Source organism: Arthrobacter alpinus (assembly GCF_900105965.1).
Classification (GTDB): Bacteria; Actinomycetota; Actinomycetes; order Actinomycetales; family Micrococcaceae; genus Specibacter; species Specibacter alpinus.
The window spans coordinates 862716-975650 of sequence record NZ_FNTV01000001.1; the positions used below are offsets into that span (position 1 = coordinate 862716).

The window sequence follows — 112935 nt, forward strand, 5'->3', positions numbered from 1 at the left end:
CATCATCGCCGATTCCATGAACACCGGCACCGTCATGGCCGGTTCAAAGCTCAGCCTGCAACAACGCTATGACTACATGCGCAAGTTTGGCGTTGGCGAAAAGACCGGCATCCCGCTCCCTGGTGAGAGTCCCGGTATTTTGGCCGATTGGCGGAATTGGGATGGCCGCCAACAGTACACGGTGCTGTTCGGCCAGGGTGTGGCGCAAACGCCGTTGCAGACAACCATGGTCTTCCAGACCATCGCCAACAACGGCGTTCGGCTCAAGCCGGCCTTGATCGATTCATTCACCCACGCAGACGGCACCGTGGACACGGTGCCGCAAGCCCCCGGGGTGGAAGTTGTCAGCCCGGCAACCGCGCAAGACGCCAGGGACATGCTGGAGGGCGTGGTGACCATGACCGATTACAAGGTTGTCAACATTCCCGGCTACCGCACCGGTGGCAAGACAGGGACCTCGGAGGCGCCCGCCGACAATGGCGTGGGCTTTGACGGCTACACCTCATCCTTCATTGGCATGGCCCCCATGGATGATCCCAAGTATGTGGTGGGTATTACGGTCCAACGCCCCAAGGGAAGCATCTATGGCGTCACGCAGGGGTATACGTTTAATCAGGTGATGGGACAGGTCCTGCGCAGCTACGATGTGCCGCCGTCCACCACCCCTCCGGTCAAGTTGCCGAAGTTCTACGAGTAGCCGAAGAGTTCGGAGGCGATAAGCGATGAAAGAGAAGGATTTAGTTCAAGTGCCCGTGAATAATTCTCCCGCCCCACTGCGCCCGCACCACCATGCGGGTGTGGAATTGGCGGAGTTGGCAGCCTTGGTTGGTGCCACGCTGAGTGACCCAAGAAGTGATGCAAAGCCCTTGCAGCTGCACGGGGTCACTTTGGATTCCAGGGCTGTTTGTCCGGGAGATCTCTATGTTGCCCTGCCCGGCGCGCGGGCTCACGGCGCACAATTTGCCGCTCAGGCCGTTGCGGCAGGTGCCGTTGCGGTCTTGACTGACGACGCCGGCACGAAGCTTTTGGGTGCGGGTGGCTCCGAGCCTGGGCTCAGCGTTCCTGTCCTCACCGTGGCAGATGCCCGTGCCGTCACGGGTGCAGCCGCCGCGCGGGTCTATGGCGCGTCCGGTCCGAGCGATTCCAACAGCTTGGATGCACTTGAGCTCTTTGCTGTCACGGGAACCAACGGCAAGACCACCACGACGTATTTCCTGAACGCATTGTTGCAGGCTCTGGGCAACACCACCGGGCTCATCGGGACCATTGAGATTCTGGCTGGTTCGGAAGCTATTCCCAGTAAGCTGACCACACCGGAATCCACGGATATCCATGCCTTGCTGGCCGTTATGGCTGAAAAGGGACTCAGCGCGGCGTCCATGGAGGTCTCCTCTCATGCGCTGGCGTTTGGCCGTGTGGATGCTGTGACGTTCAATGTGGCCGGCTTTACGAACCTCACCCAGGATCACCTTGATCTGCACGGTGGCATGGAAGGCTATTTTCAGACGAAGGCCGCCCTCTTCACGCCGGAGCATGCGAAGGCTGCCGTGGTCACCATTGATGACGTCTGGGGGCGACGCATGGCGGCGGCCTGCACAGTACCTGTTGTGACTCTCTCGACGCGCCGGATCGAAGGCGCAGATGATCCGAACCCCATGTGGCAGGTGCGCGATGTTCGACGCGAGGGAATCGGATCTCGCTTCACCTTGGCCGGACCCGATGGTGCCACTCTCGAGGCCCGCACGGGCCTGCCTGGCGACTTCAACGTGGCCAACGCGGCCCTTGCGTTGCTGATGGTGACCACGCGCTTGCTGGCGCTGGCCTCCGGGGCCGGCACCGGCGTCGTACCTGCGACAGCCAACGCTGCCCAACAGGTCTTGGCTCGCATCCAGACGGCATTGGATGACCATGACCCGTTCACGGTTGAAGTGCCTGGGCGCATGCAAATTATTGGCACCGCGCCGGTCGCTGTTGTTGACTTTGCCCACAACCCCGACGCCCTGGAACGTGCCCTGGACGCGGTTCGGCCGAACGCCCCAGGGGCGCGAGTGATCGCCGTATTTGGTGCTACGGGGGAGCGCGACGCCACCAAGCGACCCATCATGGGTGCGGTGGTGGCCAGGGGTGCCGACGTGGTGCTCATCACCGATGACGATCCCCACAATGAGGATCCTGCCGCCATTCGGGCCGAGGTCCTCGCCGGCGCCCATGAAGCCAACCGCAGCGGAGACCTGGGCCGGGTCGTGGAGGAATTTGATTCACGTGCCCAGGCCATTGCCCGCGCCGTCGAACTGGCCACGCCCCAGGACGTGATTTTGGTTGCAGGACGCGGCCACGAAGTTTACCAAGAGGTCAAGGGCGTCAACATTTCCCTCGACGACAGGGTCGAGTTGCGGACGGCACTGGCCTCCCGTGGATTCCCCCTGAGCGATACAAGCAAGATAGAGTCCTCAACTGATGATTGATTTTTCTGCGGCCCAAATTGCCGAACTGACCGGTGGGACGCTGTCCGCCGGCACCGACCCTGCCACGCGCATTGACGTGGCCACGATTGCCACCGATTCCCGCGAGGCAACACCCGGTGGAATGTATGTGGCGAAGGCCGGTGAACACGCGGACGGCCACGATTTCATGGCCGCCGCCTTTGGTGCCGGTGCCGTATTGGCCCTGGCCGAGCGGACCGTCCCTGCGGACGACGCCGGAGCGCACTTCCCTGCTGTGATCGTCGCCGACGCGGTGCTCGCCATGGGGACGCTGGCTGCCGAGGTGGTGCGCCGAATTCGTGCGCATTCCCCTCTCACCGTCATTGGTATCACCGGCTCCGCCGGCAAGACCACCACCAAGGACCTCCTGGGTGGCATCCTGTCCCCGGTGGGCGCCACAGTGGCGCCGGTTGGCTCGTACAACGGTGAGGTTGGGGTTCCTTTAACGGTGTTCCGTGCCGATGAAGATACCCGTTTTCTCATTATTGAAATGGGTGCCACCAAGATTGGCCACATCGCCTATTTGAGTGCCATGGTGCAGCCGGATCTTGGTGTGGTGCTTTGCGTGGGCAGTGCTCATGCTGGCGAGTTTGGTTCGATCGAGAACATTGCCGCCGCCAAGGGTGAGCTTGTGGAGGCGCTAAGCCCAACGGGCCGGGCCCTGTTGAACTTTGATGATGCGCGGGTTCGGGCCATGGCCCAGCGTTCCGGCGCACCAATCACGTTTTTTAGTAGCGCAGACGCCGCCGTCGACGAGTCCGGACAGAACATGCTTCAGGCGCGGAATGTGCGTACGAACGCGCAGGGCGAGCCGGAATTTGATCTGGCGTTCCCCGGCGATGCGGGCGAATACAAGGTGCACAGCAAGCTGTTGGGGCTCCATCACGTGGCCAACCTGCTGGCCGCCGCCTCGGCCGCACACGCCGTTGGCGTCGCTCCCGAGCTCATTGTGGCCTCGCTGAACGAACAGCGTGCGGCAAGCCGATACCGGATGGAACGCACGGATCGCAGCGACGGTGTCACAGTGGTCAACGATGCTTACAACGCCAACCCTGAGTCCATGCGGGCCGCGCTGCGGACCCTGGCTGAGCTCGGCGGAAGCGGCGCACGCCGTACCTGGGCCGTGCTGGGGGAGATGCTGGAACTGGGCGAGGACTCGGTGTTGGAACACGACGCCGTCGGCCGTGTGGCCGTGCGCCTGAACATCTCTCGGCTGCTGGTGGTTGGCACCGGAGCCCGGGCCATGCACGTGGGTGCCGTCATGGAGGGATCGTGGGGGAATGAGTCAATGTTCCTCCCCGACGCCGAGGCGGCCTATGAGATTTTGAGTGCCGAGTTGGCGCCCGGAGACGTGGTTTTGTTCAAGTCCTCCAACGGCGCTGGACTGCGCTTCTTGGGTGATCGGATAGCATTACCCACGGGGAATGACCCCATCAAGACAAGTGAGCCCACCCTAGGTGAAAGGACTGCCCAGCCGTGATCGCATTGCTCATTGGTGCAGGCTTGGCCTTGGCCTTTGCCATGGTCGGCACCCCATTGTTTATCCGTTTCCTTGTCAAGCAAGGGTACGGACAGATCATCCGCGAGGACGGTCCCACAAGCCACCAAATCAAGCGCGGCACACCCACCATGGGTGGCACCGTTTTTGTGGGCGCCGTCGTGGCCGCCTACTTCATCACGCACGTGATTGTGTGGCTCCTCAACCCGAATTCCGCCGGTCCTTCGGCGTCGGGCCTGCTCATGATTTACCTCATGGTGGGCATGGGCCTGGTTGGTTTCTTGGACGATTTCCTAAAAATCACCAAGCAGCACAACACCGGGCTGAACCCCAAGGGCAAGCTCATTGGACAAGCCGTTGTGGGCATCTCCTTCGCCGTCATGGCGTTGGGCTTCCCCGATGAGGCCGGGCGCACCCCGGCAAGCACCTTCATCTCCTTTGCCCGCGACATCCCGGCCTTGAACCTGGCCTTCGCCGGGGCCGGGCTGGGCGTGGTGCTGTTCATTCTCTGGTCCAATCTGATCATTACTGCTGCCACCAACGGAGTTAACCTCACCGACGGGCTCGATGGCTTGGCCACTGGTGCGTCGATTCTGGTCTTCGGGGCGTACACCTTGATCGGTATCTGGCAGAGCAGCCAGGCCTGTGGATCCCATAAGGTGACCAGCGAATCAGTCTGCTACGAGGTCCGTGACCCGTTGGATCTGGCGCTTGTTGCCGCCATCATGTTTGCGGCCCTGATTGGTTTCCTCTGGTGGAACACCTCTCCCGCGAAGATCTTCATGGGCGACACCGGCTCGCTGGCCATCGGCGGAGCCATGGCAGGGTTTGCCATCCTCTCGCGCACCGAAATTCTGTTGGCCATCATCGGCGGCCTCTTCGTCATCATCTCCCTCTCCGTCATCATCCAGGTCGGCTTCTTTAAGCTTTCCAAGGGCAAACGCGTGTTCCTTATGGCTCCGCTGCAGCACCACTTTGAACTCAAGGGGTGGCGCGAGGTGACAGTTGTTGTTCGTTTCTGGATCCTGGCTGGCCTCCTGGTCGCCGTGGGACTCGGAGCTTTTTATGCTGAATGGATTGTTCGACTGTGACCGCACCAGAAAACCGGCTTGAATCGCTAACAAGTTGGGATGCCGACTGGTCACAACTGCGCGTTGTGGTCACAGGTATCAGCAAGACCGGCTTCTCCGTGGCCGACACCCTGGCTGAGCTGGGTGCGCACGTTGTGGTGGTTGCCGCCTCCGAGGATGAAACGGCCCTGGCCAACGCCGACACGCTCAAGATTGTGGGCGTCAAGGACGTCATCCTCGGCCAGGAGACCTCAACGGTGCTTCCGCTGGTTGGCGGCCTTCCGGCGGAACTTGTTGTTACAAGTCCCGGCTTCAAGCCCAGCCATCCGCTGTTGGCTGCCGCTGCCGCCGCGGGCATTCCCATTTGGGGAGATGTTGAACTGGCGTGGCGTGTACGCACCAAAGCCGGGCGGAAGACCGCCGAATGGATCACCATCACCGGTACCAACGGCAAGACCACAACCACCACCATGGTTGAGTCCATGCTGCAGGCGGCCGGATTGCGGGCCATCGCGGCCGGCAACATAGGCACCCCCATCCTGGACGCTGTCCGCGACCCTGAGGGCTACGACGCCCTCGCCGTTGAGCTCTCAACGTTCCAGCTGCATTGGAGCGAGTCACTGGCTCCAGTGTCCAGCGTCTGCCTGAATCTTGCCGAGGACCACGTTGACTGGCACGGCAGCTTTGAGGCCTATGCTGCCGACAAGGCCAAGATCTACTCGAACACCAAGATCGCCTGCGTTTACAACGCTGAGCAGATTGAAACCGAACGCATGGTTCAGGAAGCCGATGTCCAGGAAGGCTGCCGGGCCGTGGGCTTCACAACCGGCATCCCGGCCATCAGCATGGTTGGTGTTGTCGAAGGTCTTCTCGTAGACCGGGCGTTCATCGCAGAACGTAAGGACTCAGCCGCCGAATTGGCCAGCATGAGCGATATTGGCGAACTCGTCCCGCGCCATCTGGTAGCCAATGCGGCCGCCGCGGCGGCACTGGTATTGGCCTATGGCCTGACGCCCAAAGACGTGCGCAAAGGTTTGCAGAACTACCACAATGGCGATCACCGGATTCAGCCCGTGGCGAGTTCGGGCGGGGTGCTTTGGGTCAACGATTCCAAGGCCACAAACCCGCACGCGGCATCAGCGTCCCTTTCCGCCTTCAAACCCGTGATTTGGATTGCGGGTGGATTGCCCAAGGGCGTGAACTTTGATGCTTTGGTCAAAGAACACGCGGCACGTCTGAAGGCCGTGGTGTTGATCGGTGCAGATACCTCCGCTCTGGCCGGGGCCCTCGAGCGTGAGGCTCCCGGAGTTCAGGTCTTCACCACACGGGCCGAAGGTGGTCGGCATACAGACGCCGAGGTCCTGCGCGGCGATGCGGTCATGGCCGAGGCCGTTGCCGTGGCGGCATCGCTGGCAGTCGACGGCGACACCGTCCTGATGGCGCCGGCGTCGGCCTCCATGGATCAATTTTCTTCCTACGCCCACCGCGGCCAAGCGTTCATCGACGCGGTCCGCGAGCTGCTGGAATCACAGACAAGCGTCAACAAGGAGTCCTAGTGGCCAAGACCCCCACACAGCCAGGCTCACCCGCCGCACGCGCAGCGCAGGCCAAAGCTGCTGTGGAACCGGCCAAGGCAGCAAGCTCCAAGGCAAGTGCACCCGCCGAAAAGGTTCGCTTGTTCTCGCGTTACCGCAGCTGGTTCAACGGCAAGGTAGGGCGGCCCACGGCAACCTACTACTGGATTATCGGTACCACCGTGACGCTAACCCTCATTGGGCGCATGACGGTGCTTTCGGCGTCGACAGCTGAGACGATTTCCGAAGGCAAGGATCCGTACGAGCTTTTTATTCGTGAATCACAGTTCGCCGTGGGCGGTCTGATCCTGATGTTCATCCTTTCCTGTGTGCCACCACGGGTGCTGCGAAAGCTCGGCTGGCCCCTGTTGATCCTGGCACTGGTCCTCTTGGCGTTGATCTTCTCGCCACTGGGCATCGATATCAACGGAAACCTGAACTGGTTGGCGTTGGGTCCGGTGACATTCCAGCCTTCAGAGGCTGCGAAACTGGCCCTGGCCATCTGGATCGGGGCAGTGCTCTCGCTCAAGGGCACCCTCGTGCGCCAATTCGTTCACGTATTGTTGCCGGTTGGCGCAGGCGGGGCGGCAGTTCTGGGATTGATCCTTGGCGGCAAGGACCTGGGCACGGCCATCATTGTTGGCATGATGATTCTCTCCGGGCTCATGTTCGCCGGGGTTCGCAAGTGGTTGCTTGGCCTGGCCCTTGTAGCGGCCGCCATTGTAGCCATCGTATTCTCGGCCATGAGTTCCAACCGCACTGGCCGCTTTGCCAGCTGGCTGGGTGATTGCAGCGAACCGGGCGCCTGCGACCAGTACCTCAACGGCGTCTACGCACTCGCCTCCGGTGGCTGGTTTGGCGTGGGCCTGGGCCAAAGCCGGCAAAAGTGGAGCTGGATCCCGGAAGCCCACAACGACTTCATCTTCGCCATCATTGGAGAGGAGTTCGGGCTTTTGGGTACTCTCGTGATTCTGGCCTTGTACGCCGTCATGGCGTTCGCCATCTTCCGCATCATCAATACCCGCAACGAGCCCTTCTCCAGAATTGTGTGCGGCATGATCCTGACCTGGATCATTGGTCAAGCCGTGGTCAATATTGCCGTGGTGGTGGGCCTGCTGCCCGTTATTGGTGTCCCGCTACCCCTGATTTCTTACGGCGGAACTGCGCTCGTCATGGTTCTCGCGGCCATCGGCGTCGTCCTGTCCTTTTCCCGAACTGAGCCAGAAAGCACCCTGAAGACTTCATGACACAGAACTTAGACTCGCCGTTGTCTGTGGTGTTGGCCGGGGAGGCTCGGCCGGACACGTCAGCCCCCTGCTGGCCATCGCCCACGCGATCAGGCAGACGAACCCCGATGCTGCCATCCTGGCGGTAGGCACCCGCGACGGATTGGAAACCCAACTCGTGCCGGCCGCCGGGTTTGAGCTGGCCTTCATTGAACGAATTCCGCTTCCCCGGAAGCCCTCGGTTGACCTGCTGAAGCTGCCCGTTCGCATGCGCCGGGCGATCTTGGCGGCGAAGGCTATTTTGCGCGAGGCCAAGGCGGACGTTTTGGTAGGGGTGGGCGGCTACGTGTGTACTCCCATGTACCTTGCCGCCAAGTCACTGGGCGTACCCATTGTGATTCATGAAGCCAATACCAAGGCAGGTCTCGCCAATCAGGTCGGGGCCAGGTACACCACCTTTGTGGGTACGGCCTTTGAAGCCACGAAGATTCGCCATGCGCACCTCGTGGGCATGCCCATGCGAAAGGCCGTGGCCACCCTGGATCGGAAAGCGTCCCGCGCCGCAGCCCGTGATCGCTTGGGGCTGGACGCTGAGCTGCCAGCGCTGATCGTCACGGGCGGATCCCTCGGTGCGCTCCGCATCAATAAGGCTATAGCTGCGTCGCTGGAGGCCCTCGCCGCCGCCGGCATCCAGACCTTGCACATCACCGGCAAGGGTAAGTCCGTGCCGGGGTCCGACGGCGAGCCGCTGACCGGGCCGCTGTACCGCCAGGTTGAGTACGTTGACGGCATGGAAGACGTCTATGCGGCAGCGGATCTGCTCCTGTGCCGATCCGGTGCCGGGACTGTGTCAGAGGTTGCGGCCGTTGGCCTGCCAGCCGTCTTCGTTCCGTTGCCGGTGGGCAACGGTGAGCAGGCCCGCAATGCGGCCGGACTCGTGGCCGCCGGGGCCGCGTTGCTTGTGTCCGACGCCGAGCTGGACGCACGATGGATCGCCGAGAACGTGATTCCCCTGTGTCTGGATGCGCCCAAGCTGGCCCTTATGGGTGAGTCCGCCGCCGTGCTTGGCATTCGTGATGCCGCCGAAAGCATGGCCGGCATGGTTCTTGCCGCCAGCGGGAACTGACGTCCATGACAGAAAAATCTAGTACTGAGGAAACAACCGCTGTGGCCTATATTCCACCGACACTCGCCGAACTTGGCCGTGTCCACTTCATCGGCATGGGCGGAGCCGGCATGTCGGCCGTTGCCCGGATCATGTTGGGCCAGGGTGTGGCTGTCAGCGGATCGGACGCGAAGGAATCCGCCGGTCTGACCGAGCTGGGTGAGCTCGGCGCGATCGTGCACATCACTCAGAGCGCTCACAATGTATCCGGAGCAGACACAGTTGTGGTCTCCACCGCGATCAGGGAGAGCAACCCCGAGCTGGCCGCCGCCCGTGCAGCCGGCCTTCGAGTTTTGCACCGTTCGCAGGCGCTGGCAGCAGCCATGGCAGGGGACACAGTGGTTGCCGTTGCAGGAACACACGGCAAGACCACCACCACGTCCATGATCACCGTGATGCTCAAGGGCGCCGGCGTGGACGCTTCCTTTGCTGTTGGTGGCACAGTCCAGGGGCTAGGGGTCAATGCCGGTCACGGCGAGGCTGGCGTCTTTGTTGCCGAGGCAGACGAATCCGATGCCTCCTTCCTGAACTACAGGCCCACCATTGCCGTGGTCACCAACCTTGAAGCCGACCACCTTGACCACTATGGAACGCCCGAGGCCGTCTACGCCGCTTTCGAGCAATTTGCTGCGCTGATTCCGGAGGGCGGGACGCTGGTGGCCTGCGCCGACGACGCCGGATCGGCCGCCTTGGCTGCCCAGGCGGCTGCTGCCGGTACCCGTTGCCTCAGCTACGGCTTCACCGAGGGGGCGGATATTCGCTTGATGCCCGGCATCCACGACGGACTCGCCAGCACCGCTGCCCTAGCCTTCCGTGAGGGACTGCTGCCGGGCCTGGGGGAGACCCCCTTGACCCTGCGACTGAAGGTGCCAGGCAACCACAACCTCAGCAACGCCGGTGCGGCGGTAGCAGTGGCGGTGGCCCTGGGTGTTGATGTGGAAGCGGCCCTGATGGCGCTGGCCAACTTCAGTGGAGCTGCCCGCAGATTTGAAGCCAAGGGAGAGGGCCGGGGCGTCAACGTCTACGACGACTACGCCCATCACCCAACCGAAGTGACGGCAGCTCTCAACGCCGCCCGGACCGTGGCTGGCGACCACAAGGTGCATGTCCTGTTTCAACCGCACTTGTTCTCGCGAACCCAAGAATTTGCAGCCGAATTTGCACAGGCCCTGGATTTGGCCGACACCGTGGCCGTGTTGGATATTTACCCCGCACGCGAAGATCCCATAGCCGGGGTTACCAGCGAACTGATTACGAGCCAGCTGCACCGGCCCACCGGCTACGCCCCCGATAGTGCCGCGGCCGTGCAGAGTCTTGCCGACCGTGCCACCGCTGGCGACATCATCTTGACGATCGGTGCCGGTGACGTCACAGAGTTCGGCCCGGCACTGGTTGCCGCGCTGAGCAGAGACAATCATGGCTGAAGCACGCAAGCCCCGCGTGATAAAGACGCGCCCAGGAATCTCCGAAACGCCCGCTGGCGAGTCTGATTCATCCAGCGCCGCTGTCCGCAGCACGAGTTCGAAGGTATCTGTAGCGCCACTGACGGATGTACCCGATGAAAAGCCTGCCGCGCGGAAGTTCTCTGTGCCCAGGCCGGGTGCGTCACGGATCAAGGAAAAAACAGAACCGAAGCAGAAAAAGGCCGGGGCGAAGGCTGCGCCGGCTCAAACTGATGCGCCGGTGAAGGAGTCAGGGGATGGCGGCGCCACTGTGCTGGCCTTCCCGATGCCTGAACACAAGCGCCGTCGCCGAAACATCCTGTACTCGGTCGCAGGTGTGGCGGCAGTCTTGGCTCTCGTCATGGGCATGGCCATGTTCTCTCCGGTATTGGGTGTGCGGACAGTGGTCTTCGACGGCCAGAAGCTCGTGGGCGAAGGCACCCTGCAATTGGCTGTAGCGCCCCTCATTAACAAGCCACTGCCACAGATCAGGGAGTCGGAGGTCCAGGAACTCCTTGGCACCGTTGTTCAGGTCAAGAGTTCCAGTATCGAGGCGCGGCCCCCGTCAACACTCGTGGTTCACATTGTGGAGCGGGTCCCCGTTGCCCTGCTAAAAAATGGTGAGGACTATCTTCTGGTGGACCAGGACGGTGTTCAACTCGGGTCAACCAAGGACCCGGCCTCGGCGTTGTTGCCGTTAATTGACGGCGGCACTGCCGCGATTGGCCAGGACACATTCCAGGCCATGACAGCGGTTCTGGCCAATCTTCCCCAGTCGATCCTTTCGCAACTGGCCAACGCAACGGCGAAGTCTCCGGATGCAGTGGAACTGGCACTGGCCGACGGCCGAAGTGTTGTTTGGGGCAACGCCAGCGACATGGAGCTCAAGGCGCAGGTGCTTGAGGCTTTGCTCACGGCGCCCATGCCCACAGCCGAGCCTGGAAAGCCCGCCCCGGTTCCCGCCAAGGTCTTCGACGTCAGTGCCCCCCGCCATCCGGTGACACGGTGACATGATGACGTGGATTAAGTCACGATGAGGCGCGGTGGCGCTCCGCGCACCGTGGCAGTCGGTAAAGTGGGTGTGACGTCTTTTTTGGCGGATTACGGCGACACGCGGCAGTGGTCATTGCATGCGGCGTGGTTGGGCCATAGCGTCACTCATAAGAGTTAGTTGACATAACTATAACCTTCAACTTGAGGGTTAAGCTATTAAAGTTTCAAGCAACACTTCAAGGTTGTTCCGGAGATCGACGCCGGCGCCTTGAAAAGGAGCCGGGGCCTTTGGCAGCAGCAATTTTTGATCTTCGAAGCAACATACGAACAAGGGACACCTAACGTGGCAGCACCCCAGAATTACTTGGCAGTCATCAAAGTCGTCGGTATCGGCGGTGGCGGCGTAAATGCAGTGAACCGCATGATTGACGTGGGTTTGCGCGGCGTTGAATTTATCGCCATCAACACCGACGCACAAGCACTGTTGATGAGCGACGCCGATGTCAAGCTTGATGTTGGCCGCGAGCTGACACGCGGGCTTGGCGCAGGCGCAAACCCGGATGTTGGCCGCCAGGCTGCCGAGGATCACCAGGAAGAGATTGAGGAAGTCCTGCGCGGGGCCGACATGGTCTTCGTGACGGCAGGCGAGGGTGGCGGTACCGGAACTGGTGGTGCGCCCGTCGTCGCCCGCATTGCCCGCAGTCTGGGTGCCTTGACCATCGGTGTTGTCACCCGTCCCTTCACCTTCGAAGGCCGCCGCCGCGCCTCCAGCGCAGACTCGGGCATCGAAGCCCTCCGCGACGAGGTTGACACCCTCATCGTGATTCCCAACGACCGCTTGCTGTCCATCAGCGACCGCAACGTCTCGGTCATGGATGCCTTCCGCTCCGCTGACCAGGTTCTGCTCTCTGGTGTTCAGGGCATCACCGATCTCATCACCACCCCCGGTTTGATCAACCTTGACTTTGCCGACGTCAAGTCCGTCATGCAGGGTGCCGGTTCGGCCCTCATGGGTATTGGTTCGGCTCGTGGCGAGGACCGTGCGGTCAAGGCCGCCGAGCTTGCCATTGCTTCGCCGTTGCTTGAGGCTTCCATCGACGGCGCCCACGGTGTGCTGTTGTCCGTCCAGGGTGGTTCCGACCTTGGTCTGTTTGAGATCAACGAGGCCGCCCGCCTGGTCCAGGAAGTGGCCCACCCCGAAGCCAACATCATCTTCGGTGCAGTCATTGATGACGCCCTGGGCGACGAAGTTCGCGTCACGGTTATTGCCGCCGGTTTTGACGCTCCGGAATCCGAGCAGGCAGCCGCCGAGCCGGTTGCCGCAGTAGTGCCCCCGGCTCCGGCCGCTGTTCCGGCCAGTGCAACCGTGACCAACCTGAACCAGTGGGGCCAGCACTCGGGCTCCAGCGTTCCGGCTGACGGTGGCTTTGATGTGGAGCTGCCTGCCATTGTGGAACCAGATCTGACGGGTCACCGCTCCGACGATCTGGATGTCCCCGACTTCCTGAAGTAGCCTTTCGGCACCAGGAAGTACATCCCTTAGCCGCAGCGATCGTCCCGCGGCGCGTGATTGGTCAGGTTGTTTGTATGTGGAGTTCAGAGCAGGTCCGTCCCGGAATATGGATCGGATTTACCGACACCACAGCAGGCAACCTGGCCTTTCATGTTGGTGACGACGCCCGGAACGTTGCCGAACGAAGGGCGGCCGTGGAAGCGCGGCTGGCCCACCATGCGGGCACCTCTGCAGGCTCCGCGCCCGTGCTGGCATATATGAATCAGGTTCATGGTGCCGAGGTGGCCGTTATTTCCGCAGGCGAGGCAGTGGCCACGGGGGAGTCCGCGCCAACTGTCGATGCCATGGTCACTTCACCTGGTATTGGTTCGGGTGGCGGACTTGCCGTCATGGTGGCAGATTGCGTCCCCGTTGTCTTGGTGGGAGATCTTCCATCGGGACGCTCCATTGTTGCCGTGGCTCACGCAGGGCGGCCCGGAGTGGAGAAGGAAGTCATCTCAGCCGTCATGGAGCAAATGCGTCTGGAGGGTGCGGTTGCCTATGAAGCCTGGCTTGGGCCGAGCGTATGCGGCAGCTGCTATGAAGTGCCCGAAACCATGCGCGCGGCGGTGGCCGAAGTTGTCCCGGCAGCTTACTCGACCACCTCGTGGGGAACCCCGGCCCTTGACCTTCCGGCGGCCGTCATGGAACAGCTGGCTGCCAACGGCGCCACCGCGCATGCTTCCGGTGTGTGCACTCTGGAGGATTCGCGCTATTTCTCCCATCGCCGCTCCCAGCGGGATGGCGAAAGCGAAGGGCGTTTCATCGGTTTTGTCACCGCACAGCCTGGCAGCCACCACCAGCAACCAAACGAAAGTAATCCCACGCAATGACTCTGCACGATGCCAGAACCCAAGAATTGGCAGCTCGCCTCGCGGCGGTCCGCCAGCGCATCGAGGTCGCTGCCGGAAATAGATCTCAGCCCACACTGATTGTGGTGACCAAGTTCCACCCCGCAGCTGACGTGCTGCGCTTGCGTTCCCTGGGGGTTGCCGACGTCGGCGAAAACCGAGACCAGGAAGCTGCGGCCAAGGCCGTTGACGTTGCGGATGCAGTTCTACGATGGCACTTCATTGGACAGCTGCAAAGCAACAAGGCCAAGTCGGTAGCCAGCTATGCGCACTCGGTTCACTCGATTGACAGGGCCTCACTCGTGAAGTCGCTGGGCAAAGCCATGGCTGTCACGCAACAGGAAAGTGGCCGGAGCAACATGGAGTGTTTCATCCAGGTCGACCTCAGCGAGCCATATCCGGGATTGGCGCAGGCCCAGGTGGCAAGCCACAGCGGCAGGGGAGGGGTGGCGCCGCAGGATATTGCTCCCCTGGCTGAACTGATAGCCGGGACCGCCGGCTTGGATCTTGCCGGCGTCATGGCCGTGGCGCCGCTCGGCGTGGCGCCCGAACCGGCCTTCGAGTTGTTGGCGCAGGTATCCGCGGCGCTGATCGCCAACCATCCCGGGGCCACGGGAATCTCGGCGGGCATGAGCCATGACTTGGAAGCGGCCATGGCGGTGGGAGCGACACACCTGCGTGTCGGTTCCGATATACTCGGCCCCCGTCCGCCTGTACTGTAGCGTTTTGACTGTTGGCAACAACGCAGAAGTACCGCACAAGCTACCGGTGAAGTTTTTTGTGCTTTGCAGACAAATGAGGAGCAACCATGGCTGGCGCTATGCGCAAGACAATGATCTTTCTTGGACTCGCCGACGGTGACGAGCACTATGACGCTGAGCATGCTCCGTCATTCCAAAAAGACGAAGAATACGCCCAAACTATTGAGCGCGAGCCGGCGGCGGCGCCTGCTCCCGTCGTGGAAGCCGCAGCTCCTAAAGCGGGCGACGACGAATACCGGGCTCCGGTGACCCCCATCAAGCGTGCCGCATCAAATCGGGAAGAGGCTGAAAGTTTGCGCCAGATCACCACCGTCCACCCACGGTCATACAATGACGCAAAAATCATTGGTGAAAGCTTCCGGGACGGCATCCCTGTCATCATGAACGTCACCGACATGGGTGAGGCGGACGCCAAGCGTCTCGTTGACTTCTCGGCCGGCCTGGTGTTTGGTCTGCGTGGCTCGATTGAGCGCGTGACCAACAAGGTGTTCCTGCTCTCGCCGTCGTACATCGAGGTGCTTGGTGACGACAAGAAGCTCTCGGACACGCAGGCAAGCTTCTTCAACCAGAGCTAGCCAGGCGGGGCCACAAAGGCTCCGCACACCCAAGCGCTTGCGCCTGCCGCTTATTTACCGCTGCCCGGACACTGTGTGTCCGGGCTTTGGTCTATTCTTGAACTTACGTAATTCCGTTTGAATTTCCACCGTCTAAGGATTGTGTGCACTCGCGTGACAATTGTCGTAGCCCTTCTCTATCTGTTGTTACTCCTGTACTTCTTGACCCTGCTGCTGCGCATGGTGTTTGACTGGGTCCAGGTGTTCGCTCGTGACTGGCGGCCCAAGGGTGCGGCCCTGATCAGCGCATCCTTTGTTTACCGGCTCACCGACCCTCCATTGCGCAAGTTGCGCGCCATGATTCCACCACTGCGAATTGGCTCCATAGCGTTGGATATAGGCTTCATTTTGTTGCTTGTCACAGTAGGTATTGGGATGAGTGTCACAAAAAGTTTTGTCAATTAGAGCCGCGTCGTTCGTTTTCATCGACGAAAAGTTATATTGTAAAAAGCGATAGACCCCAGTGCAGATCGCTAGATTTGTATTCGGCACCGTAGTCTGGACGACTTCGGTCAAGACCAGACTTACTAAAACCAATGAGGTGACTAAATGGCGCTTACGCCAGAAGACGTTGTCAACAAGCGGTTCCAGCCAACGAAGTTCCGTGAAGGCTACGACCAGGACGAAGTCGACGATTTTCTTGACGAGATCGTCGTAGAGCTTCGCCGCTTGCACCAAGAAAACGATGACCTGCGCAAGCAGCTCGCCGATGGTGGATCCAACTCCGCAGCAGCCCCCGCCGCAGCAGCACCGCTGTTGACCAAGGAAGCCGAAGCTGTCAAGGAGCCGGTCAAGCCCGAGCCCGTCGTTGAGCCGGAGCCCGTCGTTGAGACCAAGCCAGTTGTCAAGGAAGCGCCCGTTGTTGCGGCTGCTCCGGCAGCAGCTGCTGTTCCCGCCAACTCGGCAGAGTCGGCCACAGGCGTTATCGCCCTGGCCCAGCGTCTGCACGACGAATACGTCAACGCAGGTGTGGAGCAGCGCGACAAGATCATTGCCGAAGCGCAGATCGAGGCCAGCACGCTGGTCAACGATGCACAGGAGAAGAGCCGCAAGACGCTCGGTGCCCTGGAGCAGCAGCGTTCAGTGCTTGAGCGCAAGGTTGAGCAGTTGCGCGGATTCGAGCGGGATTACCGCTCACGTCTGAAGACCTACATTGAAGGTCAGCTCCGCGACTTGGATGCACGCGGTTCGGTGGCAGCACCGGATTTCGCCGAGGGTAACTCGGAATCCTAAGCCAAGATCTAAAAGCCGGTGGTGCAAGGAAACTTGTTCCACCGGCTTTTTTAATTGACCAATACTTTTTTGTCCAAAAACAAATGAAAGCACCATGAGCGAGAACTCTTTGCAGGGCCCGGCGGCACCGTCCATACTTCGCCGTCGAACGTTTTGGTTGCTGTGGCTGGGCTGCGCCGCCTTTGCCTATGTGTGCGACCAATTGACCAAGTGGTGGGTCACCTCCACCATGATTGAAGGTCAAACCACGCCCGTCATTCCAGGAATCTTGCAGTGGTACTTCATTCGCAATTCCGGGGCGGCCTTCTCCATCGGTGAAAACTTCACCTGGTTCTTCACCTTGATTATGGCCGCCGTGTCCGTTGCGATCATTGTCATGTCCCGACGCATTGGTTCGGCCTGGTGGGGAGTCGGTCTTGGATTGGTGCTCGGCGGCGCCTTGGGCAACCTGACCGACCGCCTGTTCCGTCCGCCGTCGTTTGCGATGGGGCACGTGGTTGACTTCATTTCCTTCCCCAACTTTGCCATTTTCAACATGGCCGACATGGCTGTGGTGGGTGGCGTGATCACGATCTGCCTGCTGACACTGCTGGGCGTGCCCATGAATGGGATCAAGCAAGAGGATGCAAAAGCTGCGGCAGAGGAAACCGAAAATGACTGAAACTTTTACCGTGCCCGAAGATGTTGCAGGGAGCCGGGCCGACGCCGGTTTGGCAGCCTTGCTTGGCATCTCACGTTCCGCCGCGGCACTGCTGTGCGCCGAAGGCAACGTTCGCCAGGACGGGGTGGTCCTGGGAAAGAGCGAGAAATTCAAGGCGGGGGCCAGCGTTCAGGTGACAATTCCCGAGCGCCGTGACCCGCTGGAAGTAGTTGTGGAGCCCGTTGATGGCTTAAATATCTTGCTCGATGACGATGACTTCGTGGTGGTTGACAAGCCTGTTGGCGTTGCTGCGCACCCTTCACCGGGATGGGTTGGGCCCACAGTGGTTGGTGGCCTCGCCGCTGCCGGATTCCGTATTTCCACCTCGGGCGCGCAGGAACGGGTAGGCATTGTCCACCGCCTGGACGTGGGTACCTCCGGGGCCATGGTGGTGGCGAAGACCGAATACGCTTACACCGTGCTCAAGCAGGCTTTCCGTGAACGGACCGTGGAGAAGGTGTATCACGCGGTGGTCCAGGGGCTGCCCGACCCGCTCGCTGGCACCATCGATGCACCCATCGGCCGCCACCCCGGTTACGATTGGCGTTTTGCCGTGATCGAGGATGGTCGCCCGTCGATCACCCACTATGAGGTCCTTGAAGCTTTTGGGAAGGCTTCCCTCGTTGAGGTGCACCTTGAGACCGGCCGCACCCACCAGATTCGCGTCCATTTCTCGGCCCTGCGGCACCCCTGCGCGGGTGACCTCACCTACGGGGCTGACCCCACCCTGGCGGCCGAACTTGGCCTGACCCGGCAGTGGTTGCACGCGCACAAGCTCGGCTTCACGCATCCGTCATCGGGGGAGCCGGTCATGGTCACCAGCCCGTACCCGCAGGACCTGAACTACGCACTGGATCATCTCCGCGGCGAACACTAGCGCACAGTAAAGCATTGCAGCACACACCACCTCGATGCCCGCGTCGGGGTGGTGTTGCATTTTTTGCGCACTAGAATGGTTCGGTGGCTAGCTCATCGACTGACAGTTTTGTCCATCTCCATACGCACACCGAATACTCCATGCTGGATGGTGCGGCGCGCTTAACCGAACTGTTTGACGAGGCCAAGCGCCTTGACATGCCGGCCTTGGCCACCACGGATCATGGGTACCTCTTCGGGGCCTTTGATTTTTGGAAGAAGGCCACCGACGCCGGCATCAAGCCGATCATCGGCGTTGAAGCGTATGTCACCCCGGGCACCGCCCGCACCGACAAGACCAGGGTCAAGTGGCGTACGGATGAGAGCCAGCGCAAGGACGACGTCTCCGGCGGTGGTTTCTACACGCACATGACGCTGCTGAGCTACAACAACCAAGGCATGCGCAACCTGTTTAGGGCCTCCTCCTTGGGCTCCCTGGATTCGCCCATGGGCAAGTATCCACGCCTGGACCGGGAACTGCTCAATGAGTACCACTCGGGGCTCATTGCCACCACCGGCTGCCCCTCGGGTGAAGTGCAGACAAGGCTCCGCCTGGGCCAGTACAACGAGGCCAAGGCTGCGGCGTCGGAATTCCAGGACATCTTCGGCAAAGAGAACTACTTCTGCGAGCTCATGGACCACGGCCTGGACATTGAGCGCCGGGTCACCAAAGACCTGCTGCGCCTTGCCCGGGAACTGGAAATCCCGTTGGTGGCCACCAACGACCTCCACTACACGCACGAGCACGACGCCAAGGCGCACGAGGCCCTGCTGGCCCTGCAGTCGGCGTCGACCCTGACCGAGCCCACCTATGACGAGGGTGGCAAGCGTTTTGCGTTCAGCGGCAGCGGCTACTACCTCAAGTCGCCGGCGGAAATGCGCCAGCTGTTCTCGGAGCTGCCCGAAGCCTGCGACAACACGCTGCTGATTGCCGAGCGCTGCGACGTTTCCTTCAACACCAACGCCAACTACATGCCCAAGTTCCCCTGCCCGCCGGGTGAGGACGAGACCTCCTGGCTGGTCAAGGAAGTGGATACCGGCCTGCGCTTCAGGTACCCGGGTGGAATCCCGGACGCCGTGCGCAAGCAGGCGGACTATGAGCTTGATGTCATCATCAAGATGGGCTTCCCGGGCTACTTCCTGGTGGTGGCCGACTTCATCAACTGGTCCAAGGACAACGGCATCCGGGTGGGCCCGGGACGTGGTTCAGGTGCCGGCTCCATGGTGGCCTATGCCATGCGCATCACCGACCTTGACCCGCTGCGCCACGGCCTGATCTTTGAGCGGTTCCTGAACCCGGAACGTGTCTCCATGCCTGACTTTGACGTGGACTTCGATGATCGTCGCCGCCATGAGGTCATCAAGTACGTGACCGAGAAGTACGGCGATGAGCGCGTCGCCATGATCGTCACGTACGGCAGCATCAAGACCAAGCAGGCGTTGAAGGACTCCTCGCGCGTGCTGGGCCACCCCTTCAGCATGGGTGAAATGCTGACCAAGGCGCTGCCGCCGGCCGTCATGGCCAAGGACATCCTGCTCAACGACATTGAAAACCCCGAGGCCAAGCGCTACAGCGAGGCTGCGGATTTCCGCAACTTGATCAACACGGATCCCGAAGCCGCCAAGGTCTTTGAGCTGTCCAAGGGCCTGGAGGGGCTCAAGCGTCAGTGGGGCGTGCACGCGGCCGGTGTGATCATGAGCTCGGATCCCATCATCGACGTCATCCCGATCATGCGCCGCATCCAAGACGGCCAGGTCATCACCCAGTTCGATTACCCCACCAGTGAGGGCCTTGGCCTGATCAAGATGGACTTTTTGGGGTTGCGAAACCTCACCATCATCACCGACGCACTGGAGAACATCAAGGCCAACAAGGGCTTTGAACTGGACCTGGAGGGTCTGGAGTACGACGACGCCGCCTCCTACGAGCTCATGGCCCGCGGTGACACGCTGGGTGTTTTCCAGCTCGACGGCGGACCCATGCGGTCCCTGCTCAAGCTCATGCGCCCTGACAACTTTGAAGACATCTCCGCCGTCCTGGCCCTGTATCGGCCCGGCCCCATGGGTGCCGATTCACACACCAACTATGCCCTGCGCAAGAACGGGCTCCAGCCCATCACCCCCATCCACCCCACGCTTGAGGAACCACTCGCAGAAATCCTGGGCGGCACCTACGGGTTGATCGTGTACCAGGAGCAGGTCATGTCCATCGCGCAGAAGCTGGCCGGCTACTCGCTGGGCCGGGCTGATATTTTGCGCCGCGCCATGGGTAAGAAGAAGAAATCCGAGCTCGACAAGCAGTATGCGGGCTTCCACCAAGGCATGCTGGACAATGGCTACACCGACGAGGCCGTTAAGACCTTGTGGGCCATCCTGTTGCCCTTCTCCGACTATGCCTTCAACAAGGCCCACTCGGCCGCCTACGGCGTCATCAGCTACTGGACGGCGTATCTCAAGGCGCACTACCCGGCCGAATACATGGCTGCCCTGCTGACAAGCGTTGGCGATGACAAGGACAAGCTGGCACTGTACTTGAACGAGTGCCGTCACATGGGCATCACCGTGTTGGCTCCGGACGTCAATGAATCCGCCTTGAACTTCACCCCGGTAGGCACAGACATCCGCTTTGGCATGGGGGCCATCCGCAACGTTGGTGCCAACGTGGTCAACGGGCTGGTTGAATCGCGGCTGGAACGCGGAAACTTCGAGAACTTCTCAGACTTCCTCATGAAGGTTCCGGCCGTGGTATGCAACAAGCGCACCATTGAGTCCCTCATTAAGGCTGGCGCCTTTGACTCGCTGGGCCACGCCCGCCGCGCCCTGGCCATGATCCACGAAGAAGCCGTGGACTCCGTCATCACCATCAAGCGCAACGAGGCCGTGGGCCAGTTTGACCTCTTTGCCGGCCTGGGCGGGGACGCCGAACCCGAGACCGCCTTGATCACCGAAATCCCGGACCTGCCCGAGTGGGAGAAGAAGGACAAGCTGGCGTTTGAGCGCGACATGCTGGGACTGTACGTCTCCGACCACCCGCTGCGCGGTCTTGAAGGCATCCTAAGCCAGAACGCGGACATGTCCATCACGCAGGTGCTCGGCGACGACGGCCCCCAGGACGGGCACATCATCACGATTTCCGGCATGATCACCAACCTGCAGCGCCGCATCGCCAAGAGCAGCGGCAACCCTTACGCGCGCTGCGAGGTCGAGGACCTGGGCGGCTCCATCGAGGTCATGTTCTTTGGCCAGACCTACGGACCCATCGCCAACGTGCTCGCCGAGGACCTTATCGTGGTGGTCAAGGGCCGGCTGCAAAAGCGCGACGACGGCGCCATCACCTTGAATGCCATGGAGTTGAGTGTTCCCGACCTCAGCGAAGGCTTGTCCGGTCCGCTGGTCATCTCCATGCCCGAGCACAAGGCCAACGAGCAGGTGCTGCTGGCCCTGAAGAACGTCTTGGGCGATCACCGCGGCAACACCGAGGTCAAGATGCACCTGGCCGGCACCCGTTCCGTGAAGGTCATGAAACTACCCCTTCATCACCGCGTCAATCCCACACCCGCATTGTTTGGCGATCTCAAGGTCCTTTTGGGTCCGACGTGCCTGGAAGGCTGATGCGTCAGGATACGGTTGAGCCATGACTGAGCAAGAACTTCTGCGCCCGGCCGGCGTTCCGGAAGAGGGCACCCGCAACGAGTCGCGTGCCCTCTGGCGCCGCGGGCTGTCCAGCGCCGCCATCGTAGGTGCTTGTGCCGGAGTCCTGTGGTGGCTGGCGGCGCCCGGCGGTGCTTTTTACGGCCAAGGCACCGACGCCACCACGTGGCTGCCCCGAGATGCTGTCCTGGGGACGCTGTTGCTCGTTGCTGGGATCGTTTCCGGCGTGTTGACCATGCGCCGGCGGCGTGTGCGAGTCAAGACCGGGGGAGGGCCATTGCGTTCATTGTCCGTTCTTGTCCTTGCACTCTCCGGTGTGGCCGGTTCCATCATTGCGTGGCGAGTGGGTGTATTCGCGGGTGACCTCTTTCAAACGCCGCCGGACAATATGCCCAACCCCAGCATTGTGTTCTCGCTACGTTCAGGGCCGGTACTGCTGGTGTGGCCGCTGGTGAGCTCGCTCGTGGTCTTTATCTGGAGTCTTGTCTCCTTCGCTTACGTGCCATCAACAGATGAGACGCTGCACACCACGGCCGGGGCCAACGGGTAAACTTACACGGGTGAACAACCTTGAAACTTCCGTGTCCACCGCCCCGTCCAGTGCAACTGGCTTCGCAAAGCTGCACCGCACCGATCTGCGCGGACGCACCCTTGGCCTCGCCGAATTGAAAAGCGCCGTCCCCCGGACGGCCCAGTCAACGGTGACCACGGCCGAGACAGCTGTGCACGGCATCATTGCCGACGTCCGGGGCCGCGGCCATGCCGCACTCGCAGAGCTCGCCCTGAAGTTCGACGGCGTCACACAAGAACACCCCCGGGTCCCCGCCGAGGCACTCGCCCAGGCTCTGGAAGCCCTGGACCCGCAGGTACGGGCCGCCCTGGAGGAATCGATTTCCCGCGCCAAAGCATTCGCGCAGGCCCAGAAACCGGCCAACGTGGACTTCCCGGTTGCCAGCGGTGCCGTTGTTTCCTCGCACTGGATTCCGGTGCGCCGCGTGGGCCTTTACGTACCCGGCGGACTAGCAGCGTATCCGTCATCTGTCATCATGAACGTTGTTCCGGCCTTGGCAGCCGGAGTTGGCTCCGTGGCTCTGGCCTCCCCGCCGCAAAAGGAGTTTGGCGGCCTGCCCGATCTCACGGTGCTGGCGGCGGCCGCCCTGCTGGGTATTGACGAGGTGTACGCCATGGGCGGCGCGCAGGCCATTGTTGCCTTCGCTTACGGTGTGGCAGCCGGCAGCAGCGCCAACGGTGCAGGCGATGCCATCGAGCCGGTTGACGTTGTAACAGGTCCCGGCAACATTTTCGTGGCCACGGCCAAGCGCCTAGTCAAGGGTGTAGTTGGCATTGACTCCGAGGCAGGGGCAACCGAGATTGCCGTCCTGGCAGACCACAGCGCCAACCCGGCCTTCGTGGCCGCCGATCTCATCAGCCAGGCCGAGCACGATCCCAACGCGGCTTCTGTGCTGGTGACGTCGTCACCCGAGCTGGCTGACGCCGTCGAGAACGAACTACGTGTGCAGGTTGCGCGTACCGCGCACCGGGAACGCGTTGAGGCAGCCCTGGGTGGCCCGCAGTCGGGGATTGTGCTGGTGGATGATCTGGATCAGGGTGTCGCGGTCTGCAACGCGTATGCGGCCGAGCACTTGGAAGTTGTCACCGAGAATGCCAGCGCGGTCGCGGCGCGGATCACCAATGCGGGTGCCATTTTTGTGGGCGACTACAGCCCCGTTAGCCTGGGTGACTACTGCGCGGGATCCAACCACGTGCTGCCCACCAGTGGCACGGCGGCTTTTTCCTCCGGCTTGAACGTCACCACCTTCCTGCGTGCCGTTCAAGTGATCAACTACAACAAAGATGCGCTGGAGCAGGTGGCCCAACACGTCATCACGCTCTCCAAGGCCGAGGGCCTGCCGGCCCATGGCGATGCGGTCGCCGTCCGCTTCGCCTAACTTTGGCAAATGCCCTTGTCGCGGGGGCGCTCTTGTGGTAGCGATTATTGTTTGGGAATTTCTCACCTTAGACTGGTGAGCACCAACACTCGAAGGGATCAGCATGTACTGCCCGTTTTGCCGCAATCCCGATTCACGGGTTGTTGATTCACGACTTTCCGACGACGGCTCATCGATCCGTCGGCGCCGTCAGTGCACCGAGTGCGGACGTCGCTTCAGCACTGTTGAAACGGCAAGTCTCACGGTCAGCAAACGGTCCGGGGTTGCCGAGCCCTTCAGCCGCAGCAAGGTCATCAGCGGCGTCCGCAAGGCCTGCCAGGGGCGTCCCGTCACCGACGATGACTTGGCTAAACTTGCGCAGGAAGTTGAAGAGTCCATTCGTGCCAGCGGTGCGGCGGAAATTGAAGCCAACGATGTTGGCCTGGCGATTCTGGCCCCCTTGCGGCGTTTGGACCTGGTGGCGTACCTGCGGTTCGCCAGCGTCTACCAGGCTTTTGAATCGCTGGAAGACTTTGAGGCGTCCATCGCCCAGCTGCGCAGCGACAAGGCCGCCGTTCGGGTTGCCGGGGACTAGCGCAGCTGGCGTTATCGCCCGCCGGCGACGGGCAGAATGGCACCCGTGATGTAGGAAGCCTCCGTGCCCAACAGCCACAACACGGCAGCGGCAACCTCCGCTGGTTCACCACCGCGACCTAACGGGATGAGGTGTTTGACGCCCTCCACCCGCCCTGGCATGCCAGCGGCCGCGTGCAGTCCGGTGTTGGTTATGCCGGGCGACACCGCGTTGACCCGGATGCCATGCGGGGCGGCCTCTGTGGCAAGACCCACCGTCAGGACATCCACGGCGCCTTTTGACGCCGCGTAGTGCACCCAGGTGCCGGGCGAGCCGGCCTTCACGGCCGTGGAGGAGAGGTTCACGATCGATCCGCCCTTGCCGCCGGAGAGGATCGACATGCGGCGAATTGCTTCCTGACACATGAACATTGTCCCCGCTACATTGACCTCCAGCACCCGGTTGATGGTCTCTGCTGAGACATCCACAAGGTTGCCGATGATGTCGCCGGTGATCCCGGCATTGTTGACCACCGCTGTTACCGGCCCCAAGGCTTGTGCTGCATCGAACAGGCTGAGGACAGCGTTGGGGTCACTCACGTCCCCCTGCACGGCCACGGCGGTCCCGCCGTCGTTCTTGATCTGCTCAACAACCCTGGCCGCGCCGTCGGCATCCGCGCTGAAATTGACCACCACCGAATATCCGGCGTTGCCCGCCAGGACGGCCGTGGCTGCGCCGATGCCCCGGCTGGCACCGGTGATGATGGCCACGCCCTGATGAGTGGACATTTTCGCCAGGGGGTCTCTTACTTCGTCAGCTTGAAGTGAACGGCGGCCTGCAAGGCACCACCAACAATTCCCGCATTGTTCTTCAGCTCAGCCGTAGTGATCTTGGTCCGAAGCTTCAGCTGCGGCAGGTAATCCTCGCTGCGCTTGGAAATGCCGCCACCAATGATGAACAACTCGGGGGAGAAGAGGAATTCCACATGGGAGAAGTAGCGCTGCAGGCGGACAGCGTATTCGTCCCAGCTGATGTCATCGCGTTCGCGGGCGCTGGCAGAGGCCTTGGTTTCGGCGTCGAAGCCGTCCAGTTCCAGGTGGCCAAGCTCAACGTTGGGGATGAGCTTGCCGTTGAAGATGAAGGCGGAGCCGATGCCGGTTCCCAAGGTGATGACCAGGACGGTGCCCTTGACGTCCTTGCCGGCGCCGTAGCGGGCTTCGGCCAGGCCGGCGGCGTCGGCGTCGTTCATGACCTGGACGTCGCGGCCCAGTTCCTTCGTGAAGATGTCATCGACGTCGGCGTTGATCCAGGACTGGTCCACGTTGGCTGCCGAGAGCGAGATGCCATGGGCGATGATGGCCGGGAAGGTGATGCCAACGGGCGCATCTTCCTTCGGAGCATGCGGGCGCGTCATGAGCTCATCGACGATCTCCTTGACAACCTTTGCCACTGCCTGCGGCGTGGACGGAGTGGGTGTGGGGATCCGGTAACGATCGCCCAAGACCTCTCCGCTGTCCAAGTCAACGATCCCACCCTTGATGCCCGTACCGCCAATATCGATGCCAATGACGGTGCTGGCGGATGAGTGCTTCTTAGACATGCAGGCTCCTGAAGAGTAGAAGGGGGCAAGACTGAAAGGGGATGCCCACGGCAGGCGGGCGCCCTTGGTAGTGTACTGCAGCTCACTGCGGCATCGCACCGCCGGGCATCAAGAGTTACGGCAGGGTGAGGACTTCTGCGCCTGTGGCCGTCACAACCATGGTGTGTTCAAACTGGGCTGTCCGCTTGCGATCGCGGGTGACGACGGTCCAGTCATCTGCCCACATGTCCCATTCGATGACGCCCAGGGTGAGCATGGGTTCGATCGTGAACACCATGCCCTCTTCCATGACCGTGTTGTAGGCGGGCGCCGCGTCATAGTGCGGAATAATCAGGCCGGTGTGGAAGGCCTCGCCGACACCGTGGCCAGTGAAATCGCGAACCACGCCGTAGCCAAATCGCTTGGCATAGGACTCGATGGTGCGCCCAATGACGTTGATCTCGCGGCCCGGCGCGACGGCTCGAATAGCCCGTCTGAGCGATTCCTGGGTGCGTTCCACCAACAGGCGCGATTCCTCGTCAACATTACCCACCGTGAACGTCCAGTTCGTGTCGCCATGGACGCCATTTTTGAACGCCGTGATGTCAATGTTGATGATGTCCCCATCTTCAACAACGGTGGTGTCCGGAATGCCGTGGCAGATGACCTCATTGATGGAGGAGCAGAGGGACTTTCGGAAACCCCTGTAGCCAAGCGTTGAGGGATAGGCCTTGTTGTCGAGCAGAAACTCGTGCCCGATCCGGTCCAGGGCATCCGTGGTGACGCCGGGGACAATGTGCTTGCCCACTTCCACAATGGCTTGAGCTGCAATCTTGGAGGAGACGCGGATCTTCTCCAAGGTTTCGGCGTCCTTGACCTCGGAGCCCTTGAAAGGCGCCGGACCTGCTTTGCCCACATATTCTGGGCGGGGGATGGAGAAGGGGACCGCTAGCTCAGGGCTGATGATTCCGGGAACGAGCTTGCCGAGAGGTGCAGTGGTTGCTGTTGAAGACATGCTTCCATCTTATAAGTTTTGTGCGAACGGTGCCGCGAGGAGCTTCGGGGCGAGCCTATGATGGGCGTTGACAGGGCTCTTCACGGGGCTAGTTGGCGAACACAGGCGGAGCACACCATGGCACAATACTGGTACAACGTAGAAACTCACGAAGTTGAAAAAGACGCGCAGTCAGGGTGGAAGTCCCTGATTGGGCCTTATGAGACTCGTGCCGAAGCCGAGCAAGCCCTCGCCAAGGTGCGGGAGCGCAACGAAGCAGCAGACGCACTGGATGCTGCCGACGACGAAGATGCCTGATTCGTTTTGGGCCCACAACTCCGAGGGGCCCCAAGGTCAGACGCGCCAGCGGCTGACCTTGGGGCGGAGTTGGGGATTAGAAGGTGTGTTCCGGGCCGGGGAAGGTTCCGGAGCGCACCTCGTCGGCGAACTCTGCCGCGGCGTCAGAGAGGACGGTGCGCATTTGTGCGTACTGCTTGACGAACTTGGCGATTCTCCCTGTGCGCAATCCGGCCATGTCCTGCCAGACCAGCACCTGGGCCGTGGTGCTGTTGCCGGCCCCAATTCCTACCGTGGGCACCGCAATGGCAGCGTCCACGGCGGCGGCCGTGTCGGCTGGAACCATCTCCATCAGCACGGCGAACGCGCCAGCGTCAACCAGCGCAACGGCGTCGTCAACCATGGCCTGGGCCATCTCGCCGCGGCCCTGCACACGGTAGCCGCCCAACATGTGTTCGCTTTGCGGAGTGAAGCCAATGTGGGCCATGACAGGGATGCCGGCCTGAGTCATTGCCTTCACAGTGGGGGCGTAGTAGGCGCCACCTTCCATTTTGACTGCGTGAACGAGGCCCTCTTTCATGAGCCGCACCGATGAGGCGATGGCCTGTTCCGGCGATTGTTCATAGCTGCCGAAGGGAAGATCGGCCACAACGAGGGCACGCTTGGTGCCAGCCGTCACTGCACGGGAAAAGATGATCATTTCATCCAGCGTGATGGGCAGGGAGGTTTCGTTGCCAAGAACATTGTTGGACGCAGAGTCGCCTACCAGCAGGACCTCAATGCCGGCCTCGTCAAAAATTTGTGCCGTGTACTGATCGTAGGCAGTGAGCATGGCAAACTTCTCACCAGCCCGCTTGGCTGCCAGTAGATGGTGGGTGCGAACCTTGTGCACGGTGGCTGGAATCGCGGTGCTTGCCGGATGTGCAGGCGTATGGGCGGTGGATGTGGCGCCATTGCCATAGGGTGCCGCGAGCTCTGCGGAATCAGTCACGCTGGAGGACTTCGCGGTGGATTCAGGGGTACTTGTGGGTGCCATGCATCCACCTTATTACGAGTCTTGGCCCGATTTGGGCAAACGGTGGCGCAGGACTTAGTAGAGTGATCACTGCAGGGAACACAACTGCCCGCAAACCTACCGACTTGCCTGCCCGCAATCGGTGTTGGGGCGGGGCGTCAAGGGAAGAGGCACGTACATGAACCGTCAGCAGGAATTTGTGCTGCGCACCATTGAAGAGCGCGACGTGCGGTTTGTGCGTCTCTGGTTCACGGACGTGGTTGGCAGTCTTAAATCGGTGGCGTTGGCCCCGGCAGAAGTCGAGGGTGCGTTCGAGGAGGGGCTGGGCTTTGACGGCTCAGCCATTGAAGGCCTGGCCCGAATTTTTGAGTCTGACATGCTGGCGCAGCCGGACCCCTCCACCTTCCAGATCCTGCCGTGGCGCGGCAACGGCAAGTCCGAGCAGACCTCGCGCATGTTCTGCGACATTTTGACTCCCGACGGCGAACCCTCCTCGGCCGATCCCCGTAACGTTCTCAAGCGGACCCTTGCCAAGGCCGCAGACATGGGTTTCACCTGCTACACGCACCCCGAGATTGAGTTTTACCTGCTGAAATCCGACAAGCCTGGACCGGACGGCATCCCGGTACCGGTGGATCAGGCAGGCTACTTTGACCACGTTCCCGGCGGAGTTGCCCAGGATTTTAGGCGCACTGCCGTCACGATGCTTGAAGACGTGGGCATCTCGGTGGAATTCAGCCACCATGAAGGTGGTCCGGGCCAAAACGAAATTGACCTGCGGTACGCCGATGCCCTGCAAACAGCAGACAACATCATGACCTTCCGTACCGTGATCCGCGAAGTGGCCATCCAGCAGGGCACCTACGCCACGTTCATGCCGAAGCCGTTTTCCGATCACCCGGGCTCGGGCATGCACACCCACTTCTCCTTGTTTGAGGGAGACACCAACGCTTTCCATGAGCCCGGTGCCGAGTATCAGCTGTCCGCGACGGCCCGCCAGTTCATGGCAGGAATCCTCAAGCATGCACCTGAGTTCACGGCCGTCACGAACCAGTTTGTAAACTCCTACAAGCGCCTCTGGGGTGGGGGAGAAGCTCCCAGCTACCTCTCCTGGGGACATAACAACCGTTCGGCACTCATGCGCGTGCCGCTGTACAAGCCCGGCAAGGGACAAGCCGCGCGTTTGGAATACCGCGGCATCGATTCGGCCGCCAACCCATACCTGGCCTACGCCGTGCTGCTTGGTGCGGGCTTGAAGGGCATCGAGGAAGGTTACGAACTTCCCGCCGCCGCCGTTGAAGACATTAGTGCCCTGACGAGCGGAGAACGCCGACTGCTGGGTCACGACCCCCTGCCTTCAAGCCTTCATGACGCCGTGCGTCAAATGGAAGAATCCGAACTCATGCCTGAGATCTTGGGTGAGCAGGTCTTTGAGAACTTCCTTCGAAACAAGCGCGCAGAATGGCAGGATTACCGCCTGCAGGTCACCCCGTACGAGATCAACCGCTATTTGGGAGTGCTCTAAACACCACTATGAGTTCGTTGACCCGCACCCTCATTTCCCGTGGTTTCTCCGACCTAGAAACCAGCGAGCGGTTTCTGGGTTTCTCCGAACTTGCCGGCCTGGACCAAATCGAATTATTGGACGCCCTCGCGGTAGCTGACAACCCGGACCTTGCCCTGCAATCCCTGGTCAGATTGCTCAGTGCCGTGCCCGAGGCTGCCAGCCGGTTGAGCGTGGTGGACCCTGGTAGTGGGCGCCGCGTCTCCAATGAATCCTTGTTCCGGCTTCTGGGAGCCTCGGAGGCATTGGCCGAGTTCCTCATGCGCCATCCGGAACATTTGGATGTGTTGGATGTGGCGCCTTCTCCCGAGCCGGTCGCCGCCAATGCGCACGTACTGAGGGCGTCCTTGTTGCGTGCTGTTGGCGCCGACCCGGCCGCGGGCATGCCCACGGCCCAACTGACGGGTACAGCGGGGCGGGTGGCTTTGCGCAGCCGCTACCGCAGGCACCTTTGTGAATTGGCAGTGCGTGATCTTGGCGCCGCGTCACCGCAGTCTGTGATGCCGGTGGTTGGTGCGGAACTGGCCGATCTTGCCGCGGCTGCCGTTGAGGCCGCCCTGGCAGTGGCGCGCACCGAAGTTGGCGAGGCCCACGGTGCGGATAAAGTGTCGGCCGTTCGTTTTGCCGTGTTGGGTATGGGCAAGTGCGGTGCGCGCGAGCTCAACTACATTTCCGATGTGGACGTCATGTACGTTGTGGAGCCCGTGCTGGATCCCGCCTCGGGTGCTCCTTCATTGGAGGAAGGTGAGCTGGTGCGGATCGGCAGCGCGATGGCCGCGGCCCTCTCACGGGCCATCTATGCTCCCGAACGCGAACCCGGACTGTGGGAGGTTGACGCCAACTTGCGGCCCGAGGGCAAAGATGGCCAGTTGGTGCGGACACTGGACTCCTATCTGGCCTATTATCACCGCTGGGCGCAGAGCTGGGAGTTCCAAGCCCTCCTGAAGGCGCGCACGATTGCAGGAGATGCGGCCCTGGGTGCCGCCTTCGAACAGGCCGTGGCACCGCTCATCTGGGCGTCCTCGGAGCGCGAGGGCTTCGTCGAATCCGTCCAGGCCATGCGCCGTCGTGTTAAGGCCAATATCCGAGACGCTGATGCAGACCGCCAGATCAAGCTGGGCAAGGGCGGGCTTCGCGATGTGGAATTCACGGTTCAGCTGCTTCAGCTGGTTCATGGGAAGAACGATCCCAGCATCCGAATTCGGGCCACCACGGGGGCTATTGATGCCCTGACGAGGGCCGGATACATTGGCCGCACCGACGCTGCGCTGTTGCGCACCCACTATACGTACCTGCGAGTTCTTGAGCACAGGATTCAGCTGGTGCAAATGCGCCGAACTCACACGATGCCCAAGGCGCCGGAGCAGTTGCGTGCCTTGGCGCGCTCCCTTGAAGGGCCGCTGAGCCTGAAGCGCCCAAGCGCGGACTCGCTCCTGGCGGACTGGGCCAAGGTCAAGCGCTCCGTGAGTTCCTTGCACGAGCAAATTTTCTACCGCCCCATCCTGGCCACAGCAGCCCATCTCAGCGCAGAAGACGCGGCGCTGACCACGGATGCTGCACGGGCTCGGCTGGCCGCCTTGGGCTACCGAGACGCCGTGGGCGCCACCCGCCACATCGAGGCGCTCACGGCCGGCGTCTCCCGGCGTGCCGCCCTGCAACGGCAGTTGCTGCCGGTCCTGCTCGGTTGGCTGGCCGACGGCGTTGATCCCGACGCAGGATTGCTCGCCTTCCGGCGTGTCAGCGACGCCCTGGGCACCTCGCATTGGTACCTGGGCATGCTGCGCGATCACCAGGCCGCCGCCGAGCGGCTCTGCCATCTGCTCTCAAGCTCCCGCCTGGTCAGTGACCTCCTGGAAGTTTCCCCCGAAGCCACGGCGTGGCTGGGCAACTCCAAGGAACTGGAACCGGTGAGTTTTGAATCGCAATGGACAGAAATTCAGTCCAAACTCTCCCGCCACCCCGAGGGCAGCGAGGCCATCCGGCTCATCAGGCTCCTGCGGCAGCGGGAAATCTTGCGGATCGGAATTGCTGACAGCAGCGGGCTCCTGGAGCAGGACGAAGTTTCCAAGGCATTGAGCGACGCCGACAGGGCCGCGGTCCTCGGCGCCCTCATGGTGGCCGAAGAAGAAATTTACGCAGGGAAAGAACCCCTGACCCACGTGCTGGTTGTGGCCATGGGTCGCCAGGGCGGACGCGAAATCGGGTACGGATCGGATGCGGACGTTTTGTTTGTCCACCAGCCGGTTCCGGGGCTGCCAGAGCACCAGCAAGAAGCTGCCACCGCGCAGGCCATGGCGATTGTCCAGAAGCTGACAGCGCTTCTTACGGCCCCTGTCCGTCCGGCCATTCAGGCAGAGCGGGTGCTGAGCGTTGACGCGGACCTGCGACCCGAAGGGCGCAGCGGGCCACTGGTGCGATCCCTGGAAGCATACCGGGAGTACTACGCCCGCTGGTCCTCGGCTTGGGAGGCTCAAGCCCTTCTAAGGGCACTTCCTATGGCTGGATCCGACACCCTGGCAGAGGCATTCATTGCCATGGCAGATCCCATCCGTTATCCAAGGGTGTTGTCCGAGGACGAGCTGATGGAAATTAAGCGCATCAAGGCCCGGATGGAATCCGAGCGGCTCCCGCGCGGCGCCGACCCCGCCCGGCACGTCAAGCTGGGTCGCGGCGGGCTTAGCGACGTTGAATGGTTGGTCCAGCTGCTGCAGCTCCAACACGCGCACGCCCATCCGGAATTGCGCACCACGGCAACTCTGCCGGCACTGCACGCGGCAAAGGACTTGGGGCTCATTGATGAGGCTGACGCCGAGATCCTTGAATGCGCGTGGCGGCTGGCCGGAAAAATCCGCAACGCCAACGTCATGTGGACCGGCAAGTCCTCTGATCTTTTGCCCTCGGCCCGACGCGACCTCGAGGCCGTTGCGCGTTGGTGCGGGCACGAGCCCGGCAGCGCCACGGCTTTTGAAGAAGACTATCTGGGTGTGACCCGGCGCGCCCGAGCGGTATTCGAGCGCCTCTTCTACGGCTGAGCAGCCCCGGCGAGGGTGCGCGCGTTGGAGAGCATGGTGACCACGGGTGCCCCCACCACGAGTTCGCCGTCGCGCACGAATCCTTCCTCACGCCCGGTGAGGTCTGAGATGAGCCGGCCCTTCCAAAGCTTCAGGAGCTCGGCATGCTCGGGCAGGGGAACGAGATTGTGAAACTCATCCGGGTCGGCATCGAGGTCAAAAAGTTCCTCGCTGCCCCACTCCGAAGCCCAGAGGTATTTCACATGACCGTCGGTGACCCACTGCAGCGACTGTCCAAAGTACACATGCTCGCCGTGCAGCCACTCCCGCCACGGGTCAGGCTCGGGGGCATCGGCGGGGGAGTCGCGCACAAACCGGAGCAGCGATTTCCCGTCGCAGCTCTCCGGCACCGGAACCCCGGCAAGCTCCAGGAGCGTGGGCATGATGTCGCGCAGCTCCACCACCTCATCCACCACCGCGCCGCTGACGGCGTCCGCGTCCCGCGGCGCGGGGGCCACAATCAGCGGCACGCGCGCCGAGCCCTCGTAGCCCACCGCCTTGCGGTAGAAATCGTGGTCGCCCATCATCTCGCCATGGTCTGAGGTAAACGCGATGACAGTGTCATCGGCCAGGCCAAACTCGGCCAGCGCCTCAAACACGCGCATGAGCTGGTGGTCAATCTGCGTCATGAGCCCGTAGTAGCCGGACCTTGCCCGGTGGGTCACGGCCTCCGGCAGCGTGCCGAACGAAAGCTGGTGGTAGCCGTCCCGGCGCACCGATTCGTAATGGTGCTCCCAGTCGCCCACCCGCCGCCGGAACGCCGGCAGGTCCAGGTACATGTCCATGGCCCAGACCGGCGGATCGTAGGGCGCGTGCGGGCGGTGGAAGGACAGGTACAGGAAGAAGGGGCGGGTGGGGTCGCGGCGGTACAGCCACTCAACGGCCTGGCTGCCGGCCCACGCCGTGGGGTGCAGGCGCTCGGCCTTGTCCCAGGGCCTCGCCACAGTGGAATTGCAGCCAACACCGTTGTCCAGGTATTCCTCGTCGGCGCTGACTCCGGGCTGGCGGCGCAGCCAGGGCACGTAGTCATCAAAGAACTTGAAGTCCCGGCGATGCTCCTTCCGGGCGTGGTGCAGGAAGCCGTCGTGCAGGATGACGTCGTCAAAACCCACGCGGGAGCGCTCCGGATAAACATGCAGCTTGCCGATGGCCTGCGTCTGGTAGCCGGCCTTGCGGAACTCGCCCTGCAGCGTAACGGGATGGACGGCGTCGAACGGCACCCCTTCCTCATAGCCAACCCGGCCGTGCCGCTCCTGCGACTGACCGGTGAACAGGGCCACGCGTGCCGGTACGCACGTGGGGGTGGCAGAGTAGGCATGGCGGAAACGTGCACCCCTGCCGGCCAGCTCATCCAGATTTGGGGTTTGGACGTATGGGTGGCCCTCCGCACCGAGGCAGTCTCCGCGCCATTCGTCGACGCAAATCAAGATGACGTTGGGCTTGTCCATTCGCTTCTTTCTGGGCAGAGTTGCTTTGAAGGTAAACGGCGTCGGCGTAATGCGGGCCACATTCAGCCTACCGTTGCGCCCCATCCTAAGGTGTGGAATGACTTGGCTGTGGAGGTACGTGCTGCTGTTCGCGCCCGGTCACGTCTCGCGTCATCGGGCCAAACGCTGTAACGTCAAGGGGTACTTCAATCGCCCCACAGGGGCGCAACACCTTTGTGAGGAAAATTTTATGCTGAGGATTCCGCCCATACGGCGGCGCAGGGGCGGCTCTTTTGCCGCTCTCGCCGCCTTTTTTACGGTCGTTTTTATGGCGTTTGGGATTGGCGGCGCCTCAGCGTTGAGTGCGCCCGCCCCAGCGTCAGAGGGCCACACTGTGCAGGGTGCCGTGCAGGCCACCGATGTCTCCGGCAAGAAATTTTCCATTGCCACCGACACCACGTTTGCTCCGTTTGAATTCCGCGACGGCAGTGGCGAACTGGTCGGCATTGACATGGACCTGCTTAAGGCGATTGCCAAGCAGCAGGGCTTTGAAGTGGACATCAAGTCACTCGGCTTTGATGCCGCGTTGCAGGCTCTGCAGTCCAACCAGGTAGCCGGTGTCATTGCCGGTATGTCCATCACGGACGAGCGCAAGAACATCTTTGACTTCTCGGATCCGTACTTTGACTCCGGCGTGCAGATGGCCGTGGGCAAGAACAACGGGGATATCAAGTCCTACACCGACCTGGCCGGCAAGACCGTCACCGCCAAGCGCGGCAGCGAAGGCGAGACCTTCGCCAACTCCATCAAGGACCAGTACGGCTTCACCGTCAAGGCACTGGCCGATTCGGCCACCATGTACGACGACGTCAAGGCCGGCAACTCCGTGGCCGTGTTCGACGACTACCCCGTACTTGCATACGGCGTGAGCCAAAACAACGGCCTGAAGATCGTCACCGAGAAGGAACAGGGCAGCTCCTACGGCTTTGCCGTCAACAAGGGGCAAAACCAGGAACTGCTGACAGCCTTCAACGATGGTCTGACCGCGCTGAAGGGCAATGGCGAATACCAGGCGATCCTGGACAAGTACCTCGCCAAGTCCGAGGTCCAGGAGCAGAGCGGCTTCTTCCAGCTCGTCAAGGACAGCTTCCCGGCGCTGATGAAGGGCCTCTGGTTGACCTTGGTCGCCACGGCCCTTTCCTTGGCCATTGCCTTGGTTCTGGGTGTGCTCTTCGGCTTTTTCAAGGTGGCCGAAAACAAGGTCCTGCGCGCCATTGCCACCATCTACGTCGCCATCTTCCGTGGCACGCCGCTGCTGGTTCAGGCGTTCTTCTTCTACTTCGGCCTGCCCCAGATGACGGGCCAGCCGCTGGACGTCCTCACGGCCGGCGTTCTCACACTGAGCCTGAACGCTGGTGCGTACATGACGGAGATTGTCCGTGGCGGCATTCAATCCGTGGATTCCGGCCAGCTCGAAGCCAGCCGCAGCCTGGGCCTGGGGTACGTCACCTCCATGCGCCGTGTAGTGGTGCCGCAGGCAATCAAGATCATGACGCCGTCGTTCATCAACCAGTTTGTTATCACCTTGAAGGACACCTCCTTGCTGGCCGTCATTGGCTTCGCGGAACTGACGTACCAGGGGCAGCAGATCTACGCCTCCAACTTCCGCACCGGTGAAACCCTGCTGATCGTGGCCGCGCTGTACTTCATCGTGATCACCATCTTGACCCAGCTCTCCAACGTCTTGGACAGGAAGTTCAACAAATGAGCGCAAACGCAATTGAGAAGAACGCGAAAATCAGCGTCCGCGAACTTAAGAAGTCCTTTGGTTCCAACGAGGTCCTCAAGGGCCTTGATGTTGACATTGCCGAGGGCGAGGTTGTGTGTGTCATCGGCCCGTCAGGTTCGGGAAAGTCAACGTTCCTGCGCTGCCTGAACAAACTCGAGGACATCACGGCAGGTACAGTCACGGTCAACGGTTTTGACCTGACAGATGCCAAGGTTGACCTGAACACCGTGCGCCAGAACATTGGCATGGTGTTCCAGCACTTCAACCTGTTCCCGCACATGAGCGTCATCCAGAACATCATGCTGGCCCCTGTGGAGCTGAAGAAGCTGGACAAGGCTGCAGCCCGGGCCAAAGCCATGGAGCTGCTCAATCGTGTGGGCCTGGCAGAGAAGGCCGACGCCCGCCCGGCGTCGCTCTCCGGTGGTCAGAAGCAGCGCGTGGCGATTGCCCGTGCGCTGGCCATGAACCCCGGCATCATGCTCTTTGATGAGGCCACGAGCGCCCTTGACCCCGAAATGGTGGGCGAGGTGCTGCAGGTTATCCGTGACCTCGCCGCAGAAGGCATGACCATGGTGGTGGTTACCCACGAGATGGGCTTCGCCCGTGAAGTGGCCGACCGCGTGATCTTCATGGACGGTGGATACATTTGCGAGGAAGGCACTCCCGAGGCCATCTTCACCAATGCCCAGCAGCCGCGCCTGCAGGAATTCCTGGCGAAGGTACTCTAGCAACACGACAGGGGGTGGCCGGCAGAGCGCTGGTCGCCCCCTTTTTCGGGTTAAGAACGACGGCGTTTGACTTCAGTTGGGAGCACACATGAAGGACCTGCAGGGAATCCTGAACGAGATTGCAGACACGGTTGCGCCACTGTGTCGCACAGGTGAGGTGGCCGCCTACATTCCCAGTTTGGGAGAGGTGTCGCCGGACAATTTTGGCATGTGTGTTGCCATGGCTGACGGCAGCGTTTACGGGGCGGGCGATTGGCGCACGCCCTTTTCGATCCAGAGTATTTCCAAGGTCTTTTCCTTGGCCCTGGTCATGTCCTACGACTACGACTCCATCTGGAAGCGCGTATTCCGGGAACCGTCCGGAACACCTTTCAACTCCATGATTCAGCTCGAGGCCGACCGCGGAATTCCGCGTAACCCGTTCATCAATGCAGGCGCCCTGGTGGTGACGGACAGGTTGTTGACCCTGACGGGCGATGCGGCCGGCTCGGTGCGGGGTCTTTTGCGTCGTGAATCCGGCAACCCCGCCGTTGATGTGGATTTGGTCGTTGCCGCTTCGGAGGCGGACCACGGGCACCGGAACGCGTCCATGGCGCACCTACTGGCCAGCTACGGAAATTTGGAAAATCCCGTAGAGCTTGTCTTGGAAAACTATTTCAACCAGTCCGCACTTGAAATGAGCTGCGAGGATCTGGCCAAGGCCTCGTTGTTCCTGGCCCGGCATGGTGTGTCAGCCGGCGGCACACCCTTCCTGACCCCCAACCAAAGCAAACGTGTCAACGCCGTGATGCTGACGTGCGGCACCTACGACGCCGCGGGGGAGTTCGCCTACCGCGTGGGCCTTCCAGGCAAGAGCGGAGTGGGCGGCGGCATCGTGGCCACCGTGCCCGGACGCTGCTCCATTACGGTGTGGGGTCCTGCCTTGGGCCCCAATGGCAATTCCGTGGCCGGAGTCGCCGCCCTTGACGCGTTCACCACCCTGACTGGGTGGTCCATCTTCTGAAAGCTGTCCGTGTCCTCCGAGTTGCTCCAGGCTCCGGGTGTCACAGCCTGCCGCTAGGCTTTTCGCATGACGAATTCTTCCTCAACAGTGGTGCTGCTGCCATTGCGGCAGGCCCCGACATCTCAGCTCGTCGAGCTTCGGACCGGCATTGGCCTGCTTGAATTGGCGCCTGGGCAAGACGCATTTGTCGGGGACCCGGTGCAGATGGTGCAGTGCGGGCTCGAGGATCCCGGGCGCCATCCCTTCGCGATCGTTCCCTCCGGGATTGCCCCAGACGCACAGCAGGCGTCAGTTATCGGCATGGGCATACTGCACGTTGACGCCGCTACCGATGCCGGGTGGCCGGACGCAGATGGTGCGGTCCTGCTGCGCGGCTTCCTGGTGGATCACCGCCACCAGGGTCTGGGGTACGGCAGGGCGGCCACCCTGGCCGCCGTCGAACTTGCCAAGGAGTTGGTGCAGGAGCTCCAACTGCCGGCCAAGGGCGTAGTGCTGGGCGTCAATGAGCGCAACACCGTGGCCCGTTCGGCGTACCTGAAAGCCGGATTCGTGGACCATGGACGCTATCTGGGTAGCCGTTCCGGGGCGCAGCATATTATGTTCAAGGCCTTCTAAAGGCTCGGTCGAACATGCGTCAACATGTGTTGACGACTCATGCAATGTCAACTATTGTTGACGCTGAAAGGGGTTGTCATGAAAACATTGGTTGGCAATATGGACGCCATGGGCCCGGCAGAGGCCCTCTACGCCGTGGTGGCGGCCCGTAGGGAACTCGCCCGCACCGAGTCGGAGATGGTGGCACGCGCGCGGGCAGCGGGGCTCTCCTGGGAGGCCATTGCGCTGTGCCTGGGCGTGACCAAGCAGGCAGTCCACAAGAAGTACGGGAAGCGCTAGACACCTCGTGAAGCATTCAATCTGCCGTTTATACAGGAAATACTCAGGCTAGGTACGTAGCGTCGAAACTGTTACCCGTTGGATTCATATTGAAGGAGGTCCCCATGGGACTCGGAGATAAGATCAGCAACAAGGCGCAGGAAGTGGCCGGTAAGGTCAAGGAAAGTGTTGGCGGTGCAACCGACAATGAGAAACTTCAAGCCGACGGTGCGGCCGAGCAAGCTGCGGCAAAAGCCAAGCAGGCCGGCGAGCACGTCAAGGACGCAGCCAACGACGTCTTCGACAAATAGGCTGAGTATTAAATAGTGAGGGACCGGAACTTCAAGTTCCGGTCCCTCACTATTTAATGCAGGGGCTTAGCAGCCGTAGTAGAGCTCGAAGTCCCCAAGGGTAATTGAGTGAGGTTGAGAACTGCTGTTCACCGCGTGATCTAGGGCTCTATGTGGTTGTCAGTCATTGGCTGAAACTGCCCTGAAATGAACCTCTTGCGGACTGTTTGCGGACTGGAGACTATGCGAAGGGGTCGTCTTTTGGATCGGTCCACCACTCATCGGCCTTGTCTTTTTGCTCCCGGATCCACACCACGAGTCGGGCGATGTCATCCTCGTGCAGCATGATTCGCCTCTTGCCGATCAGGGTGAATATGCCCGATTCCTTGCAGTATTGCCGGAGGGCTGACTTACTCACGCCAACCTCGGGGGCCGCTTCCTCCAGAGTGCGGAAGATTGCTTTGGCAGGCTGTTCCGTCGCCGCCGAAGCACTTGCGGGGTCTCGCTCCGGCGGCCCCGGCCAGCCCGGTATGTCATCCTCGAGCTGGCTTAATGGAGAGTACCCGCCTCTGGGTTCGGTGGGCAGTGATTTAAGCCAGTCCCTCAGCTCATCGGCCAAGATGACCGGCTTGGAGTTTGCGTAGCTGGCTATAAGGTCGTTGCGCCGCATGGATATGCGGAGCGTGCTGACGCTGTAACCAGTGGCTTCCGCAGCCTCTTCCAAGTTGTAGGCCAGTTTAGGTTTTTCGACTCGCACCATATCCAAGTTCATGCCATTGATCCTAAATCACCGGCCGGAGTAGTTGGCCTGCGGCTGGATTGTGCCCACGTAAACAGAAGGGCCCCCACCGCGAGGTGAGGGCCCTTCTGTTGGCGCTGGACCTCACGCGAAATTTAGCTTGGTGCTTGCCCCGAGTACTCACACCCTGCCACGAGAACTGGCAGGATCATTGCAACATCCCGGCGCTGGTAGCTCTGCGGCGAAGTAGTCAAGGGCATTGAGATATTGATGTCCCCAGGGAGCGTGAACTTGATCTTGAGCTCTTCGGGGAATCGGTCCATTCTCATGTCAAATAGATTTGGCACGTCCGATACTGTCAGCCCATTGATGTCCTGGACACGGTGAATCTTGCTTTCTGCGCTTCTGCTTGCAAAGTCCACAGTGGCCACTAGTAACAATGTTTCGGAGATGAAAATGCAGGTCGCTTGACTAGACTCTTCATCGTCTATTTCTGGGGTTATGTCGTTGCTGATGTACAAGACTTTTCTGGATCCGAATACCGCTACGGCATGAGACGTCAACTCTTCTAGCCACCATTGGTAGTCCATGCTGCTGACCGCCGGGTGTCCAGAGGTATAGATGTCTGTGCTGATCTGTTTGCCCAGTACTTTAGCTTCGTCGGTTTCCGTGGCGTCCCTTTGTCGTAGTTAGTCAGTCTTCCAGAACGCTATCGCACGGCACTGCCGTTGGAGTTGCTCCCGCCGGCAATTCGGTGACGAGTGGCAGCAAGTCCCCCATCGGTGTGCCGAATGCGATGTATCGGCCGGTGGAATAGATTTCGATGTTCCTGCCGCCCCTACCCTTCAGCAGCTGACACCGCTAGGCTGCTCGAATGGCAATGGCACCGATAGCTGAAGGTGAGCGGTGGGCTTATCGCAGGGCAAGCCGCCCGTTTGAGGAAGTATCCGTCCTGAAGGTGGTCTCACAGAGCGGAAACCGAAAGGTTCGCGTTCAGTTCGAGGACGGTCCTAATGCGGGTGAAATTCAATGGGTAAATCGCCAGCAACTGAAGGTCTTGTGGGCGCAGAGACGCGAATTTCTTGACCGTGAGCAGCGGTTTGCTGAGGCCAAGAGTCGAGTCGCTGAGGCTCAGGATAGCCACCTGTTGGCAGCAGGGCTCATCATATCTGAATCGATTGACGTAACGATAGCGTCAGATCACAATCATGGAATTTTGCGTGTAGGAGATGCGGTGATCCTCGCGGACCATGTGCAAATCTCAGTCACAGACCTGACCGGCGATGCGTGCTTTGAAGACGGGGGATACTTGTATTTGCCGTGGCCAGCGATGCGAACTGTCGCAATAGCTAAGGCGAAAATCGACCCGGGAATCGTGCTTGACATGGTTGACCGAGATGCCAAGGAATGGAATTCCGTAGCGCAGCAGACTACTTATTACGCGGCTGTCCGACCAATGGCGCATCAAACCATTGATCATCCATGGCCAGAGTACGAAACACAAAAGCTTGCATGGAATGTCATTCGTGGATGGTGTGGTGAAGTAGCGCTCGACAGATGGTCTGAGCTCGACCGTGTGCGGCAAGACAACATTCGCCTGGCCAACCTGCTGGAAAGGGCGCTGAAGCAACTCGAAAGAGCTGGTGGAACATACCATGCAGCCCGATTACGAGGAGAGGCAGGTCGAGCCTTCGAGACGAATTCAAAGCGTACAACGAAGCTATAAGTTTCGACGAGCGCCCTGCTCGGAGAGCTGCCGCAGCGCTGCGGCGATGCGATTGCCGTCATATGCTGGCCGTCGACCCTCCTTGACGATTTGTGCGATCTCTTCTTGCTGCTCAGGGGAGAAACGATAGAGTCTGCCGATGCGATCGCATGGCCATTGCCCACCAGCCGCCCTGCTGCGAACGGTGTGGGTGGAGATGCGGTACTTTGCAGCCATTTCCTGTGCTGTGGCGTAAGTCTGGGGAGACGGTTTCATGAAGATTTGTACCTTCCGTGATGTCGGCCAGGGGCAATCACGATCCTACCGAGAATAGTACGGATTGCGTCAAGTCACATCTTGCTTCGCCAACCGGGCAGCGCTTCGTTGAGGGCTTCAAGTCGCCATTGCTTTAGGCGCCCTTCTGCCCGGCGTTGGTGTTGGGTGTGCAGCCAAACCCCGAGGCTATGCTCGTGTTCGCTGTCGTAGCGCTTGTATCGGGGGAGCGTACCTGTCTCCGTGACGAATGCTAGTAGGTCTGCGAGGCGTTCTCGCCAGTGCTCGTCCCGATTCACTGAGGGCTCCCGATATGTCCAGCCAGGCAGCATGTCCATGAGCGTTATCTGAATGTCGGGCAGTTCTCCACGGATATGCAGGGCGCGCTGGTGGGCAACCCACCGGGCCAACGTGGCTTCGTCTGCATCATCTTCACTGGAGGTAGGTATCCTGCCGTTTGTTGCAAGGAAGATTTGGGTGGCTTTGTATCGACGCTGCCAATGTGTGGTGGGCCAGCCTGGGTCGCGTGCCGCGTTGGCTGCATCATGGATAGATCGGATCTCATCATCGTAGATTTGCCTGACCTGCAGGTGTCGGTGCACGGTCGAGAGCGGCCGGCCCGTCATATCGGAGATCTCACGCACGGTCATGCCCGACTTGTACATGCGGTCCCACGACGGGTGCAACGAGATATCCCAGCGCAACATGCGTCCACGCTAGCTTATTGGCCCCTCATTGTCAGTGCCGTTCCAATCGGCCCGCTTGACCCGCTGAATAAGGTCGGCGGGGAACCATTCCATGTGGTGTTTACCGGTGTTGTCCCACCAGCCAATGAGCCCGTAAGAGTGCGTGTAGCCAAAAGCGTGGCCGTAGATCGTGTTGACCTTCACCAGGGGTTTGTTCCAAATCGGGAAGCGCTTAGTCGGCCCGTCGGATGGTTTCGGGTGGCGGGTCTCGGCATCAATGATCGCCATCAGGATCTTGTTGTTGTCTGCATCGAACTTATTCACTAGAACATTATGCCAACATGGTCTGACATAGAACATAGTGGGTAGGAGGCCCTATCCTTGGCGCATGATCATCACAGCAATGTTCGAGAACATCGAGACGGGCGACGTCGAGACCACAGCGGTCGAATGCCAGAACTACACGGCCGGTTTTGAGCAACTCAAGCGAACCCAGCCTGAAGGTGGTCGGTTGGTGAGCGTGAGACCGGAGCGGTAGAGCCGCTTCCGTACGATTTTTCGAAACGTTGCGTTGCACGTCTGGAAATCCTGATATGGTTGCAACATAAACACCGACCCCACTGTTAGCTTTTAGCTATCAAGGGTCGGTTTTCTTGTTCCTTGGGGAGTAAATGACTGAGTACGACCGGCCACATTTGTCCTTCGAAGAGCAAGTTGCCATCCTGGAGTCGCGTGGGCTCGATTGTTCAGGATGCGATGCTCCGTCTTCGCTAGCCAAGGTGGGTTATTATCGCTTGTCGGCGTATACCTATCCTTTCAGGAAGCCATTGGAGCCGGGAGACTCTGAGGAAACGCCGATTCAATTCAGGTCCGCCGAATTTTCCGCTGGATACAAGTTGTCCGACGCCTTGAAGCTTTACGACTTCGACAACTCGCTCCGGCTTCTGTGCACAGAGGCAATGAAAGTGGTTGAAATCGGACTGCGGGTCCAGATCGCTTATGTATTGGGGCGGAGGGACCGATTTGGTTACCTGAATCGCGAGTCACTTGATGAACGAGCATGCAACCGGGAGGCCCCGGACGGTGACGGTGACATGTTCGACTACTGGCGCCGGCGATACGACCGTCTAAAACGCCAAGCTGCGGCGGAGGACTTTGTTCGGCACTACATGCTGAAGTATGACGGGCGTCTGCCTATTTGGGTTGCTGTAGAAGTTCTGGACTTTGGCGGTGTAATTCGTCTCTTTAGCTTGTTGAACCGAAACGACCAGAATGAGATAGCTCGTACTTGGGGAGTAAACGATGGTCGCAGGCTTCACAAGTGGCTGCTCAATCTTGGAACTGTCCGGAATATTTGCGCCCATCACTCAAGGTTGTGGAACCGTGTTCTCAACTACGAGATCGCCAAGTTTCCCCCGTCGATCGTGGACCCAGAGCTGACCCACATAGCTGAGCACATATTCCCGAAAAAGCTATATCCATCCTTGGCCGTTTTGGCCTATCTAGTTCCCCGTATGGACGCTCGCACCAATTGGCCGCGGACGTTGAGGACAAAGATAAAGCTGAAGTTTCCATCCCTGATAGGCATCTCGCCGGAAGAAAACATGGGATTCCCTTCCGGCTGGGACGAATTGCCGTTGTGGAACTATTCGCCACCAAAATGACTAAGGAGTGCCGCGGCACTTGCCTTCATATGCTCGCATCTGGACATAGATCTGGGCGCAAGATGCCCTTCCGCTTAGTGGGGCATACCTTGTGGGACCGCCAGATGGTCCTTTCTGACGACGGAGGATGGGGCCATGACTACCGAATCAAACGTGTGAACGGCTTATCCCGAATACGACGAAAACGGGAAGCGTAACCCTGTGAGGCTTCCCGCGTCGGAGGACTCCGCAAAGCGGGAACTCGAGATTATTCAGGACACCGCCGAGTGTGACCCATCCGACCCTGACACGCTCGCAAAGGAACTCAACTTCTAGTTGAGCAAGTTGCGCCCACTCTTCTCAGCGAAGGCGGCCCAATTGATGTGCAGCCATTTTAGGGTTCGGTCCGGAAATTTTGGAGACGTTGCGTGTGGCGCAGGTTGAGTCCCGCTCAAACGCGCTCGGTACTGGGCTAGCTTGAAATATGACCACAGAGAAGACAAGCCCAGCCATTGTGATCCGCGCCTACACCTTGGAACAGGTTGCGGAGATGCTGCAGGAGCCGGTGTCCTCCGTCCGCACGCACTGCCGCACCCAGGCCCTGAAAGGCGCGTACAAGACGGGCCGAGGAAAGACAGCCCCCTGGCGCATCCCGCCGGCGGCCATCGACCATTATCAGCGAACGCGGCCGAGGCAGTAAAAGTGTTTGGTGGCCAGTCGATTCGGGTTAGTTTGAGTCATGATCAGAAATACTCCCTTGCCCACGCCAACGAAACTTGCTTTCACTCCTGAACAGGTCGCCCTGATGTTGGAGGAGAAGGTGGAGGCGATCAATCGTCACTGCCGGACTCAAGCGTTGAAAGGCGCCTATAAGACCGGAGGCAAGACTTCTCCATGGCGGATTCCTCCAGCGGCCATTGACTACTATCAAAACCATCAGCCACGTCAATAGACCGGTATCTCGGTCGTAGATACGTAAGGCCCCGCCCGAAAAGGTGGGGCCTCACGTATGTGCGCGTTTGTACGTTTCCAAGTCACCAACGGAGCGACGGCGAACTTCGAACTCCGCCAGATCGAGATCGCAGTTGGTCCAGTCAGTGGCATTCCCGACCCGGAATTCGTACTCATAGCGATCCATGACCTGAGCCTAAGCGCTAAATCAACGTGACGCCCCGAAAGCGACCACATCTAGCATCCAAGTGCAGTGCCAGGAAGTAGGAAATTGATGTTGGACTGGTCGGGAGGTCTTGTCTAGGATGGGTGCCAGTTCTTGTACCAAGCACCGCCCGGATGAGAATCAGGTGACAGGCATGGACAGTAACTCCACTTCAAATATCTGGTGCAATGTTTGCCAAACCGATGAGTACATACTTCTCGAGAGTGCCAGCAGGCGCCGACGAAATGGTTCAGGGGTGTGGGATGTTGACTACACATGTATGCACTGCGATAGCTTCTACGGCCATGAAATTGAAATTGAGGACCTCAACGCCTCCACGGCATTTGCCATCATCACCCTGATGCAAGAGCCAGGGCACAGCGTGAGAGTTAATCCCGGTTAGGCTGTGATGCTCGCCGTCGCTGTTGGGGAAGTCGACAGATCGGTGTAGGGCCCGCCTTGCATGAGGGTAGCCATCGACAACGGCTCCGGGGTCGATGGCTACCTTTACTGTGTTGGCATTGGTGGCTCAATTTCAAGACGGCCCCGTTCGTTGGCGGCCTCGTCCCACACAGTCAACACCCATTAATTATCAAACTTGCTAGCCAGCCTGGCAACAAGGTGAGGGGCCCGATTTATGTGGACGTTGCCTGGAGGTGTGCGGGTGGTGAGTTTGGTGCTGCTTCGGTAGGCAATATAGAAGCGCCCCGCCTGCTAGAAGTACTTGGAGCTCCAGCCTTTAGCGTCATTGGTGTCGGTTGTGGGTGGACTAGGTAGCCGTTGTCGGCAGTAGGGCAATGGGCGGGCAATCGAACTCTCGATTACAATACGACTATGCCTACATCTCCGATACCGTCTCGATGCTCGACTACTTCGGTCGTCAAGTTTCATTGGTTCGACGGGATCGATCTTGACGGTAGGGATCCCATCGAAATTGCCGTGGACAAATGTATGGCGGCAGTTTCTAGCGGCCTCCGCCTGTGGAACCCATTCGCGAGGGCGATGATTCAAGCCGAGTTTCGTGGACGGATCGCGCTCGCGACTCAGGGCGAACTGAAACCAATCGAGCAGGTCAAGGATGTGGGAGGGACCCCAGTCGTCGAGCCTCTTTATGAGATTCGATGGCAGGAGATCGCAGTCACTGATGCGGCAACGAGCTCGACACCCAAAAGTCACTATGAAGTCATGGTTCGGCTCTATCATTCCGAGCCATCGGAGGAGCCGGAGTACTTCATTGGGCATCACGCGCATGAAAAAGTGATTGATGGAAGTGAAACGTGGAATCTACAGACAGCTGAGATTCAAGTAGCTGCTGGCTACTATCGACTCGGTGAAGGTGTCAACTGGGGCATTGTACACGCTTGCAGCAACCCCTAAGCGACTATAGAGTTTGATCTATGAACGAAGACTTCTCAATGCTTGAAGCTCGCGCAGCAGCTTTAGTTGCAAGCCATGAACAGCTCATGCGGGATCTTATTGAAATGCGTCATCTTCACGATTTGACGCAAGAGGTAATTGCAGATCGTATGGGCGTGAGTCAGCCGACTGTGGCTGCATTTGAGCGCTACGATAGCAACCCGACGCTTTCAACAATTAGACGTTACGCGTTGGCAGTCCACGCTCGGATTGAAAATAAGGTCGAGGATGCATGCTTGAATCCCGATCACCAGTTTGACGAGATAGTCAAACGGTCCTATGCAACTAGTAGTTCAGTTCCAGTATTCATGCCTCGACGTACCGAGGCCCGATTTGAGTATTGGTCATCACCGAAAGTAATGATTAGAGCAAATGGTTAGTGACGCAGACGTTCGAACCCTCCTAGACGAAGTGAAATTGCTAGGGATTTCGTACTATGAGCTTTCCGCTTCTCGTTCCGATACCGCCATTGACGTGGAAGAGTCACAGTCGGGAATCGACATAGAACCGCTATTTACCCTTGGTTTTGCTAGGTCGAATAACTCTGATCGATTCCAAGTGCGAGTAAAGACTGAAATTCAAATGGACATCGGAGCGATAGCCGTCGATGTTGCTTCTGAATACGAGCTTCAAAACAGCACTGTGGCGGAAGTCTCGGATGCCCTGATACTGGAGTTTGTCAATAAGGTCGCCATGATGACGCTCATCCCTTACATTCGACAATCAGTGTCGGATTTGACGGCTAGGGTTTTCGAAGTGCCACTTGTCATGCCTATGTACCGCCAGGGCGAACTCACGTTTCCTCCACCCGAAACTACTGCAATCGCCAAACCCTGACGTAGGCCCCCACCGTTTGGTGGGGGCCTTACTTATGCACCTGCCCGTAACAGGCGGTAGTGCATACTTGTCGCATGGACGAATCACAGGCTGATGAGCGCGCTCTCCTTTCTGCTGCTGCGGCGCCGTTGCTGAAAGCTGGTTATAAGGTGGAGTCGGATATTCCTGGCACTCTTGTGTTGGTGGCGGGACAGATCAAGATCCCAGTTGGGTTGATGCTGATCCTGACGGTTGTGACAGTTGGGTTTTGGATTCCCCTTTGGCTTTTACTGTTTTGCCTTCCGAGGGTGAACCGGCATACGTTCGCTGTGGTGGATGGTGTCGTTGTGGACACTAAGTCGTGGCGGGCTTCCTGAGCTCTTAAACGACGAAAGCCCCCACCGGTGAAGGTGGGGGCTTTTCTTATGCGTCGTCGCGGGTTGCGAGGTGGTAAGCGTCCGTCAGGTTGGGGTCCGCCACATCGACCTTGGGCTTCGGCTCAGCACCCAGCCTGACGCGCTGTAGGAGCTCGTTGACGTACGGAACTGCCATGAGCCGGGTGATTGCTGCTGACACGCCAAGGAAGACTGCCAGCGCGCCTCCTGCTGCTTCTGCCGAGTCTCCGGTGATCGCTGCGACCACGAGTGGGGCCGCTACTGCTAGACCGATCACGAGCTGCAACACTGTCCGCGCCACAGCTTTCCACGGGTACCGTTCCTGCGTGGACACCGCCACGCGCCGGCCGGTCACTTGTTCAACTCCGCGGGTGCACTGGCGACACTGATGTCCACCTTGACGACGCCCTCAGCCAATGCCGTTTTGACCGTGTCCGAGATTGCCTTGACACTGGCATCATCTTTGGCGGCAATCGCATTTAACGTCTGAATCGTGCCGTCTGTCTTCCATGCCACCTCAGCTGCAAGGCTGGTCTTGCCACCAAGGGCGGCACCAGAACCCTTGCGGTCGAATGTGGTGTTGAGGGTCTTATCCGCGGCGGTGCCGCCGATGAGATCCGCGAGGTACTTACGTCCATCTTCGTGGCACAAAATCCACCACACGTCCTTGAGGGCTTGCTGATTTCCGGGGTATGGCTGGGGTGTCATGGTGGCTCCTAAGTGAGTGGTAGGCCGAGGTCAACAAGGAATTGCTGATCGGCGGTGTACGTGGGGATTGGTGTGATGTTGGAGGCGTGCCCGGTGATCGTTGCGCGGGGCCTAAGGAATCCGAGGATGCCAGCGCGGGGCAGTTCTTGATAGATGGCCGGGCCGGATGATTCGACGGAGTAGCCGGATAGGTCAGCCCGGGCCGGTGAACTGTTCTGGGACAGCGTGTAAAGGATCGGACCGCGGTCTTCGATGAGGACCGCGGTGTGACTGATTGGGTAGTTCGCTGATCCGTATGCCCAGATGATGAGGTCACCGGGCAGGCCCTGCTCTGTGCCGGGGATCGCTATCACATGCCGCAGCAGGTCATCGCTGTTGCTGGTGTTCTGCGTGGCCACTTCCCATGAACCGGCTGCCAGTCCCGGGTAATTGCTGGGCTGCGTCCAGAGTGTCCCGCCATTGCAGACGGTTAGCCATTCTTGGGAAAGATCCCAACACTGATTGCCAGCCCAGTTGTCAACGTCGATATAGCGGCCAGCAACATTCCTAGCCCAAGCATCTAAGTCAGCCATGCGCCCTCCTTAGGGGGTTGGTTCTGCTGTTGGTTCGGGCTTTGATTCGACTTTGCAGGGGCCGGAGGAATGATCTGTGGTGCCGTCTGTGTAGGTGATCTGCCAGTAGGACTCGTCACCGTCACCAACGCACTGGACGTCAGCCACGCCGCGCCCGTTCGCACCAGTCAGGCCTGTCGTTCCGGTCGCCCCCGTGGCTCCCGGCGCGCCGTCCTTACCTGCCGGGCCAGCTGGGCCGGGAACGCCCGGTTCACCAGCGCTGCCCGGTTGTCCTTGTATGGATTGACCATCGGTACCTGCGGCACCGGGAACGGTTGAATCTTTTCCGTCCTTACCAGCCGGACCGCTGGGGCCTGGGAGTGTGGAGTCTGCCCCGTTTTCACCGTCTATGCCGTCCTTGCCGGGGTCACCCTTGGGCCCGGGAATAGCCTGCGTGGGGTTCTCCTGCATCTGGTCGGCCTTTAGGCATATGTCCCGATCCTCATACATGAGGATCCCGTTGGTGTCACACACCCGCTTGAGGTCGGCCGAGATGGTGGCCTGGTTGTCTTGGGCCACGCGCCGGTCCGACTGCGCCTCCAGCTGAAGTACGACGGTAACCGTCACACCTAGGAGGATGACGCACCAGAAGATGGCCTTCAACCACCGAGGCGGGAAGGTGCGTGCAGGCTGCTCATCACGTTCAGGCCGCGCTTCCGGTCCACTCTCGTGTGGTGCTTCTGTATCACTCATACGGCACTTTCCTCGTCTCGTGGTCGGCGACCCTCGCGGAGGTCTTTGTTCTCTGCACGGAGGTCCTTGTTTTCCGTACGGAGGGTCTCGTTGTCTTCGCGGAGGGACGCCCGGGTTTCCGCCTCGAACTTGCGATACAGGAGGTAGAATCCGAGGACGCCTCCACCGCTGAGGGCTGGCCCAACGAATGCCTTGATAGTTTCCACAATCTGGGGGTCCACATTTAGCCCTCCTGCGCCAGCCCGGGTGGCCAGTTCCCGGTCATTCCGTGGCCTTCAAAGGTGATTGCATGTGAGCCCCTTTCGGGCATAAAAAAACACCCTCGTGGGGTGTGAATGGTTGGGGAACTTAACCGGTCTTTCCTAGCCCTAGACTCAGGGGCATGACTACATACCAAGCTGGCGACGAATTCAATACACAGGACCTCTACACGGGAGATGATGACTGCCCATCCGTAGCTCCCGGCGGAATGCCATTTTGCATCTTGGCGAACGGCCATGACGGTCAGCATGTCGCAGCAGGCCTCAACATGAAGGTTGTTGCTGTCTGGGGATAGGCGGTCTTTCCGATCCCGTGTTTGGGTTCGCCGAGGGAACCATCAGGTGAGCCATGTAGACCTAGTGGATGGGAAAATATAGCGGTCATAGAGTCCAGATCTCCACGCGTCCGTGGTGGCCCTACCTGAAGTACGGGGCGCTAATCGCCTTGGCATGCGTCGCCGCCTTGGTCGCCTTTGTGGCTCTGAACAAGTAGGCGTGGGTGCTCTTGTGGACAACAACGAGTACGTGGCACTCTGTCAGCGCTCAGCGGCCGGCTCTAGTGTCTGAGCATGAAACGACTACATGAAGCATTCCGCAGGTTCGTGGCAAAACATATTGTGGCCATTGACCCGCGCCCTGAGCTCTCCTTCCTTGACCAAGACGACCGCTTAGCCCATGGGGAATATGTGCCCGGAGGGCTCGGAATTTAGCTGGTCTTGTCGCGCCCCATCTACGGGAGCTGGGCCTCCATTGCCTGTTGCCCCCAGTGGGATGGGAAAACACGATCTTTTGTGCCCCTGGCTCTGTTAGCCACAAGACAGGCTTCCTGTTATTTGAGGGGTGTATTCTGCAGCGACTCATCTCGCCGGCCAAGGCGATTGGTGAGTGATGCGGGTGCATTGAATAGCCATGGGAAATGCCACTGGATAGTCAGGCGCCAGAGAAGCAGCGGAAGAATGATTCCAGAAACTGTACCGACCACAATGTGGACGGCAGGATTCTCTACTCCGGCCATGTCCAAGACGATTCGTGTACCTGACGCCGCGATGATGTGGGCCAGAAATATTTCCATGGATCGAGTTCCCAGGAACGCTATCAGCCCAGCTAGCGGCGTGCGTGATATCAACTTGGATGCTGCTATCACTGCGATGACTCCGAGGCTGGCGCAAATGAATCCGAAAACGACGTCAGGCAGACTACGCGATGAGTCATCAATCGTTGGTGGGATAGCGTTCGTGAAGATGAGAATCAGGGCGTAGGCCGCTCCGCCAATAGCCAAAGCTACGGCAACGAGGCCCATGGATGCGCTATTAATTGCGGTCAGTAACGGCTTGGAGCCGATCCATGCCCCGGCAATGAAGAAGATGGATAGGGCTATGCCCTGGGTTGCCACCACTCCGCCGTCGTAGCCCCATGCGCAGAGGCTGAGAATCCCCACTGTCGAGAGGCTCAACGTCGCCCGGGCGGGACGCTCCCAAGGCTTGAGCAGGGCTGCCACAATGGTGACGAGAATTAGGAATGGTAGGAACCAAAGTTGTCCCTCAGGCCTCCATATGCTCAGCAAGTCATCAAGGGTTGTTGGTGAGTTCACGAGCCTGCTGGTGAACATTTTTACGATCCCTTGCAACATCTGCCAAACGAGGTAGATATAGAGGAACTGGGAAACCCTTGGGGCCAAGTATCCGGCAGTGCCCCGCTTTTCGATACCCTGGCGCACAAAGACGCCGGACAGAAAGGTGAAGATCGATAAGTGGACCATGTACAACGCTCTGTCAACGGCAGTGAATGCCGACGCATCGCCATCGATGATATGAGAGGATGCCAGACCTCGCAGAACGTGGCCCAAGACTATTGCAACAATCGCCAGACCTTTTGCAATGTCGATTGTTGTATCGCGGCGAGTCGGTATTGAAGTCAAAAATTCCCCCAGTAGTTGTTCAAAACTGAGCGCCAGTCTACGTTCGATTCGGCCCCAACGGGTCACGATCTGATCGACGTAACTGAGCAGTCGGGTGACGGGTGTCGCCATCGTTATGCGTCCTCGCGGGTTGTGAGGTGTTAGGCCTTGGTCAAGGCGGGGTCCGCGTGTGGGGAACTTGACGGTTGATTGGCCAATTGGACAGCTTCATTTTGTCCAATCGGATAGGGGGCAGCTAGGATTGCCATATTTATTGGGAATTGTCATCATTGGGGAAATTAATGGCGGTCTTCGCCCGTATTCATGCACGCTTTGTTCCGCCTACGGGCCATCTGCAGAAGATAAGGCCTCCGGTCGATACTGCCGACTGTCGGGCGAACCTACGTATGCATAGGTGTCTCCTTGGGAAGGACAAATACGGACCACTCTGTCAGCGGCCGGCGCTCGGCTCTAGTGCCTCAGCATGAAACGACTAAGTGAAGTAATTCGCCGGTTCGTGGCGAAACACATTGTGGCTGACGACCCGCTTCCTGAGCTGTCCCCACTCGACCAGGCCGACCGCGTCACCCATGGAAGAACGGAGCCTGAAGGCCTCAGACTTTGACCTGTCTTAGGCAGCCGGAACGAATCGGATTTCATCCAACTTCCAGTGTCCCGATGCCGGCGTGCTGACCATCGGTCCCGAGGCGATCCGGTCTTTGTGTACGGTATCGGTCGCCGAGATGATGGTGACTCCGTTGAGGGCTACGGTGATGTTCGCCCCGGACAGAGTGACAGTGATTGTGTCTCCTGCAACTATTTCTACGCCCGTCGCTGCTGATGCCAGTGTGGCAATAGTTCCACCAGCTAGCCGTGTCTGTAGGCGTGGCCGTTTCACGGTTGTTGACTCGTTGTAGTTGAGTCGCACAAAGTCCTGCGGGAATGCGGCGCCAGCAGATGGTACATAATCCGTGCGGAGCATGTACCCATCCAGCCCAACGCCAACGACCCCAACCTTGATGGTTATCACGCCATCTTTGGCACCGCCGCCTGGCAGGGCATACGCGCCGCCGACAGCTGCGTTTCCACAACTGAGCATGTTGCTGTTGGTTCCGAACGCAGCACCGTTGAGGATGGTGTAAGTCTTGCCATCATCTGTCGTGCCAAGGCTGGTGGAATCTGCCCTGTTGAACGAGTCGACATATCCGGTGGCTGGTGCGGGTGTGCCGCCCCCGCCAGCGGTGCTGGACTTGTCTCGAAGTACGGTTCCTGTTGTTCCTGATGCGACAAGGACGGGAGTCGAGGAAGTGGATGCAAGGAGGGAGGGCTCGTATTCGACTACCGCGTTGGAACCCTGTCGAATTTCAACTGGGTACTGAAAGGTGCCAGTGACTTTAGGGTCAATGACCCTATTTCCATTCGCGGATGATGACTGAACCTCAATGGCTGCACGCATAGATGCGCCCATGTTTCTGATGCGTGCGCGCACCTCATTGCCGAAGCCGCTTATGCGCACCAGCCCGGTTCCACCTGCCGTACGTGCCGTGGTGGGTGCTGCGGTCAGGTCTACTTCGATCAGGCAATCAGTGGAGAGAGATTCGACATAGAGTTGCCGGCCGTAGTCGCCTCCTGCTTTGGCGCGCACGGTTGCTTTGATGTGTGCGCCTGTGGATTCCTTGATGGCTACAGATGCTCGGGCGCCATCGAGCGGGTAGACATCGTCAATGCTCACGCAGGTGCCGGGTGAGACGTTCTCCACGTTGATGAGGTCGAGGATGCCCGTGCAGTTTCGGGCCTGCAAGCCATCGTAGCTAAGGCCCACAACACCCTTTATGGCATATGCCGCGGCGGCATCTTCTGCGCCAACTGGCACACCTGAATCCCATGCGAGAGAGGGGCCAACATGGAGGTTGTAATTTAGACGTCCGGTTGAACCGCTGCCGCGGTTGATGACGTAGAGCAGGTGCGGGGGTTGCCCTGTGGTGTCCACGCCGCCTGAGTTGAAGGCTTTCTTATAGGTGCCGCGCATCGACACTTCAAGATCATTGAATCCAACAGCGGACACAGCTACCCAGCAATCTACCGACTCAATATCGAGCGCCTTCAAGTTGCTAATGTTTGGCACTTCGGCGGGCGTGGCTACGGTGGTTGCATCAGGGTCAACACGTACGGCACGGTGCAGGCCGATACCCTTGAATCCGCGCACCTGTGAACCGCTAGATCCGGCGTTGAACCAAACACCCGAGTATCGGGCATAGTTGATTGCCGTGACCATGCCTGTCATATCCAGACCGTCACCGATGCCAACGAAGCCGGGCTCAATAATTACACCAGGTGCCTTGACATTGAAAATTGGTTCCGGCTTGACCGTTTGATAGATGCTGCACGAATGCGGGGTGTAGATGCGGAAATTGCCCGTGCCGTTGATGAGGATTTCACCATCGATAGGGATTTTATCGGCTCCCATGGTGGAGGGGATCTCGACATCCCTGCCCTGCGCCTGTCCCTGGGTGAAAGCGGAAACGAAAGCCAAACGGTTCGCAAGTGGAGTCTTGAGGGGTGACACGTCAGCGATGATGGCGCCCTGTGCAACAGCAGCATAGACCGCCCCGCCCGTCAGCGTTGCACGATTCCCCACCAGTGCCGCCGTGGACACATCGGTCGGCGCACCTACGAGCGCAGCCGCCTGCTGGGCCGCAAGCTTGGCGGCCTCGGAATCATCGACCACACTCGCAAGAATTTCTTCGACGGCGCCTACCGCATTCTCAGCTGCTTCTCCTGCTGAACCGGCCGCACCCTGCGCGGCCCCGACTGCCGCTTGCGCGTCTTCCCACAGGCCAGTGAAGGACTTGAAGGTATCAGAGAATCCGCCGCCTTCCCATGCCAGCTGCGGCATTGTGTCATGAAGGAAAGCCGGGCCGCAGCCGAGCTCGTTGGTTGTGACCGGGTTTGGAAGTTGAGTGCTACGGCTCAGATCCCAGATGGTTACCGGAGTCTTGGTCGCGTCACCAGGGGCAAAGATGGTGACGCTGGCATTGGCTGCGACAATGGCCGGATTGGACGGGGTCGCAGCGAGGAGTGGATCGAAAGGATAGGGTCCGGGCAATGAGTGCCTCCTGGCATAAGAAAGGCCACCAACTTGTGGTGGCCGTGGTTGTTAGGTGGGCTGCTTACCAACCGACGACAGTGACGTACATCGAGATGCCCGCGTACCCGTTCGCCCAATTTGAGCTGTCGAGGCGGCGCGACTTGAACTTGATACGAGTCGCTGAAACGTTTAGAACAGTGGGCACATGCGCGAATTGTGGCAGGGCGTGTTCGCCAGTCAGCTGCACACTGTAGACGCCGGAGAAATTGGGTAGACCGTTGTAGCCGAACCACAGGCCGCCCTCTCCTGTGGCGTTCGTGGCGGCTGTCGCCGTCCGGTTGTCGCCCCCGGCCCCAGATGAGACAGATACGTATCCGGACCATGTCCGTAGCGGTGCCCAGTCTGGCTTAACATTCCCGGACATAGGCGAAGCCGTTGTCAGCATCTGGGTCTGGTCCACCCAACCCCACACACCGTTCGCGCCCATGGTGTACCTGTACGTGGTCGAGCCCAGTAGGACCTCGGCGCCTGGCTGGGCCAGATAGTCGCGGGCCAGAAGGTCCGCAATGACGTAACCGCCCGGGGCTACCCAGCAGCGCAGGTCAATGACCTTGTTGGGAGTGTTTATTCCGCCCTTCCATTCGACTAGGGCGAGCGGCTGATCATCCTCGACGCCGGGCCCCTTTGTCCGGAGCGTTTGAATGTTGGGGATCGTCGCACCACCTTGTATGACCTCCAGAGTGGACGGGCCGCCCAGAAGCGACTGCCAATTGCGGCGGTCCACAATGAGATCCCACCGGGTTCCAGTGGCCAGCGTGGCGCACTGCACGAGTTGATCCTCGTCCGCTATGTCGGTCACTCCATAGCCGTGTGCCTCGCCAGCCTTCACCGCGAGTGCGTAAGGAATGGATGGGTGTCCGGTCACCTTGAAATCGTCTGCGCCATTGACACCGTAGGCTGCTGCGCCTGCTCGGTACTTGGCCCGGTCTGTATCCGTCGAGGGGCCGGCGTAGAAAACACTTGTGAGTGGCATTAGCGTGCCTTCCTGTCGTTGTTGTCCGTCTTTAGGGAGCGGATTATCTTTGCTAGTTTCACGTCGGGGTCATCGGCGCGGTCGCCGACAACAGGGGTAGCAAGGTCGCCGACTTTGTCCCAGGACAGGCGGACTTCGCGGAGGGTATCCGTGTAGATCTGTCCATTGATGAGAGCTGGGACTCGGTCCCCGCGGCCGAGGCCACCTTCGCCGTACCGGAAGTGTGGCGTTTCGGACAGCTCGAGGGATAGACCGGAGAGCGGTGACCCCTCCGATAGGGTCTCGGCTGCCCTCTCCGCGTAGATGTCACCAACGGATGAATCGCGGGCGTCTTGGAATACCTCAATGATGTCTACCCACTCGGATTCTCGGACGAGGTCGGGATAGCCCTTGAATGTCCGTGCAACTCCTTCTCCCTGCCCACCCACCACAACACGGGTCGCGGTCGGTGCAGCGAGAGAATAAGTACCGCCAATAACCGTCCCGGACTCCGGGCTCAGGATGTGCGGGTAATTGCGCGGCGTGTAGCAGTCCAGCAGCAGCCCCGCACCTTCCTGTCGCACCGTTACCCCGATGCCCGCCTGGTCAACAGCTGGAAAAAGACGGTCATAGGGCGAGTGCATCCGGAATGTGTACGTTCCAACCGCACCGCGTCCAAGATCCGGGGCCACGGTGAGCGGGAAGGAGTAGCGTGCCGCAGTCTCGGTCATAATGGTTTTGACCACAGTCTCGGCGGGTCCCGTGATGGACCGGTATTCCACATCTTGCCCCGTCAGTGGCGCAGCGGGTTTCGGCCAAGCAAGCCAGTTGTGGAGGATACGGAAGTCATCCTCGACACTGAATGTCAGGATTGAGGCAATATTGAAATCTCCCGTCACCAATCTGACCGGGCCCGACATCTCATAAGCACCGTGACGGTAGATCATCACCCGCGCCCCGGGCTCCATCAAGTCGGCGGCACGATCATGATCCGAGTCAATCGTGAAAACTGCGGTGGACTTCATGTTGTGCCGAAGGATCGGCTTCAAATCAATCGGCCGACCAACCCAGCCCTTGAACGACCAGCCCTTGTAGACAAGGATCTCGTAAGGTATTTCGAAGGTCATTACCAAGCCCTCCGATACTTGTTCTGTACCTCGGCCAAGACCGTTCCCGTACCCGTCATGACAATGCTGAGCTTACGATCTTGACCCCGGGGAATTGCCACAAACTTCGACGTGGGGTCAAGCTCTGAGGTTCGGTCCACAGGATCGGCGATCTTACTGCCGTCCCATGGCCCATACCAAAGGACCTGGCCATTGACCGGGTCCGTGTCGATCTGCACCGCGTATCCCTCGGGGATACCGAACGGCACTTTGATGCGGCTCCCATCAACCCCGAAGGAGACCGACGTCGTCGGCCCCACTGCAGTCCACGCTGGAAACGTCGGAATATCCCCATCATTCGAGACAGCGGCACTACCCAATGTGCTGCCAGCGGATAGGTAGTTGATGACGTTGCTGGCGTATCCGTAGTCAATGCGATCTTGCAGCGACACATCGTAATTTCTCAGGTCTTCCTGTCCCCAAGACTTCTTGACCGTCTCACCCAGCCAATACGGCCGGTCAGCCAATAGTGTGATCCCATACTTGGCCCAACCCCGCTTGATCGAGTCAAATAGTAGGTTGTCCTCAGAGCTAACCAGTCGCAGATCCAACGTGCGACGGGCACCACCGGGCAAATGGATTGTCCATGTGCCCACAAGATCAGGGTCAAGGCTGCCCCAAAAAGCACGATCACGCTTGAGGAATTCTTCCGAACTATCATCCGAATAGAGGTAGATCGGCCAGAAGCACTCCCGGTCAGCCGTGGACGTGCCGCGATGCCGAGAACCAGCCACCATCGGTGACGATGTGGACTGCCGGGTGAAATCAGGCAAATGGAGCCCGCGAACACCCGGACGCAAGAACAACCCTGTTGACGGTTTGGTCAACTCCCACTCGACACCATCCCATCCCCGCCATGTCAAGCGAAAACCTTGCCATGGCGAGGCAGGAGGGGCAGGGGGAACGTACGGCAATGCGAAAGCGAAATTCACCATGCGAACCTCCTAGAAGTAGACACTGTAGGTGTCGCGCATGCGCGCTTTGTCCTTGGCCATGACCGCGTTTGGGTCATCACCAGCCCACTGATATGTGGGTGAGTACGTCATGCCGGCGCCCTGCTGCGCTCCGCGTGCGGCCAGCGCCTGCAAGGCTCGGTTCTGCTCGTTGGTGTAGATCGCTTCCGGTTTCCCGGTTGCGTTCATGATCTGAGACAGTCCCGGACGAAGCACTCCGCCCTGGTCGTAGAGGATTGGGTTCAGGTGTGCACCCTGTTTGGCGCCTGTCACAGCACCGAACCCAAGCTTGTCCTTCGCCCAATCAATGACAGAGCTAAACAACTTCTTACCAACGCCAGTGACCGCATCGATCATGAATCCACCCATAGGGAAAGCTCCCTTGATTTGGCCAACGATCTTGTCAGCCAAACCGGTCAGAGCTCCCAGCGGATCCAAGAATCCCCCGCCACCCTTGGGTGACTCGGCGCCGGCAAGGTACGACAGCGGGTTGATGGCGTTCGGCCAACCGCCGTTGTACGTACCAAAGTGCAAGTGAGGTCCGCTAGAGATTCCGGTGTTACCAGAGAGCGCAATCTGCTGCCCGGCCGCCACCATCTGCCCCAACTTCACACCAATCTGAGAAAGGTGCGCGTACCACTGCTCCACACCATTACTCAGTAGGTGAACCTCGTTACCGCCACTAACGCCCGGCGCTGTAGCGCCCGGGCCAGCATGAGTGATCCGACCAGCACCCGCAGCAAACACGGGCGTCCCAACGCCGACACCAATATCAATGCCGTCGTGGAAAGCCGAGAAACCCTGAGTAAGGGCCATGTTCTTCACAGGATTCACCCGGCCACCGTTGGCAAAGCCAAGCTTTGACAGTGCGCTAGCACCGAAGGTGTTGAGTGCGTCCAAGAAGCCAGGAGCGCGACCCTCGATGGAACGGCGCGAAGACTTCTTCACAACGAACTCATCAGCATGCACAATGCCCGCAGGGTCGTACGTTCCACCGGGGCCCGTCCAGCCGCCTCGCGCAAAGCCATTTGGCAGTGCAACGCGGGGCAGTTGGTCGATGCCAGGCAGAATGCTGGCCACCTTGTTGAAGGCGCCGATAAGCCCGTCATTGATGACCGTATTGACTACGAACCGCACCGGCTTCTTAGCGATGTCCAGCAACGTATCCCAGATGGACTTGACCCCATCAACACCCTTCTGGAACGCGTTCGGAACGTCATTCTTGATCGCGTTAGAGAGGAAATCAAAGACCGGCTTGATGCCGTTGTTCCACACACTGCTGATCGTGTCCCGGATGCCGTTGAACACCGGGCTGATGATCGAATCTCGCAACCAAGTGAAGGCAGCACCCAGAGTGTTTCGGACGAAACCAATTACCGTATTGAAGATGAACTGAGTGGCCGACCACCATACGCTGATCGCGTCCTTGATCCCGTTGAACACGGGCAGAATTACTACATCCCGCAGCCATGTGAACACTGCTGAGAAAACGGTTCGCACGAACCCAATAACAGTGTTGAAGACCCCTGACACTGTCGTCCACCACCAAGTGATGTAGCCGGCGATGAAGTTGAAAACCGGCATGATCACCGAATCTCGGAACCATGTGAACACGGCGCCGAGAACTGTCTGGATGAAGCTCACGACATTGTTGAAGATCCCAGACACCGTGGACCACCACAAACTGACCAGAAGCCCGATGGCCGCGAATACAGGCTCTACAACTCCATGCCAAAAATTCATGAAGGCCGGCGCCAAGATGTTGACAAAAATGGACACCACAAGCTGGAAGATTCCACGGAAGAACAGGTAGAAACCATTGACAACCGTGAATATCGCATCGAAAACCGGGCGGACAATCGTGTCAACCCACCACGTGAAGACCGCGGCGACTGCATCAATGGCGGCCTTTACTGCTGGCATAAATGAGTTTTGGAACCAATCAGCCGTTGCCTTGGCTGCCGCCATTATCCCTTCAAACGCTGGCTTGATCGCGTTCTCCCATAGCCACTTGAAGAACCCGCCAACAGCTTGGACAACAGCATTCACACCATCCTTGAACCACCCAATTTTGTTGTAGGCCAAGATGAACCCACCTACAAGAAGGGCAATTCCAGCAATCACCAACCCAATCGGGTTAGCCGACATGGCCGCGTTCATCAGCCACTGAGCAGCCGTAACAGCCTTAGTAGCAACAGCACCAGCAACCATGGCAGCTCTCTGAGCAACCCACGCAGCCGCCGCCTTGTACGTCGATGCGGAAGTCAATGACTGGGCAATCCCTGCAGCCTTAGTAGCTGCCACATGCGCCCACGTGGCAACCGTATTCGCAGCCTTCACAATGGAATCCTTGGCATACAGGGCCATCAAGTAAGCGGTCTCAATCTTGTCCTTGACCTTGGCTACCGTGGATGCGGCAATCGCGATGGCGTTCTTCACCCACTCGACACCCGAAGTGATTAGGCCCCAAATTTCTTTGCCCCAGTCGAGAGCATTCTGTGCGGTCTCATACGCCGCATAGCCACCAACAAGTCCCTGCACCAGAGACTCGTTTTCCTCCATATAGGACGCCAGCAATTCCAGCGCTGGCACAAGCACGGATTCGAGAATGCTCGCTACCGAATTGAGGACTTCCAAAAATACGCCCCACACAGCGGCGGAGATCTTAGCGCTAGCTTCACCAAGGGACGTGCCAATGGTGACCAGGGAAGGCAGCATGCCAGCCGCGAGATCCGACAGGGTGGAGAAGATGCTCTGAATCGTGTCCCACCCGGTAGCGGACGCGACAAAAGCCAAGTTCAGCAGTGGTTGAATCGCGTCCCATATCGTGCGGGCGCCCGTCCCAATCGATTCAAGGATTCCAGCGAAACCAGACGATGTTACTTCACTACCACCAGACACAAACGCTGCACCCAATGCCGTGATGCCGCCACTGACCTCGGCTACCACGCGGCCAGAAACGTCACTGAGCCCCATGAAGCCCTCGCGGACGTTGAAGAGGAAGCTGATTAGCTTGGAATCTTCCTCAACACCAAGCCCGCCAATGAAGTCGCCGCTGGCCAAGATCGACAAAACACCCATTAGAGCGGTGCTGGCCTTCTCCATGCTGGTACCAATGACCGCACCAACCAGCTTTGCCTTTTCCTCAACTGGCGCCATCCACGTGATTAGCCCTTGGAAGAACTTCGTAAAAAGCGGGTACGCGCCAGAGAGCAGATTCGCTCCAACACGACCAACAGAGGCCATGACGTTCTTGAAAGCGCCCTGCAAGGTCTTGCCCGATTCAAGGGCAGCCCCACCAAGACCAGCTTGCATAGCAACTTGGAACGTCTCAAAGTTGATCTTTCCATCAGATGCCAGCTTGAGAGTTTCCTCAGCGGTAGTGCCAAGCTCTTTGCCAAGCAGCTGCACAATGGGAATACCAGCCTCGTTTAGCTGGGCAATCACGTCGCCCTGGATCTTGTTTGAGCTGGCGACCTTATTGAAGATCGCCCCCATGTCCGCCATTCCAACACCAGCAATTGTTGCCGCGTCACCAGTCAGCTTGAGTGTGCGCTCAAGTTCCTTGCCCGGTTTTACACCAGCAGCAACAGCACCGGCAGCCACAGTCGCAGCCTCGTCAAGGCCAAATGCTGTACCCTTGACCGCAGCGTTCGCGTTGGCCATAATCGCCGCCACAGAATCAGCAGTATGGCCGAGTCCCGTCAGCTTGGCCTTGGCATTCTCAATTGCGGAAAGCCTGCCAAATCCTTTGGTGAGTGCGACACCGAGCCCGGCAATAACGGCTCCACTGGCCGCCAGAGCACCAACCTTGAGAGCCCCACCAAGCGCCGCCCCCATCTTGGACCCGGATGACTTGCCAGCGTCCTTGCCAGCCGAATCAGCGATGCCGTCGAACTGACGCCCGACGGCCTGTTGTGTCCCCTTGAATGAGGGCCTCACCAAAACCTCAGCGATTCCGATTACTGCCACGGTGGGCCTCCTGCTCTGGGACGCAAGAAAGCCACCCCACGTAGAGGTGGCTTTCTGTGTGTGAAGTTATTGACTCATGGCCTAAATGTCGCTTGCGTCAAACCCGAATAGTCCGGCGAATCCCACGGCCCAGTCACGTTCCGCAGCTTCGAGTGCGCGGTCAATTCCTGTGCGTGGTGCGGGGAATGGTTTGATTTCACCCGGCTTACCGCCGGCCGCAGCAATGGCAGTATTCCCGGACAACTTGATGGCGTGCAGGATCTCACGCAGTAAATGTTCGGTGATGCCGAACTCTGAAAGTTTCGGGGACCACGGCTCGTCGTCAGGGTCTTTATCGAGACTCATCTCTGCCAGTTGCCGTGCACTCTCCGGGTCGTTCGCAATCGCCTCGTTGAGCCTGTTGTTACTGGGCAGCATATCGATTAGTTCGAGCAGTGCCGTCCAGCGCCCGGCCACGTACCATTCCGCAAGATCCACGCCGTAAACCTCAAGAAGGTCGGCGCGGACCTGCGGACGGTACTGCCGGATCAGCTCGCGGAGGCGGTACCGTTTCCCGAGTCACCAAGGGCGCCCTGGAAGTGCGCCATTACCCGAGAAACAAGCGCCTCATGGGTTCGGATCGGCAGATCCTCAGCCACATACTTTTCATGGTCTGCGGGAGACAGGATCTTCTTGAGAAATTCGATGTCATCCGAATCGCCACGCTTCGTTGCCTCGTACAGGTCAATGATTTCGGCGCGCTCACTGATCTTGAACCCGAACGGGTCCAGGAAAGTAATCCGCTTGTTCTTGGACAGGACAACAGTGAAAGGTTCCGGCTTGTCGATCTCCCGCTCAAGGTCGGACAGTACGAGATCGATCTTCGGTGAATCAGTCATGGTATTACCTCCGGGCAATTGGTGGGTTGTTTAGTTGGCCTTGGGGGCAGTTTTGGCGGGCTTCGCATCAACTGCAGGTACTTCTGTTTCCGTTGCGGCAACTGCTGCATCGGGAATTTCTTGGTAGCCCTGTGAGCGCAGAGAAACGATCTCGGGCGCGTAGCTGGTCGTCACTGTGTGACCTGACTTGTGCTTGAGTGTTGCCACGTTGGGCCTCCTTGCATATTCCGGGTAAGGGTTTGAAGCGGGCCGTGCCGCCCGGAGAAACAACACGGCCCGCGAATTGGGGAGAGGGTTAGACACCCTGAGTGAAGCCGAGAGCCAGCTTGTGCTTCACGGCGCCAGTACCGCCCATGAAGTGCTTGATCGGAGTGCCGACTTCGGTATCCGTGAACACGTCAAACGTGAGCGGCTGCTGTACAGGGTCACCCGTGCCCCACTTCTGGGAATCAGTGGCAGCCAACTTGACGGCACCGTAACCACGGCCAAGAATCCAGTTGTCCGAAGCCGGACCATCTGAGCCAAGGATCAGCAGGCGGTACTCTTCGCCAATAGGAAGATCAGGTTCGTCAATGACGATCTCGCCCGTCGTAGGATCCTGAGTCACGGCGGTCAGATCGGTTCCGAGTGACAACTCCTGCATGTGCTTGCGGCCAGTTTCCAGCGGAGTCATCGTGATCGACCGGGCAACCTCAGTGATGTCCGAACGGACAGCGGAGGCGTAACCAAGAGCGGTCACATCTTCCTTGCTGATGTCGCGGCCGAATTCATATCCGTCCGGGGTGACCATGCCAACCGGAAGCCACCCGAGCGCCTTGAGATCAATCAGTGCCCCTCCGACACCAAACAATGTCGTTGGCAGATCAACGGACTTGGGGGCCAGGAAAGCGACGGCCTTATGGATCTTGCGAATAAGAGCTCGTTCGTCAGCTTCCTGGCGAATTGTGTCGAATGTAGGCATGACAAATAACCCCTTTCAAGGGCTCAAAATGGTTTGTTCCCCAGGCGGGGTTTATATAGGGCGGGACGTGACTAGGAAAGTCGCCGTGGCCTTGTTGAGGGTGTCTGACGTGTACGGGATGTCAGTTGGTACTTGGTCAACACTGACGTCGTCCAAGTACCCATGCGTGGTCTCTTTGTCAGTGCCACACATGAAAGCCTTGACCGATTCAAGGGTGTTCACCGCAAGTTGGCCTGGGGCGTAGCAATCCAGTGTCACCCGGTCAACACGATCAACATATCCCTCGGTGCCGCCAGTAGCGACGATCTGAACTATCGGGAACGGGCCCAAGAGGGCGCCATACCCGTCAGCCGGCAGGTGGAACACCGACTGAATTGGTTCGCCAATGTGCACGGTGCCGTCAAGCAAATCATGCAGGCACTCACGCACGTCAGGGAAAACGAGACCATCACTCATGGATTCCTCACCCTCATCGACTCAGTAACCCGCACGAGAATGGCATCACGAGCATCGCGCCCGTCAGGAACAAGCTCACGGGCCACTGCGCCAGCGCGCCGCTCATTCCGCCAACCGGCCGTGACGGTCGTATTGGCGGCCTCGTAGGTACCACGGCCAACAGCCCCAGCATTACCCGCAAGTTGTTTGGCGACCGCCAGAGATGCCGCGCCCATGGTGGACGATGTGGCGATCTCCTTGAGCCCGTCGTTGGTTCCCTTGTAGTTCCTTGAGCCGGGGACGCGGTAGAAATCCACTTATGCCCTCACTAACGCTATTTCTACGCCCTTTGGCCATTCGCCTGGGCGGCCGTCAACGGCCCATTCCCCAGCCATCAGGTGTGGCTCAGGCACTCGGATCCGGTCGGTGTGGAAGAACTTGATGCCCGGTTCGCGCAGCAGGGCAGCTTTCCCGTCAGTACCGTTTGACCGGTCCAAGGGTTCAGCCGAGGCCCGCGGGCCGACAAAACAATCCGTGGCGGGAATTTCAACGTCCGGGCGCGGATTGCCTTTGACGTCCCGCCCGCCAGAACGCAGCACCATGACGTCAGTGCGCCATGCTTCCCGGTGCCGGCTCATCGCAGGCCCATGGAAACGTTGATGCTGCCAAAGCGGCGGACAGGAGCCTTGGCGGCCAAGTCCTCCACATCCTCAGCAGAGACGTACAGCAGGCCAGTAGAGATAGCCGAGTCAAGGGTGAATGAGTCAGAGAACGGTCCGGTATTTTCGGACTTCTGACGGACACCTTCCTGATTCATCAGCACCCTTTTCACGGGCGTGATCGCGGCCAGCATTACCAGGTCAGGGTCCAGCGTCCCTGCTGCGACCCGGGCATCAAGGTTTGGCACCTTGGCCCGGATCTTCGCGGAGACGTACCGGAGCATGGCCACCGTGTTCGTTGTCTCCTGCTCGGTGAGCGGACGGAACATCTCAACCACATCATCGGATGTAGCAAGCGGCAGTGCCATGGTGGCCTCCTATGCGGTGGGGATTCCCTCAGCATCAAGGGCTTCAATGATTTCGTCGCGGCTTGCGTCGGCGGGAACTTCAAAGCCCTTGGCCTTGGCATAGTCCGCCCATGCGCCGGCGCCGGAACCAGCGCCGCCCCGTGCCGGGATCTCCACCTCTTCTCCCTTGAGCTCGGGAAGTTCATCCCATGCCTTTGGGTTGGTGATCTTCCGGGCGGCCCAGTCGGGCACCTCGGCGCCGGGGCCGAACACGTGAGCAATCCCATCCTCGTCAAAGACGTGGACGGTCGAGATCAGCGCGGCCATGTTAGAGCACATCCGCAATGAAGAGGCGGCGCGCATCCGACAGGATAGGCATGGCCACAGCATCCACGTACGTGAACTGGCGGTACGGGGGGCCAACCTTTTCTACGACGCCCACGATGCCAGCAGCTTCCTCGAAGGACAGCTCAGCTTCACCGGAGTTCACCAGCTCAAGGGCGGTCGCGGAGACACCCCAAGCCGTATGTCCGAGGTCGGCAAGGTTTGCCGGCGTGAACGTCAGCTTGTCGGCAGGGATCACGCGAGTGATAACGCCGTCAACATCGACCTGCGCATCGTACGGCGTTTCAATGGCCGGCAGGCCCTCGTTCGCCAGAAGCTCGTTCAGCTCGGACAGCGTCACGCGAGTCTTGCCGGAAGTGGAGCCGTGAACCGCGTTGACGATCTCGGTGTTGACCTGCAGGAAGCGAAGCGCGGTCTGCGAGGTGCGGATTGCGCCAGCGGCGCCTCCCGTGGTGGCCACATAGACGTCATGCCAAGCGATCAGCTCGGACAGTGCCAGCGCGGTCTTGTCGGACCACGGCTTGACGGCGGTGACCTTGTGGTCCGTGGGGACACCAAAGTCAGCTTCACCTTGGAAGCCGTTCTCGTCAATGGTGAGCTTGCCCGTGGACATGACACTGCCCCACGCCTGCTCAAGACGGTTCTGAACCTCACGGGTCAGGTTGGTTGCGTCGTTGTAGACGGCGTTCGCAAGCGCGGCCTGGCGAGTACCACCGGTGCGGGCAAACTCAAGCTGCAAACGCTCGTACTCGCCCGTGCTCAGCGAGGACGACAGCGGCAGCAGGTTGACGCGCTTCTCGCTGCCAGCATCACGCTCAGAGACGTGGATGCGGCCGTCGAAGGAGCGGTATCGGGCGGTGCGGTTGGTGCGGACGATCTCCGCGAAGTCAACCGTGTTGGTCTGCAAGTAGACCGGCGGGAATGATTCCAACAGCGCAAGGCTGGGATTCACCGGGACTTCGCGAACAAACGTGGTCAGAGCGTCGGGCGTTACCGGCGCGTCAAAGAAAATAGCCATGTTGTATGTCTCCTATCAGGCCGAGAAGTGAATGAGCTTGAGGGCAGTCTTGGCGGCCGCATCGAGCGAGCCCTTGCCCGTGGCAAGTGGCAGCTTGGCCGGGTTCACGAAACCGTGAACGACGGAGGCGCCGCCAACCTTGACGGAACCCTCACGAACGGCAAGGGAGCTGAATAGCAAGCCAGCAGCAACCCCGGAGCCGTCGAGCGCGGCGGAATCGTACGGGGCATACAGCTTGGTAGCCGTGATCAGACCCAGCACAATGCCGGACGGAATGAAACCGTTCGGGTGCAGGCCAGCGAACTTGGAGATGTCCAAAGTCACCGAAGGGGTAGTGCCCGGCTCAGTGCCGTGCTGGCTCAAAAGCCACGAACGGTTCTCGACCTGCGAGACCGTGGAAGAGACTGTAATATCAGTCATTGTTTTGTCCTTTCAAAGGGCGATTGGTTGTTACTTCTTGGGGCTGAAACGCCTTGCGGCCTCGGCCTTACCGGCATCCTTTTTGGACACCTTCGACTGATCACGCTGGCCCTGCCCAAGATTCGGGAACTTCTGCTTCCCATCACCTGCAGGGGCAATGCTGTTGATCAGTGCGGTCACCTTGTCGGTGGAAACCTCGCCCTTGTCGGTGAGGAAATTTGCATGATTCAGGTTCTCGATCAAAGCGCCCAGCGCGTCGGCCGGGATCCGGCCAGCTGCAACAGCTTTGATCTCGGCGCCAACGAGGCGGGGAGCGGACTCGCGGCGAGCTTCGGCGCGACCTTCTTCGCGGGCCTTCTCGATGGCCTTCACGTCGTCGGGCTTCTTCGCGTCGAGAGCCTGCTGATGTGCGGCAGCGTCGGCCTGCAACTTCGCCAGACCATCGGGAGTCACATCGCCGTAAGCCTTGTTGCGGTCCTCATGCTTGCGCGCCTGGTGCTTCCAGTACGCGGTCTGCTCGGCGGGCTCCATGTCCTTCACAGCCGTGTTGGCCGGAAACTCGGGATTAGAAGCTCCTGCGGCACCCACACCGCCCTCTCCGCCAGCCGCAGCACCTTCGCCGCCATCGGCTCCCGCAGCGGCGCCACCCTCGGCAGGCGCGGCGCTCATCGTCGCGTCCCCGAACTGGGCCCGGTTGTGAGCGAACAGGGCAGCGAGACCGCCTGGTGCGTTCAGATCAATGCCGTGCGAGGAACGAATATTCTTGGACATGTTGTCTCCTTGACAGGGGTACGAAAAAGGCCCCCATGCCGGGAGCCTCAAGAAAGTTGATTAGGGAATGTCAGTTGGTCCGCGGAAGGAATCTCCCTCTCGACCAAGAACAGGGCCAATCTCGCCATGCTCGTTGATCACATACCGCGTGTTGATAAGGTCTTTGGCGGCCGTTGACCCCGCATCGTCGTACAGGCGATCAAGATCCTCCCGGTTCACAGCCACACCCGGATCCTTGCCGTTCTTGATTGGCAAGACTCCACAACCACAGCCACCATGAATAGGTAGAAGATCGCCGCGGAAGTACATGCGGTCAGATGCAGCGATACACATCCCGCACGTACCGGACACGGCCCGCTCAGGACGGATAATGCGCCGGTACCCGTCCACCCGGTTCTTGACCATGAAGTTCTTGGACTGGGCCCGGAACGCAAGATCAAGATCCGTCTTGGCCATGCTCGTGGCACGAGAAAGGACCGCCTGCTTGATTAGCGCCGGCGCCGCACCGATCGATGCCTGAAAGCGGTACTGATCAGCCAGACGCCCATAAGCGCCCGCATGCGTGACACCTTGCCGAAGCGTCGCCGGATCAATAGGCCCAGATGGACGCACAGAACCAACGAACACCTCAGAAGCGACCCTTTGCAAGTACGCCTCGGTCACGTTCGCTGTCTGCCGCTGAGCCGCCTCCACGACCGTCACAATCTGATTGGTCATGGCCGTGATCGCGTCATGGTCATACCAGCCATCGAAACCCTTCACCAGAGATTCAACGGCAGCAGCCGCCCGCAAAGACAGCTGCTGCCTCGTCACGGAATGAGCATCGATTAGCTTATTGATCCTCGGATCGGCGGCCACTAGAACGCCGCCTCAGTCTTCCAAGTAACCGGCCCGCCTGGACGGAACGTCAGACCCTCAAGGCCAGCAAGGCGCGCCGCATCCTCAGGAGTAGCGCCGGCACGAATCAACGTACCCATCGCATCAGCCTTGGCAGACAACGCCTCGGCTGCCTCAATCGGCGTCAGCCCCTCATCAGCATTCGGAACAAGCATCGCCTGATCCATCCGTGCCGACTTCATCTGGTCGATCTGTTCCGGCGTCTTCTGCAGAACGTCAGCCCAAATTGACTCTTCCGGCTCACCGGAAGCGGCAGCCTTGGAAGCAGCATCGTACTTCTCAGAAATACTGTGCCGCTCGATGGGGAACCATCCAACCTCGATGGTTGACTTATCTGAACGCTTCTCATCCCCAGCGAAAAGGAACGCATAGCTGAACGTTTGAGCCAATCCTGCAGTCGCCCGAGTCTGCAAATCCTCACAGCGGAAAACTAGCCCATCCGCCGACGCCTTAGCGCCCTCAGCTGACTGATTATCCGGCGCAAGAATGGAAATCGGGGTACGCGTCACTGCAGCCAAATGCACAACGTCGTCATGGATACCCGACAAGATCCCTTGAAGGTCAACTTGACCTGACTCCCACAGCTTCGCCGTCAGCGGCAACTTCCAAACACTGCCCGGATCAGCAGAAAGGATAGCGTCATAATCAATGACGTTGCCCTCTTCGTCCTTCTCCGGCATGTCTTTGTCATCAACGAACACGGCACGCTGTCGGAATGCTTGCATCGTCGCAATGACCATGCGCTGCAGCAGCATGTGGTTGATACGGTCCAGGACATCAATGTGGGTCTCAAATGCACCAATGCCACGCCGGTTCCGGTAGCGAACAACCGGGACGACGTTGCCGGGGATGACCTCGCCAGACTCCCCGCCAGATTCTTCATCCCAAGACCAAGACTCAGGATCAAATGCCGGGGAACTATCCGCGCTTTCATTGTCAACAAATGCCACGTATCGGACGCCCGGGAGGAACAAGTACGCATAGTCACGGGCGGCCTCAGGATCATGGAACATCTTGATCGCGCCGCGCACCTCGGACTGTCGCGCCGGGTTGTGAATAGTCACAACCTGTCGGGGGTCCTCACCCGTGATGACCGGCTTCTTTAGATCATCGTCATACCCGGTGATCGTGTACGCATCGCCAAGGGCCAGCATGTTCTCAAGGACGTCAGCGAACTCAACATCAAGCCCGTTGTCTTTCCATACCTGCCATGCCGCGGCGTCACCCTTCGCCGAGTTATCGGCCGAGGTCCTGATACTGCGGACCGTGCAGCGCTCACGGACAGAACCCACAATCAGCTCAGCAAAGTTCGTCCGAGCTTTCTTCTGGAAAGACTGATAGGCGCTCTTGGCAGCGTCGGCACCCTCAGGCAACGGCGGGTCCCCATCGTGATACTTCGCAAGCGTCGCCAAACGCTCCTGCCGGCCAGCCAGCTTCTCAGCCAGCTTCACCATCCACCACCCTGGGGAATCTTTCTCATCAACCTTGATCGACATCAGAACCCCCTTACAGGACTAGCGGATCTTACGAATACGAGACGGCGGGCGCTTGCGTGAAGTGACGCCAGCCTTGCGAGCGTCAAGGCAAGCAGCCCACGACAGGACAGCGGCCATAGCGCCATCGAACTTCTTTTCCTTCTCCTGCTTGTCCAGAATGAACAGCGGCTTCCCATCGTCATCAAGAATCCTCAAATCCTTTCGACCAGCGTTGCCAACATGGCGGATCAGATCCGCGTTTCCATTGTGATGAACTGATACAGAGTCGATAGCTTCAATGAACGCCCGCACCGCATAGGCGGTAATCTTCGTGCGGTTCGTCCACCATTCCTCAATGACATCCGGCCACTTCGCCGCCCAGTCACCCATGGTTTCCACCCAGTGCGGCGGATCCCCATACAGCTTCCAAACGTCAAAGCGCTTCATGATGTCTTCAAGGGTCGAATTGACTTCCTCAACCGGAACTTCCCAGTCATCTTCGTCAGCCGGCCAGTCCGCAGGCTTCTCCCACAGATAAAGCTCCTGGATGCCCGTAAGAACCTCAGTGACCACGAACGCGGTGGAGTCCTTAAACCTGGCCCCATCGAACCCGACAGTGACAAACGCACCATCAGGAATCCTCTGCGGAACCAGCAACGCCTCATAGCGCACGACGTCGAACGCCTGCGAGCTGGACTTAGTCCAACGGTTCAGCCACACACGCTCCAAATACGAACGGTCAGCGCCACGCCGGTCCCACTGCTTAGCGATGCCACGGAACTGCCCGGGACCATACTCACCAACCGGCCCCGTAGCCTCCGACACAGCCGCAATTCGGCCCTCCATCGTCAGCAAGTCATGATGCTTGCCAGCCTCACGGTGGAAGTAGAACAGATCCGGATCGGCAACCTCGCCACGCTCAATAGCCTCAGCCTCACGGTGAGTCTTCTCAGCAACCGAACCCTGCCCAGGCTGACCCGCCGTCGTCGTCTCCAACGACCACGGATCATCCAAAGGACGCTTCTCAAGGTTCGCCATCATCGTCTCGTGAGCATTCACAAGAGACGGCAAATACATGCGGTGAGTCTCATCGAAGTGCTGGAACGTTGTACGGGCACCATCACGGGCGTTAGGAGAGCCAGCCATCGGGACAGCTTTACCGTCCGCACGGCCACGATCATTCAGACGGATAATCCGGTCAAGGCCAGCGTCGAAAAGATCGGCGTCCGGCCCCTCCTGAACAACAACCATCAGAGCGCCATACGCGAGCTCCGCAACCTGCCCCTCAGTGAAAGCCACCATCGGGATATACGGGTCACGCACAGGGCGCCCCACAGGGTTGCCATAAGCGTCAAAGCCATCGCAGCGGACAGGCCCCTCAGGGTGCAGCTCAGCAAAAGCAATCCAAGCCGCCCACTCCGTCTTAGCCGTACCCTTACGCCACGACAAACCCCCGCGCTTATACCGACGCCTCCCAGCCAACTCATGGCCCTGCGGAAACACCTCGTAGAGAGAATAAATAGCTGCACGCTTCTCAGCGTCCAACTCAGCCGGCAACCCCTTCAAAGAACCCGGACCATACACGGCCCGATCCTCAATGAAGTCACAAACAAGCTGCCCCAAAGTCGGGTAAGGAACCTCATCCAGTGGGGGTACTATCAGCACACCCAACCGGGCGGCCTAAACTACGGCGCGAAGAACACTACGCGGGTCAGCATCAGGGGCAGGCTGCTTAGAGCCAGCGCGAGAAGCGCGAGCACGCCCGCGGTCCTCTGCCTCGTCAGCCGCGGCGAACTGGATCTTTAGACGGGCGCGATCCTCAGGGGTCGCGCCAAACTTAGCAACGCGCAGTCGAAGCTCACCAGCGAGCTTTGTGTCACCGCCCCAGTACTTCGCATGCAGCAGCGCGGTGTCCATCAGCTCCGACCAGTCAGTAGAGGTGAATTCTGCTGAGAGTGGGGAATTCGCCCACATGCTCCACCACGTACGAGTGATCGCTGGCCAATCAAATGACTGGTAAGTTACCTCACCATCAACATCCATCCGGACATCGAATTCCGGGAGCTCAGGTTGATCCATCGGATCAGCGGCAATGATCCGCATGCCACCATTACCACCGCGTACGGCACGCCCAGTTGGGGCAGGTCCATGTCCAGCCATAGCTAACCCCCTTGTCGGGAACGAATGAACGCCCCCATGCCGGGAACGCTAGGTGATAGAGACGCCAATCTTGTGCGCCGGAAGATTCAGAGGCAGCAGGGCCGCCGTCGTGCCAGCCACCGGCGTTCCGAGTGCGACATACCGGCCGGTTGAGTAGAACTCGACGTTCCGTCCGTCGCGGATCTTCCGACCTCGGCCAGCAGCCAGCAAACCCCAGATATGGACGCCTTCACCGGACTGGGAAACCTCCGCGAACGTTCCCGGATTGGCAGCCAGGATCTCGGCGGCCCACGGAAGAATCACGCCGTCAACAATCGCATGATCAAGATCAATCACGCCGATGCCGTCGCCATTCAGTACGAACCCAAGACCAACGCCCGCAGACGATGCCACAGCATCCTCGTAGGTTGCCCATGTGCGGGAGTTGGTGGAGCTCCCAGCAGTACCGGAGATCGTCAACGGACGCTTATCATCGGCGCGCCGAACCCAACGAGCGCGAGAGGTCATCTCAACAGGATGTGCCGGACGCCGAGAAACACGCTTCCGACACCGAGCCGAACACGTCACCGCACCAGCCCGCCTAAGGTTGATCGGCTCCCCACACCCTGCGCACGTCCTTGATCCCATACCTCTATCTTACCGCAATGTCACACATAAACCCAGTAAATAGGCGGAAGTTGACGAGGTCGAAAATTGGTGTCCGGCTCAAAAGGCCCAAATTCGCAGCGGGTCAAATATGGGTCCAACTGGCCATTTAGGCCATCTGGAAGCATCCAGGCGGCTCATGAGGAAGGGCCAAAAGGCGTCGGCCCGAAAACCCCAGACTCAGCGGGAAAATAATGTGCAGACCCCTTAGGGGCTCCAACGGTAACCCGGGGAGGGGGATTGCCCCCCGGGTATTTTTTCGCTCATACCCACCCTCGTTGGCGGTCGGCATGTGCTTGGCGTACTTTGACTGCCCGATTTCGTCCGTCGCCAATGGTCTTTTGGCGGTGGTGCGGGGCACATAACCATTGGAGGTTGTGTTGAGTGTGGTCGTCGCCTTCTGTGATGTGGTCGCAGTCTGTGCCTGGCACAGTGCATCGCACGCCAAGGGTTACCCATTGGCATTGTCCGTTGGCGATCATGGCGGTTGCTTGGCGTAGTTGTTCCCAGTTGGCTGGCAGTCTTTCCTTGCGGTCTGAGCCTTTCCATTGTGGTGTGTGATCGACGCAGAAGGTGCGGCCGGTTACTCGTTCTTCGCACCGTAGCTCTCCGCATTTCTTGGGGGCGCGTGGCATAGGATCACCTCATGGGTATCAAGGAGTGGGCAGCGAAGGCTCCTGTTGCAACGTTTGGTGAGTTCGTCCTGCGTAAGGATGGTGTTGAGAAGCTGAAAGGTTTCGGCAGGGAGTCGCAGGGCCTTGATGGTGTGACTGCTTTGGTGGAGTCTGGCGAGGCTTTGGAGTCTCGGGTGACGTTGACCAGGTTGATTGCTATTGGTCTGTTCGCTTTCGCTGCAAAGAAGAAGACCGGGGGTACCTCGTTTTTGTTGATCGAGGGTCCTGATTTTGCGTGGACGCAGGAAGTGAAGCGCGGCGATTTTGAGAAGGCCCAAACGTTTGCGGCCGCTGTTCGGATGGCGTCGAAGGTTGCCTAAGTCTTGCCAGCCGCAGCGGTCGGTACCACCACTGCGACCAGCGTTGCCCGGGTCTTGCCCAGCCCGGCGCGCTGGGTGGATCTAGAACGCTTCGGCTGCGTAGGCCGCTAGGCCCTTGCTGGTGGCGTTGGTGCATCCTGATGTGGCGTAGAGGGCGTTGGATACTTCGGGGTCTTCCATGCCTTGGTATTGGCTGATGATGACCCATGCGGTGAGGTGTTTGTTGCTGACGTCGTGCTTGTTGTCTTCGTCGTCGTCGTAGCGGCCCCAGGCTTCACGGTCGGTCTCCATTGACCGGTTGAGCTTGTCGATGGCTTCATGGGCTTCTGCTCGGAGTCTTAGTGACTCGGCGCTCCATTGTTCTTTCGCCATGCCGCTCCCTAAGTAAATGTCTCTGCTTATGCTTCCGGTTTGGCTGAGACGGTGGCCGGTGGTTCGGTCCCTGCATGGAGTAGGCGCGTAGCGTCGCCTCGCTCTTAGGCCGCAGATCAGTGATCCCACCACGATGCCGTACGGCGCCCGGGTTGATCCTCGGCCGCGCTTTGGGTGACTTGCCCAGTACCGGCCTGCGGTCTCCATGCAGGAAGTGTGTGCGCCGTCGATGAGTTGGGGACGGCGACCCGTTGCGTCATGGGGGAACGCACTCGTGGGGCGGCGGGGAACGCGAACCCCGTGCCAGTCGTAACTGTCCGCCCTTGTGCCGCTGTCTCTCGACCAGCGGCGGTGCGCGTTACCCTGCGCGGGAGATGGCCACCTCAGGCCTATTTCAATTGAGCTAGAACTTTAGGCCTCCCGCAACATCGTTGATGTTTCGTTTGTGAAGTTGGTCGTTCGTCTGTGCGTCAGCTATTGAAGCTGCAATTCGATCATGCTGTTCCTTGGCAATTGCGTTAGCCATTTCGACCGCGCCTTTGAGAGTTCCCATGTGGTGATCGCGAACCTCTTCCACGGTGGTGCCATTCAGGACGAAACGATATGCGTTACAACTAGCTATGCCAGGCCGGTGCATAGTTGAGAACGATGAAGGGTTGTCCCAAGCTTGAACCAATGCTCCTTGTTCAAATGGATTTAGGCTTCGTGACAATGAGAACGGAATGGCATACAGGCCGGACCCTCGGGAGCCGTCATTTTTTGGCTGTGTGACAGATTCAGTGACGATTCCTGTGATCTTGAAGGGCTCATACTCTTTGTTAGTCATGTGACTAGTGTCTCAGTCCGAACTGACATTCTTATCCACATGCACCTAGTCACTCGTCTGGAGTGTCCGTGTATTGGCGGTCGGTTGGCCATTGGTGGTCCCTCGTTGATATAGTCTCTGAGGCACGTCGATCGCTGAGCCATTAGGTAATATGCGGCCGTAAAGAGGGTACTGATTCGCTAGCGAACACCACCCAGGTGCTGTTGGGCCGATCACTCGCGAGTGATCGGCCCTTCTTTTTGGCTTGTCGAGCCCCGATTGGGCCTACTTTGTCCGTGCTTGCCCGTATCGTCGGGTGCATAGGCGAGAGGAGGTGAAAATGGGAAAATCTGGTGGTTTCGATGATGTGTTCAAGGATTTGAATCGACTTTCAAACGCTGCCCGCAAGGCTGACGGTCAAACGGTTCAGCTGGGCGATTGTGTGACGATGAGCCAAGCAATGCAGCGAATGCGTTCGGCTCTCGGCACGGGCCTTTTTAGTGATGCCGATCTTAAATCCATGATCAGGGAAGCGCGTCCGGACTTGCGCTAGGCAGTTAATAGGCGAAAGGCTCGAAGCGATTGATTCTGCTTCGAGCCTTTCGTCATTTGTTTCGACGCTAAGGCCAATCTATGTGACAGTGTTCGAGTTGTCAAATAATTTCTCGAACACGTTTACGCTACCGTGACGTAGCTGTTGGCTTTCGTTCTGGCCCAGAGGTTGCGGACTTTGCGGATTTGGTAGAAGGGCTTGCCGAGGTGGTTTTGTCCGATGGGGGCGATCTTGCCCCGGGATGCCCATTGTCTGATGGTGGCTGGCTTGATGCCTTCCATGGTGACGGGGTCGGATACTGCTCGGCTGATTTCGGCGGCGGTGCCTTGGTGGATGCCTGCTGCTTGGAGTGCTTCTTGTCGCCAGGTGGTGGCGTCCCAGGTGGCTTTGCATTTCGGGCAGCGAGCGTTGGGTTCACCTTTATTGGTGAATAGGGGAGTGTTGCATGTTGTGCCGTCGGCTTCGGTAGGGCATTGGCCGGCGAAGACTAGCCCCTCAGCTTGCCGGTCAACGACGCGGTTTCGTTCCCTGGCGAGGTCATCGAGGTCTCGCACCCAGTCGTTTGCTGCTTCGTGGGTGGCTAGCCAGCCTGCGTGGGCTTTGGCCTTGTGGGCGAGTTTAGTGGCGTCGGTGACGTATTCGAACCGGCCGAGGTCTTTGTCGATGATGATGCAGAGCCCAGACAGTAGCGCGTGGTACCGGCTGCGGATCTCACTGGCGCCAACATGGAACACGTTACGCTCCCTGGGTGAGACGCCGCCTCCACCTGTGCCGCCCGTTTTGGCTTGCATGGTGATGGTGACGTCGAGGTCACGAAGGAGTTCAGGGATCCGGTTCAGGTGGGTGGTGAGTCGGTTCTTCAGCTGGATGTGCTCGTAATCAGCGGTCTGCATTCCATGTCCTCCAACGACTTGTTCGGCTGGATTAATTTTAACACGAACAGGTGTTCTAACGAAGAAATTGCGGCTGTAGTCCTAGTGGAGGCATAACCCTAAATTGAGTGGTGTTGGCCTTGGTTGAGTGTGGCGGGTTGGTACAATCTGGGTATTCTTAGTTCTCCTTTCAGAGAAACGAAATGGCACCTGCCGGACATGGTGGGTGCCTTGTTTTTGGCAATTAACTAAAAGGTGTGGTTGGTGGGGCTTTCAGAGTGGTGGGTAAGGCAGACAAACAAGCTGCCTTACGTAGCTAAGGTACGAGCGTTCGATGAAATCCAGGCGAGGCCTGAGATTGAGCCTTATTCAGATATCATCCCGTTTCTCGATGACGATAAGAGCGTGCGAAGTACCTACACGCATAGAGAGCGCAGTAGTTACGTGTTTCCCAGCAAACAATCTTTCCTCAAGTTTGCGGAGGCCGTTGATGCGCTGGGCTCCTTCAAGCCATTGAGAATCGAGTCCAACGGGGTCATCCCGGATGACGAACCCATGGCTGAACAGGTCGAGAGATACTTCGCTTTGAGTGAGGTGCACCGAAAGCAGCTCTTGATCAGCTCAGGCGAAGACGGGGGAAGAAGCCGTCTCAGGTTGATATTCGATCAGGGGCGACAGCCCAACTTCTCGATGCCCTGGAACACAGTGATTGATGTGCTAATACAATCGTCTGAGCAACATAAGGCAACCGCAGTCGGGACACAGGTTTACGGTGCGCTAGTACGGTTCGCCGATCTCAGGCCAAACCGTGGTGCATCTTCGAAAGTGTCTGTGGTCCGCCCCATGGACATACATACACGCGAACTTGAAGAGTTCAAGACCCGACAGACACGCAAGACCGTGTTCATCTCATCGGTAATTTCCATTGGAGCAGCCTTGCTGACCATAGCGTCGCGAATCTTCTTGCCCTAGAAATCACCGAACATCCATGGGACTACATACACGCAGAGTACCGCCCCTCCTTGCAAGATCAATGCCGGAACGACATACAACCTGAAGTCGATCCTCAAATTCCGGCGACGCGCTGCTCTTAACCCCGTGGCAACTTCACTCGCGGTCCGCCGATCAAAGTCACCGAACAAGAACGTGGTCCGAGGGCTCATGAACACGGGCTCTCCGCTTTCATTCACACCGCATTCATTATTCAGGAACCACATCAAGGGCTTGTAGACACTCATACTGTCACCGTCTCCTCGAGGGTTGGTCGGTAGGTTGTTGCGGCGTACTAGAAGGATTGCGATTTAGCTTGGGCATCCACCAGCGTGAGTAGCCTTCGATGCTGACTCTCTCGAACCTCGTTAGGTCGGTCGTCTCGAGGATGGACAGTTTTGCCACACACCGGCGGCAAACGTTCTCCTCGGTCGATTTAAAGGAGAGTGGCATGACGACACGGATCAGCTGTCCGCAGAGGGCTGCCCGGTAGTCCCAGGTTTCTTCGACGAAGAATGGTTCTTGCATGGCGGGGCGGTGGGTGTTGTTGACGACCGCATGGACTTGCCCCGGATTGTCCCTCAGCCGTGGAGTCTTGTGTCCAGTCAAGAGATCTCTGGTGATGACATAGTTTGTGAGTCCTGCTGCGTAGCGGATTTTCTTGGGGGTCATTATTTCGCCTTTGGGGTTTGGGCTTCGGCTGAGCTACTGGGTGAGCGGCCCAGCCGAAGCGTCTTGAGGTGTGGTTAGGTCTGATTGTCTGCCGCGGCGAACAAGACGCTGGGGCAAACACCGAGGATGCGGGCGAAGGCGAATATGTCACTGACCATCAGTGGGCTTTTGTGCTTCAGCTTCTTATCCAAGGTGCGTGACGTGAGGTGACTGTTGGCCACTATGTCGGCCTTCGAAACTTTCCGGACGTCCATGCAGTTCTTGATCGCCTCGACCACTGCGACTGAGACAGGGTGCTTGGGTGAGAAGATACGCGGCTGGTCCGTGGTTGCGATGTTCATGCCGAGAGCTCCTGGAAGAATGTGGCGCCGAAAAGGACTTCGTAGTCGTCGTTCCAGACTTGGTCGAATAGCCAGCGGTCGGCTTCGATGTAGGCGTTGATTTCCCGGATGCGCGATCCCACTTCTCCCGGGGATTTCTGTGGGGCGCGGCCATGGTGTGCCTTGTAGGCTGCGGAGACTTTGCGCCCGAAGATGGACCGTAGCGTTTTCGCTTGCGCCGCAGTGAGTCCGGACTTCTCATTCAGGTATGACTCGACGTAGAGCGGGATCTGACTATCGAGAATCTCGGGCACCTCGTCTAGTGCCCGGGCGAGAACAATCCGCGCCTTCCCCTCGAGCCAGTTCTGATCCACGAGACCACGGGCCAGACCAAGCAGCTCAATCTGGTCCCGGGTCTTCTTGGGCAGTCCATTCGGTGCAGTGATTCCCGCCCTCGGGTTCACGGCCACACCCTTGTTGAAGTAGGCGTCCAGTGCGTCAGTTGATTCGTTCTGGAAGGCGATCAGGATTGGTCGGGCGGCTTCGGATACCCTAGCCACATCGATGGTGGCCAGCCACATTGTCATGGTTCGCTGGTCGATCATCGACATCTGATAGGTCTTACCGTCTGCGCCAGTCATGTCCCGGAGGGACACAACTGCCCACGGCTTGTTTTTCAGCTTTTGCAGTTGCTTCGAGTAGGCGAGTCCAATGGATTCACAAGACTGACGTAAAGCAACCAGCGGGTTCCCGTCATTGGCATCGGCAATGATCTTTGTGCCGTGGAACGGGATCTGAACTAAGGTAGTCAATGAATTTCTTTCTGGTTGGATGGATTTTCTGTGGTGGCCACCGTGCGAGGTGGCCACCACTTTTTATTGATCGGATGGGACGCGTCTGATTTCTTCGCGGCGCTAAGCCTGTTTGATCTGGTCGATCTTGGATTGCAGCTTCTGAATGCGTGCCTGGTCGCGGACCTTCTTACGGTTGGCGGTAGCTTCTTCGAGCGGCACCCAGGCGGCGGCGGTCTCTAGCACAATGGCGGTCGCCCCGTAGGACTCGACCAGTGCGGCGCGTTCTTGTGCTGCGGATCGTGAGGCGTAGGTGCGGCTGGTTGATGGCCACCAGAAGTCACCGGTATTGCCGTCCCTGTCCTTCGAGCGCGGATCTGAGTCCCAGCCTTCGGGCGTCCAGCTGGTGCTTAGTGTCGGATCGCAGCCTGTGCCATCAGGGAATTCGTACTTGGCCCAGCTTCCTGCGGGATAGCTGGTGATGTGGACGCGGTAGAGGCGTGTCCTGTCGACTGGATTCCACGGGATTTCGAGTGTTTCGCTGGGGATCAGACGGGTGAGTTCGTTATGCGAGACGGTCATGGTTTTGTCTTTCCGGGTTGGCTGAATGGCCGGACGCCGGGTGGAGTCGGCCTGCTGGGAAGGTGTTTGTTTAGGGGGTACTCACTGCCGAGTACCGCCTTGGTGACTACGCGGCCTGTTGGCGGTCGCGGATCTCGGAGTAGTAGCCGCAGAAGTCCATGTCGGCGGTGCCAGTCACGCCGTGCCGGTTCTTGGCTACGATCAGCTCTATCTCGTGCGGGGATTTCATGAGGTCTCGGTGGAGCAGGATGACCACGTCAGCGTCTTGTTCGACACCGCCTGATGCGCGCAGGTCGGACAGCTGAGGGACTTTTCCGTCTCGCTGTTCAGAGCTACGGTTCAGTTGCGACAGGGCGATTACCGGGACGTCCAGTTGTTGGGCCAGGAGTTTCAGTTTCCGTGAGTTCTCCGTGACTGTCTGGTACTCGTTCTTCTTCGGGTCTGAGGGTTCCATGAGCTGCAGGTAGTCAATCACAACGGCGGCCAGCCCGTGTTGGCGCTTGACTGACCAGACGTGCCGGCTGATGTCGGTGAACTTCGCACCGTGGGTCTTATCTACGTAGAGCGGCATTGCCTCCCATCGCTGGATGGAGGGCGCCATGCGATTTGTGTCCTCATCGGTGAGATTGTTCCGGGTGACGTGGCCGATGTCGATCTTGGCATCTAGGGAGATCATGCGTTTCTGCAGTTCGACCTCTGACATTTCCAAGGAGATGAAAGCCACCGGGCCAAGGGCCGTCAGCTTGATTGCTGCCTGTAGCCCTGCGATGGTCTTGCCCACTGATGGGCGGGCGCCGATGACGTAGAGCCCGCCTGGTCGCCAGCCTTGCATGAGGTGGTTGATACTTGGCCAAGGCGTTTCGGAGTAGGTCACTGGTTCGCCAAAAGAATTGATCGTGTCGGCCAGAGTCACGCCGATGGAGTCAACAGTGGTTGAGACGCCGGCTACGGCCCCTTGTACGAGTTCCAATGCCTTATCGGCAAGGATGTCTACATCCATCCCCTCGTTGCCGTACTGGATGAGATACTGGCCCGTGGAGATCAGTCGCCGCCGAGCCGCCTCGCCTGCCACTAGCGCGGCATGGAATGGAACCGCCGCGCCACTGGCTCCCATCGCGAACAATGCGTTGAGTGCCGGAGCGGCAGGGTAGGCCCGCTTTTCGTCAGATGGCAGTTCCCTGATCGCCTGAGTGATTGTGATCAAGTCTGCCGGCCTGCTCGTCTCGGCCATGGACTTGATCAGGTCGAACAAGAGTCCGCCTGCACGGGTACTGAAGTCGTTACCTGTGAGGTTGAGTCCGACTAGGCATTCGCCGCTGCTGAGGATCGAGGCACTGAGAATTGCTTCCTCTGCCGGGATCACTGGATTGCCACCAAGCCCAGAGCAGCATCTAGCGTGAGGTTCTGCTCTTGGTAGCGGTCGTAGGCGGCCGGGGTAAGTTCTCCGGTCGACACGGCCCTGTTGAGGCGCCGAGACACTTCACCCCAATTGCCGGCCTGCTCGTCCGCCTGTGTGGGGTGCCAGCCATTGTGGAAACCATTCCTGCGATCCGCTTCGACTTCCCGGACGTGATCGAGAATGTGGGATGGCATGATCCACGCTGAATACTTAGAGAAGTACTTGCTCACTGCCTGCAAGCAGTCCTGCAGCATGTACGGCGCCAGGATCTCGTGCCAGGCCAAAATGTTTGGGTCATCGACGATTCGGTTGTCGAAGGACTGAATCTTGATCAGCACGCTGGCTGTGTCCTGAATTTCCATGGTCATTGTCCTAACTCGGGCTGAGTGCTTTGGTCGAACTTCGCTTGAAGAGCTTGGCCCTTTGCGAAGGTGTCACGGATCTTGTCTGTTGCTGTTGGCTTGCTGGCAGCGTTGCCGAAGCTTCGGCTGTTGAGGAGCCAGTTTTGCCAGGTCTTGGTCCAGTTGATTTTCGTTGCACCTCGGCCTGGCAACGCTTCCCAGTAGTTCTTGAACTTCATGGTCTCGATATTGATGTCCGCGTTCGGGGCGTTGGCGGATGCCCACTGAGCCATTTCGGATGTCACGTGGAAATCTTCTGAGATGCGGGTGCCGAGTTTTTTCGGCGCCTCTCTTTTATCTACTTCAGTAGATGTAGTAGTAGGAGTAGTAGTAGAAGTAGCACCCGGGGTAGTCTCATCTGTGCTTATGGAGTAACCGACACTATGGGTGACACCGTTCCCGATAGCTTCTTCGTCCTCGTACCCCACGGAATGACCAATAGTCTTCATGTCTTCGTAGGGCTCTTGCAGAATGCTGGAGACTCGCGATTCTTTCCAGTACTCCATAGAGGGGTTAGCCACGTTGAGGCGCCTGAGCTCATGAACAAAGAAGCGCCTGATTTTCGGTGACGAGATATCCGCATAGGCATTGGCCATGGCAATCGGCATCCGATACCTTGCGAGCAACCCGTCATGCCTGACAAAAGACCTGATGAACACTTCTTCGGTATCTTCATCGACATAGACGTAAGAACCCGCCTGAAGCTCAGCAGCAGCTTCCCGCACAGCGCTCGCGGTCACGCCCCGAGTGATCTTCGCTAGACGTCCAGGTCGCCAGTCAGCCACTCCGGCGTAATTGAGCGTCGGATGGATGAGGAGCATCTTGTATAGATGCTGAGCTGCAAGCCCAAGGCTTCGATAGTCAGTGTTCGAAAGCATATCGACACGGATGTTTGCGCGGTCCCTAGCCATCGGTCTCGGGGCCCCTCACTCTCGTGTTCTCCGCGCCCATGCTGGCGGCTTCCACATCGTCCGCGGTGGCCAGCAGCACTTGGGCTAGCCGGCGGGCTCCGGAGGGTGTCAGCCTGTTGTCTTTTGGTGTCCAGACCTCCAAGAAGTGCTTACCCGTGGCCGAGTTCCAAGCTGGCGTGACGATCCATCCCCGGTCCGTGGACTCGGGGCCCGCCCAAAGGTCGGAGCCCTCTTTGACCTTGGCGTAACCCGTGGGCGCCTGGATGCTCATTGTGTGACCTCCAACTGTTCGTTGCCGCTGTGATTGATGCTGGGTTCGGTAGCAAACTGCGTGGCCAGGGATTGAATAGCAGAACCGAGTGCGCTTGCCTGGCTGATGGACCAAGGGCCGTCGCCTTCATGGTCAATGAAGAAGTAGATGCCTGTGTCAGGGTTCCAGCCGGTCGTGATCTTGCTGTCGCCGAGCTGAATCGTGGGACCGTCCCATTCTCCGGACCAGTCTCGGTCGGCCAGCATGTCTTGAATGTCACCAGCGGTCAGGTTCAGATGGAAGTCCGCTGGTGCTCCGTACCGAGCACGGAGGCGTGCCTCGAGTGCGGTAGCGATGGCCCCCACTGGGGTGGCAGACAGTTCAGCGAGATGCTCGTGAATGGGGCTGAGGGAGAGGACAGTGGTGTTCACTTGGTGTCCTCCGAGATTGTAGCCAAGAGACTGACGAGGCCGGCCACTACGGTCATGACTTCCTCGCGGGACTCGAACGAGAAGTACTCGTCAGGTGCTTCTGTTGGGTCCGCGTGGTTAAGGTAGCGTTTGGAGAGGGTGAATTGTTCATCGCCGCCCTCGAACCAATTCGAATGAATGTCCCACTTTTGGTGGTTGTCATGCAGTTGGATGCTGGGACCGCGACCTGAGAGGGTGTCTGTTTCCTCGTCATAGTTCTCGGTTTCTGCCCATGACGGAATGCTCGGTGCTGCTGTTGCCCGCGCCAACTGGTCTTCCTGCATGGGAACGGCGAGCTTCAGGATGGTTTGCGCGAAGCCAATAGCCTCGGCCGGCAACATGTCCCGATCCAAATCCAACTCGAAGTGAAGCTGGTATTCGTTAGTGCTGCGGTCGAACTCGCGGTAGATATGGTGACCGCGGCCCTCAGTTACATCGGCAAAGAAGACCGGCGAACCGGGCTCCGCTTGATCGTATCCTGCGGGAATTTTGCTGAAACTGGTAGACTCCAAGAAAATCTGTTCCTTACACTGGGCTGATTTTGTGACGGTCTGAGCGATGCTGTGAGAGGTGGCGCTCGGGCCGTTTTTTATTGTTTGGATCTTGATAATTGCGGGTGAAGCAAGACTTTGATTCGTGGGACTGAACTTCACTATTTGCTGACCGAATCAAACGCTGCGTTGACCCAGTCGATTACATCCTGCTCCCGGTACATCACGCGGCCGCCAATTAGCGCTGATTTCGGCCCCTTGCTCCCTAAGTGCCTGTAGAACCTGAGCGTCGCTAGCGGGATTCGGGTCATCTTTGAAACCTCATCCATCGTCTTCAAGAATGTGCTTGTCTCCACGACCAGCCCTTTCGTAGTGTGTTGGTGCCTTACAAAATGTAACAGTAGGGCATGGATTCGATGAATGTCAACACGTATTGTGTGGAGGTCTTACGGCATGTGTGAAATGATGGGGAAATGAAGATACCTACAGACGCCCATTTCGGAGCTATGGTCCAGCAATATCGTGAAACCAGGGGCTGGTCCATGACAGAGTTTGCAGGCAAGCTCCGGGATGCGGGACTGTCAAACTTTCATCCAACTACCGTGAGTCGCGTTGAGCGTGGTGAGCGGCCGGCGAAACTGGGGGAGGCGTCTGTAATAGCGCAAGTGCTAGGGGCCGCGCTGGATGACTTGGTGGACGTTCCGATGGAGCCATGGGAGATGCTAATGGCTGAACTTCTAGAGTATGGCGAGAGGGCAGAAACTTACGCCCAGTGGTCCGCCCGTTGGGGCATTGCGAGGGAAGAATTTTCCGCCGAAGCCCTTCGCGTCGCGTCCGAACTTGAGGAAATGGTCAATGGCAGCGCCATCCCAGATGGCAAAGTTGATGAGAGTCTGGGACTGATCGCTAAGTACAGGGAGTTGGCACCCCAAGATCGAATTCGTTTCTGGCATGATCATCTTTCCTCGCTTGACGCCGATGAGCGGGATGAGTTCTACAGGCAGAGCAAGGATGGGCGGACGTGGCCAGCGTAAAGAAGCGCCCTGATGGCAAGTGGCGTGCACGGTATAGAGACGCTATCGGGAAAGAACACGCGCAGCACTTTCGACGGAAGATAGACGCGAACGCGTGGCTGGATGAAGTTACCGCCGCAGTGGTGACGGGCACGTATATCGATCCCAAGAGGGCGAAGCTTACGGTGGGGGAATGGTGCGCTGTTTGGTTGAAGGGCTACGAAAATAACCGTCCCTCATCAGTACGCCAGGCGCGCTCACACATCAAACGCATAGAAGCGGCGTTTGGCAATAAGGTGCTGGCAGGCGTGCGGCCGTCAGAGATCAGGTCATGGACCGCCAATCTAAAAGCCGAGGGGCTGGCCGATTCCACGATCTACGCGCTGCACAGCCGCTTGTCTCACATCTTCTCCGACGCGGTTCACGACGGGCTGCTGCCCAAATCACCATTGAGCCGACGCACATCACCGCCCATGGGAAAGCAGCGTCCCTACGTTGCCACCACCGAGCAAGTCTGGGCGCTCTACGACGCCATGGATGCATGGACGAAGCCGGGCATCCTCTTGGGTGCGTTCGCCGGCCTGCGTGTTGCTGAAGCGGTTGCACTCAGGGCCAAAGACATTGATTTCATGCGCGGGGTCATTTCACCCGCCATCCAGTACCCGGATGACCCTCTCAAGTCCGAAACTTCGAAGACGCCAATTCCCATCCCGCGTGAGCTCGCCGTTGAGCTCAACCGGAACCCTTCCATCCTTGGATCCGAAACGATTGTCGCCGCCGAGCATGGTCGGACTATGGCGCCGTACACGTTCGAAACAAGGTTCCGAGACGCCAGGGCAACCATTGAAGGTCTGCCAGATGGTTTCCGCTTCCATGACCTGCGGCACTACTTCGCATCGCTGCTGATCTCTGAAGGGTTGGACGTCAAGGTTGTCCAGGCTCGATTGAGACATGCGTCAGCCAAGACCACGCTGGACACTTACAGTCACATGTGGCCCGATAAGGACGAAGCCTCGAGGACCGCAGTTGCCGGCGTCCTCGCCGCCCGGAAAAAGTCGCTCAGCGGACAGGAAAAGAAGTCCGGCTCATAAGTTTTTGGGCAGACACAAAGATGGGCCGGAACGCCATGTTCCGGCCCATCTTTGTGTCTCAAGGTTTTACTCTTGCGGACTGCTTGCGGACTAAACCCTGTTTAGCCGCATGTTCTAGCTAGCAGCCGTAGTAGAGCTCGAACTCGTAAGGGTTCGGGCGCAGCGAGAGCGGCTTGATCTCGTATTCGCGCTTGTACTCGATCCAAGTGTCGATCAAGTCCTGAGTGAAGACGCCACCGGCCTGGAGGAACTCGTTGTCGTTCTCCAAGGCAATCAAGGCCGCTTCCAGTGACTCCGGAGCCTTGGGGATGTCCTTGGCTTCTTCCGGGGGCAGCTCGTACAGGTCCTTGTCGATGGGAGCCGGGGGTTCGATCCGGTTCTTGATTCCATCAAGGCCAGCCATCAGCTGAGCCGAGAAGGCCAGGTACGGGTTGGAGGACGGGTCCGGTGCGCGGAACTCGAGGCGCTTGGCCTTCGGGTTGGAACCGGTGATCGGGATACGGATACCGGCAGAGCGGTTGCCCTGCGAGTAAACCATGTTCACGGGGGCTTCGAAGCCCTTGACCAGGCGACGGTAGGAGTTCACCGTCGGGTTGGTGAATGCCAATACAGCGGAGGAGTGCTTGAGCAGGCCGCCAATGTACCAGCGAGCCAAGTCGGACAGGCCGGCGTAGCCCTTCTCGTCGTAGAACAACGGGGTGCCGTTGCTCCACAGCGACTGGTGGCAGTGCATGCCGGAGCCGTTGTCGCCGAAAACAGGCTTCGGCATGAAGGTGACCGACTTGCCTGCGGCCCAGGCGGTGTTCTTGATGACGTACTTGAACTTCTGCAGGTCATCAGCCGAGTGAACCAAGGTGTTGAACTTGTAGTTGATCTCAGCCTGGCCGGCGGCGCCAACTTCGTGGTGCGAACGCTCAACCTCAAGGCCGGCGGCATCCAGTTCAATGCACATGGCATCGCGCAGGTCTGCCTGGTGGTCAATGGGGGCTACGGGGAAGTAACCGCCCTTGACGGGAGTCTTGTAACCCAAGTTGCCGCCAACTTCTTCGCGGCCAGTGTTCCAGTTGGCCTCTTCGGAGTCGATCTTGTAGAACGATCCCTGTGGTGAGGACTCGTACTGAACGTTGTCGAAAACAAAGAACTCGGCTTCTGCACCGAAGAATGCGGTGTCGGCAATGCCGGTGGAGGCCAAGTATGCCTCAGCCTTTTCGGCTACGCCACGCGGGTCGCGGTGGTACGGATCGCCCGTGCGCGGGTTGACGATGGAGAAGTTCAGGGCAAGGGTTTTTTCCTTGCGGAAGGTGTCAACGAATGCCGTGGTGGGGTCCGGAATCAGCTGCATGTCTGATTCGGCGATTCCCTGGAAGCCGCGGATGGAGGAACCATCGAAGAGCTGGCCATTGACGAAGAAGTCAAGGTCTACAGTCTTGGCAGGCACATTGAAGTGCTGCTGGACTCCGGGCAGGTCGGTGAAACGAATATCGACGAACTTAACATCTTCGTCCTTGATGAACTGGAGTACTTCTTCCGCGTTCTTGAACATCTACGCTCCTCGGCGCTATGGGGATTGGCCGCCTGGGTGCGGCCATGGTGCCTGTGCAACTGTGACCAGCCTAGATCGAGCCCGTTACTTGATCGTGTCCGAATTGTTTCGGGCAGGTTACAAGACTTCCAAACCTAGCGAAGTTCGGGCTTTGCTGCCGCGACGGTAGGCTGGAGGGGTGGTAGATCGTAAAGACATAAGCTCATGGCTCGCTGGGCCGGACACATCCAATATATCCAAATTTCCGGGGGCTCGGTTGGGTCTTCCGGAATCCGGCCGAGGTTCCATGGCCAGGGCAGGCCGGCGAATTCTGGCATTGTGCATCGACTGGGGCTTGTCGTATTTGATTGCGATTGCCTTTTTTGACAGCAATCCCAATGCCATTCTGGCCATCTTTGCCGCCGAACAAATGCTCCTGGTCGGAACACTCGGATTCAGTGTGGGGCATAGGATCATGGGCATTCAAGTGACAAGGCTCGACGGCGGCCCTGCAGGCCTGCTGGCAGGGGTTGTTCGGGCCCTGCTCGTGTGTCTGGTGATTCCGGCAATTATCATTGACGCCGACCACCGGGGCCTCCATGACAAGGCCATGAAAACCATTCTCGTACGCCGCTAAGAAAATCTCCGACCCGGGCGTGTCCCAAGGGTCTTAGGCATTAAAGGTGTTGGGCCCGGCAGAAATCCTGCCGGGCCCAACATCTTTCTCAAAAAACTTCTTGAACGACTTAGCGTCCGCGGGCTGCCTTGCGGTCGGGGCGGGCCTTGTTCGGATCAATGCCCTTGGGGATGGGCAGTTTGTTGCCGAGGGAAGCAATGCGCTTGTTGACAGTGCTGACCTCAACCTTTGTCAGTTCGCCCTTGAGCTTGTTCATCTTCTTCGTGACCTTGGCAATCGAGGTCTGGCCCTCGCCCTTGCCGGTCTCGATGACGGTGATGGTGACGTTGGGCAGAATCCGGGACAGGCGGCGTCGTTCCGCATCCACCAGGCTCTTCACACGAGCGGAAGGACCTTCGGTGACCAACACAATGCCTGGCTTGCCGATGGCGCGGAAAACCACGTCCTGTGTGCGCGGGTTAACGGCAGCCGGCTGCTCGTCAAAGATCCAACCGCGCTTGAGGGAGCTCAAGGCGGCTCCGGCCGCGCCTGGCTTCCCTTCAATCTGAGAGTAGGCGGCCCGTTCGGCGCGGCGCGACATGATCAGCAACGCACCCAAAACACCAAGCGGGATGCCGACGAGCAAACCGGTGATCCAGTTGCCGGGGGAAACCAGCAAGGTCACCACCAGGGAAACCAGGATCAGCCCGAGGAAGGCGCCAAGCATGAGCCACGTGATCAAGGGATCGTGGCGGCGGGTCATCTTGAAGATGTCCACCATTTGCTTGATGCGGCTGGGCTTCTTAACCTTGTTCGGCTTGCCAGCTTTCGGCTTGCGGGAAAAGAGGGAACGCTTGGGTTCGTCAGCGTTGCTGGGTGCAGTGTCAGTGGTTTTGGCCATAGTAAGTCAATTCTAGCGGGTTTTGGAAGAAATTATGGTGCAGCGATCAGGGAGGCGGCTTCCTGGCGGGTATGACCGGAATCTTCGATGCCTTCGGCGATGTGCGCGAGGTGTTCGGGGATGTCGCGACCCTTTTTCCGCATGGCCGTGGCCCACAAACGCCCCGCCCGGTAGGAGGAACGCACCAACGGCCCACTCATGACACCCAGGAACCCCATCTCCTCAGCCTCGGCCGAGAGCTCAAGGAATTCCTGCGGCTTCACCCAACGATCCACCGGCAGGTGCCGCTCGGAAGGACGCAGGTACTGGGTGATCGTGATCAGATCCGTCCCGGCGTCATGGAGATCCTGCAGCGCCTGAGAGATTTCCTCCCGGGTCTCACCCATGCCCAGGATCAGGTTGGACTTCGTCACCATCCCATGATCACGACCCTGGCTAATCACATCCAGGGAACGCTCATACCGGAACGCGGGACGGATCCGCTTGAAAATCCTTGGCACCGTCTCCACATTGTGTGCGAACACCTCGGGCTTGGACTCACAGATCGCCGTAATGTGCTCGGGCTTGCCGGAGAAATCAGGGATCAACAACTCCACCCCCGTGTTCGGGTTCAGTTCGTGAATCTTCCGCACCGTCTCGGCGTACAACCAGACACCCTCATCGGCCAGGTCGTCACGGGCCACCCCCGTCACCGTGGCATAGCGCAGGTTCATCTTCACCACGGACCGGGCGACCTTCGTGGGCTCGAACCGGTCAATCGGGGACGGCTTGCCCGTGTCGATCTGGCAGAAGTCACAGCGCCGCGTGCATTCGGAGCCACCGATGAGGAATGTCGCCTCACGGTCTTCCCAGCACTCAAAAATATTCGGGCAGCCGGCCTCTTCACACACGGTGTGCAGGCCCTGGCCCTTGACCAGGTTCTTCATCGCGATGAACTCCGGGCCCATCTCGACCTTGGCCTTCATCCACTCCGGCTTACGCTCAACCGGAACAGCAGCATTACGCTGCTCAATACGCAGCAACTTACGTCCCTCGGGTGCCAACGTCATGAAAAAACTCCTTCGCCCGGGGCTGCCTGAACGTCGGCGACAAGGGGCGCCAGGATTCGGGCGGTAGCGGCCTGAACCAAGGGTGCCATGTCCTTCGGTGTGGTTTGCAGGCCGGTTTCAGCCTGCAAGGTGGTGGTGCCCGCATCTTGAATGCCGCAGGCGATGATTTGTGCGTACGGGGCCAGGCTGTTGTTCACGTTGATTGCAATCCCATGCATGGTCACACCCTCGTGAACACGGATGCCAATGGCGGCAATCTTTCGATCGGGGCCCTTGGCGTCGGCCAGCAGCCAGATGCCGGCGCGGCCCTCAACGCGTACGCCATCAACGCCGTAGTGCGCAAGAACGTCAATGATGATCTCCTCCAACGCATGGACATAGGCCCTGATGCCGCGGATATCAGCGAGGTGCACAATCGGGTACATGACCAGTTGGCCCGGTCCGTGCCACGTGAGCTTCCCGCCGCGGTCAACGTTGACCACAGGTGTTCCGTCAAAGGGGCGTTCGTGATCTTCTGTGCGTTTGCCAGCTGTGTACACGGCAGCGTGCTCCAGCAACAAAACAGTATTGGGGGCATCGCCGGCAACAACGGAAGCGTGAATTGCCCGCTGCTGATCCCAGGCGGTGACGTAGTCGATGAAATTAGGCTCAAATCCGAGCTCGGAGAACTGAACACTCATAGCTGTCACTTTAGGGGATGATGCTTTTTCGCCTAAATCCGAAATTGATGTGTCGAACCCATCCTGTGGATAACTTCGAGCGGAAACGTGAGAAAAGTACTACTACTGGATTATGGACATTTTCAGCCAGGCAGGGCGTGCCTATGAGCCGCCAGAAATCGCCGGCCACGATCCCTTGCGTTGCTTGGGCTCAGGCGCCCAGGGGCAGGTATGGCTCATGGCCGCGCAAAATAGTTCCAGGGTTGTCGCGGCAAAGTTCTTGCGGCCCACTTCCACTCCGGCTGGTGGGGATGGCGAGGCGGACCCGCTTCGTCATAATGAGAGCCTCATCACGCAAGAGTGGCGGCTGTTGACGCAATTCCATCACGAGCACCTCATTCCTCTTTATGAAGTGGTGCGCGATATTCGGGGCGCCTTTGTCTTGCTCATGGAGTACGCCGCGGGAGGTTCCTTGGCACAGATTGTTCAGGCCAAGGGCCCGATGACAGTGGGCGAGACCGTCACCGTGTTGACTCCGCTTGGCCAGGTGCTCTCCTACTTGCACGGGCGGGGCGCCGTGCACGGTGACGTATCACCGGGCAATATCTTGCTCAGCGCTGCGGGCAAGCCATATCTCTCCGATTTTGGCTTTGGGCGAATGCTGGGCCAACCCCAAGGCCGGATGGCGGGGACACCGGGTTTCTACTGCCAGCTCGACACTGAGCGAAATGATGCCTCCGATGTATATGCTTTGGCCGCCGTCGGCTGGTTTTTGTTGACGGGCCGGCCCGCCCCACCCACGCGCGAAAGGCTTCCCCTGGGGACTTTTGTTCCCGAAGCGCCCGCCGAACTGGTTGCCGCGCTCGAAGCTGGGCTGCAGGAGGATTCACATCAACGGCCAACGGCGTCCGCCTTTGCCCAGGCCGTCTTTCGTAGCGCCCGGGCCGAGCCGGTTGCCCTGGGAAATGCTGTTCATCCGAGCGTTTTGCCGGAGTTGGCAACGAGGCGAGATGTGAAGGTGGCTCAGGCGGGGAAGGGCGCGTCAGGGAAGCTCCAACGCGTGGCCAAGAAGATCCTGAGCCCGAAACGTGGTCGGATGCGGATGCGGATGCGGATGCGGGGGCGGCGCCGGGGGAGTCACACGGAGCCAGCAGTCAATCGGATAAGGCGCCGCGGGCCGGTGTGGGCCAGCGAGGATGGAGTTGTTCAACGCTCGCGCCCACATGTTAAGCGCAGAATTATTGCGGCCTCAGGGGTGGCCGCGATTGCCCTGGGGGCGGCCCTGATGATGACCGTCAATGGATCGTGGGGAGCTCTTGGTGCCCATAACGCCCCACAGCAGCCTAAGGAGAAGGCTGAGGTCGTGGAGGACGTCGGCATCCCCTGGGCCGCAGCGTTGCCGCAGGACATCAGGACGGGGCTTCTCGCCCATGACCCTGTGGCGGCGTTGCGGGCTTTGTCATGGACACGTGCTTATGCCCTTTCCAATGCCGATCCGGTGCTGCTGGAAAAGATCAATGCCCCAAATTCGGTAGCTGCGGAAGCAGACAGGGGAGTCGGCAACGAACTTGAGAAGTTGGGGCACACTTTTACCGGGCTCGAGATCAGCGTGTCCAATGAGAGCACCGATTTCGCGAAAGACCCGCGAACCGGGGGAGATAGCGGCAGCGCCCATGATCCCCTCGTGGCCACGGTCAGGGCAACCGTTACCACCAGTGCCTTTGCTGAACAAGACGAGGCAGGGGCCGTAGTTTATCACCAGTCAGCGGCTCAGACGCAGGAATTGGCCATTGTCCTGATCCGGGTGGAGCAGAGGTGGACGATTCAAGAAGTCCTCGCCGTGGGGGCGCAGTAGCTCAAAGCAGCGGCTCGAAGCACTGTGGGTGGCAGCCGCCATTGCGACTGCCACCCACAGTGAGGACAAGCTTGGGGACAATGTGTCCGGTTGCGCTAGGCCTCGAGTGTTGCCTCAAGCGTAATGTTGATTGCGGCCAGGGCGCCCGATACGGGGCAGCCTGTCTTGGCGCCGTTGGCGATGGCGTCAAATTCCTCCTGGCTGATGCCGGGGATCTTTGCCACCAGAGTCAGGTGGCTGCCGGTGATGCCGGTGCCGGGAACGAACGTGACAGCCGCGCTGGTGTTCACGTACTCCGCCGCGTGGCCGGCACTGCTGAGCTCGTTGGAGAACGCCATGGCGAAGCATGAAGAGTGAGCGGCAGCGATCAGCTCTTCGGGGCTTGTTTTGCCTTCGGACGCTTCGGTGCGTGCCTTCCAAGTGACATCATAAGTTCCCAGTTCCGAGCTGTCCAAGGTTACCTGACCGGCACCTGTGGGAAGGTCGCCGACCCAGCGTGCGTGGGCGTTACGTGTTGCAGCCATTTTCACTCCTTTGAAGAAACAAATACTTGTTCGATGCCACATCTAGTCTTGGCATTCACCACAACCTTATGCGGTAGCGGGCCGCGATGCGTTGCGGTGACACATGGTGGACGGGTGGCGCCAAACGCAAATCGGCGCTTGTGCGGCTTGCGGGCGATTAGAGAACCGCCCACAAGCCGCAAAAGCGCCGATAAACACGCAAAGCGCAGTTATGTTAGACCCAGAAAACTGCCACGGCAATGTTGATGAAGGCCATGCCACCCACGGCGTGGGCCAAGCCCTTGGAGACGTCCTGGTTGTTCTTGACCTTGCGGCGGCCAATGAAGGCTGCAACGGCAATAACCAGGGCGATGATCAGCTTGACGCCAATCTTGGCGTGGTTGACATCTCCGTCGCCCATTTCAGCCAGGCCCACCAGCAACAGGCCGGTGATGATCTGGGTCAGCGCACCAATCCACTGCCACTGGCTAACAGTGGGCGTCTTGAAGGCGGCGAGCCAGCCGCCGACGATCGCGGCCGCACCGAGGATATGCAAAAAAACGAGCACTAAGCGTAAAAAGTCCATGGTGAAAGCATAGGCAACTTGGTGACACAGTGTCTATCAAGGCCTGCCTTATGTGGGAAACATGACACACCGGGACCTCAGCACAGTTAACGACGGCGGCCCGTGACTTGAAATATCAAGTCACGGGCCGCCGTCGTTCATTCCCAGGGAATGGGTGTTACAGGCCCAGATCAGCCTCGAACGCGCCATCTTCCAGGCGGGCCTTCAAGGTCTGCAGGAAGCGGCCGGCGTCCGCGCCGTCCACCAGGCGGTGGTCGTACGTCAGGCACAGGTACATCATGTGACGGATGGCGATGGTGTCATCGCCGTCTGCGTCAGCAACAACCACTGCGCGCTTGACGATCGCGCCGGTGCCAAGGATGGCAACGTTGGGCTGGTTGATGATGGGGGTGTCGAACAGGGCGCCAACGGAGCCGATGTTCGTGATGGAGAACGTGCCGCCGGACAGCTCGTCCGGACCGATCTTGCCGCTGCGGGTGCGTGAGGCAACATCGGCAATCTTGCCGGCCAGACCGGCAAGATTCAGGTCTCCTGCGTTGGATATGACGGGAACCAGCAGGCCCTTGTCGGTGTCCACGGCAATCGCCAGGTGCTCGGCGTTGTGGTAGGTGATCTGCTGAGTTTCCTCGTTGTATTCACCGTTGACCGAGGGGTGCACCTTGAGCGCTTCGGTGACAGCCTTTGCAATGAAAGGCAGGTAGGTCAGCTTGGTGCCGTTGGTGGCCTGGAACTGGTTCTTGGCCTTGGTGCGCAGCTTGACGATGCGCGTCATGTCGATCTCGTGCACCTGCGTGAGCTGCGTGGACGCTTCCAGCGACTCGCGCATGCGGCGGGCGATGACCTGGCGGATGCGTGGAGCCTTGACCGTGGTGCCGCGCAATGAAGACGGTACGACGGCGGAGGCAGCCTTGGCAGCCGGGGCGGCGGCAGCGGCGGGGGCCGGAGCTGCAGCGGCCTTGGCGGCCTCGGCTGCTGCGACAACGTCCTGCTTGCGGATGCGTCCGCCAACACCGGTACCGGTGACGGAGGTGATGTCAACGCCGTGCTGGTTGGCAAGCTTGCGCACCAACGGGGTCACGTAGTTGGACTCGGCGCCAGCAGCTGCAACGGGAGCTGCCGGAGCCACGGCGGGAGCAGCAACAGGTGCCGTTGCGGCAGCCGGTGCCGGAGTGGCAACAACAGGTGCAGCAGGGGCTGCAACAGGAGCCGGAGCAGCTGCGGGAGCTGCAGCCGGGGCGGGAGCGGCTGCGGGTGCCGGAGCGGGGGCCGCAGCGGCGGAGCCGATCAGTGCCAGAACGCCACCAACTTCAGCGGTCTCATCTTCCGGAACGCGGATTTCCAGCAGGACGCCAGCCACGGGGGAGGGGATCTCGGTGTCAACCTTGTCCGTGGAAACCTCGAGCAACGCCTCGTCGATCTCGATGGTGTCGCCAATGGCCTTCAGCCAGCGGGTGACGGTACCTTCGGTCACGGACTCGCCCAGAGCAGGCAAAACCACTTCGTGGGCGTCCCCTGCGGGGGCCGCTGCCGGAGCAGCCGGAGCCTCGGCCGGAGCTGCAACCGGGGCAGGAGCCTCGGCGGCGGGAGCCTCAACAGGCTCAGCTGCCGGAGCTGCAGCTGCAGGAGCATCGGCGCCAGTGCCGATGCGTGCGAGGGCTGCACCTACCTCTGCGGTCTCGTCTTCGGGTACCAAGATTTCTTCCAGGATGCCGGCAAAGGGTGACGGAATTTCGGTGTCAACCTTGTCGGTGGAAACTTCCAGCAGGGGTTCGTCAATTTCGACGCGGTCCCCGACCTGCTTGAGCCATCGCGTGACGGTACCTTCGGTGACGCTTTCACCCAAGGCGGGCAAGTTCACGGATTCAGACATTTCGTCCCCGTTCTCCTTCTAATGCGCTGCATTTCGCTGATGGTGCACTCGGGTGCATCGCCACGAAATTCCTAAAATTAAGTATGGTTTTCAGCTTAGTGCACCCGGCGCGGGCGCCGGGTGCACTAAGTGAGTTTGGTGCTAACCGTGGAGCGGGCGTCCGGCCAAGGCCATTGCCGCTTCTCCAAGAGCTTCGTTCTGGGTGGGGTGTGCGTGGATGAGGCCAGCAATGTCCTCCGGGTACGCTTCCCAGTTCACGATGAGCTGTGCTTCACCGATCTGCTCACCAATGTGGCTGCCGATCATGTGAACACCAACAACGGGGCCATCCTTTTCGCGAACGAACTTGATGATGCCGCCGGTTCCCAGGATGGCGCTCTTGCCGTTGCCAGCCAAGTTGTACTCGGTGCTTTCGACGTTTGCATCGCCAAACTTTTCCTTGGCCTGCTTCTCATTCAAACCAACGGAGGCAATCTCCGGGTCGCAGAAGGTGACCTTGGGGATGTTGATGTCTTCAACGATGACAGGGTTCATGCCGGCGATTTCCTCGGCGACGAAGATGCCCTGCTGGAAGCCGCGGTGCGCCAACTGCACGCCGGGAACAATGTCACCCACGGCGTAGATGTTGCCTACGCCGGTGTGCAGGCGATCGTTGGTGATAACGAAGCCGCGGTCAATCGTGACACCAGCTTCTTCGAAGCCCATGCCGGAGGTGGACGGGCCACGACCAACAGCTACGAGCATGAGGTCAGCCTCAAACGTCTTGCCGTCAACCAAGGTGGCCTTGACGCCGTCGTTGCTCTGCTCAACGCCTTGGAAGAACGTGCCGGTGTTGAACTTGATGCCGCGCTTGCGGAACGTGCGCTCCAGGACCTTGATGATGGAAGCATCTTCATTGGGAACCAAGGAGGCCATGCCTTCGATGATGGTCACGTCAACGCCGAAGGACTTCCATACGGAAGCGAATTCGACGCCGATGACGCCACCACCGAGCACGATGGCGCTCTTGGGCAGGGTTTCCATGGAGAGGGCTTCGTCGGAGGTGATGACCTTGCCGCCGATTTCAAGACCGGGCAGGCTGCGTGAGTATGAACCGGTGGCCAGGACAATGTTCTTGCCCGTGTAGTTCACGCCGTTCACCGTGATGGTGTTGGCTGCGGTGAGCTTGCCTTCGCCATCGATGACAGTGATGCCCTTGCCCTTGATGAGGCCCTGCAAACCCTTGTACTTGCCGGCAATGATGCCGTCCTTGTACTTGTTGACAGCTACCAGGTCAATGCCATTGAGCTGGCTGTTGACGCCGATCGACGCGCCTTCACGGGCGTGGTCGGCTACTTCTGCCGCGTGCAACAGCGCCTTGGTGGGGATGCAGCCGTTGTGAAGGCATGTGCCACCCAACTTGCCCTTCTCCACGAGACCTACGGTCATACCCAATTGGACTGCCCGCAGCGCAGCGGCGTATCCGCCACTGCCACCGCCGAGGACCAAAATATCGAATTCTTGCCCAGCTGCCTGTTCGGCCACTTAGACGCTCCCTCGCGTTCGGGTGACGCACCCATTGTTAGCGCGTCATCTCATCAATAATTGAGAGAGACATGACCATCCGGTTCGGATGGGATGCCTCTTCTAAGTCAAAGACAAATGCTTTCAGCATTCACCTTACGTCAGTTGTTCCATCCAACGCCCTCGTTGCAGTCACAGTAAAGGTGATTGTGGTCATACTCACTGTGGCGTTACTTACGGCATTTTTCCGCTACAACATCTAGCGACTTGGAACGTCCAACGCTTACACGCTGCGAGCAACTACGTCTTCGACGTACGCCACCAGCGTGCGAACGGCCATGCCTGTGCCTTGCTTGGGGTGTAGCCATAGGGCGAACCTTCGTTGAAGGCCGGTCCTGCGATGTCCAGGTGGGCCCATGGAATGGTTTCCCCATCCTTGCCCTTGCCAACGAACTCCTGCAGGAACACTGCGGCGGTCATCATGCCGCCCATGCGTTCGCCAATGTTGGCCATGTCGGCCACGGGGGAGTCCAAGGACGGGCGCAGCTCCTCCGGAAGCGGCATGGGCCAGACCAATTCGCCAGCGCGATCGGCAGCAGCCTTCAGGGCGGCACTGACGCCTTCATCACCCATGACACCTGCCGTGCGGTGCCCCAAGGCAACAACCTGGGCGCCGGTGAGCGTGGCGACATCGATGATGACGTCAGGGAATTCCTGCGATGCGGCGACGAGACCATCGGCCATGACCAAGCGGCCCTCGGCGTCGGTGTTCAATACTTCAACTGTCTTGCCGCCGAAGATTGTCAGGACATCGGACGGACGGATGGCAGTGCCCGAGGGCATGTTTTCAGCGATGCACAGCCAGCCGGTGACGTTGACAGGCAGGCCAAGTGCGGCAACGGCCAGCACCGAGTTCAGGACCGCGGCCGCTCCTGCCATGTCGCACTTCATGGTGACCATGCCGGCGCCGGGCTTGATGGAGATTCCACCTGAGTCAAAGGTGATGCCCTTGCCCACGAGTGCCAGATCGGCCACGGCGCGATCGGACTTGTACTCCAACTTCACCATGCGCGGCGGACGGGATGAGCCCTGGCCCACGCCCATGATGCCACCGTAGCCGTCCTTCAGGAGGCGCTTTTCATCCATGATGGTGACCTTGACGGGCAGGCCCTTGGCCAAGTCCTTGGCGGCTTCGGCAAAAGTGGCGGGGTAGAGCTTGCTCGGCGGCTCGTTGACCAGAGTGCGGGTTGCGTTGACGGCGTTGGAGACCACGGAAGCACGTTCCAGGGCGGCTGCAAGTTCGGGATCCTTGGCGAGGGTCGAGTGAATGGTCACCTTGGCCACGGGTTCAAGCTTGCCCTTGGTGCTGGAGTGCAGGCTGGCGTATTGGTAGGCGCCCAACGCGGAACCTTCGGCAATCGCCGCAACGTGGCTAACCGCCGTCGTTGGAACGGCAAAAAGCACGTGGCCCAGGCCGGCAAGCTGACGAATCGCCGCCCCGGCGGTGCGGCGCAGAGCTTCATCGCTGACCACGCCGTCCTTGACTGTTCCTACACCGGCAAGAACCAGGATCTTGGAACCGGTTTCGGGAAGGCCGGGGAGTCGGACTACCTGATCCGCTGCGCCGGTGACGCCCAGAGCGCTCATTGAAGCCTCGAGTGAGGCCACGGCGGTTGCGGAGAGAGGAGTGCCCAGGATTGCTGGACCGTCGCTACCCTTGCTGACTGCAATGACCAAAGCCTCTGCTGTTACCTTCGCCAGATCCGTGTTGATGACGCGGAAGCTGATGTTTTCTTTCACACTCACAGAAATATTGTCCTCACTTTGTGGTGATGTTGAACGGGTGTCGCTGCCTTCGATGGTAGTCCCAACGCCGCACGATTGCCCGCCAGCGGCCATTTGCTCGGATGGGCGGGTGCGCAGCATGGAATGATCGGAGACCTTGCGGTGTTGTGTATTCCAGAGACGCAAGTAGCTGAGGAAGATCATGAATTTCACCGAGAACGCACCTTTTCACCGCCCCGAGTCGCTCTATGCCCTCAATGAAGAGTTGTTGGCGCAGCAGGACCTTCAGGGCGTGAACATGATCATGTCCTTCACCGGATCATCCGATGCCGGCCATGTTGTCACCCAAATTTCCAACGAGCTAAAGGATCAGCTGGCGGCCGAGCCCGTGGCCGTGTTTGATATTGATCAGCTCATTGACTACCGTTCGCGCCGCCCCCGCATTACGTTCACGGTGGACCATCTCACGGATTACAAGGCGCCTTCATTGGTGTTGTACCGCATGGTTGATGCCTTGGGGACTCCCTTCCTGTATCTGCAGGGCAGTGAACCTGATCTGCAGTGGGAACGCTTCAGCCAGGCAGTTCTTTCCCTCGTTGAGCGCTTCGACGTCAACCTCGTCGCATGGGTGCATTCGGTGCCGATGCCTGTTCCGCATACCCGCCCCATCGGCGCCACGGTACACGGCAACCGGCCGGATCTGATCGAAGGCATCTCGGCGTGGAAATCAACAGTGGATATTCCTGCGGCCGTGGGGCACGTCCTGGAATTCAAGTTGACCGAGGCTGGACGAAACGTCGTTGGCTATGCCATTCACGTACCCCACTACCTGTCCGACGCCGAGTACCCGCCCGCCGCTGTTGCCGGCCTCGAGTTCTTGGGTGCCGCCGCGGCCCTGATGCTGCCCAGTGAGCGGTTGCGTGAATCCGGCCGTGCCGTGGAACGCCAGATCACCGAACAGGTGGAGGGCTCCAGTGACGTTGCAGCGGTTGTGTCCAATCTGGAAAAGCAGTATGACGAACATGCTGACGGCACTGCCCGCCGTTCGCTGCTGGCCGGGGACAATGATGAACTGCCCGACGCCGATGAGCTCGGTGCCGCGGTTGAAGCGTACCTGGCCAGCCGGGACGCAGAGCAACTCTGAGTCAGAACAACAAACGCCGAAGCAAGCTGACATAAGCTGATTGGGTGGATAGCAAACGGGCGTGGCTGGTGTGGGGTGTTGGAGTTTTTGCGTACCTGATTGCGGTGACTCACAGAACTTCCTTTGGCGTGGCAGGGCTGGTTGCCACCGACCGCTTTGATGCGACGGCATCGGCCCTTTCGGCGTTCACAGTTATTCAGTTGGTGGTCTATGCCGTCCTGCAGATTCCTGTGGGTGTCCTTGTTGACAGATTTGGCCCGCGGGTCATGATCGCAACAGGTGCGGCGCTCATGGCGGTAGGGCAATTGCAATTGGCTGCCGCGACGTCAGTTCCCGGCGGTGTGGTGGGCAGAATTTTCGTGGGTGCCGGAGACGCCATGACCTTCATTGCCGTGATTCGCCTGATTCCACTCTGGTTCCCCACCTACCGCGTTCCGGTGCTGACACAACTGACAGGTCAACTTGGCCAGTTTGGTCAGCTCATCAGTTTGGCGCCGTTTGCCTTTGTGCTCCACGCAGCAGGTTGGAGTCCCGCATTTGCCGGCCTCGCGGCCCTGGGCGTGCTGGCCTGCGTGCTCTCGGCTGCGCTGTTGCGCAATGCCCCGCCCGGCTCCGAGCGGCCCGCGGTGAAGAGCGGCATTAAGGAAACGGCCGTGGATCTGACCACGGCCTGGCTGCAGCCGGGCACCCGCCTGGGCATGTGGAGCCACTTCGCCACACAGTTCAGTGGCACGGTCTTTGTGCTCACCTGGGGCTACCCGTTCCTCGTTTCCGGACAGGGCCTGGACACGGCCACAGCCAGCGTCCTGCTCAGTCTTTTCGTGGTGGTCGGCATTATTTGCGGTCCATTCCTTGGAAGTTGGGTTGGCCGCCACCCCTGAGACGGTCCACCATGGTGCTTGCCGTGACCTTGGCTACAGCCGCTGCGTGGGCCGCCGTCATCTCCCACTCGGGACCCTCGCCCCTATGGCTGTTGGTGGTCCTGATCCTGGTCTTGGCCATTGGTGGCCCGGCCTCCATGATTGCCTTCGACTTCGCCCGAACCTTCAACCCCTCCCACCGCATTGGAACGGCCACCGGAATCGTCAATGTGGGCGGCTTTGTTGCGGCGCTGATCAGCATGTACATGATCGGGATCATCCTGGACCTGCTCAACAGTGTGGGCTTTTCCACGAACGGGCTGTACTCGCTGGACGCCTTCCGGGTGGCGTTCTCCTTCCAGTTCATAGTTCTGGGCATCGGTTTTGTTGCGGTTGCCGTAACACGCCGCAAGGTCCGCCGCGGCATGGCCGACCGTGGGGAAATGGTGCCTCCGCTTCGTGTTGTCATCGCGGACAACCGTCGCCGTCGGGCACAGTTCAAGCAGGAACAAAAGGACCGGCGCGCCGCCCGCAAGGGCTGAATAAGTCCGCGGTGACCGGTCACGACAGGCCGGGAGCAGCCCCTGCCGCAAGAAATTTTTAGTCTTCATGCGGATCTTGACCCGTGTTATCCACAGATTTGGCCTATTCGCCCAAGAGCCCTTTATTCTGCGACCTCCCAGCGGGAACCTTGGGGCATGGGAAATCAAGCAGACAAAATCAGGGTAAGCGCCGGTGAAGACCTTCTGGCATTCATTCCCCACATGGTGGGGTACTGGCCCAAGCACAGCATTGTGTGCATCGGCATGAGCGGGAAACGATTGCGGGCCACCATGCGGTTGGACCTGCCGCCGGACCACGGCCCTGATGCGCGCCACTTTGCAACGGTTGCAGCCTCACAGCTGGCCAGCGATAGCGAAGCAGACGGCTGCCTCATTGCAATTTTCGGAAGGGACGATTGGGCAGACCCCGAGAATTTTCCCCAAGCCGAGACGTTCCTGGCCCTGCGCAAGGCGTTCGCCGAGGAGGGGCTGCCCGTCAGGGACGCCTGGTACGTGGGGGACGAGCATTGGCGCAGCCTGGAATGCACCGACGCAGCGTGCTGCCCGTGGCCTGGCAAGAACAACGCGTCCATCAAGGAGAGCTTCGTCAACACGGAGTTCATCTTCCGCGGAAGCATGGTTAGAGAGAGCCCCAAGGAGCAAATTCAGGAACGCATTTCCGTCAAGGACAAAGCGTTCGCTGCAGCCGTGGTTGCTGCCGGGAATGATGTACGCAAGCCACTGGCCGAATTTGGGAGTGGAGAAAAGCAGATGGCCGCCAACCTTGGCGCATGGGACTTCAGCCTGGCCCGGTGGCCTGCAACGCCTGACGCTGACATGGCTGCATTTCTCATAGCGAGCCTGGCTGACACCACTGTGCGGGACACCGTCATAGTGGCCCTTGCGAGCACGGCCGACCATGCGTTCACAGGAGCTGCCGCGATGGGCTTGCTGGAAGCGGACACGAACCCCGTTCTGGTTCCTCGAAACTGGTACGGCGGCAGCCAATCCGCCGAATGCACCGTGGCCATCGAAGGTTACAGCGAGACGAGATACCTGAGGGCCTGCCGAGACTTTGGCAACATTTTGGTCGGCGAGATCGATGACGGCGACTCACGGATCGTGGGCCCGGATTGGAATCGTTTGGACCGGGCCCAGCCGCTGCTGGAATTCCTTGCAGCAGCCAGTTCTGGGGCGGATAAGTGCCCCGTCCTTTGCGTGCTGGGCTGGATTCAGTGGTGCAAGGGTCGTGGGACGTGGGCGGGTGAGTACTTCCAGCTGTGCCAAGAGTTTCAGCCCGGTTACCGCCTTGCGCACCTGCTGGATCAGTTGCTTGCCGTAGGTCACATCGCGGCATGCGCCAAGGACCAGAGGACAGCCTGGCACGGGCTGAGGGAGGAAACAGCGGATGATCAGGCGGCTTGACATCAAGACGGCCACTGATTGGTGGCAAAGGGCAGAAAAACCGTGGATCGGAGAGTTGAAAACGCGGCTGCTGCGGCGGTGCGGGCAAGGAGCATGAGGCAAATCGTGAGACACTATAAGTCGAGACCCGGTTGGGTTCGTGTTGATGCATTGACAAAGTTTGGACCATAGGGATCCGGAAGGCATTTTCTTCCGGTGTGGCGGGAACAAAGCCGCCGCACAGAGAGTTATACCCTCTGACCCTCCAAGCGGAAGTGATGCGCCAAGCAACGCGGACTTGACAGGGTCATAGTGGTGTTGCCCGAAGGTAACTCCACAGACCGCCGTAAGAAAGGTTTTCTGTGTCTGCTACTGCTAAGAGCAATGTCTCCCCAACGAAGGAGATCGAGGATCCCACCTCTTCAGCCACCGCGCCGCTGACTCCAGCACAGAAGCGCGCTGCCACCATGGCTGCCAAGAAGGCCGCAGCCGGTGACGAAGCAAGCGCCCCCGCCGCCAAGAAGGCTGCCCCTGCCCGCCGTGGCAAGGCCAAAGCTAAAGAGGATGAAGAGTCAGGCTCCGATTCCGTTGTAGAAGAAGACGAGCAGGATGAGGCCAAGTCCGATCGCCCCGTGGCTACCGGAACGGGCTTTGTCTACTCCGATTCGGACGACGATGACGCACCTGTCCAGCAGGTCATGTCGGCCGGCGCAACCGCTGACCCGGTCAAGGATTACCTGAAGCAAATCGGTAAAGTTGCCTTGCTCAACGCCGAGCAGGAAGTTGACCTTGCTCTGCGCATTGAGGCCGGCCTTTTCGCCACGGAGAAGCTCAAAGCTGGCCGTGACTCCATGGACCCCCAGCTCAAGCGCGACCTCGAACGCATTGTGCACGACGGCGGCCGCGCCAAGAACCACCTCCTCGAGGCCAACCTGCGTCTCGTTGTGTCGTTGGCCAAGCGCTACACCGGCCGTGGAATGCTCTTCCTGGACTTGATCCAGGAAGGCAACCTTGGTCTGATCCGCGCCGTTGAGAAGTTCGACTACACCAAGGGCTTCAAGTTCTCCACGTATGCCACCTGGTGGATTCGCCAGGCCATCACTCGCGCCATGGCCGACCAGGCGCGCACCATCCGTATTCCCGTGCACATGGTGGAAGTCATCAACAAGTTGGCACGTGTCCAGCGCCAGATGCTGCAGGACTTGGGACGCGAACCAACACCGGAAGAATTGGCCAAGGAATTGGACATGACCCCGGAAAAGGTTGTTGAGGTTCAAAAGTACGGCCGCGAGCCCATCTCCCTCCACACCCCGCTGGGTGAAGACGGTGACTCCGAGTTCGGTGACTTGATTGAAGACTCCGAGGCTGTTGTCCCGGCTGACGCGGTGTCCTTCACCCTGTTGCAGGAACAACTCCACTCGGTCCTGGACACCCTGTCCGAACGTGAAGCCGGCGTGGTTGCCATGCGCTTCGGCCTGACCGACGGCCAGCCGAAGACTTTAGACGAAATCGGCAAGGTCTACGGCGTTACGCGTGAGCGCATCCGCCAGATCGAATCCAAGACCATGTCCAAGCTGCGCCACCCGTCGCGCTCACAGGTTCTGCGCGACTACCTGGACTAAGCCCCACGGCCACCCCAACTTCAGCCGCTGGCGCGTCTGAAGTTGGGGCCAACGCTTGGTTTTACACTGCAACCCGCAGTTGTAGACGATGTTCACTCCATTTGGAGCGAGACCCGTCTACAACTGCGGGTTGTTCTTGTTTCTGGCGTAGTTGACGGCTTCGGTGCGGCTGGAGACATCAAACTTGCGCATGACGGATGAGACATGAACGCTGACGGTCTTGGCGCTGATGAAGAGCTGTGCACCAATCTGCTTATTGCTAAGACCTTCGGCAACAAGAGCGAGGACTTGGGCTTCCCGTGCCGTTGGTTCGGCCGTGTTGGGGCGTGTGCTGGGGCCGGCAAGATTCAGGCCGGTCCTGTCCGCGAAGTCCTTGGCCAGGGTGACCACCATGCCGGCGCCCAATTTCTTGGCACCCTTCACTGCCTCTCGCAACGCAGCAATAGCATCTGCCCGGTTGCCTGCACCGTGCTCAGCCTGCCCTCTGCGCAGACAAATATAGGACCTCAGGTGAGCCGGAAGAACGGCACCGAGATCACCCGCCTGCCGCCAGAGAGCAGGATCAGTGCCGCACCCGGTCTCTCCACCCAGTTCTGCATCAAAGAGCGCCAACCAGGCCGGATACGTGGGCCAAAAGGAATCACGGTGCAAGATCTCCCTGAGAGACGTTTCTGCGTCCGTTGCAACAGGATCTCCTGCGTTGCGGCTGGCCGCAAGGATGCGCGCAGCGACAGCCATCAGCGGCAGATCCAGTCCCGGGAGCGGGCGGAACTCCTTACTGCTCAAGAACGAGACCTCTTGCCACGCCGAGGCGAGGTCCCCTCGGATCCAAGCCAATTCCGCACTGAGCATGACCAAGGCAAGGCGTGACTGCATCTCCACTCGCGCCAACTCACCCAAGAGCTGCTGCCACTGTCTAAAGATTGATTCCGCGCTGTCGGTGTCTCCGCTCCACAGCGTGGACCAAATCCGGGACCGCAGAAGATAAGCAAGGAAGGAACTGGGTGGGGAGAGGGACAAATTTCTCTCCAGTAGCGCCCGGGCTGCCGTCCAGTCGCCGCGGGCAAAGAGAGGTTCCACGGCATTGGAAGAGAGAATGGCCCCGGTGGTTCGTTCGACGCCGAGCTCGCGCGCCTGCCTGATGCCATCCTCGGCGATGCGGATGGATTCGTCATAGCGTCCGAGCTGATGGAGTGAATCCGAATAATTGATGCGGAACCGCATGAGGGCATCGATATTTCCCTGGGCCAAGTCCTGGGCCAAGGCGAGGTCCTCGCCCCACCCGTCTACGTCACCCGCGAGGACGCGCGAACTTCCCCGCAGGTTCGATGCGATGGATTGTTCCATGCGATCGCCCGTGACGGTTGTCAGCTCCAATGCCTCGCTTGCAACCGTGATGGATTCGCTTAGTCTGGCCTCCAACAAATACCTGGCCGCGAGGTGGTTCAAAAGGGTTGCCCGCAATACATCGTCGCTACCGCGGGGTGTTAGTTCCAAGGCCCGCATGAGCAACGCGGCCGAGCCCAGTTGGGCGTTGAAACCCAAGTATCGTGCCTGGGCGGCCAGCAGCCGGGCCAGCTCCGTGCCGCCCACGTTCGGTTCTGCCGCAGCCAACCGGATCATGGCAAGGGATCGTTCACCGTTGCCGGCCTGATTGTGGGCCGAGGCGGTGCGGGCCATGAGCGCGTACCGTGGCATGCCTGCGGACGCCTCAGCGTCCTGCACCAGGTCCCAGAGCTCCAAGGCGCGTTCGCCCATCCGGGCCGCCGTCGAATAGGCGTAGCTGCGTTCGGCCTCGACAACGGCGACGATGGAGGCCTTGAACGTTTTTTCTTGAGCGTGGGTGGCATGCCAGTGATAGGCGATTTCGACGGCGTCGTGGTGTCCCAAGTCTGCCGTCTCCAAGGCCTGGGCGTAGCGGGTATGGAAGCGCGTGCGCTCACCCGGAAGGAGATCAGCGTGGATTGCCTCACGCACCAGGGCATGGCGAAAAGTGTAGGAGTTGCCCTCGAAGGCGATGAGGTTTCCTCGTTGGGCTGCGCGGGCGCTGGTTTCAAATTCTTCCACGGACCTGTCGTATGCGGCCAAGGCTTGTGTGTGCGGCACGCAAACACCGCCAGCGGCGAGGACACGCAAAAAGTATTGGACCTGGTCATCCAAGCGCTCGTACCTGGCCAGCAGCAGATCGGTCAGTGTGGACGGTAGTTTGCCGGCCGCGTCGCAATCTCCCAGGCCCAGCAGCTCTTCCACAAAGAACGGGATTCCCTCACTGCGGGCGAAAACATTCTCGACCAGCTCATAGCCTGCGTCCTGGCCTGTGATGGCCTCGACCTGACCACGCACCTGGTCCTTGGTGAGCCGGCCCAAGTTGATGACCTTGGCATGGCGGCCGCGTTCGGACTCAGTCAGGAAATCCCGCAGCGGATGGCCCCGGTGAATGTCATCGCTGCGATAGGTGGTGACCAGCAAGAACTTTCCGCCATTGAAGGCGCGAAGAATAAAACGCAGAACCGCCAACGTGGCATCGTCTGCCCAGTGCAGGTCCTCGACCACGACCACCAGTGGTTGGCTTTCGCAGGCACGTTCAAACACCGTGCTGACAGCCTCGAGAACGCGGTTTGCGGTGGGCAGCGCATCAATTTCTGCGGCCGCCTCGGGCAGAAGCAACGCCAACGCATTGCGTCCTGGCCCGGCAAAATCCATGACAGCCTCAAGGCCAATCTGGGCCGCAAGTGAACGCAGCACCCCCGTCAGGGGAGTATAGGGAGGGGCAAGGGAGCCCAAATCAACGCACTGTCCCGTGATGATTCTGGCTTGGCTTGAAACGGTGGCAAGGAACTCCTCAAGCAGCCGGGTCTTGCCGAGCCCGGCCTCACCGCCAATGATGACCGCTTGAGGCTTACTTTCGGTTGCGTCGGCAAAAGAGGCCAGCAGGGCTTGTGCCTCCGCGTCGCGGCCAATCATGTGCGTGCTTGACGCGGTCATCTGCATGACCCAATCCTGCCACGATCCGGTGGCCGCGGTCAGCGACATTATGCCTTCCCTGGACCGCTGGCTCAGATCAGTGGCTCGTTTGGACGCGGCTGCCGGCCGTCTGCTCTTGGCGGACGGCCACGCCCCGGAGACGGTGCCAGGGACGGGGGCTGCGCTGGGTGGTGGCTGCGCTTTCGCGTTGTAGACGGCGGCGTTCCAAGGCAAGCTCGGTTTCACGTTCATTTTGGTGGGAGATCAACAGCGCCATAAAGTCCGACATGGTCATCCTTTGCTTATGAAGGTTTCTACGTCGGCGAAGCCTTCTTGATGACTCAATTCTTCCGTTGGGGGAGCGCAACAACATTGGGCGGATGCCCTATCTATGTCCGGCTGCATCACAGCTAAGGCGCCTAAGGCGGTTGGGCGGCCTTAGTTTGGAGGCAGCATCTAGGCGCGGTTCGGGTGGAAGGCGCCCCCGCGCCAAGAGTTCCGGCCCAAAAAAAGCAGGGCCCCGGAGGAATCCGGGACCCTGCATTTTCAAAAGTTGATTAGTCCACTGGGACCGGGGCCTTCTCGGTCAGACGGCTTGTCTCGTCATGCCACTGCGAGGAGAGCGGCTTCAGGTTGGCTTCCACCGAGCGGGCGTGGTGTCCGCAGAAAAGAAGTTCCCCGCCGGAGGATTCCAGGACAACCCGCACGTAGGCTTGGGCGCCGCAGCGGTCGCAACGGTCCAAGGTATTGAGCTCGCGGCTGGCGATGGCGGTGGTAGTCATGATGGCCTCCTTCATTGATCTTGGTACCTATATAACCATTATTCGTAGCCGTTCCATCCCTGGATGGGTGTACTTTCGCTCACCGCGTAGCCGTAGATGTACGGCATGCCTGTCAGGGGGCGGTGCCGGCAGCGGTTAACCTTGAGTGGGGCGGGTGCAGCTCGGCTCGCACCATCCCCATGGAAATAACACTCAGTCATAAGGAGTATGCCAACCGTGGCACGTTCGAATTCCGATTACAGCGCCCGCCACCTCTCTGTGCTGGAGGGGCTGGAAGCTGTCCGGAAACGTCCCGGAATGTACATTGGCTCCACCGATTCCCGGGGGCTCATGCACTGCCTCTGGGAGATCATCGACAACTCCGTCGACGAGGCCCTGGCCGGCTATGGTCAGAACATTTCGGTGATCTTGCACAAGGACAATTCCGTTGAAGTGCACGACGACGGCCGCGGCATCCCCGTGGACGTTGAGCCCAAGACCGGCCTCACCGGCCTGGAAGTGGTGCTCACGAAGTTGCATGCCGGCGGAAAGTTCGGCGGCGGCTCGTACGCGGCCTCCGGCGGACTGCACGGCGTGGGTGCCAGCGTTGTCAACGCCTTGTCCGCCCGCATGGACGCTCAGGTAGACCGTGGCGGAAAAACCTATCAGATGAGTTTCCGCCGCGGCGAGCCGGGCCACTTTAAGGATGTAGGCAGAACCCTTAGTCCTGAGGTGGCCTTCGAACCGTTCGTGGACGACTCCAGCCTGGACATTGTTGGCACCACCAAACGTGGCATCACGGGAACCCGCATCAGGTACTGGGCGGACCGGCAAATCTTCACCGCCGACGCAAAGTTCTCCTACGAGGAACTCGTTGCCCGGGCACGCCAAACATCCTTCCTGGTGCCGGGGTTGAAAATCCGAATAGTTGACGAACGCCGTGTGGCGGGTACCCCGGGAGAGTTCGCCACCCACGAAGAAACGTTCCACCACGACGGCGGCATCTCCGAGTTTGTTGACTTCCTTTCGGTCGGCGGACCTGTCACTGACATTTGGCGCATCCACGGCCACGGCACATTCACCGAGACGGTTCCGGTGCTCAACGCGCAGGGCCATCTGGAGAGCACGGCCGTGGAACGAGACTGTGAGGTGGACATCGCCCTGCGGTGGGGAGTTGGCTATGACACCACTATGCGCAGCTTTGTGAACATCATCGCCACGCCCAAGGGCGGCCGGCACCAGGAAGGCTTTGAGCTGGCGCTCCTGAAGACCTTCCGCAAGGTCATTGAAGCCAATGCCCGCAAGCTCAAGGCTGGCAATGACAAGATCGAGAAGGACGATGTCATGGCCGGGATGACGGCCGTGCTTACCGTGCGCCTGGCTGAGCCGCAATTTGAGGGCCAGACCAAGGAAATCTTGGGCACCCCTGCCGTGAAGAATATTGTGGCCAAGGTTGTTGAAAAAGAACTGAAGGCCAAGCTGGAATCCTCCGCGCGCGGTGAAAAGATTCAGGCCGCCACGCTCTTGGAAAAAGTGGTTTCAGAGATGAAATCACGTATTTCCGCCCGTGTCCACAAGGAAACTCAGCGGCGCAAGAATGCGCTGGAAACTTCCTCGCTTCCGGTCAAACTGGCTGATTGTCGCAGTACCGATGTTCAGAAGAGCGAACTTTTCATCGTTGAAGGTGACAGTGCGCTGGGTACCGCCAAGCTGGCGAGATCATCGGATTTTCAGGCGCTGCTACCGATTCGCGGCAAGATCCTCAATGTTCAAAAAGCCTCCGTGGGGGACATGCTGGCCAATGCCGAATGTGCCGCCCTGATCCAGGTGGTGGGGGCAGGCTCGGGCCGTAGCTTTGACCTGGAATCAGCCCGTTACGGCAAGGTCATCCTGATGACGGATGCCGATGTGGATGGCGCGCATATCCGGACCCTTTTGCTGACACTTTTCTTCCGCTACATGCGCCCCATGGTCGACGCCGGACGGGTCTTCGCCGCCGTCCCTCCCCTTCACCGGGTGGAGGTTATCAACGCCGGTTCCAAGGCCAACGAGATGATCTACACGTATTCCGAGAAGGAACTGCACACCTTGCTGGCGAAGTTGGCAAAATCCTCCAAACGCTACAAGGAGCCAATTCAGCGCTACAAGGGACTCGGCGAAATGGACGCCGACCAGTTGGCGGAGACAACGATGGACCCGCGCCACAGAATGTTGCGACGGGTCACCAGCGCGGATGCTGACCGGGCTGAGCACACCTTTGAGCTGCTCATGGGCTCCGATGTGGCTCCGCGCAAGGAGTTCATTGTGGCAGGAAGCGAATTCCTGGACCAAGACCGGATCGACGCGTAGTCTTACGCGCCGCAGAAGCGTCCGGGGTCTCTCGTTAGGGCATGATCCCGGGAACCAGCAGCAGTGCTGTGGGGATGGCCAGGAGCAGGATCGCTCCGGCCATGATGAGCGCCTGCATTCCCGAGCCTAGGCTTGGGGCGGGTGTCAGGAGGCGCCCCAATCTGGCCGAGGTGGTTGCCGGCGTGTCAATCTGCCCTCCGCTGGTGGCCACGAGAGTGTCAGCCGGAAGCCGTGCCGGTCCGCTGGCCACCAAGGCGATGGCCGTAACCAGGGTGGACTTGCTGACCGACCGCAAGGCGACGTCGTCGGCCAAGATCTCAATCAGTGAAGAAACCGCCTGCTGCGCCAGCTTGGACGTCGGCAGCCAGGGCAGCGCCGAGCGCCATGCGGCAAACGCCCATAGCAGCAGATGATGTCGCTGCGTCAGATGCGTCTGCTCATGCAGCAGCACGGCCCGGAGTTCCTCGGGGGAAAGCAGCTCCAACAGTCCCTCGGACAACACTGTGATTGAGCGCGATCCCCCCGGTAGGCAATAGGCAACGGGGGCCTGATGGCTGATGACGAGGGTATCTGGCCGGTCATCCGAGGGGGAGCTGAGAAGGTGCAGCAGGTCCCTGTGGCGGCGGCGCTGACGTAGGATGCGGAAATATGCCAGCCACAAGGTGAAGACCAAATGGGCTGTCAGTAGGGCGGCGGCGCTCAACGCGAAGGCGTGGACCAGGCCCAAGGTGTCAAGGGATTGCTGGCCAAGCACAATGCTGATCAAGCCGCGGAGGCCGCTGGCCAAATTCTCGCCCAGGGGTACCAAGCCATAGCAAAGCATGGCCCCGATCATGGACAATCCACCGGCAAGTGCAATGGACTGCCACAGCACCATGGCAGCAAAAGGTGCCCGTGCAGGCCACGCTGCACGGGCTAGGAAAACCGGAACCGGCCATGCCAACACCACGGCAAGAACGGCAAGGAACCACGAGGTCCAAAACATGTACTACAACTTACCGCGAAACTGCACCGCCAACGGCGGTGCGGCCTCTACCGTCCCAGCAGCTTCCGCAAGGTTTCGGCTTCGCCAGCACTGACAGTGCCGATGAAGCGGGCCAGAACAGCTTCGCGGTCGGGGGCGGAGCCCAAGACTTCCAGCATGAGCTCGGCCGTGTGATCTTCCCTGCTGGTCACTGCGCGGTAGCGGTGTGGGCGGGATGAGCGCTCACGCTCCACCAAACCCTTCTTTTCCAGACGCGAGAGAACCGTCAGTACGGTGGTGACGGCCAAGGGGCGCGACTCAACGGCACTATCTTCCGTGGAAGGGCGCTGGGAGAGCAGATCGCGCAGATTATTGGCGGTGATGGCTTCCTGATGTTCCCACAGCAGGTCCATGACCGCTCTTTCGAGATCTCCGAGCGTTGCCATTTCCATCCTTCAAATTAAAACTACATGCGTTCAATGTGGCACACAGAACATGTGCACATACCTAAATGTACAGCTTTTGACAGCAATGTTCTACACGGGGTAGAACTAGAACTTCTACAGCAAGTAGAAAATCTTGCGGGACCTGAAGTTTTTAGAACGACGAGGGGAAATTCGTGGAAGCTCTGGACATTGCCCGATGGCAGTTCGGGATCGTGACCGTGTACCACTTCCTGATGGTGCCACTCACGATTGGGCTCGGTGGGCTGGTTGCGATCATGCAAACGCGGTGGCTCAAGACCGGCAAAGAAGAATACCTGCGCATGACGAAATTCTGGGGCAAGCTGTTCCTGATCAACTTCATCATGGGCGTCGCGACAGGACTTGTACAGGAATTTCAATTCGGCATGGCCTGGAGCGAATACAGTCGCTTCGTCGGCGATGTATTCGGCGCACCACTGGCCATGGAGGCCCTCCTCGCGTTCTTCGTAGAATCAACGTTCCTTGGCCTGTGGATTTTTGGTTGGAAGAAGCTGCCGGCCAAAATTCACTTGGCATGCCTATGGATCGCGGTGGCCGGAACTATTGTCTCCGCCTATTTCATCCTCGTGGCCAACTCCTGGATGCAGCACCCCGTCGGGGTGGAAATGCAGGATGGCCGCCCGGTCATGGTTGACGCCTGGGCGGTTTTCACGAACAACACGGCGGTTGTGGCCTTCTTCCACACCATCACCGGAGCATTCGCCGTGGCCGGCGGATTCCTGTTGGGCATTTCCTGGTACCACCTATGGCGCCGGCGCAAGGATGGAATTGACACCGTTGGTGCTGACGGCCGCGTCATTGTGGGCAGCTCAGAAACCATCCCGGGTCGGAGCAAGTTAGACCATTCCATGTGGATTAAGTCGCTGCGCATCGGTGCAGTGGTGGCCATGATTGCCTTTGCCGGTTCGGCCATCTCCGGAGACCTGTCGGGAAAGCTCATGTTCGAACAACAGC

The 112935-nt window shown here is 59.5% G+C and carries 117 protein-coding genes and 4 pseudogenes (2 of these 121 running past the window's edge); 54 read left to right on the top strand and 67 right to left on the bottom strand.

Translation table 11 applies throughout. The features are described 5' to 3' along the window. The 21 genes and pseudogenes from BLV41_RS03930 to nrdR all read left to right on the top strand — a co-directional run. Nucleotides 1-697, top strand: the final stretch of a protein-coding gene (locus BLV41_RS03930) for a peptidoglycan D,D-transpeptidase FtsI family protein (protein WP_083360587.1). It extends 1133 nt beyond the left edge of the window; 697 of the gene's 1830 nt are visible here — the last part of the coding sequence; its start codon lies off the left edge, out of view; it ends in the stop codon at nucleotides 695-697. A 25-nt stretch (nucleotides 698-722) separates the two neighbouring features. Next, complete coding sequence (locus BLV41_RS03935; protein ID WP_074710637.1) at nucleotides 723-2465, top strand: UDP-N-acetylmuramoyl-L-alanyl-D-glutamate--2,6-diaminopimelate ligase; 1743 nt, start codon at nucleotides 723-725, stop codon at nucleotides 2463-2465. Next, entirely contained in the window at nucleotides 2458-3963 is a 1506-nt protein-coding gene (locus tag BLV41_RS03940) for a UDP-N-acetylmuramoyl-tripeptide--D-alanyl-D-alanine ligase (RefSeq protein ID WP_074710639.1), read from the top strand. Before BLV41_RS03935 ends, BLV41_RS03940 begins: the two co-directional genes overlap by 8 nt. Beyond that, the gene (mraY, locus tag BLV41_RS03945; RefSeq protein WP_074710641.1) at nucleotides 3960-5072 is read left to right on the top strand and encodes a phospho-N-acetylmuramoyl-pentapeptide-transferase; all 1113 of its coding nucleotides are present in this window, start codon (nucleotides 3960-3962) and stop codon (nucleotides 5070-5072) included. Before BLV41_RS03940 ends, mraY begins: the two co-directional genes overlap by 4 nt. After that, a complete protein-coding gene (gene murD / locus BLV41_RS03950) occupies nucleotides 5054-6607 on the top strand; it encodes a UDP-N-acetylmuramoyl-L-alanine--D-glutamate ligase (RefSeq protein WP_074710643.1) in 1554 nt (517 codons plus the stop codon). Before mraY ends, murD begins: the two co-directional genes overlap by 19 nt. Beyond that, nucleotides 6607-7872 (top strand): FtsW/RodA/SpoVE family cell cycle protein, encoded by a 1266-nt coding sequence (locus tag BLV41_RS03955; RefSeq protein WP_074710645.1) that lies wholly within the window; start codon nucleotides 6607-6609, stop codon nucleotides 7870-7872. The genes murD and BLV41_RS03955 overlap by 1 nt, the downstream gene beginning before the upstream one ends. After that, a pseudogene (murG, locus tag BLV41_RS03960) lies at nucleotides 7869-8977 on the top strand (undecaprenyldiphospho-muramoylpentapeptide beta-N-acetylglucosaminyltransferase). Before BLV41_RS03955 ends, murG begins: the two are co-directional and overlap by 4 nt. A 5-nt stretch (nucleotides 8978-8982) precedes the next feature. After that, nucleotides 8983-10440: a UDP-N-acetylmuramate--L-alanine ligase gene (gene murC, locus BLV41_RS03965; protein WP_074710647.1), complete on the top strand. Its 1458-nt coding sequence runs from the start codon at nucleotides 8983-8985 to the stop codon at nucleotides 10438-10440. Next, nucleotides 10433-11467 carry a cell division protein FtsQ/DivIB gene (locus BLV41_RS03970; protein WP_083360588.1) on the top strand — a complete coding sequence of 345 codons (1035 nt, stop codon included), beginning with the start codon at nucleotides 10433-10435 and terminating at the stop codon, nucleotides 11465-11467. The genes murC and BLV41_RS03970 overlap by 8 nt, the downstream gene beginning before the upstream one ends. A gap of 327 nt (nucleotides 11468-11794) precedes the next feature. Further along, nucleotides 11795-12964 carry a cell division protein FtsZ gene (gene ftsZ, locus BLV41_RS03975; protein WP_044570935.1) on the top strand — a complete coding sequence of 390 codons (1170 nt, stop codon included), beginning with the start codon at nucleotides 11795-11797 and terminating at the stop codon, nucleotides 12962-12964. Nucleotides 12965-13038: 74 nt separating this feature from the next. Further along, nucleotides 13039-13836 (top strand): purine nucleoside phosphorylase YfiH/LACC1 family protein, encoded by a 798-nt coding sequence (locus BLV41_RS03980; protein WP_074710649.1) that lies wholly within the window; start codon nucleotides 13039-13041, stop codon nucleotides 13834-13836. After that, complete coding sequence (locus tag BLV41_RS03985) at nucleotides 13833-14576, top strand: YggS family pyridoxal phosphate enzyme (RefSeq protein ID WP_074710651.1); 744 nt, start codon at nucleotides 13833-13835, stop codon at nucleotides 14574-14576. The genes BLV41_RS03980 and BLV41_RS03985 overlap by 4 nt, the downstream gene beginning before the upstream one ends. Before the next feature lie 86 nt (nucleotides 14577-14662). Next, complete coding sequence (locus tag BLV41_RS03990) at nucleotides 14663-15190, top strand: cell division protein SepF (protein WP_044570943.1); 528 nt, start codon at nucleotides 14663-14665, stop codon at nucleotides 15188-15190. 153 nt (nucleotides 15191-15343) lie between these two features. Further along, nucleotides 15344-15634: a YggT family protein gene (locus BLV41_RS03995; RefSeq protein WP_044570945.1), complete on the top strand. Its 291-nt coding sequence runs from the start codon at nucleotides 15344-15346 to the stop codon at nucleotides 15632-15634. A gap of 144 nt (nucleotides 15635-15778) precedes the next feature. Next, nucleotides 15779-16462 carry a DivIVA domain-containing protein gene (locus BLV41_RS04000; protein WP_074710653.1) on the top strand — a complete coding sequence of 228 codons (684 nt, stop codon included), beginning with the start codon at nucleotides 15779-15781 and terminating at the stop codon, nucleotides 16460-16462. Between the two features lie 94 nt (nucleotides 16463-16556). Further along, nucleotides 16557-17123 (top strand): signal peptidase II, encoded by a 567-nt coding sequence (lspA, locus tag BLV41_RS04005; protein WP_074710655.1) that lies wholly within the window; start codon nucleotides 16557-16559, stop codon nucleotides 17121-17123. After that, a complete protein-coding gene (locus BLV41_RS04010; protein WP_074710657.1) occupies nucleotides 17116-18039 on the top strand; it encodes an RluA family pseudouridine synthase in 924 nt (307 codons plus the stop codon). Before lspA ends, BLV41_RS04010 begins: the two co-directional genes overlap by 8 nt. Nucleotides 18040-18122: 83 nt before the next feature. Then, complete coding sequence (dnaE, locus tag BLV41_RS04015) at nucleotides 18123-21689, top strand: DNA polymerase III subunit alpha (protein WP_074710659.1); 3567 nt, start codon at nucleotides 18123-18125, stop codon at nucleotides 21687-21689. A 22-nt stretch (nucleotides 21690-21711) separates the two neighbouring features. Continuing rightward, nucleotides 21712-22278: a hypothetical protein gene (locus BLV41_RS04020; protein WP_050070089.1), complete on the top strand. Its 567-nt coding sequence runs from the start codon at nucleotides 21712-21714 to the stop codon at nucleotides 22276-22278. A gap of 31 nt (nucleotides 22279-22309) precedes the next feature. Beyond that, nucleotides 22310-23677: a histidinol dehydrogenase gene (gene hisD / locus BLV41_RS04025; RefSeq protein ID WP_074710661.1), complete on the top strand. Its 1368-nt coding sequence runs from the start codon at nucleotides 22310-22312 to the stop codon at nucleotides 23675-23677. A 103-nt stretch (nucleotides 23678-23780) separates the two neighbouring features. Next, nucleotides 23781-24251, top strand: coding sequence for a transcriptional regulator NrdR (gene nrdR / locus BLV41_RS04030; RefSeq protein WP_074710663.1), 471 nt, complete (start codon nucleotides 23781-23783; stop codon nucleotides 24249-24251). 11 nt (nucleotides 24252-24262) lie between these two features. Here nrdR and BLV41_RS04035 read toward each other — a convergent pair whose 3' ends face one another. The 3 genes from BLV41_RS04035 to map form a co-directional block, all read right to left on the bottom strand. Next, complete coding sequence (locus BLV41_RS04035) at nucleotides 24263-25018, bottom strand: SDR family oxidoreductase (RefSeq protein WP_074710665.1); 756 nt, start codon at nucleotides 25016-25018, stop codon at nucleotides 24263-24265. A gap of 17 nt (nucleotides 25019-25035) precedes the next feature. Beyond that, nucleotides 25036-25830, bottom strand: a complete 795-nt coding sequence (gene ppgK, locus BLV41_RS04040) for a polyphosphate--glucose phosphotransferase (protein ID WP_044570963.1) — start codon at nucleotides 25828-25830, stop codon at nucleotides 25036-25038. 115 nt (nucleotides 25831-25945) lie between these two features. Further along, nucleotides 25946-26824, bottom strand: coding sequence for a type I methionyl aminopeptidase (gene map, locus BLV41_RS04045; RefSeq protein WP_044570965.1), 879 nt, complete (start codon nucleotides 26822-26824; stop codon nucleotides 25946-25948). Nucleotides 26825-26941: 117 nt separating this feature from the next. On the opposite strand from map, the gene BLV41_RS04050 reads away from it, so the two are divergent. Then, on the top strand, nucleotides 26942-27121 hold the full coding sequence (locus BLV41_RS04050; protein ID WP_074713094.1) for an SPOR domain-containing protein: 180 nt from the start codon (nucleotides 26942-26944) through the stop codon (nucleotides 27119-27121). A gap of 76 nt (nucleotides 27122-27197) precedes the next feature. On the opposite strand, the gene panB is transcribed toward BLV41_RS04050, so the two are convergent. Next, nucleotides 27198-28136 carry a 3-methyl-2-oxobutanoate hydroxymethyltransferase gene (gene panB, locus BLV41_RS04055; RefSeq protein WP_074710667.1) on the bottom strand — a complete coding sequence of 313 codons (939 nt, stop codon included), beginning with the start codon at nucleotides 28134-28136 and terminating at the stop codon, nucleotides 27198-27200. A 157-nt stretch (nucleotides 28137-28293) separates the two neighbouring features. Between panB and BLV41_RS04060 the strand changes: the two genes are divergently transcribed. Together BLV41_RS04060 and BLV41_RS04065 are read left to right on the top strand one after the other, a co-directional pair. After that, nucleotides 28294-29640: a glutamine synthetase family protein gene (locus BLV41_RS04060; RefSeq protein ID WP_044570972.1), complete on the top strand. Its 1347-nt coding sequence runs from the start codon at nucleotides 28294-28296 to the stop codon at nucleotides 29638-29640. A gap of 8 nt (nucleotides 29641-29648) precedes the next feature. Next, nucleotides 29649-32711, top strand: coding sequence for a bifunctional [glutamine synthetase] adenylyltransferase/[glutamine synthetase]-adenylyl-L-tyrosine phosphorylase (locus tag BLV41_RS04065; protein ID WP_074710669.1), 3063 nt, complete (start codon nucleotides 29649-29651; stop codon nucleotides 32709-32711). On the opposite strand, the gene BLV41_RS04070 is transcribed toward BLV41_RS04065, so the two are convergent. Continuing rightward, entirely contained in the window at nucleotides 32702-34198 is a 1497-nt protein-coding gene (locus BLV41_RS04070) for an arylsulfatase (protein WP_074710671.1), read from the bottom strand. The two genes, BLV41_RS04065 and BLV41_RS04070, sit on opposite strands and share 10 nt — an antisense overlap. A gap of 307 nt (nucleotides 34199-34505) precedes the next feature. Between BLV41_RS04070 and BLV41_RS04075 the strand changes: the two genes are divergently transcribed. The 6 genes from BLV41_RS04075 (at nucleotide 34506) to BLV41_RS04100 (ending at nucleotide 38881) form a co-directional block, all read left to right on the top strand. Beyond that, nucleotides 34506-35945, top strand: coding sequence for an amino acid ABC transporter substrate-binding protein/permease (locus tag BLV41_RS04075; protein WP_074713095.1), 1440 nt, complete (start codon nucleotides 34506-34508; stop codon nucleotides 35943-35945). Further along, a complete protein-coding gene (locus BLV41_RS04080) occupies nucleotides 35942-36694 on the top strand; it encodes an amino acid ABC transporter ATP-binding protein (protein ID WP_044570979.1) in 753 nt (250 codons plus the stop codon). Before BLV41_RS04075 ends, BLV41_RS04080 begins: the two co-directional genes overlap by 4 nt. Nucleotides 36695-36782: 88 nt before the next feature. Beyond that, entirely contained in the window at nucleotides 36783-37697 is a 915-nt protein-coding gene (locus tag BLV41_RS04085; protein ID WP_044570981.1) for a glutaminase, read from the top strand. 66 nt (nucleotides 37698-37763) lie between these two features. Then, complete coding sequence (locus tag BLV41_RS04090) at nucleotides 37764-38312, top strand: GNAT family N-acetyltransferase (protein WP_074710673.1); 549 nt, start codon at nucleotides 37764-37766, stop codon at nucleotides 38310-38312. Nucleotides 38313-38390: 78 nt separating this feature from the next. Beyond that, entirely contained in the window at nucleotides 38391-38591 is a 201-nt protein-coding gene (locus tag BLV41_RS04095) for a hypothetical protein (RefSeq protein WP_044570985.1), read from the top strand. Nucleotides 38592-38695: 104 nt separating this feature from the next. Then, on the top strand, nucleotides 38696-38881 hold the full coding sequence (locus tag BLV41_RS04100) for a CsbD family protein (RefSeq protein ID WP_074710675.1): 186 nt from the start codon (nucleotides 38696-38698) through the stop codon (nucleotides 38879-38881). Between the two features lie 220 nt (nucleotides 38882-39101). On the opposite strand, the gene BLV41_RS04105 is transcribed toward BLV41_RS04100, so the two are convergent. Together BLV41_RS04105 and BLV41_RS21945 are read right to left on the bottom strand one after the other, a co-directional pair. Then, nucleotides 39102-39632, bottom strand: a complete 531-nt coding sequence (locus BLV41_RS04105; RefSeq protein ID WP_074710677.1) for a hypothetical protein — start codon at nucleotides 39630-39632, stop codon at nucleotides 39102-39104. Between the two features lie 122 nt (nucleotides 39633-39754). Further along, nucleotides 39755-39928 (bottom strand): hypothetical protein, encoded by a 174-nt coding sequence (locus BLV41_RS21945; protein ID WP_170835413.1) that lies wholly within the window; start codon nucleotides 39926-39928, stop codon nucleotides 39755-39757. Between the two features lie 545 nt (nucleotides 39929-40473). On the opposite strand from BLV41_RS21945, the gene BLV41_RS04115 reads away from it, so the two are divergent. Continuing rightward, nucleotides 40474-41325, top strand: a complete 852-nt coding sequence (locus tag BLV41_RS04115) for a hypothetical protein (RefSeq protein ID WP_074710681.1) — start codon at nucleotides 40474-40476, stop codon at nucleotides 41323-41325. Here the strand turns inward: BLV41_RS04115 and BLV41_RS21550 are convergent. The 3 genes from BLV41_RS21550 to BLV41_RS04125 all read right to left on the bottom strand — a co-directional run bounded on the left by BLV41_RS21550 (nucleotide 41320) and on the right by BLV41_RS04125 (nucleotide 42587). Further along, nucleotides 41320-41580 (bottom strand): hypothetical protein, encoded by a 261-nt coding sequence (locus tag BLV41_RS21550; RefSeq protein ID WP_139244197.1) that lies wholly within the window; start codon nucleotides 41578-41580, stop codon nucleotides 41320-41322. The genes BLV41_RS04115 and BLV41_RS21550 overlap by 6 nt on opposite strands. A gap of 74 nt (nucleotides 41581-41654) precedes the next feature. Beyond that, on the bottom strand, nucleotides 41655-42284 hold the full coding sequence (locus BLV41_RS04120; RefSeq protein ID WP_074710683.1) for a Helicase associated domain protein: 630 nt from the start codon (nucleotides 42282-42284) through the stop codon (nucleotides 41655-41657). A gap of 9 nt (nucleotides 42285-42293) precedes the next feature. Next, on the bottom strand, nucleotides 42294-42587 hold the full coding sequence (locus BLV41_RS04125) for a hypothetical protein (RefSeq protein ID WP_083360590.1): 294 nt from the start codon (nucleotides 42585-42587) through the stop codon (nucleotides 42294-42296). A 64-nt stretch (nucleotides 42588-42651) separates the two neighbouring features. Between BLV41_RS04125 and BLV41_RS21950 the strand changes: the two genes are divergently transcribed. The 3 genes from BLV41_RS21950 (at nucleotide 42652) to BLV41_RS04135 (ending at nucleotide 44606) form a co-directional block, all read left to right on the top strand. Continuing rightward, on the top strand, nucleotides 42652-42801 hold the full coding sequence (locus BLV41_RS21950; protein WP_170835414.1) for a hypothetical protein: 150 nt from the start codon (nucleotides 42652-42654) through the stop codon (nucleotides 42799-42801). Nucleotides 42802-42934: 133 nt separating this feature from the next. Continuing rightward, nucleotides 42935-43927, top strand: a complete 993-nt coding sequence (locus tag BLV41_RS04130) for an Abi family protein (protein WP_074710685.1) — start codon at nucleotides 42935-42937, stop codon at nucleotides 43925-43927. A 463-nt stretch (nucleotides 43928-44390) separates the two neighbouring features. Next, complete coding sequence (locus tag BLV41_RS04135; RefSeq protein ID WP_074710687.1) at nucleotides 44391-44606, top strand: helix-turn-helix domain-containing protein; 216 nt, start codon at nucleotides 44391-44393, stop codon at nucleotides 44604-44606. Nucleotides 44607-44909: 303 nt separating this feature from the next. On the opposite strand, the gene BLV41_RS22745 is transcribed toward BLV41_RS04135, so the two are convergent. After that, a complete protein-coding gene (locus tag BLV41_RS22745) occupies nucleotides 44910-45044 on the bottom strand; it encodes a hypothetical protein (RefSeq protein WP_280138574.1) in 135 nt (44 codons plus the stop codon). 852 nt (nucleotides 45045-45896) lie between these two features. On the opposite strand from BLV41_RS22745, the gene BLV41_RS04140 reads away from it, so the two are divergent. The 4 genes from BLV41_RS04140 (at nucleotide 45897) to BLV41_RS04155 (ending at nucleotide 47671) form a co-directional block, all read left to right on the top strand. Beyond that, nucleotides 45897-46439, top strand: a complete 543-nt coding sequence (locus BLV41_RS04140; protein WP_139244198.1) for a hypothetical protein — start codon at nucleotides 45897-45899, stop codon at nucleotides 46437-46439. A 20-nt stretch (nucleotides 46440-46459) separates the two neighbouring features. Further along, nucleotides 46460-46858: a helix-turn-helix domain-containing protein gene (locus BLV41_RS04145; RefSeq protein ID WP_083360591.1), complete on the top strand. Its 399-nt coding sequence runs from the start codon at nucleotides 46460-46462 to the stop codon at nucleotides 46856-46858. After that, entirely contained in the window at nucleotides 46851-47315 is a 465-nt protein-coding gene (locus tag BLV41_RS04150) for a hypothetical protein (protein WP_074710693.1), read from the top strand. Before BLV41_RS04145 ends, BLV41_RS04150 begins: the two co-directional genes overlap by 8 nt. A gap of 74 nt (nucleotides 47316-47389) precedes the next feature. Next, on the top strand, nucleotides 47390-47671 hold the full coding sequence (locus BLV41_RS04155; protein WP_074710695.1) for a hypothetical protein: 282 nt from the start codon (nucleotides 47390-47392) through the stop codon (nucleotides 47669-47671). 46 nt (nucleotides 47672-47717) lie between these two features. On the opposite strand, the gene BLV41_RS04160 is transcribed toward BLV41_RS04155, so the two are convergent. From BLV41_RS04160 to BLV41_RS04180, 5 genes are read right to left on the bottom strand one after another with little or no spacing between them, the layout of a single operon-like run. After that, nucleotides 47718-48044: a hypothetical protein gene (locus tag BLV41_RS04160; RefSeq protein WP_074710697.1), complete on the bottom strand. Its 327-nt coding sequence runs from the start codon at nucleotides 48042-48044 to the stop codon at nucleotides 47718-47720. Then, nucleotides 48041-48397: a hypothetical protein gene (locus BLV41_RS04165; protein WP_074710699.1), complete on the bottom strand. Its 357-nt coding sequence runs from the start codon at nucleotides 48395-48397 to the stop codon at nucleotides 48041-48043. Before BLV41_RS04165 ends, BLV41_RS04160 begins: the two co-directional genes overlap by 4 nt. A gap of 8 nt (nucleotides 48398-48405) precedes the next feature. Beyond that, nucleotides 48406-48969: a hypothetical protein gene (locus BLV41_RS04170; protein WP_074710701.1), complete on the bottom strand. Its 564-nt coding sequence runs from the start codon at nucleotides 48967-48969 to the stop codon at nucleotides 48406-48408. A 9-nt stretch (nucleotides 48970-48978) separates the two neighbouring features. Then, nucleotides 48979-49701, bottom strand: a complete 723-nt coding sequence (locus tag BLV41_RS04175) for a collagen-like protein (RefSeq protein ID WP_074710703.1) — start codon at nucleotides 49699-49701, stop codon at nucleotides 48979-48981. Then, the gene (locus BLV41_RS04180) at nucleotides 49698-49922 is read right to left on the bottom strand and encodes a hypothetical protein (RefSeq protein WP_074710704.1); all 225 of its coding nucleotides are present in this window, start codon (nucleotides 49920-49922) and stop codon (nucleotides 49698-49700) included. The genes BLV41_RS04175 and BLV41_RS04180 overlap by 4 nt, the downstream gene beginning before the upstream one ends. 161 nt (nucleotides 49923-50083) lie before the next feature. Here BLV41_RS04180 and BLV41_RS21955 point away from each other — a divergent pair, with 161 nt between their 5' ends. Further along, complete coding sequence (locus tag BLV41_RS21955) at nucleotides 50084-50257, top strand: hypothetical protein (protein ID WP_170835415.1); 174 nt, start codon at nucleotides 50084-50086, stop codon at nucleotides 50255-50257. A 273-nt stretch (nucleotides 50258-50530) separates the two neighbouring features. Next, nucleotides 50531-50671 (top strand): hypothetical protein, encoded by a 141-nt coding sequence (locus BLV41_RS21960; RefSeq protein WP_170835416.1) that lies wholly within the window; start codon nucleotides 50531-50533, stop codon nucleotides 50669-50671. 119 nt (nucleotides 50672-50790) lie between these two features. Here the strand turns inward: BLV41_RS21960 and BLV41_RS04185 are convergent, their stop codons facing one another. The 23 genes from BLV41_RS04185 to BLV41_RS04290 form a co-directional block, all read right to left on the bottom strand. Beyond that, nucleotides 50791-51990 carry an acyltransferase family protein gene (locus BLV41_RS04185; protein WP_074710706.1) on the bottom strand — a complete coding sequence of 400 codons (1200 nt, stop codon included), beginning with the start codon at nucleotides 51988-51990 and terminating at the stop codon, nucleotides 50791-50793. A gap of 499 nt (nucleotides 51991-52489) precedes the next feature. After that, on the bottom strand, nucleotides 52490-54964 hold the full coding sequence (locus tag BLV41_RS04190; RefSeq protein ID WP_074710708.1) for a hypothetical protein: 2475 nt from the start codon (nucleotides 54962-54964) through the stop codon (nucleotides 52490-52492). 64 nt (nucleotides 54965-55028) lie between these two features. Beyond that, a complete protein-coding gene (locus BLV41_RS04195) occupies nucleotides 55029-55979 on the bottom strand; it encodes a hypothetical protein (RefSeq protein WP_074710710.1) in 951 nt (316 codons plus the stop codon). Further along, nucleotides 55979-57085: a Gp37-like protein gene (locus tag BLV41_RS04200; protein WP_074710712.1), complete on the bottom strand. Its 1107-nt coding sequence runs from the start codon at nucleotides 57083-57085 to the stop codon at nucleotides 55979-55981. Before BLV41_RS04200 ends, BLV41_RS04195 begins: the two co-directional genes overlap by 1 nt. Further along, a complete protein-coding gene (locus BLV41_RS04205; RefSeq protein ID WP_244516728.1) occupies nucleotides 57085-57720 on the bottom strand; it encodes a phage tail family protein in 636 nt (211 codons plus the stop codon). Before BLV41_RS04205 ends, BLV41_RS04200 begins: the two co-directional genes overlap by 1 nt. Before the next feature lie 348 nt (nucleotides 57721-58068). Then, entirely contained in the window at nucleotides 58069-62049 is a 3981-nt protein-coding gene (locus BLV41_RS04210; RefSeq protein WP_074710716.1) for a peptidoglycan DD-metalloendopeptidase family protein, read from the bottom strand. A gap of 81 nt (nucleotides 62050-62130) precedes the next feature. Continuing rightward, nucleotides 62131-62526 carry a hypothetical protein gene (locus BLV41_RS04215; RefSeq protein ID WP_074710718.1) on the bottom strand — a complete coding sequence of 132 codons (396 nt, stop codon included), beginning with the start codon at nucleotides 62524-62526 and terminating at the stop codon, nucleotides 62131-62133. A gap of 50 nt (nucleotides 62527-62576) precedes the next feature. Then, nucleotides 62577-62927, bottom strand: a complete 351-nt coding sequence (locus tag BLV41_RS04220; RefSeq protein WP_074710720.1) for a hypothetical protein — start codon at nucleotides 62925-62927, stop codon at nucleotides 62577-62579. 30 nt (nucleotides 62928-62957) lie between these two features. Continuing rightward, entirely contained in the window at nucleotides 62958-63134 is a 177-nt protein-coding gene (locus BLV41_RS21965) for a hypothetical protein (RefSeq protein WP_170835417.1), read from the bottom strand. 88 nt (nucleotides 63135-63222) lie between these two features. After that, nucleotides 63223-63888, bottom strand: coding sequence for a hypothetical protein (locus BLV41_RS04225; protein WP_074710722.1), 666 nt, complete (start codon nucleotides 63886-63888; stop codon nucleotides 63223-63225). 51 nt (nucleotides 63889-63939) lie between these two features. Then, nucleotides 63940-64344, bottom strand: a complete 405-nt coding sequence (locus BLV41_RS04230) for a hypothetical protein (protein WP_074710724.1) — start codon at nucleotides 64342-64344, stop codon at nucleotides 63940-63942. Continuing rightward, on the bottom strand, nucleotides 64341-64640 hold the full coding sequence (locus tag BLV41_RS04235; protein WP_074710726.1) for a hypothetical protein: 300 nt from the start codon (nucleotides 64638-64640) through the stop codon (nucleotides 64341-64343). Before BLV41_RS04235 ends, BLV41_RS04230 begins: the two co-directional genes overlap by 4 nt. After that, nucleotides 64641-64961 (bottom strand): hypothetical protein, encoded by a 321-nt coding sequence (locus tag BLV41_RS04240; protein WP_074710727.1) that lies wholly within the window; start codon nucleotides 64959-64961, stop codon nucleotides 64641-64643. After that, nucleotides 64958-65350: a hypothetical protein gene (locus BLV41_RS04245; protein WP_074710728.1), complete on the bottom strand. Its 393-nt coding sequence runs from the start codon at nucleotides 65348-65350 to the stop codon at nucleotides 64958-64960. The genes BLV41_RS04240 and BLV41_RS04245 overlap by 4 nt, the downstream gene beginning before the upstream one ends. 9 nt (nucleotides 65351-65359) lie before the next feature. Next, on the bottom strand, nucleotides 65360-65656 hold the full coding sequence (locus tag BLV41_RS04250) for a hypothetical protein (RefSeq protein ID WP_074710729.1): 297 nt from the start codon (nucleotides 65654-65656) through the stop codon (nucleotides 65360-65362). Nucleotide 65657: 1 nt separating this feature from the next. Next, nucleotides 65658-66692, bottom strand: a complete 1035-nt coding sequence (locus BLV41_RS04255; protein ID WP_074710730.1) for a major capsid protein — start codon at nucleotides 66690-66692, stop codon at nucleotides 65658-65660. A 15-nt stretch (nucleotides 66693-66707) separates the two neighbouring features. Further along, a complete protein-coding gene (locus BLV41_RS04260; RefSeq protein WP_074710731.1) occupies nucleotides 66708-67112 on the bottom strand; it encodes a head decoration protein in 405 nt (134 codons plus the stop codon). 30 nt (nucleotides 67113-67142) lie between these two features. Further along, nucleotides 67143-67883 carry a hypothetical protein gene (locus BLV41_RS04265; protein ID WP_074710732.1) on the bottom strand — a complete coding sequence of 247 codons (741 nt, stop codon included), beginning with the start codon at nucleotides 67881-67883 and terminating at the stop codon, nucleotides 67143-67145. Between the two features lie 60 nt (nucleotides 67884-67943). After that, the gene (locus tag BLV41_RS04270; protein ID WP_139244200.1) at nucleotides 67944-68696 is read right to left on the bottom strand and encodes a hypothetical protein; all 753 of its coding nucleotides are present in this window, start codon (nucleotides 68694-68696) and stop codon (nucleotides 67944-67946) included. Between the two features lie 44 nt (nucleotides 68697-68740). Continuing rightward, entirely contained in the window at nucleotides 68741-70276 is a 1536-nt protein-coding gene (locus BLV41_RS04275) for a phage portal protein (RefSeq protein WP_074710734.1), read from the bottom strand. A gap of 18 nt (nucleotides 70277-70294) precedes the next feature. After that, on the bottom strand, nucleotides 70295-71578 hold the full coding sequence (locus BLV41_RS04280; RefSeq protein ID WP_211481601.1) for a hypothetical protein: 1284 nt from the start codon (nucleotides 71576-71578) through the stop codon (nucleotides 70295-70297). A gap of 357 nt (nucleotides 71579-71935) precedes the next feature. Beyond that, a complete protein-coding gene (locus BLV41_RS04285; RefSeq protein WP_074710736.1) occupies nucleotides 71936-72415 on the bottom strand; it encodes a phage terminase small subunit in 480 nt (159 codons plus the stop codon). Nucleotides 72416-72463: 48 nt separating this feature from the next. Then, a complete protein-coding gene (locus BLV41_RS04290) occupies nucleotides 72464-72922 on the bottom strand; it encodes a DNA primase (RefSeq protein ID WP_139244201.1) in 459 nt (152 codons plus the stop codon). A 784-nt stretch (nucleotides 72923-73706) separates the two neighbouring features. Between BLV41_RS04290 and BLV41_RS04300 the strand changes: the two genes are divergently transcribed. Next, complete coding sequence (locus BLV41_RS04300; RefSeq protein WP_074710738.1) at nucleotides 73707-74054, top strand: hypothetical protein; 348 nt, start codon at nucleotides 73707-73709, stop codon at nucleotides 74052-74054. Between the two features lie 81 nt (nucleotides 74055-74135). On the opposite strand, the gene BLV41_RS04305 is transcribed toward BLV41_RS04300, so the two are convergent. Both BLV41_RS04305 and BLV41_RS21555 read right to left on the bottom strand, forming a co-directional pair. Continuing rightward, nucleotides 74136-74426 (bottom strand): hypothetical protein, encoded by a 291-nt coding sequence (locus BLV41_RS04305; RefSeq protein ID WP_074710739.1) that lies wholly within the window; start codon nucleotides 74424-74426, stop codon nucleotides 74136-74138. Nucleotides 74427-74829: 403 nt separating this feature from the next. Continuing rightward, nucleotides 74830-75252 carry a hypothetical protein gene (locus BLV41_RS21555; RefSeq protein ID WP_139244202.1) on the bottom strand — a complete coding sequence of 141 codons (423 nt, stop codon included), beginning with the start codon at nucleotides 75250-75252 and terminating at the stop codon, nucleotides 74830-74832. 319 nt (nucleotides 75253-75571) lie between these two features. Here BLV41_RS21555 and BLV41_RS04310 point away from each other — a divergent pair, with 319 nt between their 5' ends. After that, nucleotides 75572-75784 carry a hypothetical protein gene (locus tag BLV41_RS04310; protein ID WP_074710740.1) on the top strand — a complete coding sequence of 71 codons (213 nt, stop codon included), beginning with the start codon at nucleotides 75572-75574 and terminating at the stop codon, nucleotides 75782-75784. A 122-nt stretch (nucleotides 75785-75906) separates the two neighbouring features. Here the strand turns inward: BLV41_RS04310 and BLV41_RS04315 are convergent, their stop codons facing one another. Beyond that, nucleotides 75907-76677, bottom strand: a complete 771-nt coding sequence (locus BLV41_RS04315) for a hypothetical protein (protein WP_074710741.1) — start codon at nucleotides 76675-76677, stop codon at nucleotides 75907-75909. Between the two features lie 243 nt (nucleotides 76678-76920). Here BLV41_RS04315 and BLV41_RS04320 point away from each other — a divergent pair, with 243 nt between their 5' ends. Beyond that, on the top strand, nucleotides 76921-77628 hold the full coding sequence (locus BLV41_RS04320; protein WP_074710742.1) for a hypothetical protein: 708 nt from the start codon (nucleotides 76921-76923) through the stop codon (nucleotides 77626-77628). A gap of 270 nt (nucleotides 77629-77898) precedes the next feature. Here BLV41_RS04320 and BLV41_RS04330 read toward each other — a convergent pair whose 3' ends face one another. The 11 genes from BLV41_RS04330 to BLV41_RS21560 form a co-directional block, all read right to left on the bottom strand. Then, entirely contained in the window at nucleotides 77899-78318 is a 420-nt protein-coding gene (locus tag BLV41_RS04330) for a hypothetical protein (protein WP_074710744.1), read from the bottom strand. A 74-nt stretch (nucleotides 78319-78392) separates the two neighbouring features. Further along, nucleotides 78393-78659 carry a hypothetical protein gene (locus tag BLV41_RS04335; protein ID WP_074710745.1) on the bottom strand — a complete coding sequence of 89 codons (267 nt, stop codon included), beginning with the start codon at nucleotides 78657-78659 and terminating at the stop codon, nucleotides 78393-78395. Continuing rightward, nucleotides 78656-79450, bottom strand: a complete 795-nt coding sequence (locus tag BLV41_RS04340) for a phage antirepressor N-terminal domain-containing protein (protein WP_074710746.1) — start codon at nucleotides 79448-79450, stop codon at nucleotides 78656-78658. The genes BLV41_RS04335 and BLV41_RS04340 overlap by 4 nt, the downstream gene beginning before the upstream one ends. 102 nt (nucleotides 79451-79552) lie before the next feature. Beyond that, the gene (locus BLV41_RS04345; RefSeq protein WP_074710747.1) at nucleotides 79553-80011 is read right to left on the bottom strand and encodes a hypothetical protein; all 459 of its coding nucleotides are present in this window, start codon (nucleotides 80009-80011) and stop codon (nucleotides 79553-79555) included. Between the two features lie 106 nt (nucleotides 80012-80117). Continuing rightward, a complete protein-coding gene (locus BLV41_RS04350) occupies nucleotides 80118-81374 on the bottom strand; it encodes a replicative DNA helicase (RefSeq protein ID WP_074710748.1) in 1257 nt (418 codons plus the stop codon). Continuing rightward, complete coding sequence (locus BLV41_RS04355; protein WP_074710749.1) at nucleotides 81371-81772, bottom strand: hypothetical protein; 402 nt, start codon at nucleotides 81770-81772, stop codon at nucleotides 81371-81373. Before BLV41_RS04355 ends, BLV41_RS04350 begins: the two co-directional genes overlap by 4 nt. 2 nt (nucleotides 81773-81774) lie before the next feature. Further along, nucleotides 81775-82722, bottom strand: coding sequence for a hypothetical protein (locus tag BLV41_RS04360; protein ID WP_074710750.1), 948 nt, complete (start codon nucleotides 82720-82722; stop codon nucleotides 81775-81777). Further along, on the bottom strand, nucleotides 82715-82993 hold the full coding sequence (locus BLV41_RS04365) for a hypothetical protein (RefSeq protein ID WP_074710751.1): 279 nt from the start codon (nucleotides 82991-82993) through the stop codon (nucleotides 82715-82717). The genes BLV41_RS04360 and BLV41_RS04365 overlap by 8 nt, the downstream gene beginning before the upstream one ends. Next, a complete protein-coding gene (locus BLV41_RS04370) occupies nucleotides 82990-83403 on the bottom strand; it encodes a hypothetical protein (RefSeq protein WP_074710752.1) in 414 nt (137 codons plus the stop codon). The genes BLV41_RS04365 and BLV41_RS04370 overlap by 4 nt, the downstream gene beginning before the upstream one ends. Beyond that, nucleotides 83400-83954 (bottom strand): hypothetical protein, encoded by a 555-nt coding sequence (locus BLV41_RS04375; RefSeq protein WP_139244204.1) that lies wholly within the window; start codon nucleotides 83952-83954, stop codon nucleotides 83400-83402. The genes BLV41_RS04370 and BLV41_RS04375 overlap by 4 nt, the downstream gene beginning before the upstream one ends. Nucleotides 83955-84094: 140 nt before the next feature. Continuing rightward, nucleotides 84095-84262 carry a MerR family transcriptional regulator gene (locus BLV41_RS21560; RefSeq protein WP_139244424.1) on the bottom strand — a complete coding sequence of 56 codons (168 nt, stop codon included), beginning with the start codon at nucleotides 84260-84262 and terminating at the stop codon, nucleotides 84095-84097. A 177-nt stretch (nucleotides 84263-84439) separates the two neighbouring features. Here BLV41_RS21560 and BLV41_RS22980 point away from each other — a divergent pair. The 3 genes and pseudogenes from BLV41_RS22980 to BLV41_RS04385 form a co-directional block, all read left to right on the top strand. Continuing rightward, nucleotides 84440-84613, top strand: a pseudogene (locus BLV41_RS22980) (helix-turn-helix domain-containing protein); the annotation flags it as partial. Nucleotides 84614-84658: 45 nt separating this feature from the next. Continuing rightward, nucleotides 84659-84967 (top strand): hypothetical protein, encoded by a 309-nt coding sequence (locus BLV41_RS22385; protein ID WP_244516729.1) that lies wholly within the window; start codon nucleotides 84659-84661, stop codon nucleotides 84965-84967. Next, nucleotides 84955-86037, top strand: coding sequence for a tyrosine-type recombinase/integrase (locus BLV41_RS04385; protein WP_074710755.1), 1083 nt, complete (start codon nucleotides 84955-84957; stop codon nucleotides 86035-86037). The genes BLV41_RS22385 and BLV41_RS04385 overlap by 13 nt, the downstream gene beginning before the upstream one ends. A 118-nt stretch (nucleotides 86038-86155) precedes the next feature. On the opposite strand, the gene glnA is transcribed toward BLV41_RS04385, so the two are convergent. Next, a complete protein-coding gene (gene glnA, locus BLV41_RS04390) occupies nucleotides 86156-87580 on the bottom strand; it encodes a type I glutamate--ammonia ligase (protein ID WP_044570990.1) in 1425 nt (474 codons plus the stop codon). Nucleotides 87581-87758: 178 nt separating this feature from the next. Between glnA and BLV41_RS04395 the strand changes: the two genes are divergently transcribed. Beyond that, on the top strand, nucleotides 87759-88196 hold the full coding sequence (locus BLV41_RS04395) for an RDD family protein (protein ID WP_044570993.1): 438 nt from the start codon (nucleotides 87759-87761) through the stop codon (nucleotides 88194-88196). A gap of 109 nt (nucleotides 88197-88305) precedes the next feature. Here BLV41_RS04395 and BLV41_RS04400 read toward each other — a convergent pair whose 3' ends face one another. Genes BLV41_RS04400 through lipB form a run of 3 tightly spaced genes read right to left on the bottom strand, consistent with a single transcriptional unit; the run spans nucleotide 88306 to nucleotide 90814 of the window. Next, entirely contained in the window at nucleotides 88306-89076 is a 771-nt protein-coding gene (locus BLV41_RS04400) for a DUF4191 domain-containing protein (protein WP_074710756.1), read from the bottom strand. A gap of 32 nt (nucleotides 89077-89108) precedes the next feature. Further along, nucleotides 89109-90125 carry a lipoyl synthase gene (lipA, locus tag BLV41_RS04405; RefSeq protein WP_074710757.1) on the bottom strand — a complete coding sequence of 339 codons (1017 nt, stop codon included), beginning with the start codon at nucleotides 90123-90125 and terminating at the stop codon, nucleotides 89109-89111. Continuing rightward, the gene (gene lipB, locus BLV41_RS04410; protein ID WP_280138575.1) at nucleotides 90122-90814 is read right to left on the bottom strand and encodes a lipoyl(octanoyl) transferase LipB; all 693 of its coding nucleotides are present in this window, start codon (nucleotides 90812-90814) and stop codon (nucleotides 90122-90124) included. The genes lipA and lipB overlap by 4 nt, the downstream gene beginning before the upstream one ends. A 103-nt stretch (nucleotides 90815-90917) precedes the next feature. On the opposite strand from lipB, the gene BLV41_RS04415 reads away from it, so the two are divergent. Beyond that, nucleotides 90918-92639, top strand: a complete 1722-nt coding sequence (locus BLV41_RS04415; RefSeq protein ID WP_074710759.1) for a serine/threonine protein kinase — start codon at nucleotides 90918-90920, stop codon at nucleotides 92637-92639. A 95-nt stretch (nucleotides 92640-92734) separates the two neighbouring features. On the opposite strand, the gene BLV41_RS04420 is transcribed toward BLV41_RS04415, so the two are convergent. From BLV41_RS04420 to BLV41_RS04440, 5 genes and pseudogenes are all read right to left on the bottom strand, one after another. Continuing rightward, entirely contained in the window at nucleotides 92735-93163 is a 429-nt protein-coding gene (locus BLV41_RS04420; protein ID WP_074710760.1) for an OsmC family peroxiredoxin, read from the bottom strand. A 214-nt stretch (nucleotides 93164-93377) separates the two neighbouring features. Continuing rightward, a complete protein-coding gene (locus BLV41_RS04425) occupies nucleotides 93378-93728 on the bottom strand; it encodes a hypothetical protein (protein WP_074710761.1) in 351 nt (116 codons plus the stop codon). Nucleotides 93729-93885: 157 nt separating this feature from the next. Then, complete coding sequence (gene sucB / locus BLV41_RS04430; protein WP_074710762.1) at nucleotides 93886-95598, bottom strand: 2-oxoglutarate dehydrogenase, E2 component, dihydrolipoamide succinyltransferase; 1713 nt, start codon at nucleotides 95596-95598, stop codon at nucleotides 93886-93888. Nucleotides 95599-95739: 141 nt separating this feature from the next. Beyond that, nucleotides 95740-97122: a dihydrolipoyl dehydrogenase gene (gene lpdA / locus BLV41_RS04435; protein ID WP_074710763.1), complete on the bottom strand. Its 1383-nt coding sequence runs from the start codon at nucleotides 97120-97122 to the stop codon at nucleotides 95740-95742. A 262-nt stretch (nucleotides 97123-97384) separates the two neighbouring features. Further along, nucleotides 97385-98862, bottom strand: a pseudogene (locus BLV41_RS04440) (leucyl aminopeptidase). 226 nt (nucleotides 98863-99088) lie between these two features. On the opposite strand from BLV41_RS04440, the gene BLV41_RS04445 reads away from it, so the two are divergent. The 4 genes and pseudogenes from BLV41_RS04445 to BLV41_RS04460 all read left to right on the top strand — a co-directional run bounded on the left by BLV41_RS04445 (nucleotide 99089) and on the right by BLV41_RS04460 (nucleotide 104458). Continuing rightward, complete coding sequence (locus tag BLV41_RS04445; protein ID WP_074710764.1) at nucleotides 99089-100030, top strand: proteasome assembly chaperone family protein; 942 nt, start codon at nucleotides 99089-99091, stop codon at nucleotides 100028-100030. Nucleotides 100031-100074: 44 nt separating this feature from the next. Next, nucleotides 100075-101432: pseudogene (locus tag BLV41_RS04450) on the top strand (MFS transporter). A gap of 156 nt (nucleotides 101433-101588) precedes the next feature. Beyond that, a complete protein-coding gene (locus BLV41_RS04455; RefSeq protein WP_074710765.1) occupies nucleotides 101589-102857 on the top strand; it encodes a DUF4192 domain-containing protein in 1269 nt (422 codons plus the stop codon). A 341-nt stretch (nucleotides 102858-103198) separates the two neighbouring features. Continuing rightward, nucleotides 103199-104458: an RNA polymerase sigma factor gene (locus BLV41_RS04460; protein WP_083360594.1), complete on the top strand. Its 1260-nt coding sequence runs from the start codon at nucleotides 103199-103201 to the stop codon at nucleotides 104456-104458. Nucleotides 104459-104575: 117 nt separating this feature from the next. On the opposite strand, the gene BLV41_RS04465 is transcribed toward BLV41_RS04460, so the two are convergent. The 3 genes from BLV41_RS04465 to BLV41_RS04475 form a co-directional block, all read right to left on the bottom strand. Then, entirely contained in the window at nucleotides 104576-107491 is a 2916-nt protein-coding gene (locus BLV41_RS04465) for a helix-turn-helix transcriptional regulator (protein ID WP_170835418.1), read from the bottom strand. A gap of 28 nt (nucleotides 107492-107519) precedes the next feature. Beyond that, nucleotides 107520-107711, bottom strand: coding sequence for a hypothetical protein (locus tag BLV41_RS21970; protein ID WP_074710766.1), 192 nt, complete (start codon nucleotides 107709-107711; stop codon nucleotides 107520-107522). A 268-nt stretch (nucleotides 107712-107979) separates the two neighbouring features. Then, on the bottom strand, nucleotides 107980-108204 hold the full coding sequence (locus BLV41_RS04475; RefSeq protein ID WP_074710767.1) for a DUF7455 domain-containing protein: 225 nt from the start codon (nucleotides 108202-108204) through the stop codon (nucleotides 107980-107982). A gap of 207 nt (nucleotides 108205-108411) precedes the next feature. Between BLV41_RS04475 and BLV41_RS04480 the strand changes: the two genes are divergently transcribed. Then, entirely contained in the window at nucleotides 108412-110532 is a 2121-nt protein-coding gene (locus BLV41_RS04480) for a DNA gyrase/topoisomerase IV subunit B (RefSeq protein ID WP_074710768.1), read from the top strand. A 34-nt stretch (nucleotides 110533-110566) separates the two neighbouring features. On the opposite strand, the gene BLV41_RS04485 is transcribed toward BLV41_RS04480, so the two are convergent. Beyond that, on the bottom strand, nucleotides 110567-111517 hold the full coding sequence (locus BLV41_RS04485) for a M56 family metallopeptidase (protein ID WP_074710769.1): 951 nt from the start codon (nucleotides 111515-111517) through the stop codon (nucleotides 110567-110569). A 47-nt stretch (nucleotides 111518-111564) separates the two neighbouring features. Next, nucleotides 111565-111942 carry a BlaI/MecI/CopY family transcriptional regulator gene (locus BLV41_RS04490; RefSeq protein WP_044577807.1) on the bottom strand — a complete coding sequence of 126 codons (378 nt, stop codon included), beginning with the start codon at nucleotides 111940-111942 and terminating at the stop codon, nucleotides 111565-111567. A gap of 173 nt (nucleotides 111943-112115) precedes the next feature. On the opposite strand from BLV41_RS04490, the gene BLV41_RS04495 reads away from it, so the two are divergent. Further along, a protein-coding gene (locus BLV41_RS04495; RefSeq protein ID WP_074710770.1) for a cytochrome ubiquinol oxidase subunit I crosses the window boundary here: on the top strand, nucleotides 112116-112935 show its 5' portion. The gene runs 767 nt beyond the window's last position; the window shows 820 of its 1587 coding nt (coding positions 1-820); its start codon is at nucleotides 112116-112118; its stop codon lies beyond the right edge, outside the window.

Coding starts and splice junctions, on each gene's coding strand:
- ppgK (WP_044570963.1), bottom strand. CDS start 25,830: ATGTCTAAGAAGCACTCATCCGCCAGCACCGTCATTGGCATCGATATT.
- BLV41_RS04050 (WP_074713094.1), top strand. CDS start 26,942: ATGGCACAATACTGGTACAACGTAGAAACTCACGAAGTTGAAAAAGAC.
- BLV41_RS04285 (WP_074710736.1), bottom strand. CDS start 72,415: ATGGCTGGACATGGACCTGCCCCAACTGGGCGTGCCGTACGCGGTGGT.
- BLV41_RS04135 (WP_074710687.1), top strand. CDS start 44,391: ATGACCACAGAGAAGACAAGCCCAGCCATTGTGATCCGCGCCTACACC.
- BLV41_RS04480 (WP_074710768.1), top strand. CDS start 108,412: ATGCCAACCGTGGCACGTTCGAATTCCGATTACAGCGCCCGCCACCTC.
- BLV41_RS04130 (WP_074710685.1), top strand. CDS start 42,935: ATGACTGAGTACGACCGGCCACATTTGTCCTTCGAAGAGCAAGTTGCC.
- BLV41_RS04070 (WP_074710671.1), bottom strand. CDS start 34,198: ATGGACAAGCCCAACGTCATCTTGATTTGCGTCGACGAATGGCGCGGA.
- BLV41_RS04195 (WP_074710710.1), bottom strand. CDS start 55,979: ATGCCACTCACAAGTGTTTTCTACGCCGGCCCCTCGACGGATACAGAC.
- BLV41_RS04240 (WP_074710727.1), bottom strand. CDS start 64,961: ATGAGCCGGCACCGGGAAGCATGGCGCACTGACGTCATGGTGCTGCGT.
- BLV41_RS04425 (WP_074710761.1), bottom strand. CDS start 93,728: ATGGACTTTTTACGCTTAGTGCTCGTTTTTTTGCATATCCTCGGTGCG.
- BLV41_RS04485 (WP_074710769.1), bottom strand. CDS start 111,517: ATGTTTTGGACCTCGTGGTTCCTTGCCGTTCTTGCCGTGGTGTTGGCA.
- BLV41_RS04075 (WP_074713095.1), top strand. CDS start 34,506: ATGGCGTTTGGGATTGGCGGCGCCTCAGCGTTGAGTGCGCCCGCCCCA.
- lspA (WP_074710655.1), top strand. CDS start 16,557: ATGAGCGAGAACTCTTTGCAGGGCCCGGCGGCACCGTCCATACTTCGC.
- panB (WP_074710667.1), bottom strand. CDS start 28,136: ATGGCACCCACAAGTACCCCTGAATCCACCGCGAAGTCCTCCAGCGTG.
- BLV41_RS04355 (WP_074710749.1), bottom strand. CDS start 81,772: ATGGAAATTCAGGACACAGCCAGCGTGCTGATCAAGATTCAGTCCTTC.
- BLV41_RS04345 (WP_074710747.1), bottom strand. CDS start 80,011: ATGACCGTCTCGCATAACGAACTCACCCGTCTGATCCCCAGCGAAACA.
- BLV41_RS04170 (WP_074710701.1), bottom strand. CDS start 48,969: ATGGCTGACTTAGATGCTTGGGCTAGGAATGTTGCTGGCCGCTATATC.
- BLV41_RS04080 (WP_044570979.1), top strand. CDS start 35,942: ATGAGCGCAAACGCAATTGAGAAGAACGCGAAAATCAGCGTCCGCGAA.
- BLV41_RS04310 (WP_074710740.1), top strand. CDS start 75,572: ATGGGAAAATCTGGTGGTTTCGATGATGTGTTCAAGGATTTGAATCGA.
- BLV41_RS21955 (WP_170835415.1), top strand. CDS start 50,084: ATGACTACATACCAAGCTGGCGACGAATTCAATACACAGGACCTCTAC.
- nrdR (WP_074710663.1), top strand. CDS start 23,781: ATGTACTGCCCGTTTTGCCGCAATCCCGATTCACGGGTTGTTGATTCA.
- BLV41_RS04300 (WP_074710738.1), top strand. CDS start 73,707: ATGGGTATCAAGGAGTGGGCAGCGAAGGCTCCTGTTGCAACGTTTGGT.
- BLV41_RS04095 (WP_044570985.1), top strand. CDS start 38,391: ATGAAAACATTGGTTGGCAATATGGACGCCATGGGCCCGGCAGAGGCC.
- BLV41_RS04445 (WP_074710764.1), top strand. CDS start 99,089: ATGAATTTCACCGAGAACGCACCTTTTCACCGCCCCGAGTCGCTCTAT.
- BLV41_RS03990 (WP_044570943.1), top strand. CDS start 14,663: ATGGCTGGCGCTATGCGCAAGACAATGATCTTTCTTGGACTCGCCGAC.
- BLV41_RS04175 (WP_074710703.1), bottom strand. CDS start 49,701: ATGAGTGATACAGAAGCACCACACGAGAGTGGACCGGAAGCGCGGCCT.
- BLV41_RS21560 (WP_139244424.1), bottom strand. CDS start 84,262: ATGGATGAGGTTTCAAAGATGACCCGAATCCCGCTAGCGACGCTCAGG.
- BLV41_RS04065 (WP_074710669.1), top strand. CDS start 29,649: ATGAGTTCGTTGACCCGCACCCTCATTTCCCGTGGTTTCTCCGACCTA.
- BLV41_RS21555 (WP_139244202.1), bottom strand. CDS start 75,252: ATGACTAACAAAGAGTATGAGCCCTTCAAGATCACAGGAATCGTCACT.
- murC (WP_074710647.1), top strand. CDS start 8,983: ATGACAGAAAAATCTAGTACTGAGGAAACAACCGCTGTGGCCTATATT.
- BLV41_RS04400 (WP_074710756.1), bottom strand. CDS start 89,076: ATGGCCAAAACCACTGACACTGCACCCAGCAACGCTGACGAACCCAAG.
- BLV41_RS04245 (WP_074710728.1), bottom strand. CDS start 65,350: ATGGCACTGCCGCTTGCTACATCCGATGATGTGGTTGAGATGTTCCGT.
- murD (WP_074710643.1), top strand. CDS start 5,054: ATGGATTGTTCGACTGTGACCGCACCAGAAAACCGGCTTGAATCGCTA.
- BLV41_RS04105 (WP_074710677.1), bottom strand. CDS start 39,632: ATGAACTTGGATATGGTGCGAGTCGAAAAACCTAAACTGGCCTACAAC.
- BLV41_RS04420 (WP_074710760.1), bottom strand. CDS start 93,163: ATGGCTGCAACACGTAACGCCCACGCACGCTGGGTCGGCGACCTTCCC.
- BLV41_RS03940 (WP_074710639.1), top strand. CDS start 2,458: ATGATTGATTTTTCTGCGGCCCAAATTGCCGAACTGACCGGTGGGACG.
- BLV41_RS04360 (WP_074710750.1), bottom strand. CDS start 82,722: ATGGCTAGGGACCGCGCAAACATCCGTGTCGATATGCTTTCGAACACT.
- glnA (WP_044570990.1), bottom strand. CDS start 87,580: ATGTTCAAGAACGCGGAAGAAGTACTCCAGTTCATCAAGGACGAAGAT.
- BLV41_RS04185 (WP_074710706.1), bottom strand. CDS start 51,990: ATGGCGACACCCGTCACCCGACTGCTCAGTTACGTCGATCAGATCGTG.
- BLV41_RS04220 (WP_074710720.1), bottom strand. CDS start 62,927: ATGACTGATTCACCGAAGATCGATCTCGTACTGTCCGACCTTGAGCGG.
- BLV41_RS04155 (WP_074710695.1), top strand. CDS start 47,390: ATGGACGAATCACAGGCTGATGAGCGCGCTCTCCTTTCTGCTGCTGCG.
- BLV41_RS04140 (WP_139244198.1), top strand. CDS start 45,897: ATGCCTACATCTCCGATACCGTCTCGATGCTCGACTACTTCGGTCGTC.
- BLV41_RS04060 (WP_044570972.1), top strand. CDS start 28,294: ATGAACCGTCAGCAGGAATTTGTGCTGCGCACCATTGAAGAGCGCGAC.
- BLV41_RS04085 (WP_044570981.1), top strand. CDS start 36,783: ATGAAGGACCTGCAGGGAATCCTGAACGAGATTGCAGACACGGTTGCG.
- BLV41_RS04145 (WP_083360591.1), top strand. CDS start 46,460: ATGAACGAAGACTTCTCAATGCTTGAAGCTCGCGCAGCAGCTTTAGTT.
- BLV41_RS04120 (WP_074710683.1), bottom strand. CDS start 42,284: ATGTTGCGCTGGGATATCTCGTTGCACCCGTCGTGGGACCGCATGTAC.
- BLV41_RS04305 (WP_074710739.1), bottom strand. CDS start 74,426: ATGGCGAAAGAACAATGGAGCGCCGAGTCACTAAGACTCCGAGCAGAA.
- BLV41_RS21550 (WP_139244197.1), bottom strand. CDS start 41,580: ATGAAACCGTCTCCCCAGACTTACGCCACAGCACAGGAAATGGCTGCA.
- BLV41_RS21970 (WP_074710766.1), bottom strand. CDS start 107,711: ATGTCGGACTTTATGGCGCTGTTGATCTCCCACCAAAATGAACGTGAA.
- BLV41_RS04490 (WP_044577807.1), bottom strand. CDS start 111,942: ATGGCAACGCTCGGAGATCTCGAAAGAGCGGTCATGGACCTGCTGTGG.
- BLV41_RS04100 (WP_074710675.1), top strand. CDS start 38,696: ATGGGACTCGGAGATAAGATCAGCAACAAGGCGCAGGAAGTGGCCGGT.
- BLV41_RS04335 (WP_074710745.1), bottom strand. CDS start 78,659: ATGAACATCGCAACCACGGACCAGCCGCGTATCTTCTCACCCAAGCAC.
- BLV41_RS21960 (WP_170835416.1), top strand. CDS start 50,531: ATGAAACGACTACATGAAGCATTCCGCAGGTTCGTGGCAAAACATATT.
- BLV41_RS04035 (WP_074710665.1), bottom strand. CDS start 25,018: ATGTCCACTCATCAGGGCGTGGCCATCATCACCGGTGCCAGCCGGGGC.
- BLV41_RS04255 (WP_074710730.1), bottom strand. CDS start 66,692: ATGGCTATTTTCTTTGACGCGCCGGTAACGCCCGACGCTCTGACCACG.
- BLV41_RS04250 (WP_074710729.1), bottom strand. CDS start 65,656: ATGGCCGCGCTGATCTCGACCGTCCACGTCTTTGACGAGGATGGGATT.
- BLV41_RS04200 (WP_074710712.1), bottom strand. CDS start 57,085: ATGACCTTCGAAATACCTTACGAGATCCTTGTCTACAAGGGCTGGTCG.
- BLV41_RS22745 (WP_280138574.1), bottom strand. CDS start 45,044: ATGGATCGCTATGAGTACGAATTCCGGGTCGGGAATGCCACTGACTGG.
- BLV41_RS04365 (WP_074710751.1), bottom strand. CDS start 82,993: ATGAGCATCCAGGCGCCCACGGGTTACGCCAAGGTCAAAGAGGGCTCC.
- BLV41_RS21950 (WP_170835414.1), top strand. CDS start 42,652: ATGATCATCACAGCAATGTTCGAGAACATCGAGACGGGCGACGTCGAG.
- BLV41_RS04020 (WP_050070089.1), top strand. CDS start 21,712: ATGACTGAGCAAGAACTTCTGCGCCCGGCCGGCGTTCCGGAAGAGGGC.
- BLV41_RS22385 (WP_244516729.1), top strand. CDS start 84,659: ATGGCTGAACTTCTAGAGTATGGCGAGAGGGCAGAAACTTACGCCCAG.
- BLV41_RS04330 (WP_074710744.1), bottom strand. CDS start 78,318: ATGACCCCCAAGAAAATCCGCTACGCAGCAGGACTCACAAACTATGTC.
- BLV41_RS04000 (WP_074710653.1), top strand. CDS start 15,779: ATGGCGCTTACGCCAGAAGACGTTGTCAACAAGCGGTTCCAGCCAACG.
- BLV41_RS04150 (WP_074710693.1), top strand. CDS start 46,851: ATGGTTAGTGACGCAGACGTTCGAACCCTCCTAGACGAAGTGAAATTG.
- BLV41_RS04290 (WP_139244201.1), bottom strand. CDS start 72,922: ATGACCTCTCGCGCTCGTTGGGTTCGGCGCGCCGATGATAAGCGTCCG.
- BLV41_RS03985 (WP_074710651.1), top strand. CDS start 13,833: ATGACTCTGCACGATGCCAGAACCCAAGAATTGGCAGCTCGCCTCGCG.
- BLV41_RS04475 (WP_074710767.1), bottom strand. CDS start 108,204: ATGACTACCACCGCCATCGCCAGCCGCGAGCTCAATACCTTGGACCGT.
- BLV41_RS04265 (WP_074710732.1), bottom strand. CDS start 67,883: ATGTCCAAGAATATTCGTTCCTCGCACGGCATTGATCTGAACGCACCA.
- BLV41_RS04455 (WP_074710765.1), top strand. CDS start 101,589: ATGGGAAATCAAGCAGACAAAATCAGGGTAAGCGCCGGTGAAGACCTT.
- BLV41_RS04230 (WP_074710724.1), bottom strand. CDS start 64,344: ATGAGTGATGGTCTCGTTTTCCCTGACGTGCGTGAGTGCCTGCATGAT.
- BLV41_RS04275 (WP_074710734.1), bottom strand. CDS start 70,276: ATGTCGATCAAGGTTGATGAGAAAGATTCCCCAGGGTGGTGGATGGTG.
- BLV41_RS03980 (WP_074710649.1), top strand. CDS start 13,039: ATGTGGAGTTCAGAGCAGGTCCGTCCCGGAATATGGATCGGATTTACC.
- BLV41_RS04010 (WP_074710657.1), top strand. CDS start 17,116: ATGACTGAAACTTTTACCGTGCCCGAAGATGTTGCAGGGAGCCGGGCC.
- sucB (WP_074710762.1), bottom strand. CDS start 95,598: ATGTCTGAATCCGTGAACTTGCCCGCCTTGGGTGAAAGCGTCACCGAA.
- BLV41_RS04225 (WP_074710722.1), bottom strand. CDS start 63,888: ATGCCTACATTCGACACAATTCGCCAGGAAGCTGACGAACGAGCTCTT.
- BLV41_RS04465 (WP_170835418.1), bottom strand. CDS start 107,491: ATGTCGCTGACCGCGGCCACCGGATCGTGGCAGGATTGGGTCATGCAG.
- BLV41_RS04415 (WP_074710759.1), top strand. CDS start 90,918: ATGGACATTTTCAGCCAGGCAGGGCGTGCCTATGAGCCGCCAGAAATC.
- BLV41_RS04315 (WP_074710741.1), bottom strand. CDS start 76,677: ATGCAGACCGCTGATTACGAGCACATCCAGCTGAAGAACCGACTCACC.
- BLV41_RS04115 (WP_074710681.1), top strand. CDS start 40,474: ATGGCAATGGCACCGATAGCTGAAGGTGAGCGGTGGGCTTATCGCAGG.
- BLV41_RS04260 (WP_074710731.1), bottom strand. CDS start 67,112: ATGACTGATATTACAGTCTCTTCCACGGTCTCGCAGGTCGAGAACCGT.
- BLV41_RS04090 (WP_074710673.1), top strand. CDS start 37,764: ATGACGAATTCTTCCTCAACAGTGGTGCTGCTGCCATTGCGGCAGGCC.
- lipA (WP_074710757.1), bottom strand. CDS start 90,125: ATGACGTTGGCACCCGAGGGACGTAAGTTGCTGCGTATTGAGCAGCGT.
- BLV41_RS03935 (WP_074710637.1), top strand. CDS start 723: ATGAAAGAGAAGGATTTAGTTCAAGTGCCCGTGAATAATTCTCCCGCC.
- BLV41_RS04165 (WP_074710699.1), bottom strand. CDS start 48,397: ATGACACCCCAGCCATACCCCGGAAATCAGCAAGCCCTCAAGGACGTG.
- BLV41_RS21945 (WP_170835413.1), bottom strand. CDS start 39,928: ATGAGAATGGACCGATTCCCCGAAGAGCTCAAGATCAAGTTCACGCTC.
- map (WP_044570965.1), bottom strand. CDS start 26,824: ATGTCTTCAACAGCAACCACTGCACCTCTCGGCAAGCTCGTTCCCGGA.
- BLV41_RS03970 (WP_083360588.1), top strand. CDS start 10,433: ATGGCTGAAGCACGCAAGCCCCGCGTGATAAAGACGCGCCCAGGAATC.